110 protein-coding genes (1 of these 110 cut by a window edge) are annotated in these 113,272 nt (G+C 68.3%); 46 read left to right on the top strand and 64 right to left on the bottom strand.

Annotation, left to right across the window (positions count from 1 at the left end; all coding sequences use genetic code 11):
* Positions 1-548 carry the 3' portion of a LysR family transcriptional regulator gene (locus tag ABD116_RS40035; RefSeq protein WP_343983503.1) on the top strand. 355 nt of this gene lie to the left of the window's left edge, so only the last 548 of its 903 coding nucleotides appear in the window; its start codon lies off the left edge, out of view; the stop codon is at positions 546-548.
* Positions 549-636: 88 nt separating this feature from the next.
* Here the strand turns inward: ABD116_RS40035 and tatA are convergent, their stop codons facing one another.
* The gene (gene tatA / locus ABD116_RS40030) at positions 637-837 is read right to left on the bottom strand and encodes a twin-arginine translocase TatA/TatE family subunit (RefSeq protein WP_343983501.1); all 201 of its coding nucleotides are present in this window, start codon (positions 835-837) and stop codon (positions 637-639) included.
* 62 nt (positions 838-899) lie between these two features.
* Here tatA and ABD116_RS40025 point away from each other — a divergent pair, with 62 nt between their 5' ends.
* Positions 900-1,577, top strand: coding sequence for a TIGR03089 family protein (locus ABD116_RS40025; RefSeq protein ID WP_343983499.1), 678 nt, complete (start codon positions 900-902; stop codon positions 1,575-1,577).
* Positions 1,578-2,354 carry an SDR family NAD(P)-dependent oxidoreductase gene (locus ABD116_RS40020; RefSeq protein WP_343983496.1) on the top strand — a complete coding sequence of 259 codons (777 nt, stop codon included), beginning with the start codon at positions 1,578-1,580 and terminating at the stop codon, positions 2,352-2,354.
* Here ABD116_RS40020 and ABD116_RS40015 read toward each other — a convergent pair.
* Complete coding sequence (locus tag ABD116_RS40015) at positions 2,348-3,148, bottom strand: alpha/beta fold hydrolase (RefSeq protein WP_343983493.1); 801 nt, start codon at positions 3,146-3,148, stop codon at positions 2,348-2,350. The genes ABD116_RS40020 and ABD116_RS40015 overlap by 7 nt on opposite strands.
* Positions 3,149-3,201: 53 nt before the next feature.
* Entirely contained in the window at positions 3,202-3,453 is a 252-nt protein-coding gene (locus ABD116_RS40010) for a hypothetical protein (protein ID WP_343983489.1), read from the bottom strand.
* Between the two features lie 577 nt (positions 3,454-4,030).
* Here ABD116_RS40010 and ABD116_RS40005 point away from each other — a divergent pair.
* A complete protein-coding gene (locus ABD116_RS40005; protein WP_343983486.1) occupies positions 4,031-5,353 on the top strand; it encodes a bifunctional o-acetylhomoserine/o-acetylserine sulfhydrylase in 1,323 nt (440 codons plus the stop codon).
* A gap of 159 nt (positions 5,354-5,512) precedes the next feature.
* Positions 5,513-6,571, top strand: coding sequence for a homoserine O-acetyltransferase MetX (gene metX / locus ABD116_RS40000; protein ID WP_343983484.1), 1,059 nt, complete (start codon positions 5,513-5,515; stop codon positions 6,569-6,571).
* Here the strand turns inward: metX and ABD116_RS39995 are convergent.
* From ABD116_RS39995 to galE, 3 genes are all read right to left on the bottom strand, one after another.
* Positions 6,524-9,682 carry an ATP-binding protein gene (locus ABD116_RS39995; RefSeq protein WP_343983482.1) on the bottom strand — a complete coding sequence of 1,053 codons (3,159 nt, stop codon included), beginning with the start codon at positions 9,680-9,682 and terminating at the stop codon, positions 6,524-6,526. The two genes, metX and ABD116_RS39995, sit on opposite strands and share 48 nt — an antisense overlap.
* Before the next feature lie 11 nt (positions 9,683-9,693).
* Positions 9,694-10,110 carry a cyclic nucleotide-binding domain-containing protein gene (locus tag ABD116_RS39990; protein WP_343983479.1) on the bottom strand — a complete coding sequence of 139 codons (417 nt, stop codon included), beginning with the start codon at positions 10,108-10,110 and terminating at the stop codon, positions 9,694-9,696.
* A 159-nt stretch (positions 10,111-10,269) separates the two neighbouring features.
* Complete coding sequence (galE, locus tag ABD116_RS39985) at positions 10,270-11,223, bottom strand: UDP-glucose 4-epimerase GalE (protein ID WP_343983476.1); 954 nt, start codon at positions 11,221-11,223, stop codon at positions 10,270-10,272.
* Positions 11,224-11,355: 132 nt separating this feature from the next.
* On the opposite strand from galE, the gene ABD116_RS39980 reads away from it, so the two are divergent.
* From ABD116_RS39980 to ABD116_RS39965, 4 genes are all read left to right on the top strand, one after another.
* A complete protein-coding gene (locus tag ABD116_RS39980; protein WP_343983474.1) occupies positions 11,356-12,093 on the top strand; it encodes a phosphocholine cytidylyltransferase family protein in 738 nt (245 codons plus the stop codon).
* A 5-nt stretch (positions 12,094-12,098) separates the two neighbouring features.
* Positions 12,099-13,175 (top strand): iron-containing alcohol dehydrogenase family protein, encoded by a 1,077-nt coding sequence (locus ABD116_RS39975; RefSeq protein ID WP_343983471.1) that lies wholly within the window; start codon positions 12,099-12,101, stop codon positions 13,173-13,175.
* Between the two features lie 90 nt (positions 13,176-13,265).
* Entirely contained in the window at positions 13,266-13,976 is a 711-nt protein-coding gene (locus ABD116_RS39970) for a tyrosine-protein phosphatase (protein WP_343983468.1), read from the top strand.
* Positions 13,977-14,113: 137 nt separating this feature from the next.
* The gene (locus ABD116_RS39965) at positions 14,114-16,063 is read left to right on the top strand and encodes a glycosyl hydrolase family 8 (RefSeq protein WP_343983464.1); all 1,950 of its coding nucleotides are present in this window, start codon (positions 14,114-14,116) and stop codon (positions 16,061-16,063) included.
* A gap of 274 nt (positions 16,064-16,337) precedes the next feature.
* Here the strand turns inward: ABD116_RS39965 and ABD116_RS39960 are convergent, their stop codons facing one another.
* The 6 genes from ABD116_RS39960 to ABD116_RS39935 form a co-directional block, all read right to left on the bottom strand.
* Positions 16,338-17,345 (bottom strand): YihY/virulence factor BrkB family protein, encoded by a 1,008-nt coding sequence (locus ABD116_RS39960; protein WP_343983856.1) that lies wholly within the window; start codon positions 17,343-17,345, stop codon positions 16,338-16,340.
* A gap of 30 nt (positions 17,346-17,375) precedes the next feature.
* A complete protein-coding gene (locus ABD116_RS39955; RefSeq protein WP_343983461.1) occupies positions 17,376-17,663 on the bottom strand; it encodes a YiaA/YiaB family inner membrane protein in 288 nt (95 codons plus the stop codon).
* Positions 17,664-17,746: 83 nt separating this feature from the next.
* Entirely contained in the window at positions 17,747-18,970 is a 1,224-nt protein-coding gene (locus ABD116_RS39950; protein ID WP_343983458.1) for an alkaline phosphatase, read from the bottom strand.
* Positions 18,971-19,026: 56 nt separating this feature from the next.
* The gene (locus ABD116_RS39945; protein ID WP_343983454.1) at positions 19,027-20,016 is read right to left on the bottom strand and encodes an SdiA-regulated/phytase-like domain-containing protein; all 990 of its coding nucleotides are present in this window, start codon (positions 20,014-20,016) and stop codon (positions 19,027-19,029) included.
* Between the two features lie 197 nt (positions 20,017-20,213).
* Entirely contained in the window at positions 20,214-20,600 is a 387-nt protein-coding gene (locus ABD116_RS39940; RefSeq protein ID WP_343983451.1) for a beta-class carbonic anhydrase, read from the bottom strand.
* Positions 20,601-20,628: 28 nt separating this feature from the next.
* Positions 20,629-22,332: a metallophosphoesterase gene (locus ABD116_RS39935; protein WP_343983448.1), complete on the bottom strand. Its 1,704-nt coding sequence runs from the start codon at positions 22,330-22,332 to the stop codon at positions 20,629-20,631.
* 91 nt (positions 22,333-22,423) lie between these two features.
* Here ABD116_RS39935 and ABD116_RS39930 point away from each other — a divergent pair, with 91 nt between their 5' ends.
* Both ABD116_RS39930 and ABD116_RS39925 read left to right on the top strand, forming a co-directional pair.
* Complete coding sequence (locus tag ABD116_RS39930; protein ID WP_343983445.1) at positions 22,424-23,314, top strand: ABC transporter permease; 891 nt, start codon at positions 22,424-22,426, stop codon at positions 23,312-23,314.
* Complete coding sequence (locus tag ABD116_RS39925; protein ID WP_343983443.1) at positions 23,307-24,068, top strand: ABC transporter ATP-binding protein; 762 nt, start codon at positions 23,307-23,309, stop codon at positions 24,066-24,068. Before ABD116_RS39930 ends, ABD116_RS39925 begins: the two co-directional genes overlap by 8 nt.
* A gap of 49 nt (positions 24,069-24,117) precedes the next feature.
* Here ABD116_RS39925 and ABD116_RS39920 read toward each other — a convergent pair whose 3' ends face one another.
* Both ABD116_RS39920 and ABD116_RS39915 read right to left on the bottom strand, forming a co-directional pair.
* Positions 24,118-25,152, bottom strand: a complete 1,035-nt coding sequence (locus tag ABD116_RS39920) for a glycosyltransferase family 2 protein (protein ID WP_343983440.1) — start codon at positions 25,150-25,152, stop codon at positions 24,118-24,120.
* Between the two features lie 7 nt (positions 25,153-25,159).
* Positions 25,160-26,557: an LCP family protein gene (locus ABD116_RS39915; RefSeq protein ID WP_343983437.1), complete on the bottom strand. Its 1,398-nt coding sequence runs from the start codon at positions 26,555-26,557 to the stop codon at positions 25,160-25,162.
* 406 nt (positions 26,558-26,963) lie between these two features.
* On the opposite strand from ABD116_RS39915, the gene ABD116_RS39910 reads away from it, so the two are divergent.
* The 6 genes from ABD116_RS39910 to ABD116_RS39885 all read left to right on the top strand — a co-directional run bounded on the left by ABD116_RS39910 (position 26,964) and on the right by ABD116_RS39885 (position 33,695).
* Positions 26,964-27,830, top strand: coding sequence for a S1 family peptidase (locus tag ABD116_RS39910; protein ID WP_343983434.1), 867 nt, complete (start codon positions 26,964-26,966; stop codon positions 27,828-27,830).
* Positions 27,831-28,326: 496 nt separating this feature from the next.
* The gene (locus ABD116_RS39905; RefSeq protein ID WP_343983431.1) at positions 28,327-28,917 is read left to right on the top strand and encodes a nucleotidyltransferase family protein; all 591 of its coding nucleotides are present in this window, start codon (positions 28,327-28,329) and stop codon (positions 28,915-28,917) included.
* The gene (locus tag ABD116_RS39900; protein WP_343983428.1) at positions 28,917-29,318 is read left to right on the top strand and encodes a hypothetical protein; all 402 of its coding nucleotides are present in this window, start codon (positions 28,917-28,919) and stop codon (positions 29,316-29,318) included. Before ABD116_RS39905 ends, ABD116_RS39900 begins: the two co-directional genes overlap by 1 nt.
* A gap of 189 nt (positions 29,319-29,507) precedes the next feature.
* The gene (locus ABD116_RS39895) at positions 29,508-31,586 is read left to right on the top strand and encodes a spermine/spermidine synthase domain-containing protein (RefSeq protein ID WP_343983424.1); all 2,079 of its coding nucleotides are present in this window, start codon (positions 29,508-29,510) and stop codon (positions 31,584-31,586) included.
* Positions 31,579-32,475, top strand: a complete 897-nt coding sequence (locus tag ABD116_RS39890; protein WP_343983421.1) for a phosphotransferase family protein — start codon at positions 31,579-31,581, stop codon at positions 32,473-32,475. The genes ABD116_RS39895 and ABD116_RS39890 overlap by 8 nt, the downstream gene beginning before the upstream one ends.
* Before the next feature lie 113 nt (positions 32,476-32,588).
* Positions 32,589-33,695 (top strand): ricin-type beta-trefoil lectin domain protein, encoded by a 1,107-nt coding sequence (locus tag ABD116_RS39885; protein WP_343983417.1) that lies wholly within the window; start codon positions 32,589-32,591, stop codon positions 33,693-33,695.
* Between the two features lie 2 nt (positions 33,696-33,697).
* On the opposite strand, the gene ABD116_RS39880 is transcribed toward ABD116_RS39885, so the two are convergent.
* From ABD116_RS39880 to ABD116_RS39860, 5 genes are read right to left on the bottom strand one after another with little or no spacing between them, the layout of a single operon-like run.
* Positions 33,698-34,288 carry a hypothetical protein gene (locus ABD116_RS39880; RefSeq protein ID WP_343983414.1) on the bottom strand — a complete coding sequence of 197 codons (591 nt, stop codon included), beginning with the start codon at positions 34,286-34,288 and terminating at the stop codon, positions 33,698-33,700.
* Positions 34,289-34,298: 10 nt separating this feature from the next.
* Entirely contained in the window at positions 34,299-34,922 is a 624-nt protein-coding gene (locus ABD116_RS39875) for a hypothetical protein (protein ID WP_343983411.1), read from the bottom strand.
* A gap of 9 nt (positions 34,923-34,931) precedes the next feature.
* Positions 34,932-35,660 (bottom strand): hypothetical protein, encoded by a 729-nt coding sequence (locus ABD116_RS39870; RefSeq protein ID WP_343983408.1) that lies wholly within the window; start codon positions 35,658-35,660, stop codon positions 34,932-34,934.
* 59 nt (positions 35,661-35,719) lie between these two features.
* Positions 35,720-36,031: an AzlD domain-containing protein gene (locus ABD116_RS39865; protein WP_343983405.1), complete on the bottom strand. Its 312-nt coding sequence runs from the start codon at positions 36,029-36,031 to the stop codon at positions 35,720-35,722.
* Entirely contained in the window at positions 36,028-36,714 is a 687-nt protein-coding gene (locus ABD116_RS39860; protein ID WP_343983402.1) for an AzlC family ABC transporter permease, read from the bottom strand. Before ABD116_RS39860 ends, ABD116_RS39865 begins: the two co-directional genes overlap by 4 nt.
* Before the next feature lie 53 nt (positions 36,715-36,767).
* Here ABD116_RS39860 and ABD116_RS39855 point away from each other — a divergent pair, with 53 nt between their 5' ends.
* Positions 36,768-37,337 (top strand): helix-turn-helix domain-containing protein, encoded by a 570-nt coding sequence (locus ABD116_RS39855; protein WP_343983399.1) that lies wholly within the window; start codon positions 36,768-36,770, stop codon positions 37,335-37,337.
* Here the strand turns inward: ABD116_RS39855 and ABD116_RS39850 are convergent.
* The gene (locus ABD116_RS39850; RefSeq protein WP_343983396.1) at positions 37,334-38,164 is read right to left on the bottom strand and encodes an SAM-dependent methyltransferase; all 831 of its coding nucleotides are present in this window, start codon (positions 38,162-38,164) and stop codon (positions 37,334-37,336) included. The two genes, ABD116_RS39855 and ABD116_RS39850, sit on opposite strands and share 4 nt — an antisense overlap.
* Before the next feature lie 165 nt (positions 38,165-38,329).
* Between ABD116_RS39850 and ABD116_RS39845 the strand changes: the two genes are divergently transcribed.
* The 3 genes from ABD116_RS39845 (at position 38,330) to ABD116_RS39835 (ending at position 41,516) form a co-directional block, all read left to right on the top strand.
* The gene (locus ABD116_RS39845; RefSeq protein WP_343983393.1) at positions 38,330-39,205 is read left to right on the top strand and encodes a helix-turn-helix domain-containing protein; all 876 of its coding nucleotides are present in this window, start codon (positions 38,330-38,332) and stop codon (positions 39,203-39,205) included.
* A gap of 125 nt (positions 39,206-39,330) precedes the next feature.
* A complete protein-coding gene (locus ABD116_RS39840) occupies positions 39,331-40,920 on the top strand; it encodes an LCP family glycopolymer transferase (protein ID WP_343983390.1) in 1,590 nt (529 codons plus the stop codon).
* Between the two features lie 44 nt (positions 40,921-40,964).
* Complete coding sequence (locus ABD116_RS39835; protein ID WP_343983387.1) at positions 40,965-41,516, top strand: mycothiol transferase; 552 nt, start codon at positions 40,965-40,967, stop codon at positions 41,514-41,516.
* Between the two features lies 1 nt (position 41,517).
* Here ABD116_RS39835 and ABD116_RS39830 read toward each other — a convergent pair whose 3' ends face one another.
* The gene (locus ABD116_RS39830) at positions 41,518-42,207 is read right to left on the bottom strand and encodes a hypothetical protein (RefSeq protein ID WP_343983384.1); all 690 of its coding nucleotides are present in this window, start codon (positions 42,205-42,207) and stop codon (positions 41,518-41,520) included.
* A gap of 66 nt (positions 42,208-42,273) precedes the next feature.
* Positions 42,274-43,041 carry a DUF6585 family protein gene (locus ABD116_RS39825; protein WP_343983381.1) on the bottom strand — a complete coding sequence of 256 codons (768 nt, stop codon included), beginning with the start codon at positions 43,039-43,041 and terminating at the stop codon, positions 42,274-42,276.
* A gap of 130 nt (positions 43,042-43,171) precedes the next feature.
* Here ABD116_RS39825 and ABD116_RS39820 point away from each other — a divergent pair, with 130 nt between their 5' ends.
* Positions 43,172-43,780: a TetR/AcrR family transcriptional regulator gene (locus tag ABD116_RS39820; protein ID WP_343983378.1), complete on the top strand. Its 609-nt coding sequence runs from the start codon at positions 43,172-43,174 to the stop codon at positions 43,778-43,780.
* A 145-nt stretch (positions 43,781-43,925) separates the two neighbouring features.
* Positions 43,926-44,399, top strand: coding sequence for an NAD(P)/FAD-dependent oxidoreductase (locus tag ABD116_RS39815; RefSeq protein WP_343983374.1), 474 nt, complete (start codon positions 43,926-43,928; stop codon positions 44,397-44,399).
* 47 nt (positions 44,400-44,446) lie between these two features.
* Here ABD116_RS39815 and ABD116_RS39810 read toward each other — a convergent pair whose 3' ends face one another.
* Positions 44,447-45,610, bottom strand: coding sequence for an acyl-CoA dehydrogenase family protein (locus ABD116_RS39810; RefSeq protein ID WP_343983371.1), 1,164 nt, complete (start codon positions 45,608-45,610; stop codon positions 44,447-44,449).
* Between the two features lie 63 nt (positions 45,611-45,673).
* Between ABD116_RS39810 and ABD116_RS39805 the strand changes: the two genes are divergently transcribed.
* Entirely contained in the window at positions 45,674-47,011 is a 1,338-nt protein-coding gene (locus tag ABD116_RS39805) for a UDP-glucose dehydrogenase family protein (protein ID WP_343983368.1), read from the top strand.
* 11 nt (positions 47,012-47,022) lie between these two features.
* Here ABD116_RS39805 and ABD116_RS39800 read toward each other — a convergent pair whose 3' ends face one another.
* The 3 genes from ABD116_RS39800 to ABD116_RS39790 form a co-directional block, all read right to left on the bottom strand.
* Positions 47,023-48,243, bottom strand: a complete 1,221-nt coding sequence (locus tag ABD116_RS39800) for an MFS transporter (protein ID WP_343983365.1) — start codon at positions 48,241-48,243, stop codon at positions 47,023-47,025.
* A gap of 75 nt (positions 48,244-48,318) precedes the next feature.
* Positions 48,319-48,822 carry a 5-(carboxyamino)imidazole ribonucleotide mutase gene (gene purE / locus ABD116_RS39795; RefSeq protein WP_343983362.1) on the bottom strand — a complete coding sequence of 168 codons (504 nt, stop codon included), beginning with the start codon at positions 48,820-48,822 and terminating at the stop codon, positions 48,319-48,321.
* Between the two features lie 9 nt (positions 48,823-48,831).
* The gene (locus ABD116_RS39790; RefSeq protein WP_343983359.1) at positions 48,832-50,004 is read right to left on the bottom strand and encodes a 5-(carboxyamino)imidazole ribonucleotide synthase; all 1,173 of its coding nucleotides are present in this window, start codon (positions 50,002-50,004) and stop codon (positions 48,832-48,834) included.
* A 163-nt stretch (positions 50,005-50,167) separates the two neighbouring features.
* Here ABD116_RS39790 and ABD116_RS39785 point away from each other — a divergent pair, with 163 nt between their 5' ends.
* Both ABD116_RS39785 and ABD116_RS39780 read left to right on the top strand, forming a co-directional pair.
* Complete coding sequence (locus tag ABD116_RS39785) at positions 50,168-50,734, top strand: GtrA family protein (RefSeq protein ID WP_343983355.1); 567 nt, start codon at positions 50,168-50,170, stop codon at positions 50,732-50,734.
* 225 nt (positions 50,735-50,959) lie between these two features.
* On the top strand, positions 50,960-51,496 hold the full coding sequence (locus ABD116_RS39780; protein WP_343983353.1) for a hypothetical protein: 537 nt from the start codon (positions 50,960-50,962) through the stop codon (positions 51,494-51,496).
* Between the two features lie 54 nt (positions 51,497-51,550).
* Here the strand turns inward: ABD116_RS39780 and ABD116_RS39775 are convergent, their stop codons facing one another.
* The 5 genes from ABD116_RS39775 to ABD116_RS39755 form a co-directional block, all read right to left on the bottom strand.
* Positions 51,551-51,988: a YybH family protein gene (locus tag ABD116_RS39775; RefSeq protein ID WP_343983350.1), complete on the bottom strand. Its 438-nt coding sequence runs from the start codon at positions 51,986-51,988 to the stop codon at positions 51,551-51,553.
* The gene (locus tag ABD116_RS39770; protein WP_343983347.1) at positions 51,985-52,596 is read right to left on the bottom strand and encodes a TIGR03086 family metal-binding protein; all 612 of its coding nucleotides are present in this window, start codon (positions 52,594-52,596) and stop codon (positions 51,985-51,987) included. Before ABD116_RS39770 ends, ABD116_RS39775 begins: the two co-directional genes overlap by 4 nt.
* Positions 52,597-52,688: 92 nt before the next feature.
* The gene (locus ABD116_RS39765; RefSeq protein ID WP_343983345.1) at positions 52,689-53,384 is read right to left on the bottom strand and encodes a hypothetical protein; all 696 of its coding nucleotides are present in this window, start codon (positions 53,382-53,384) and stop codon (positions 52,689-52,691) included.
* A 9-nt stretch (positions 53,385-53,393) separates the two neighbouring features.
* Complete coding sequence (locus tag ABD116_RS39760; RefSeq protein WP_343983343.1) at positions 53,394-54,044, bottom strand: response regulator transcription factor; 651 nt, start codon at positions 54,042-54,044, stop codon at positions 53,394-53,396.
* Positions 54,032-55,273 carry a sensor histidine kinase gene (locus tag ABD116_RS39755; protein ID WP_343983340.1) on the bottom strand — a complete coding sequence of 414 codons (1,242 nt, stop codon included), beginning with the start codon at positions 55,271-55,273 and terminating at the stop codon, positions 54,032-54,034. The genes ABD116_RS39760 and ABD116_RS39755 overlap by 13 nt, the downstream gene beginning before the upstream one ends.
* A gap of 91 nt (positions 55,274-55,364) precedes the next feature.
* Here ABD116_RS39755 and ABD116_RS39750 point away from each other — a divergent pair, with 91 nt between their 5' ends.
* The 3 genes from ABD116_RS39750 to ABD116_RS39740 all read left to right on the top strand — a co-directional run bounded on the left by ABD116_RS39750 (position 55,365) and on the right by ABD116_RS39740 (position 58,724).
* The gene (locus ABD116_RS39750) at positions 55,365-56,423 is read left to right on the top strand and encodes a phosphotransferase family protein (RefSeq protein ID WP_343983337.1); all 1,059 of its coding nucleotides are present in this window, start codon (positions 55,365-55,367) and stop codon (positions 56,421-56,423) included.
* 146 nt (positions 56,424-56,569) lie between these two features.
* On the top strand, positions 56,570-57,472 hold the full coding sequence (locus ABD116_RS39745; RefSeq protein ID WP_343983334.1) for a hypothetical protein: 903 nt from the start codon (positions 56,570-56,572) through the stop codon (positions 57,470-57,472).
* A 43-nt stretch (positions 57,473-57,515) separates the two neighbouring features.
* On the top strand, positions 57,516-58,724 hold the full coding sequence (locus ABD116_RS39740) for a GNAT family N-acetyltransferase (RefSeq protein ID WP_343983332.1): 1,209 nt from the start codon (positions 57,516-57,518) through the stop codon (positions 58,722-58,724).
* Here the strand turns inward: ABD116_RS39740 and ABD116_RS39735 are convergent.
* Positions 58,721-59,341, bottom strand: coding sequence for a PH domain-containing protein (locus ABD116_RS39735; RefSeq protein ID WP_343983329.1), 621 nt, complete (start codon positions 59,339-59,341; stop codon positions 58,721-58,723). The genes ABD116_RS39740 and ABD116_RS39735 overlap by 4 nt on opposite strands.
* Positions 59,342-59,489: 148 nt before the next feature.
* On the opposite strand from ABD116_RS39735, the gene ABD116_RS39730 reads away from it, so the two are divergent.
* The gene (locus ABD116_RS39730) at positions 59,490-60,890 is read left to right on the top strand and encodes an OFA family MFS transporter (RefSeq protein ID WP_343983326.1); all 1,401 of its coding nucleotides are present in this window, start codon (positions 59,490-59,492) and stop codon (positions 60,888-60,890) included.
* On the top strand, positions 60,887-60,994 hold the full coding sequence (locus ABD116_RS41900) for an MFS transporter small subunit (RefSeq protein ID WP_425552256.1): 108 nt from the start codon (positions 60,887-60,889) through the stop codon (positions 60,992-60,994). Before ABD116_RS39730 ends, ABD116_RS41900 begins: the two co-directional genes overlap by 4 nt.
* Here the strand turns inward: ABD116_RS41900 and ABD116_RS39725 are convergent.
* The 3 genes from ABD116_RS39725 to ABD116_RS39715 form a co-directional block, all read right to left on the bottom strand.
* Positions 60,984-61,793, bottom strand: coding sequence for a biotin--[acetyl-CoA-carboxylase] ligase (locus tag ABD116_RS39725; RefSeq protein WP_343983323.1), 810 nt, complete (start codon positions 61,791-61,793; stop codon positions 60,984-60,986). The genes ABD116_RS41900 and ABD116_RS39725 overlap by 11 nt on opposite strands.
* Complete coding sequence (locus ABD116_RS39720) at positions 61,793-64,432, bottom strand: phosphoenolpyruvate carboxylase (RefSeq protein ID WP_343983321.1); 2,640 nt, start codon at positions 64,430-64,432, stop codon at positions 61,793-61,795. The genes ABD116_RS39725 and ABD116_RS39720 overlap by 1 nt, the downstream gene beginning before the upstream one ends.
* A gap of 103 nt (positions 64,433-64,535) precedes the next feature.
* Complete coding sequence (locus tag ABD116_RS39715; protein ID WP_343983319.1) at positions 64,536-65,174, bottom strand: TetR/AcrR family transcriptional regulator; 639 nt, start codon at positions 65,172-65,174, stop codon at positions 64,536-64,538.
* A 64-nt stretch (positions 65,175-65,238) separates the two neighbouring features.
* Here ABD116_RS39715 and ABD116_RS39710 point away from each other — a divergent pair, with 64 nt between their 5' ends.
* The gene (locus ABD116_RS39710) at positions 65,239-65,706 is read left to right on the top strand and encodes an SCP2 sterol-binding domain-containing protein (RefSeq protein ID WP_343983316.1); all 468 of its coding nucleotides are present in this window, start codon (positions 65,239-65,241) and stop codon (positions 65,704-65,706) included.
* Between the two features lies 1 nt (position 65,707).
* Here the strand turns inward: ABD116_RS39710 and ABD116_RS39705 are convergent, their stop codons facing one another.
* Positions 65,708-66,916, bottom strand: a complete 1,209-nt coding sequence (locus ABD116_RS39705) for a hypothetical protein (RefSeq protein WP_343983312.1) — start codon at positions 66,914-66,916, stop codon at positions 65,708-65,710.
* Position 66,917: 1 nt separating this feature from the next.
* Positions 66,918-67,328, bottom strand: coding sequence for a hypothetical protein (locus ABD116_RS39700; RefSeq protein ID WP_343983309.1), 411 nt, complete (start codon positions 67,326-67,328; stop codon positions 66,918-66,920).
* An 83-nt stretch (positions 67,329-67,411) separates the two neighbouring features.
* On the opposite strand from ABD116_RS39700, the gene ABD116_RS39695 reads away from it, so the two are divergent.
* Positions 67,412-69,001: an acyl-CoA carboxylase subunit beta gene (locus ABD116_RS39695; protein WP_343983306.1), complete on the top strand. Its 1,590-nt coding sequence runs from the start codon at positions 67,412-67,414 to the stop codon at positions 68,999-69,001.
* Between the two features lie 11 nt (positions 69,002-69,012).
* Positions 69,013-69,225, top strand: coding sequence for an acyl-CoA carboxylase subunit epsilon (locus ABD116_RS39690; protein WP_343983303.1), 213 nt, complete (start codon positions 69,013-69,015; stop codon positions 69,223-69,225).
* Positions 69,226-69,231: 6 nt separating this feature from the next.
* Here ABD116_RS39690 and ABD116_RS39685 read toward each other — a convergent pair whose 3' ends face one another.
* A complete protein-coding gene (locus tag ABD116_RS39685) occupies positions 69,232-70,425 on the bottom strand; it encodes a Maf family nucleotide pyrophosphatase (RefSeq protein ID WP_343983300.1) in 1,194 nt (397 codons plus the stop codon).
* Positions 70,426-70,433: 8 nt separating this feature from the next.
* Entirely contained in the window at positions 70,434-72,125 is a 1,692-nt protein-coding gene (locus tag ABD116_RS39680; protein WP_343983297.1) for a DUF885 domain-containing protein, read from the bottom strand.
* Between the two features lie 85 nt (positions 72,126-72,210).
* Between ABD116_RS39680 and ABD116_RS39675 the strand changes: the two genes are divergently transcribed.
* Positions 72,211-73,569, top strand: coding sequence for a neutral zinc metallopeptidase (locus ABD116_RS39675; RefSeq protein WP_343983294.1), 1,359 nt, complete (start codon positions 72,211-72,213; stop codon positions 73,567-73,569).
* Positions 73,570-73,646: 77 nt separating this feature from the next.
* On the opposite strand, the gene ABD116_RS39670 is transcribed toward ABD116_RS39675, so the two are convergent.
* Complete coding sequence (locus ABD116_RS39670; protein ID WP_343983291.1) at positions 73,647-73,859, bottom strand: hypothetical protein; 213 nt, start codon at positions 73,857-73,859, stop codon at positions 73,647-73,649.
* Between the two features lie 164 nt (positions 73,860-74,023).
* Positions 74,024-75,439, bottom strand: a complete 1,416-nt coding sequence (locus tag ABD116_RS39665; RefSeq protein ID WP_343983288.1) for a DHA2 family efflux MFS transporter permease subunit — start codon at positions 75,437-75,439, stop codon at positions 74,024-74,026.
* A gap of 94 nt (positions 75,440-75,533) precedes the next feature.
* On the opposite strand from ABD116_RS39665, the gene ABD116_RS39660 reads away from it, so the two are divergent.
* Entirely contained in the window at positions 75,534-76,076 is a 543-nt protein-coding gene (locus tag ABD116_RS39660) for a TetR/AcrR family transcriptional regulator (RefSeq protein ID WP_343983285.1), read from the top strand.
* On the opposite strand, the gene ABD116_RS39655 is transcribed toward ABD116_RS39660, so the two are convergent.
* From ABD116_RS39655 to ABD116_RS39615, 9 genes are all read right to left on the bottom strand, one after another.
* Positions 76,073-76,621, bottom strand: a complete 549-nt coding sequence (locus ABD116_RS39655; protein ID WP_343983283.1) for a hypothetical protein — start codon at positions 76,619-76,621, stop codon at positions 76,073-76,075. The two genes, ABD116_RS39660 and ABD116_RS39655, sit on opposite strands and share 4 nt — an antisense overlap.
* The gene (locus ABD116_RS39650) at positions 76,618-77,886 is read right to left on the bottom strand and encodes a DUF58 domain-containing protein (RefSeq protein ID WP_343983281.1); all 1,269 of its coding nucleotides are present in this window, start codon (positions 77,884-77,886) and stop codon (positions 76,618-76,620) included. Before ABD116_RS39650 ends, ABD116_RS39655 begins: the two co-directional genes overlap by 4 nt.
* 29 nt (positions 77,887-77,915) lie before the next feature.
* A complete protein-coding gene (locus ABD116_RS39645) occupies positions 77,916-78,893 on the bottom strand; it encodes an AAA family ATPase (protein ID WP_343983279.1) in 978 nt (325 codons plus the stop codon).
* Positions 78,894-78,901: 8 nt separating this feature from the next.
* A complete protein-coding gene (locus ABD116_RS39640; protein WP_343983276.1) occupies positions 78,902-79,435 on the bottom strand; it encodes a hypothetical protein in 534 nt (177 codons plus the stop codon).
* A complete protein-coding gene (locus ABD116_RS39635) occupies positions 79,432-80,193 on the bottom strand; it encodes a DUF4129 domain-containing protein (protein ID WP_343983274.1) in 762 nt (253 codons plus the stop codon). The genes ABD116_RS39640 and ABD116_RS39635 overlap by 4 nt, the downstream gene beginning before the upstream one ends.
* Before the next feature lie 58 nt (positions 80,194-80,251).
* Positions 80,252-81,460: a GNAT family N-acetyltransferase gene (locus ABD116_RS39630; RefSeq protein ID WP_343983271.1), complete on the bottom strand. Its 1,209-nt coding sequence runs from the start codon at positions 81,458-81,460 to the stop codon at positions 80,252-80,254.
* 100 nt (positions 81,461-81,560) lie between these two features.
* The gene (locus ABD116_RS39625; RefSeq protein WP_343983269.1) at positions 81,561-83,312 is read right to left on the bottom strand and encodes a proprotein convertase P-domain-containing protein; all 1,752 of its coding nucleotides are present in this window, start codon (positions 83,310-83,312) and stop codon (positions 81,561-81,563) included.
* 121 nt (positions 83,313-83,433) lie between these two features.
* A complete protein-coding gene (locus ABD116_RS39620; RefSeq protein WP_343983267.1) occupies positions 83,434-84,336 on the bottom strand; it encodes an XRE family transcriptional regulator in 903 nt (300 codons plus the stop codon).
* 75 nt (positions 84,337-84,411) lie between these two features.
* Positions 84,412-85,281, bottom strand: a complete 870-nt coding sequence (locus ABD116_RS39615; RefSeq protein WP_343983265.1) for an AraC family transcriptional regulator — start codon at positions 85,279-85,281, stop codon at positions 84,412-84,414.
* A gap of 114 nt (positions 85,282-85,395) precedes the next feature.
* Between ABD116_RS39615 and ABD116_RS39610 the strand changes: the two genes are divergently transcribed.
* From ABD116_RS39610 to ABD116_RS39585, 6 genes are all read left to right on the top strand, one after another.
* The gene (locus ABD116_RS39610) at positions 85,396-86,385 is read left to right on the top strand and encodes an aldo/keto reductase (RefSeq protein WP_343983263.1); all 990 of its coding nucleotides are present in this window, start codon (positions 85,396-85,398) and stop codon (positions 86,383-86,385) included.
* Positions 86,386-86,496: 111 nt separating this feature from the next.
* Positions 86,497-87,264, top strand: a complete 768-nt coding sequence (locus tag ABD116_RS39605; RefSeq protein ID WP_343983260.1) for an ATP-binding cassette domain-containing protein — start codon at positions 86,497-86,499, stop codon at positions 87,262-87,264.
* Complete coding sequence (locus tag ABD116_RS39600) at positions 87,261-88,049, top strand: ABC-2 family transporter protein (RefSeq protein WP_343983257.1); 789 nt, start codon at positions 87,261-87,263, stop codon at positions 88,047-88,049. Before ABD116_RS39605 ends, ABD116_RS39600 begins: the two co-directional genes overlap by 4 nt.
* A 2-nt stretch (positions 88,050-88,051) precedes the next feature.
* Entirely contained in the window at positions 88,052-88,837 is a 786-nt protein-coding gene (locus ABD116_RS39595; protein WP_343983254.1) for an ABC transporter permease, read from the top strand.
* A 29-nt stretch (positions 88,838-88,866) separates the two neighbouring features.
* On the top strand, positions 88,867-90,096 hold the full coding sequence (locus tag ABD116_RS39590; protein WP_343983251.1) for a serine hydrolase domain-containing protein: 1,230 nt from the start codon (positions 88,867-88,869) through the stop codon (positions 90,094-90,096).
* A 188-nt stretch (positions 90,097-90,284) separates the two neighbouring features.
* Positions 90,285-91,358, top strand: coding sequence for a CobW family GTP-binding protein (locus ABD116_RS39585; RefSeq protein ID WP_343983248.1), 1,074 nt, complete (start codon positions 90,285-90,287; stop codon positions 91,356-91,358).
* Here the strand turns inward: ABD116_RS39585 and ABD116_RS39580 are convergent.
* From ABD116_RS39580 to ABD116_RS39570, 3 genes are all read right to left on the bottom strand, one after another.
* Positions 91,355-92,119 carry an HpcH/HpaI aldolase family protein gene (locus tag ABD116_RS39580; RefSeq protein ID WP_343983245.1) on the bottom strand — a complete coding sequence of 255 codons (765 nt, stop codon included), beginning with the start codon at positions 92,117-92,119 and terminating at the stop codon, positions 91,355-91,357. The genes ABD116_RS39585 and ABD116_RS39580 overlap by 4 nt on opposite strands.
* 79 nt (positions 92,120-92,198) lie before the next feature.
* Positions 92,199-93,728 (bottom strand): acyl-CoA carboxylase subunit beta, encoded by a 1,530-nt coding sequence (locus tag ABD116_RS39575; RefSeq protein ID WP_343983242.1) that lies wholly within the window; start codon positions 93,726-93,728, stop codon positions 92,199-92,201.
* Between the two features lie 19 nt (positions 93,729-93,747).
* On the bottom strand, positions 93,748-94,914 hold the full coding sequence (locus tag ABD116_RS39570; RefSeq protein ID WP_343983239.1) for an acyl-CoA dehydrogenase family protein: 1,167 nt from the start codon (positions 94,912-94,914) through the stop codon (positions 93,748-93,750).
* A gap of 76 nt (positions 94,915-94,990) precedes the next feature.
* Between ABD116_RS39570 and ABD116_RS39565 the strand changes: the two genes are divergently transcribed.
* Complete coding sequence (locus ABD116_RS39565; protein ID WP_343983236.1) at positions 94,991-95,383, top strand: MerR family transcriptional regulator; 393 nt, start codon at positions 94,991-94,993, stop codon at positions 95,381-95,383.
* Between the two features lie 100 nt (positions 95,384-95,483).
* Here ABD116_RS39565 and ABD116_RS39560 read toward each other — a convergent pair whose 3' ends face one another.
* On the bottom strand, positions 95,484-95,849 hold the full coding sequence (locus ABD116_RS39560; RefSeq protein ID WP_343983234.1) for a hypothetical protein: 366 nt from the start codon (positions 95,847-95,849) through the stop codon (positions 95,484-95,486).
* Between the two features lie 108 nt (positions 95,850-95,957).
* On the opposite strand from ABD116_RS39560, the gene ABD116_RS39555 reads away from it, so the two are divergent.
* The gene (locus ABD116_RS39555; RefSeq protein WP_343983231.1) at positions 95,958-98,351 is read left to right on the top strand and encodes a tetratricopeptide repeat protein; all 2,394 of its coding nucleotides are present in this window, start codon (positions 95,958-95,960) and stop codon (positions 98,349-98,351) included.
* On the opposite strand, the gene ABD116_RS39550 is transcribed toward ABD116_RS39555, so the two are convergent.
* The 9 genes from ABD116_RS39550 to ABD116_RS39510 form a co-directional block, all read right to left on the bottom strand.
* Entirely contained in the window at positions 98,299-99,204 is a 906-nt protein-coding gene (locus tag ABD116_RS39550) for a hypothetical protein (RefSeq protein WP_343983228.1), read from the bottom strand. The genes ABD116_RS39555 and ABD116_RS39550 overlap by 53 nt on opposite strands.
* Positions 99,201-99,845, bottom strand: coding sequence for an RNA polymerase sigma factor (locus ABD116_RS39545; protein ID WP_343983225.1), 645 nt, complete (start codon positions 99,843-99,845; stop codon positions 99,201-99,203). The genes ABD116_RS39550 and ABD116_RS39545 overlap by 4 nt, the downstream gene beginning before the upstream one ends.
* 115 nt (positions 99,846-99,960) lie before the next feature.
* Positions 99,961-100,950, bottom strand: coding sequence for an NAD-dependent epimerase/dehydratase family protein (locus ABD116_RS39540; RefSeq protein ID WP_343983222.1), 990 nt, complete (start codon positions 100,948-100,950; stop codon positions 99,961-99,963).
* A 57-nt stretch (positions 100,951-101,007) separates the two neighbouring features.
* Positions 101,008-101,688 carry a DUF6891 domain-containing protein gene (locus ABD116_RS39535; RefSeq protein ID WP_343983220.1) on the bottom strand — a complete coding sequence of 227 codons (681 nt, stop codon included), beginning with the start codon at positions 101,686-101,688 and terminating at the stop codon, positions 101,008-101,010.
* A 9-nt stretch (positions 101,689-101,697) separates the two neighbouring features.
* On the bottom strand, positions 101,698-102,420 hold the full coding sequence (locus tag ABD116_RS39530; RefSeq protein ID WP_343983217.1) for a sirohydrochlorin chelatase: 723 nt from the start codon (positions 102,418-102,420) through the stop codon (positions 101,698-101,700).
* Positions 102,417-103,541 (bottom strand): uroporphyrinogen-III synthase, encoded by a 1,125-nt coding sequence (locus ABD116_RS39525; RefSeq protein ID WP_343983214.1) that lies wholly within the window; start codon positions 103,539-103,541, stop codon positions 102,417-102,419. Before ABD116_RS39525 ends, ABD116_RS39530 begins: the two co-directional genes overlap by 4 nt.
* The gene (gene nirD, locus ABD116_RS39520; protein ID WP_343983211.1) at positions 103,534-103,866 is read right to left on the bottom strand and encodes a nitrite reductase small subunit NirD; all 333 of its coding nucleotides are present in this window, start codon (positions 103,864-103,866) and stop codon (positions 103,534-103,536) included. The genes ABD116_RS39525 and nirD overlap by 8 nt, the downstream gene beginning before the upstream one ends.
* Positions 103,863-106,433, bottom strand: a complete 2,571-nt coding sequence (nirB, locus tag ABD116_RS39515; protein ID WP_343983208.1) for a nitrite reductase large subunit NirB — start codon at positions 106,431-106,433, stop codon at positions 103,863-103,865. The genes nirD and nirB overlap by 4 nt, the downstream gene beginning before the upstream one ends.
* Entirely contained in the window at positions 106,433-107,815 is a 1,383-nt protein-coding gene (locus ABD116_RS39510) for an MFS transporter (protein WP_343983205.1), read from the bottom strand. The genes nirB and ABD116_RS39510 overlap by 1 nt, the downstream gene beginning before the upstream one ends.
* 222 nt (positions 107,816-108,037) lie before the next feature.
* Between ABD116_RS39510 and ABD116_RS39505 the strand changes: the two genes are divergently transcribed.
* Positions 108,038-110,200, top strand: coding sequence for an MMPL family transporter (locus ABD116_RS39505; RefSeq protein ID WP_343983202.1), 2,163 nt, complete (start codon positions 108,038-108,040; stop codon positions 110,198-110,200).
* Between the two features lie 43 nt (positions 110,201-110,243).
* On the opposite strand, the gene ABD116_RS39500 is transcribed toward ABD116_RS39505, so the two are convergent.
* Positions 110,244-111,134, bottom strand: coding sequence for a GNAT family N-acetyltransferase (locus ABD116_RS39500; RefSeq protein WP_343983199.1), 891 nt, complete (start codon positions 111,132-111,134; stop codon positions 110,244-110,246).
* A 72-nt stretch (positions 111,135-111,206) separates the two neighbouring features.
* Here ABD116_RS39500 and ABD116_RS39495 point away from each other — a divergent pair, with 72 nt between their 5' ends.
* Positions 111,207-111,650 (top strand): YdeI/OmpD-associated family protein, encoded by a 444-nt coding sequence (locus ABD116_RS39495; protein ID WP_343983196.1) that lies wholly within the window; start codon positions 111,207-111,209, stop codon positions 111,648-111,650.
* Positions 111,651-113,272: the final 1,622 nt, after the last annotated feature.

Genomic DNA, 113,272 nt, shown 5'->3' with positions numbered 1-113,272 from the left:
GCTCACATCCGGGGATCAACCTGGTCTCCCGGGAGGGGACGACACCTGCTCTGGTGCGATCGCTCCGCGCGGGAACTGTGGACCTGGCGCTGCTGGCGGCGGCGCCACCCTTCCGCCCGCCGGACAGCGAGACGCCGGCCCTCGAGCTGGAGACGCTCGCGGAGCGCCCGCTGCGCGTCGCAGTACCGGCGAATCATCCATTGGCCGCTGCCGACTCAGTGGACGTCGCAGACCTCCGTGGCCAGCGCTGGATAGCCGGCCCTTCGTCCGATCTGATGGGCGTCTGGCCAGGCCTGGACGAGCGGCCCGAGATCGCCCACACAGCCCGCGACTGGCTCGCCAAACTCCACCTGGTGGCCGCCGGCGCAGGCATCACCACCATCTCCGCCTCGCTGGAAGCCGTCGCCCCACCCGGCGTCCGGATCCTGACCGTCGAGGGCGGCCCCCAGGAACTGCGCCGAATCCTCCTGGCCCACTTGCCTGGCCCGCTCCCGGACCACGTCACCGCAGCGGCCAACGCCCTCCGCGCCGCATCCCGACAGCCGTAGCGAACCTCACCCGGGCTGGCACCCCGGCGCTCCGACCGGCGACGGCACCGCGTTGCACCACCTGGCCGAGGCGACTCGGGTGCTGCGGTCAGAGCTGTGGCTTTTGTTCGTCCGTGGTCTGGGGTTTGTCCTGCGGCTCCGGTTTCTCGGAGATCTTGCGGAACTCGACCAGGGCCTTGCCGACGTTGCGGGTCAGGTCGGGGAGTTTGTTCGCGCCGAAGACGAGCACGACGATGACGAGCAGCACGATCCACTCGCCGCCCTCGGGCAGCGCCAGCAGTGAAGCCATGACGATCCTTCTTTCCAGGTGTCCCCCACCACGGTACTTCGGGCCGAACGTAGGGTTGTCGCGTGACCCTTCCTGAGCTGTTCGGCGCCGCGGTACGACGGGACGGCGCCAACCCGTTCCTGACCTATTACGACGACGTCACCGGCGAGCGGATCGAGCTCAGCGCGGTCACCACCGCGAACTGGGTGGCGAAGACGGCCAACCTGCTCGCCGACGAGTACGACCTGGAAGCGGGCGAGACTGTCGCGATCGGGCTGCCGCCGCACTGGCTCGGGGTCGTCTGGGCGCTGTCGACCTGGTCGGTCGGCGCCGCCGTCACCACCGGCGTCGGCACGCTCGCCATCACCGGGCCCGACTTCGCGATCCGCGGGTCGCGCGAGACGGTGGCGTCGGCGCTGCTCCCGCTGGGTGGACGGTTCCGGGAGCCTTTGCCGGCGGGGATCCACGATTACGGGGCCGAGGTCTACAACCATCCGGACCTTTTCGTGCCTTTCGATCCGCCGCGCGGTGGGAGTACGGCGTACGACGAGTTGACCCACGACGAACTGATCGCCGCGGCGGAACCCATCTCCGACCGCGTACTCACCACGACCTCCCTCGTCGCGCCGGCCGGCATCGGGACGCTGATCGGCGTGATCGCCGGCGGCGGCTCGATCGTGCTCTGCCGCAACCTCGACGCCGCCAAGCTCGACCGGCGGATCTCGGACGAGAAGGTCGACCGCGTACTGGAGGGGTTCTAGATGTTGCGTTTCGAGGGGAAGGTCGCCCTTGTCACGGCGGGGGCGCAGGGGATCGGCGAGGCGGTCGCGCGGCGGATCGCGGCTGAGGGTGGCTCGGTGGTGGTCACCGATCTCCAGGAGGACAGGATCAAGGCGCTCGCTGCGGAGCTGGGTGACGCGCTCGCCGTCCGTCTTGATGTGACCGTGCGGGACGAGGTCGACGCGGCCGTTGCGGCGGCTGTCGAGCGGTTCGGGCGGCTCGACGTACTGGTCAACAATGCGGGCGGGTGCATCGTCAGTACGGTCCCCGAGGACACGAGCGATTCGGAGTGGCACCGGCAGCTCGACCTCACGCTGGTCGGCGCGGCGCGCTGCATCCAGGCGTCGCTGCCGCACCTCGTGCAGACGCGCGGCAACGTCGTGACGATCAGCTCGGTGAACGGGCTCGCCGCCTTCGGCAACCTCGAGTACGCCGCCGCGAAGGCCGGCCAGATCGCCATGACCCAGAACTTCGCCGCCCGCTACGGCGGCATGGGCGTCCGCTTCAACGTCGTCGCCCCCGGCACCATCAACACCCCGAACTGGGACAACCAGCCGGACACCCTGGAGAAGTTCAAAGCCCTCTACCCGCTTGGCCGGGTGGGCCAACCCGAGGACATCGCCGCCGCCGTAGCCTTCCTGGCCTCCGACGACGCCTCCTGGATCACCGGCCACACCCTCCCCGTAGAAGGCGGCGTCCTCACCGGCCCCGGCCTACTGGACCTGACCCCCACCGGGCCCTTCCGCAAGGACTACTGATCTCTTAGCCAGCCGTAGATCTCCTCATACGTCGCCGGCCCGGGCAGATGCCCGCCCTCGAACACATGCCCCTGTATGCCGGGAATGTGCTCGAGGAGGTACTCGGCGTCCGACGACGGCACGTTGGTGTCGCTCGTCCCACGCCACAACCCCACCGGCACCCTGATATCCGACAGCTCGAACCCCCACGGCCGCGCGAGCGCGAAACTGTCGTCAACCCACCCGTCCATCCCCTCGACGAAGGTCGCCCGCAACCGCGCCATCGCGTCCGGATCATCCCGCGCCGCCCCCTCCCCACCAGGCAACTCGGGCCCACCCTCCTCGACCAACCCCATGATCTCCGCGGCCACCGCAGCAACCTGCGCCCGCAGCTCCGCCTCCCCAGGCACAGCCTTCGTCGAATCCGCCGGCTTGACGCCCGAGATCACCACACAAGAACTGACCCGATCCCCCATCAACGCCGCACAAGCCAACGCATGCGGCGCCCCACCCGAGCCCCCGCTCACCGCAAACCGCTCCCACCCCTGAGCATCCACCAACGCCCGCACATCCTCCACCGCGTCGGCGACGGTCCGCCCCGGCCGCCGCGTAGACCCGCCATACCCAGGCCGGTCATAAACCAAGTACCTGAACCCACTCCCGCGCATCGACTCAGCCAACGCCGGCCACTTCCACCGACTACTAGGCACCCCGTTCTGCGACACCACCGGATACCCGCCGTCCGGCCCATAAATGCAGTACCGAAGCACCGCCCCATCCGACCGAACCACCTCAAACGTCTCCGCATCAGCCACACCCCATCCAACCCCACCCCAGGCCCAACAGCCGCTCCGAACGAGCGTCGTGTCTAGATTCTGGGTGGCCAGGTGAGGGCGGCGAGCCAGGCGAGGGTTGCGCGGTATGCGAGCCTCAGTTCGGCGACGGTCGGCTCCTCGGTGAGCCGTGGTTCCATGCTCTCGAACTCGGTGCGGACGGCCGGTGACAGCGCGTCCCGGAGACGGAGCCGGGCCTGTTCCAGCAGCAGTCCGGCGCGGCGGCGGGCCGGCGCGGCGGCGGGCCGGCGCGTCGAGGTCTTCGCGGCCGAGTTCGCGTCCCACATCGATCAGCATCTCGAACAGCCGGCTGAACAGCACCGGGTCGATCACGTCGGACGCCCTCGGCGATCGCCGGGTTCGCTCGGCCGCTGTCGTCATCGTTCCTCCCGCGGTGGGCATTTTCGAGGTCAGAACGGCAGCACGCGCCCGGACGGCGTGCGCAGATCCAGCCTCGTGGGACGCCGCGGCCGCGGTGGGCGCTGGATCCTCACCTGAGTGCGTTTCATGACCTGCTCCTCTCCGCTCCGCGGCTCAGGCGTTGCCTCATCCGCTCGATGCTGCTCAGCCTGCCGACTCGGAGCTGCCCGGGGGCAGGTACAGAAGTCCCCACTTCCCGGGACTGAAGGTTGCTCAGCATGTGGACGATTACCGGGGGTCAATGTCTAGTGACGTTATCGTCTTTCGTACGAGGGCGGTCCGTCAGCGGCGGCCCGGGGAGCCAGGAGCTGCTATGAGCGAGTGTTGTTGCCGCCAGCGCCTGTTGTGAGCTGAAAACCCTTACCCACAAGGCGTGCCGATCGTTCCGCAGAGAAGAAGGCGGAGTCGATGGGCTGCGCCGTCGTACCCGAGAACAGGACCGTCATGAGCCAGAACACCCCCAGCTGGTCTTTCGAGACCCGGCAGATCCACGCCGGCCAGACGTCCGACGCGACGACCAACGCGCGGGCGCTGCCGATCTACCAGACCACGTCGTACACCTTCGACAGCACCGATCACGCCGCGAGCCTGTTCGGGCTGCAGGAGTTCGGCAACATCTACACCCGGATCCAGAACCCGACCCAGGACGCCGTCGAGCAGCGGATCGCCAGCCTGGAAGGCGGTACGGCCGCGCTCCTGGTGAGCTCCGGCCAGGCCGCGACCTCGCTCGCGCTGCTCAACGTCGCCGAGGCCGACGATCACGTGGTCAGCAGCCCGAGCCTGTACGGCGGGACGTACAACCTGTTTCACTACACGTTCCCCAAGCTCGGCATCGAGGTCAGCTTCGTCGAGGACCCGAGCGACCTGGAGTCGTGGAAGGCCGCGATCAAGCCGAACACGAAGGCGTTCTTCGGCGAGACGATCGCCAATCCGAAGAGCGAGATCTTCGACATCGAGGGCATCGCGGGCGTCGCGCACGAGTTCGGCGTACCGCTGATCGTCGACAACACCGTCGCCAGCCCGTACGTGCTGCGCCCGCTGGAGCACGGCGCCGACGTCGTCGTGCACTCGGCGACGAAGTACCTGGGCGGGCACGGTACGGCGATCGCCGGCGTCATCGTCGACTCCGGCAAGTTCGACTACGCGCAGAACCCGGAGCGGTTCCCCGGCTTCAACCAGCCCGACGACAGCTACCACGGGCTCACCTACGCGACCGCGCTCGGCGTCGGCTCGGACCTCGGCAACCTCGCGTACATCCTCAAGGCGCGGGTCCAGTGGCTGCGTGACCTCGGTACTGCGGTGTCGCCGTTCAACGCGTTCCTCATCGCCCAGGGCCTGGAAACCCTGTCGCTGCGGATCGAGCGTCACCTCGACAACGCGCTCAAGGTCGCCCAGTGGCTCGAAGCGCGCGACGAGGTCGACAGCGTCGCCTATGCCAGCCTTCCCTCCAGCCAGTACTACGAGTTGGCGCAGAAATACACACCCCGCGGAGCCGGCGCCGTCGTCGCGTTCGAGATCAAGGGTGGCGTCGACGCGGGCAAGCGATTCGTCGACGCCTTGCAGCTGCACAGCCATGTGGCCAACATCGGCGACGTCCGCTCACTCGTCATCCACCCCGCGTCGACGACGCACAGCCAGCTCTCCGCCGAGGACCAGCTCGCCTCCGGCGTGACGCCCGGCCTGGTCCGGCTCGCCGTCGGCCTCGAACACATCGACGACATCCTCGCCGACCTAGAGGTCGGCTTCGCCGCGGCCAAGTCGGTCTGAGCACCCCCGATGACTCAGGATCGCCCGCCTGCCTCACCAGTCGATGCCCGGGGGCGGGACATCGATGACGAGGTTTTCCACGTACCAGGTCAGGTGGCCGGTACGTGGAGGGCGGGCGATCCTGACCGCGTTGGAGGCGGTTGGCGGCCGGGAGATCCGGTGGCCGGGCGGCAGTTCGCGAAGATCGGTGACTTGAGGCTGGAGTCCGGAGAAGAGCTGCCCGGAGTAGTGGTTGCTTATGAGACCTGGGGTCGGCTGAACGCGGCCCGGGACAATGCCGTCCTGATCTGTCATGCCCTGACCGGGGACGCACATGTGGTCGGCCCGGCCGGCCCGGGGCAACTGACCTCGGGCTGGTGGGACGGCTTGATCGGCACCGGCCGGTACGTCGATCCCGCCGACTGGTACGTCGTCGCCGCGAACGTACTAGGTGGTTGCCAAGGCACCACCGGCCCGTCGTCGACAGCACCCGATGGCAACCACTGGGGCAGCCGATTCCCCGCCATCACGATCAGAGACCAGGTAGCAGCCGAAGCAGCCCTCGCCACCCAGCTCAACATCGACAGGTGGGCAGCAGTGATCGGCGGCTCGATGGGCGGCATGCGCGCCCTCGAATGGCCACTCCTCCACCCCCAAAGAGTCAACACAGCAATCGTCCTGGCCTCGACCGGCTACGCATCAGCCGAGCAGATCGCCTGGTGCTCACCCCAACTCGCCGCGATCGAGTCAGACCCCACCTGGAACCAAGGCGACTACTACGACACCAACAACGCACCCACCACCGGCCTGGGCATCGCGAGAAGAATCGCCCACGTCACCTACCGCAGCGAGTACGAGCTGGCCACCCGTTTCGGCCGCAACCCGCAAGGCGACGGCCGGTTCGCCATCGAGTCCTATCTCGACCATCACGCCGGCAAGCTGGCCAAACGATTCGACCCCGGCTCCTACGTGACACTCACCCGAGCAATGAACACCCACGACATCGGCCGCGACCGCGGCGGACTCACAAACGCCTTGCAAGGCTTGCAATCCCGCCTGGTAGTCGCCGCCGTAGACTCCGACCGCCTCTACCCCAGCAGGCTCTCCACAGAGCTCATCGACGCCAGCAACGACGCCGGCCCACTCCACCTGATCAAGTCTCCGTACGGCCACGACGGCTTCCTGATCGAGCTAGACCAGGTCGGCGCTCTGATCACGGAGACGCTCAACAGCCGCTAGCGCGTACTTCTCCTCCAGCAGGTTCCCAAAGGTCCGCCAGTCCGCCGCGACCTTTCCAAACCCCGCGATCGCCGCACCGGTATCACCCCGGTACTCCGCCAGCAGCGCGGCCGCCGTCGCCAGCGAATACTCCCGCATCGGCAACAACGGCACAATCAACCCAGCAACCCGCTCGGCCAGCTCAGGCAGATCCACCGCCAGCCCAGCCCGCACAAAGGTCGGCAACCGGGCAGCAAACTCATGGCTCCCAGTCAGCACCTCCAACCCAAGCAACCGCTCCAGAACTTCCTGTACGCCGGCCCGATCCCCATCAGCAGCCCGAGCCGTGGCCGCCGGCGCCCCACCGATCGCCTGGAAGTCCGGCCAATCGGTCTCGATCCCCAACCGATAAGCCTCTTCTGCCGAGGCACGTGCCCCGGCGACACCCAGCTCGAGCTCAGCACGGGAGAGCGCAGCGAGCACCTCGATCCGCCGCAACGTGATGAAGGCCGGCCCCGGATCATCCAGTTGCGCACGGCAAGCAGCGATGACCTCCTCGGTCTGCCCCAGCTCCATCATCAGCTCGAGCACCGTGCAACTGAGCTGCTGCCGCAACTCCGCCAGCCGTCGCCGCTGAGTGAACTCCTCGGTCTCCTTCAGCGTCTCCAGCGCCGCCCGAGGCCCTTCGATCTGCCAGACCACGAACCCGTAGTTCAGCCAGGTCACCGCCGCGTCGCGAGCCTTCCCCTGGTCGAGCAGCGCACTCAACGCGTCCTTCATGTCGACGACACCGCCGGTATCACCGTTGCCGACCCGCGACAGCCCGCGCGCCTCCAACGCCCGCTGCGGTACGCCGTACCCCAACTCCTCAGCCATCCGCAGCGACCGATTGGCCGCCGCGATCGCCTCGTTGCGCCGACTGGCAACCGTCAGAATGACCGCCTGCCCCGCCAGCGCACCGACCAGATCCTCACTCGGCCCCAGGCTCTCGAAGATCGACACCACCCGGTCGATCGTCGCCAGGCTCTCTTCCATACTGCTCATCGCGTACGTCGACGCCCGCAGCGCCCGAGCCACGCCGACAAGGTCGCCAACGGCATCGAACCCGGCAACAGCCGACCGGTACGCCGCCAGCGCATCGTCCAGCCGCCCGGTCAAGAACGCCGCCCAACCCCACCGAGCCAGCACCTCAGGCCGGTCGGGATCGCCCTCCGGCGTCAACCCCAGCGCCTGGTCGAGCAGCTCCATCGCCTCGGTCGCATCCAGGTTCATCGCCTGCTCGGCCGCCCGCCGCAGATACCCGCGCGCACGAGGCGCCAGCTGCTCCACCAGCTCGAGATCCCCAACGGCATCGGCGAGCTGCAACGCGGTACCAAGGTGATGAGCGATGACACTGGTCGTATCGCCTTGCCCAGCACTGCATTGCGACTCGAGCCAGTCCGCGGCTGCAACATGCCTGGCCGACCGAGCTGCTCGCGGCACCTGGCTGTACGCGACATCGCGAGTCAGCGAATGCCAGAAGCTGTACTCCCGCTGCCCCTCCAACGACGACTGCCGGATCGGCCGGACCAACTCCTTACGCGCCAGCTCCTGCAGTTCCTGTACTACGTCCGCCGGCTCGCGATCCACGAGCGCCGCAACGGCCTCGGCCCAGAAGACGCGACCGATCACCGCCGCGTTCGCCAGCAGCGCCTTGCGATCCGGCTCGAGCGTGTCCAGCCGAGCGGCGATGATCGAGGTGATCCCGGACGGTAGCGCGACCGAACCGGGACCCAGCTCGTTGACCATCCGCGCGAGTTCCTCGGCGTACAAGGGGTTCCCGTCAGCGCGGCCGACCAGATCGGCTCTGGTCCGCGGCGGGAGTCGGTCGCCGGTCAGGAGCTCGCCGAAGAGCTGGTCGGTCTCGGAGCCGGACAGTGGCGCGAGGCCGATCATCCAGGCGTTCTGCTGACCACGGGTCCAGTGCGCACCACGTTCGAGGAGCTCGGGGCGGGCGGTGATGACGACGAGGAGTGGCAGTTCCTTCACCCACTCGACGAGGTGGTCGACGAACGCCAGCAGTGCGTCGCGGGCCCAGTGCAGGTCTTCCAGCACCAGCACGGTCGGGTACGACTCGGCGAAGCTCTCCAGCAACTCCCGCCAGGCGGCGAACGACTCCTCCTGCGCCACCGCGGCCGGTTTGCCGTCGGCCTCGGCGCCGACGAGCGGGCGCACCCGGGCCCGCAACCAGGAACGGTCGGCCTCGGGCAGGATCTCTTCGAGCTTCTCGGCAGCCCGCGCGGGCGGGTCGCTTTCGCGGATACCGGCCTGGGCCTTGACGATCTCCGCGATCGGCCAGAACGGGCCTTCGCCGTACGGGAGGCAGCGGCCTTCGCGCCAGATGATCATGTCGTCGAGCTTGTCCAGCTCCGCGCCGAGCTCGGCGACCAGGCGGGACTTGCCGATGCCCGGTTCGCCCAGCAAGGTGACGAACTGGGGCGACCGCTCGGCGACGGCCTTGTCGAACGCCATCCGGAGCAGGGAGAGATCGCGTTGCCGGCCGACCATCGGCGTGGTGAGGTCGCGGATCACATCGGCGCCGACGCGGGCGCGGGCTTCGCCGGCCTGCCAGCGTTGCAGTGGACGGCGAATCCCTTTGGCTGCAACGGGTTCCAGGGGTTGGTACTCGAAGACCCGGCTGGTTGCCGCGTACGTCGCAGCGCCGACGACGACCGCGCCGATCGGGGCAGACGTCTGCAACCTGGCGGCCGTGTTGACCACCAGGCCGGTCACGAACGGCTCGCCCAGCTCCGGCCTGGCGTTGATCTCCACCAGCGCCTCGCCGGTCTCGATGCCGATCCGGACCTGAAGGGTGCCCCCGGCAAGCTCGTCGAGGATCGCCAGGCCGGCCCGGACCGCCCGCTCGGCGTCGTCCTCGCGGGACAGCGGCGCCCCGAAGACCGCCAGGATCGCGTCGCCGGCGAACTTCTCGACCGTACCGCCGAACCGCTCGACCGTGGTCTTGAGGGTTCGGTGGTACGGCGTCAGCCAGCGCCGGACGTCCTCCGGATCAGCCGCCTCGGCCGCGGCGGTGAACCCGACCAGGTCGCAGAACAGCACCGAGACGACCTTGCGCTCCTCCGCCGGCGGCATGAGGCGCTTGGTCAGCCCTGCTCGAGCAAGCGGACGCGCGCGGCCAGTGCCTTGAGCAGCGCCTCGGCGACGTCCGCGTTCTCCCGGACGACCGGCGCGAAGGCCAGCGAGGACAGCGCGAAGGTGGTCAGCCCGTCCGGACCGGCCACCACGGTCGCCGACCGCGGCTTCCCGTCGACCAGGGAGATCTCACCGAAGTAGTCGCCCGGGCCGAGCGGCGCGCGGTCCACCCCGTTGACCGAGACCTCGGCGGAGCCCTCCAGGACGACCTGCAGGCCGGCGTCGTCGCTGCCCTGCTCGGTCGCGTGGGCGCCCGGGTTGATGGACAGCGTGGAGCCGCGGCTGATCAGGTCGGACAGGGTCTCCTTGGACAGCCCCGCGAAGAGGTCGACCTTCGCCAGGAAACTCGGCAGGCTCTCGTGACTCATGGACCGCACCCCTCGATCGGTGTCCGCCAGTCGGACAACAGTGGAACTGCGGCACAGGCTACAACCGCGAAGGACCGCCCGACCATGATTTCCTGGCCGGGCGCTTCGAGCCCGCTGCGGCACGCTCAGCGGGGGTCGATCGGCGGGGGTCGATCGGCGTCAGGGCTTCGGCCAGGCTTCCCAGGCGGTGGCGAACATCTGGTCGACGGTGTAGGTGTTCTTCCAGCCCAGGTCGCGGGCGGCCAGCTCGCCCGAAGCGACCACGCGGGAGGGGTCGCCGGGGCGGCGGGGGCCTTCGGTGGGGGTGAAGTCGATGCCGGTCACCCTGCGCGCCGCGTCCATGATCTGGCGTACGGAGGTACCGGTGCCGCTGCCGAGGTTGTAGACGGGCTCGAGGGTCTTGCCGTCGTCGAGGATCCGCGCGGCGGCGACATGCGCCCGGGCCAGATCGGCGACGTGCACGTAGTCCTTGACCGAGGTGCCGTCCGGGGTCGGGTGGTCGGTGCCGTAGATCTGCGGGACCTTGCCCTGGGTGAGCAGGTTGCAGACGATCGGGAACAGGTTGTACGGGCTGGCGTCGTAGACCTTGGGGTCGCCGGAGCCGACCACGTTGAAGTAGCGCAGCGCCGTGTGGTTGAGGGTGACGGCCTTGGCCTGGTCCTTGAGCAGCCACTCTCCGATCAGCTTCGATTCGCCGTACGGGCTCTGCGGGTCCGGCGCGGTCGCCTCGGTCACTACCTCGTCCTTCGGCGTGCCGTAGACGCCCGCGCTGGAGGAGAAGACGATGTTGCCGACGCCCTGCTCGGCCATCGCCTCGAGCAGGCTGACCATGGCGGTCACGTTCTGCGTGTAGGTGTGCATCGGGCGCTCGACCGAGACGCCGGCGTACTTGAAACCGCCGAGGTGGACGACACCGCTGACTCCTTCGAGCGCGCGCCGGGTGGCGTCGCCGTCGAGCAGGCTGGCGTGCGTGAACGGTACGCCGTCGAGCAGGAACTCAGCCTTGCCGCTGGACAGGTCGTCGATCACCGCGACGTCGATCCCGTCCGCCCTGAAGGCGCGCACGACGTGCGATCCGATGTATCCGGCCCCGCCAGTCACCAGCCATGTCATATCCCGATGCTCCCATCCGCTGCGTGGTCTTCTCAGTGTCATTTAACCACACAAACACCCACGTTTAAACATAATCGACCATCTGTGGATGAAGCAGCCTCGTTTGCGGTGGGACCCGCCTAGGATGCGCGGATGATCGGACTCGTCCTCGCCGCCGGTACCGGCCGCCGCCTGCGCCCGTACACGGACACGTTGCCCAAGGCACTCGTCCCGATCTCGCCGGAGACGACCGTGCTGGACCTGACGCTGGCCAACTACGCGGCGGTCGGGATCACGGACGTGGCGATCGTGGTGGGGTATGCGGCGGCGGCGATCGAGTCGCGGGTTGCCGGGTTCGAGGAGCGGTACGGCGTACAGCTCGAGCTGGTCTTCAACGACAAGGCTGAGACGTGGAACAACGCGTACTCGTTGTGGTGTGCGCGGGACCTGCTTTCCAGTGGCGTGATGCTGGCGAACGGGGACACCGTGCATCCCGTGTCGGTGCAGCAGGCGTTGCTCTCCGCTCGCGGTGGGGATCGCTCGATCATTCTCGCACTGGACACCGAGAAGTCGCTGGCCGACGAGGAGATGAAGGTGATCTGCTCGGCGTCGGGTGGGGTCGAGCGGATCACCAAGCTGATGGATCCTGCTTCGGCGACCGGTGAGTACATCGGGGTGACGTTGCTCGAGCCGTCGGCTGCCGTTGTGCTGGCGGACGCGTTGAAGGCGACCTGGGAGCGGGATCCGAACCTGTATTACGAGGACGGGTACCAGCTGCTGGTCGATCAGGGGCATCGGATCGACGTCGCGGGGATCGGGACGGTCGACTGGGTCGAGATCGACAATCATGACGATCTCGCGAAGGCTCGGCGCATTCTCGGGTTCGGCTAGCGTTCATGCCTTTGCTCGCGCGGATGATTCCGGCGCCCTTGGTGGTCGACGTACGGCGCGGGGCGCTGGCTGAGCTCGGGGCGATCCTGGCCGACCAGCGGATCTCGACGTCGGGGCGGGTCGCCATCGCGGTCGGGTCGACGTACGGGCCGATCGTGCAGTCGACCTTCCGGGACGGGCTGGCGGGGGCCGACTGGTTCACCGTTGACGGCGGGACGATCAACACGGCGATCAAGCTGGTCGAGCAGATCCGGCGGGAGCGGTACGACGCTGTCGTCGGGATCGGCGGCGGGACGGTGCTTGACGTCACCAAGTTCGCGGCGGCGCGGCTCGGGCTGCCGATGGTTGCCGTGGCCACCAATCTCGCGCATGACGGGATCGCGTCGCCGATCAGCACCTTGGACAACGACGCCGGGCGCGGTTCGTACGGCGTACCGGCACCGCTGGCCGTCTTGGTCGATCTCGACCTGATCGCTGCCGCGCCGGTGCGGTCGGTGCGCTCGGGGATCGGCGAGATCGTCTCGAACCTGTCGGCGATCGCCGATTGGCAGGCCGCGCATGCGTTGCGGGGCGAGGAGATCGACGGGCTGGCGGTCTCGCTGGCACGCACCGCGGCCGAGGCGGTGATGAACCATCCTGGTTCCGTCTCCGGCGATGCCTTTCTGGCCGTACTGGCCGAGGGTCTGATCCTGTCGGGGATCTCCATGGTCGTGGCGGGGACCTCGCGGCCGTCGTCGGGGGCGTGCCATGAGATCTCGCATGCCATCGACCTGCTGCATCCCTCGCGGCGTGCGTTTCATGGCGAGCAGGTCGGGGTCGGGGCAGCCTTCGCCTGGTTCTTGCGCGGGGACTCATCAGCCTTCGACGCAACCGTCCGCTGCCTGCACCGCCACGGCCTGCCGGTACGCCCGTCGGACCTCGGCTTCACTCTGGAGGAGTTCGAGGCCGTGGTCGGCTACGCACCCCAAACCCGCCCCGGCCGCTTCACCGTCCTCGAAGAATCCGCATTGACCCCATCCCGGATCACGGCGAAAGTAAACGCGTTCGACGCCCGAATCACCGCCGTCCTGGAGTCCCGGTGATCACCGCCGGCTGGGAGTCCCCGTGACGATCGCCCGCCACGCTTCGGAGGAGCCCATGACCGCCGCCCGCATCGTCGCCCCGGAGGACCTGTGACCGTCGATCGCCACCTCGACTGGCCGAACTGCCACAACGCCCGGGACCTCGGTGGACTGCCCACGGCGGATGGCGGGTCGATCCGGGTCGGCGCATTGATCCGCTCCGACTGCCTTCAGTTCTTGTCCGACGAGGGGGTCGCGGCGGTTCGTAGTACCGGCGTGAGCCGCATCATCGACCTGCGTTCCCGCGGCGAGGTGTCGACCTTCCCGACCCCGTTCACCCAGGATCCGATCGCCCTCCACATCCCACTCTCGGACCCGGCCGACCCTCAGGACCACAACACCATCGTCGGCGCCTGCATCGAGATGCTCGAGCTCCACTCCGACAGTTTCGCCGCCGCTCTCCGCGCCATCACCGAAGCCCCCGAAGGCGCCATAGTAGTCCACTGCTACGGCGGCAAAGACCGCACCGGCGTACTGGTAGCCCTGGCCCTGATCGTCGCCGGCGTCCCCGAGCCGGAAATCATCGCCGACTACGCCCTCACCAAAACCCGCCTGGCAGGCATGCTCGCCGAACAACTCGCCGCCGAACCGGACGAGTCCCTCCACCCCGAGATGATCGAGTACCGAGACACCCGCCCCGAATCCCTCACCGCCATCCTCCGCCACCTCGACACCACCTACGGCGGCCCACTCCCGTACCTGCAACAAGCAGGCCTGACCCCCGCCGACCTCACCGCCCTCCGCGCCCGCCTGACCGAATAGCCCCGCTCTGCAGAACTCGATCTGCGTCGAGGTCTTGCACTCGGCGGGGTGGGGATTTACCTTCAGCTAATCGTTAGGAAGGTTTCCTAACGATCGAGCACTTGCAGGTCCTTTCCCCCACCGCCCGGAGGACGCTGATGTCGTATCTGACTCGAGGGTTGACTGCTGCCGCGGTCGCCACCTCACTTCTCTTCGCCATACCCATGGTGGCCAGCTCGGCGTCGACCGATGCAGTGGCCGCTGACACCTTGCTCTCGCAGGGAAAGCCCGCCACCGCGTCGTCGGTCGAGGGCACCGGATTCGAGGCCTCGAAGGCCGTCGACGGTAGCGCCAGTTCTCGCTGGGCCAGCGTCGAGGGCCACGATCCCGAGTGGATCCGGGTCGACCTCGGCGCCACCGCGACCATCTCGCGGGTCAAGTTGAGCTGGGAGGCCGCGTACGGGAAGTCGTACAAGATCCAGACCTCGGCCGACGGCTCGACGGGCTGGACCGACGTCTTCTCGACCACGACCGGCAACGGCGCGACCGACGACCTGACGCTGTCGGGTAGCGGCCGGTACGTTCGCGTCTACGGCACTGCGCGCGGTACGGCGTACGGATACTCGCTCTTCGAGTTCGAGGTGTACGGCTCGATCGGTGGCGGTGGTGGCGACACGACACCGCCCAGTACGCCGACCGGCCTCGCCGCGACCGGTACCACCTCGAGCAGCGTTTCCCTTGCCTGGAACGCATCCACGGACAACGTGGGCGTCACCGGATACGTCATCTCCCGCAACGGCACGGAGGTCGCGACCGTCTCCGGTACCAGCTACACCGACACCGGTCGTACCGCCTCGACCTCCTACACGTACACGGTCAAGGCACGCGACGCGGCCGGCAACACGTCCGGGGCGAGTAACACGGTCACCGCGACCACGCAGGCCGGTGGTGGCGGCGGACCGGCCGTTCCGTTCGGCAGTCACACGATCCCCTACGCGGCTGGGATGCTGACGCCGTCGGGCAGCCAGTCGGCGCTCGACCAGAAGGTGATCGACTACTACACCCAGTGGAAGTCGGCGTTCGTCAAGCAGAACTGCGGCAACGGCTGGTACCAGATCATCTCCCCCGACGCCGATCACCCGTACGTCGCTGAGGCGCAGGGCTACGGCATGGTCGTCACCGCGACCATGGCCGGCGCCGACCCGGCCGCGAAGACGATCTTCGACGGCTTGGTCAAGTACATGCTCGCCCACCCCTCGGTGAACAACGCCGACCTGCTGGCCGCCGAGCAGGACACCTCGTGCAAGAGCGTCAACGGCTCCGACAGCGCGACCGACGGCGACATGGACGTCGCCTACGGCCTGCTGCTGGCCGACCGGCAATGGGGCAGCGCCGGCACGTACAACTACAAGCAGCTCGCGATCAAGCACATCAACGCGATCAAGGCGAGCGAGATCAACCCGAACACCAACCTGCTCACCTTCGGCGACTGGAGCACCTCGGGCGACTCGACGTACAACATGTCCCGTACGTCGGACTGGATGATCGACCACTTCCGCGCCTTCCGGGCCGCCACCGGCAACTCGGTCTGGGACACCATCCGCACCAAGCACCAGACCGTCACCGCCAACCTGCAATCCGGGTATGCCCCGAACACCGGCCTACTCCCCGACTTCGTGATCAACACCAACACCACCCCGAAGCCGGCCGCCGGCCAGGTCCTCGAAGACCCGAACGACGGCCAGTTCTGGTGGAACGCCTGCCGCGACCCGTGGCGCATCGGCGCCGACGCCGTCACCAGCGGCGACAGCGCTTCGCTGGCCGCCGCCCGCAAGCTCAACACCTGGATCAAGTCCAAGACCGGTGGCAACGCCAACAGCATCGCCACCGGCTACAAGCTGAACGGCACCGCGATCGACACCAGCAGTGACGCCGCCTTCTTCGCCCCCTTCGCCGTCACCGCCATGACCGACTCTGGTAGCCAGGCCTGGCTCGACGCCATCTGGAACAAGATGCTGGCGACCCCGATCGCCACCAACAGCTACTACGCCGCAAGCATCCAACTCCAGGTGATGATCACCGTCACCCACAACCACTGGGTCCCGTAACCCCTACCTGGTACGCCGGAGCGCCCGCCGACTCGTTCGGTGGGCGCTCCGTCGCATGTACCCGCTGCCTGCGACAGCCGGCCCTCACGCCTTCGCCCCACCACGCGGACGGCCACCCCTCCCCGGCCCCGGGCTTGGGGAGGATTTTCCTGGTGATCGAGGAGCCTTTTCGCCCGCATCGGGGGCAGGATCCTCCCCAACCTCCATCGCCGGGGCTCCCGGCAGCCGGGCGGCCGCTCGGTGCTTGACGCTCGAAGCTTGGCGTGTGGGGGAGTCAGTCGGCTGAGGGGTCGGGGTTGTGGGGTGGGTCTACGTCGGGGTGGTTGAAGGTGACGTCGATTGTTTCCGTTGATTTGTGGCGTTGCGCCTGGGCGTACATCGCGTATGCCCGGTGATCGGCCGGGGTCAGGTTGACGGCCGAGTCCGTGAAGAGCGCAAGGAGGGAGCGCGGGTACAGGCGATGGACGATGACCGAGTTGAGTTCGGCGCCGATGACGGCGATGACGGATGCCGCGTAGATGAGGCCGATCAGGCCGAGGGTCAGGGCGAAGACGCTGTTCACCTCGCTGGCCTTGGCGAGGACGTCGTCGACGTAGATGCCGCCGAGGCGTTCGAGCAGGTGCCAGCCGACTGCGGTGAAGAACGCCCCGGGAACGATCTGGCGGAGCGGCGGCCGCGGCCGGGCGCCGGGGCGCAGTACCAGCGTCAGCATGGCTGTCAGGACCAGGACCGAGCCGATCGAGACCAGCCACCCCATGCCTTCCGCGACACCGCCCGGAAGCGGCGCCTTGCCTGAGGCCAGCACGGTGAGCGTCGCGAAACTGAGTACCGTCAGACCGGCCAGCGCGAGCAGCGCGCCGGACCGGAGCCGCCCGCGGAACGGATCTGGCCGGCCGTTGCGGGGAACTCCCCACGTCACGTTGACAGCGTTCTGTACTGCCTGCCCGAGCCCGATGATGCCGTACAGCGCCGCCAGCGTTCCGACGACTACCGCCGCCGTACTCCCCTGCAGCCCCTGCGGCGTCGCCAACTGAGTCCCCACGATCGGGAACTCCTTGAGCGCCGACTGCAACACGGCGTGCTGCAGATCCTCGTTCCCCTGCAGCACGAACCCGAGCACCGACGACGAGATCAGCAGCATCGGGAAGATCGCCGCGAACGCGTAGTACGTGACGATCACCGCGAGATAACTGCCCTGGTCATCGAAGAACTTGTAGATCACAGCCAACGGAAACCCCAGCACGCGCCGCTTCCGCTGCACGGAATCGACCCGCCCCGCCATCCCATTCACCCCCCAACGGTACGGCCCCGGTCAGGCATCGACCTTGAAGGGGTCGTGTTCGGACAGCAGCTTGTCGAGGCGGGCCTGGTCCACCCGGTTGGTGACTTCCGACAGCTCCTGGCGGTCGCGGACCACCTTGCAGAGCGTGACGGTCGACGTGACGAGGTACAGGAGGCCGAGCGCCAGGAAGGCGCGGATCCAGCCGGCGGCGGGGAGGTACACGATGGCGATCGTCATGGCGGTCATCGAGAGGGCGAACGAGAGGATCGCCTGGAGGTAGAACGCTGAGGTCTGCGAGGGCTGGATCGGTTTCGTCATGCGCTTATCGTCGGCGCGGGCGTGGGGCCGGCGCATGAGAGGAACTACTCAAGGCGACGGCTGCCGACCTGGCCCGCCCGTCGTCACAAGCCGGCGGCGGCTCGCATCGCGTAGTACACCTCGGTGTTGTCCTGGACCCGGCCCAAGCGATCCGAGCCCGGTCCGCTCGCGGTCAATGGAGTGTCGGAGCCGCTGTGGCTGTTGGTGGTCCAGTCGACGGTGAAGCGCAGTTTCGAGCCCGGGATCGGGAACGGGCCGTCCTGACGGGGATCCTTCTCGTCGCTGTCGTAGTTCTCGATGCTCAGACCGCCCGTCTCGTGATCGCCGTTGATGATCACCAGCGTGTCCGGGTGGGTGGCGACGAAGCGCATCACCTCGGCGACCGTACTGTCGAGCGCCCGGCCCGCGTCGATCACTCCATGGGCGTTGTTCTCGTGCGACAGCCCATCGATGCCCTCCTCCTCCAGGAAGAGGAAGAAGCCGCGCGGGTTCTGCGAAAGCACATCCAGCGCCTTACGCGCCATCAGCTGCAACGGCACCCGCGGCGCATAACGGCCGACGCCATCCGGCCCGTAGTCGACCATGTCCTCGTTCGCGAACAGCCCGAGGAGCCGGTCCGAGCGAGAGTTGCGCAGCTCGGTGGCATTGCGGACGTACGTGTACCCCGTACGCTGCGCCTTCTCGACCAGATTGCCGTACGGGCTGCGGCTCTCCTCCTCACCAGGCTTGTCCGGCCACAGCCCGGGGTTGCCTTTCGGGTACCACCAGTCCTCGCCACCCCCGAGCAGCACGTCCGGCCGGCTGTTCTCGATGTACTGCCTGGCAATGTCACTCTGCAGATCACGACTCGGCACATGCGCCGCGAACGCCGCCGGCGACGCGCCGGTCACCTGGGCCGTGGTGACCAGCCCAGTCGACTTCCCGGCCCGCTTCGCCCGCTCCAGAATCGTCTCGACCGGGCGGCCCTTGGAGTCCATACCGACCACGCCGTTGCGGGTCTTGTACCCGGTCGCCAGCGCTGTCGCCGAGGCCGCCGAGTCGGTCACGATCTCTTCCGGGTCCTCCGAGGTGGTGCGCACGAGTCCGGCGACGGGCAGCTTGTTGAGCTCCAGTTCGCCGTACCGGCCCTTGAGCGCGAGCCGGATCAGGTCGCGCTGTCCGAGCCCCATGCCATCGCCCTGGATGTAGATGATGTTCTTCGCGATCCGGTGACTCGTTGCCTCCGGCCCCTTCGGCGTCCGCCCGACGGCCATCGCCGTACTTCCGCCGAGTACCGTCAACGCCACCACCACGGCCAGACCGCGCATATCGTCTCCCAGCTAGATGTGATCAGAACTTGCCGATGGGTACTACAGCACCGGTACTACGTACAGGGCAGCGACCCGGTACGCAGCGCATGGCCGCCGTCGTTGCCGTCGTCGGCCCAGACGGTCTGTTTGCGTCCCGAAGTACAGGTCGACGGCGGGGCGATCGCGAAGCCCTCGTTGTTGTAGTCGGGCATTTGGGCCGGCCGGTCGTAGGTTTCGGCGACGGTGAACTTGCCGGCCGTGATCGACAGTGTCGCGCTGCGCCCTTGGCAGGTGTCGTCGCAGGTCGACCACAGCAGGCCGGTCTCCGGGTCGAACTCGAGGTCCATGATCGCGGCGAACCCGCCCGCGAAGGCGGCCACGCGGGTGAACGATCCGCCGGACCGGTTCAGCGCGTAGGCGTAGACCGCGCCGTTGTCCTCGAGCCCGACGAAGTACAGGCCGGTGCCGTGGTTGGGGTAGGAGCTGGGGTTGTAGGCGGCCTTCGTACGCTCGTCCCGGAAGGCTTTCGCGGTGAGGAACGCGTCCGGGATCCACGAGATCGCTTCGGGACCGCTGTTGGCGTCGACTTCGGGCAGATCGTCGGTGAGGTCCCACTCGGCGGTCGCGTTGAGCGACTTGGCGGTGGACTTCGGGTCGTACCGGAGTACCTTCGCGAGGCTGGTGTCGCTGTCGTCGCCGTCGCGTTCGGTTGCCACCAGCAACCCGTCCGGGGTACGCACAACCCCTTCGGCGTCGGGATCGCCGCTGCCGTCGCGGTAGTTCAGCGTCCGGCCGCCGACCGAGTCGGGCTTCCAGAGGGCGCCGTCGCGGACGAGCCGGTACAACGTACCGGGCCCGTTCTTCGCCGCCCACAAGACGTCCGGGCTCTCGAAGGAGAGGCCGCTGAGATTCTCACCGAACACATTCTTGCCGTCGGCAACGGATACCGCGGACCCGCCGGGCCAGGCGGACCGGCTCGCAGCGCCGGACGGCGCGGACACCAGGGATGAGATCAGCACCGCGACAACTGCGGTGGAGATGGCGGTACGACGAAACGGGGACATGTCGCGCTCCTTCCGGCCTACGGGGGCGGGGCTCGGTGAACAGCAACGAAACTATTAGGAAACTTTACTAACAGAATCTGACTGTAGCGATCCGGCCTTCGGGTGGCAACCGTCTGGGCGGTGCGGATCCGCTGTGCGCGGACATAAGAAACCCAGGTCACCGAAGCGACCTGGGCTCTTGGGGCGTGCTGGAGGTCTTAGTTCTTGACCTCGCGGAGGCGGCCGGTCTCCACCTCGTAGACGAAGCCGCGGACCGAGTCCTTGACGGGGATGAAGGGGTCGGCGGCGATGCGCTGGAGGGACTGGCGGACGTCTTCGTCGAGGTCCGGGAAGGCTTCGGCGGACCAGTCGGGCTTGAGGCCGGTCTCGGCCTGGATGCTCGCCTTGAACTCGTCGTCGGTGAAGGTGAGCATGCCGCAGTCGGTGTGATGGATCAGGATGATTTCCTTGGTGCCGAGCAGACGCTGGCTGATCGCCAGGCTGCGGCGTTCGTCGGCGGTGATCACCCCGCCGGCGTTGCGGATGACGTGCGCGTCGCCCTCACTCAGCCCGAGCAGGCCGTACGGGTTGAGGCGGGCATCCATGCAGCGGGCGTTGGAGTTGGCGTGGGTGTTAGAGGACGGCGGTGGTGGGGTTGCGTTTGCGGGGGACTGAGATGGGGGGTTCGATCAGGGAGGTGTGGAGGGTGCCCCGGGTGGGGATCAGCCACGGGGTTTCCGGGGGCGCGTCGGGGGCGGCTTTCCAGTTGTGGCAGACCTTGGGGACCTTCAGCGGGTAGATGGTGAGGTCGCCGTTGCGGGAGATGTGGAGGCGGAGGAAGCCCTTGTAGTCCTCGATGCTCTGGCCGGCGAAGAGTTCGTTCACGTTGAAGCCGAATCTGCCGGCGATGAGGAGGTACGCGGCGACCAGTTCGGCGTCGATGAAGCCGACGACGACAGGGGTCAGCACGAGGGTGACGAGGACGGTGATCCAGTCGGCCGCGGATTGGCTCAACCGGTACAGGACGGCGGCCCAGGCGACCATCAACGCCAAGTGGGCCAGGGAATGCAGGAAGCCGGCAACCCCGGCCGCAAGACCGCTGCGTTTGAGGCCGAAGCGGGCGAAGAGGACCCCGGCGAAGATCGTGAACACCACACCGAAGAAGGCCGGGGTCCAAGCAGCCATCTCCGCGAAGATGCCGTGCGGCGAGTCAGCAAGGCCGAACTGGACCAGCACGGCGAGGACCGTTTGCAGCCCGGCAGTGAGCCCCCAGAAGCCCGGATTGCGGAAGGGAAGCTTGTAGATCCCCTTCGCCAACCGCGCGGACTCGCGGGCCGTCGGGTACGACGCAACCTTGTCGAACGTCGCCACCTCATTGACATCAGCGACCCGGGAAACCTTCGGCGGCAGAGTCAGCGACGCAGGTAGCAGGTGAGTCGCCGAGAGGAACGCCCCTCCCCCGCCGCTGGTGATCCGTTGACCGCTCCCGTCGCGTTCGGCGTACCGGACGTAGTGGTGCGAGTCCCCCGACAGCATCACCCGCGTCACCCCACCCAGCGGCTGGATGATCTCGCGATCGAAGAAGCGGATCGTGTCGTACTCATGCGTGTCCTCGCCCGCTCCCGCATGCACCCACGCGGGCGTCGGCGTACACAGGATCACCCCGTCACCGGCCTGCATCCCAGCCAGCGCCGCCCGGAAGTACGCGAGCTGAGGCGCATCGATGTACCCACCGAACTGGGTGTCGATGGCAACGAGCCACCAGTGCTGCGGGAGCTCGATCGCGAAGTAGCTGCGCCCCTGCTCCGTCTTCCACCCACCGACAGCACGCTGCTGGGCAAAGACGCGCAGGAAGGCGGTCAACCCGTCGTACCAGTCATGGTTGCCCGGCAACGCAAACAGCGTCGGCGGATCGACTGGCTCCGGCAGCGCAGCGCCGTACGGACCCTTCGTCCGATCCTCGTACGCCGTGGACGACCCCGCCGGATAAACCTCATCGCCGCCCATCACCAGCAGCGACGCGCGCGGCAGCCGCAACCCGTCGACCGGCTCCAGTTCGGGGGCGGCCAGCAACGACGCGACGGAGTACGTCGCGTCGAACCCGTCCCCCAGATCGGCGACGAAGTCGAACCACAGCTCGTCGGTACCGTGCTGGTAGAAGTCCGCGGGCAAGGAGCTCTGCAGCTCGCGCTTGTCGGCGTACGCGCCGAAAATGCCTGACAGGACAGCCTTGACGCCGATGCTGCCGAGCACCGACGGCAGCAGCCAGCGCACTGGGCCACGGATGCGGAATCCGAGTTCTTCCTCGGAAAGATCAGAAGGGCGGCTCTGCTTCACCCGCCTACGCTACGGCGCAACCGGGCGCACCGCGACAGCTACCGGCCCGCCGATGTGAACGTCGACGGCAGGGGCAGCTAGATTGGCCCGCATGTCTAACGCGGCCGGGCCGGCCGAGACCGTCGACCTGGCGGCACTGGCAGAGCGACATGGCCTGACCAGAAGCTCCGCCAGACCACCACTCGGCGGCTACCTGCGGGAACTCTGGGGACGCCGGCAGTTCATCGTCAGCTACGCGCGGGCGCGCACCTACGCCCTGTACGCCGGTGCGCGCCTCGGCTCCGTCTGGCAAGTACTCACGCCGCTGATGAACGCCGCCGTCTACTACCTGGCGTTCGGCGTCCTGCTCGGCACCAAGAACGGCATCCACAACTACGCCGCATTCCTGATCTGCGGGATGTTCGTCTTCACCTACACGCAGCGCTCGATGACCGAGGGGTCGCGATCGCTCGCCCTCAACATGTCACTGATCCGCACCCTGCACTTCCCGCGGGCGACACTGCCCCTGGCGTACGTGGTGAACGAGCTCAACCAGATGCTGGTCTCGATGGCCATCCTGTTCGCGTTCGTCGGGCTGACCGACGGGCCGAGTCTGCGGTGGCTGATGGTGGTACCGGCACTGGCGATGCAGACCATGTTCAACCTCGGGATGACGCTGATCTTCGCCCGGATCGGGACCTTCGTGTCCGACATCAGCCAGCTGCTGCCGTTCGTGACCCGGACCTGGTTGTACGCCTCGGGCATCTTCTTCTCGATCCCCGACAAGCTCCGCGCGCTGGACGCGCCGGGCTGGGTGATCCAGGTGCTGTCGCTGAACCCGATCTCGGCGTACATCGATCTGGTACGCCGATCGCTGCTGCGCGAGCACGCGCGCAACGAGCTGCCGCACGCGTGGTCGATCGCGGCCGTGTGGGCGGTCGTCGTACTGGTCGGCGGGTTCGTGTTCTTCTGGCGGGCCGAGGATCGGTACGGCCGTGGCTGAGCAGATTCCGACCGTCATCGCCGACGACGTCAACATCATCTACAAGGTGATCGCCGGGCAGGGTGGCAAGGGGACGGCGGCGACCGCGTTCCGGCGGATCCTGAAGCGGCAGGACCGGCCGACGATCCGTGAGGTGCACGCGGTCAAGGACGTCACGTTCACGGCGTACAAGGGCGACGCGATCGGCGTGATCGGGCGCAACGGGTCCGGCAAGTCGACGCTGCTGCGCGCGATCGCCGGGCTGCTGCCGCCCGCGTCGGGCGCGATCTACACCGGCGGCCAGCCGTCGTTGCTCGGCGTCAACGCGGCGATGATGAACGACCTGACCGGCGACCGCAACGTCGTCCTCGGCTGCCTGGCGATGGGCATGTCACCGGCCGAGATCGCCGCCCGGTACGACGAGATCGTCGAGTTCTCCGGCATCGGCGAGTTCATCGACCTGCCGATGTCGACGTACTCCTCCGGCATGGCCGCCCGCCTCAAATTCGCGATCGCCTCCGCCAAGACCCACGACATCCTGCTCGTCGACGAGGCTCTCGCGACCGGTGACGCCGAGTTCCGCATCCGCTCCGAACAGAAGATCAAAGACCTCCGCTCCGAGGCCGGCACGGTCTTCCTCGTCAGCCACAGCCTCGACGTAGTCCTGGACACCTGCAACCGGGCCCTCTGGCTCGACAAGGGCGTCCTCCGCATGGACGGCGACGTCAAGGAAGTAGTAGCCGCCTACACCCGAGAAGCAACCGCAGCCCGGTAGCTCCCCCGCCCAGCGGACGAGCTACCGGCACTACGAGGACTATCCGGTACTACGCGGAGGCCGGTGCGCCGGGCGCGGTGGCGGGCGGAGCGGGGCGTTCCTGGAGGCCGATGAGGAAGCCCAGGCCCCAGGAGATGTGCATGGTGGCGCAGATCAGAGGGAGCCAGAAGAGGGCTTTCCAGGGGAGGTAGCGGCCTTCCATGGCTGAGCCGAAGATCAGGAGGAGGGCGTAGCCGAGCGGGGCCAGGAAGCCCAGGTCGAGGATGGCGGAGCCGGTGGCCAGACCGATGATGCCCAGGATGGTGCCCAGTGCGAGCAGGACAACAGCGACGGGCGGGGCGAGGTACCGCTTGTTGGCGGTCTCCGGGTGGCGGCGGATGACCTCGCGGCGCCACTGGCCGGTGTGGAAGAACTGCTTGGCGACGTCCTTGAGGGACGAGCGCGGGCGGTACGTCACCGACAGGTCCGGGCTGAACCAGATCAGCCCGCCGGTCTTGCGGATGCGGTAGTTGAGCTCCCAGTCCTGCGCCCGGTGCATCGACTCGTCGAAGCCGCCCACCCGCTCCAGCGCTTCACGCCGGAAGACACCCAGGTACACGGTGTCCGCAGGGCCCGCCTTGCCGCCCTGGTGGAAGGTAGACGCGCCAAGCCCGAGCCGCGACCGATACGCGCACGCGACAGCCATCTCGATCGGCGTACGGCCCTCGGCCGCCATCACGCCGCCCACGTTGTCGGCGCCGCTCTCGTGCAGCACCTCCACCGCCCGGGTGATGTAGCCCTGGGTCAGTACGCCGTGCCCGTCGACCCGTACGACGATGTCGTGCCGGGCGTGCGCGATCCCCGTGTTGAGTCCGGCCGGCGTCTTGCCGGTCGGGTTCGCGACGATCGTGATCCGCTTGTCGGCCTCGGCCAGCCGCGCGGCGATCGCCTGGGTTCTGTCCTTGCTCGGACCGATCGCGAGCACCACCTCGAGCTCGCCGGGGTACTCCTGGTCGAGTACGCGGCCTACTGCCTCTTCGAGGTGGCGTTCCTCGTTCAGCACCGGCATCACGACGGAGACGGGGGGCCAGGAAGACAAGGACATGTTCAGGTCAGGCCTTACAGATCGAAGCGACGTCATCGACGTCGTTACCGGGTTTGGACGGGGTACTGCTGCTCTTGCCGGGCTTGACCGGCGTAGTCGCCTTCTTGGTGGTGCTGTTACTCGGTGCGTTCGTCTTCTTACCGTCTCCGTCATCGGACGACTTGTCCAGCGCTTCGGACTTTCCGATCGCCTCGGCCACCTTGGTCTTGATCAGCGCGAAGTCGGGATTGCCGGTCTTGATCAGCGGCGGGACCGCGGAGAAGCTTGACACCGGCAGCTTCTTCGCGTCCAGCGCCAGGTCCGTGAAGGTACCGAGGTCACCAGCGGGGATATCCGTGTTGACCACCTTCTTGCTCGCCTTGGCGATGCCCTGGAACTTGGTCAGCACGGTCGTCGGCGAGAGCTGGTTCAGCATCGCCGTCATCACGCACTTCTGCCGGGTCATCCGCTCGTAGTCTGTCGCACCGGCCCTCGACCGCGCGAACCAGAGGGCGTGATAGCCGTCCAGGTGCTGGTTGGCGCCCGGCTCGATGTACCCCTTGATCGGCCCGCCGATGCCACCGATCGGCACCCGCTTGCCGACGTCGAGGGTGATCCCGCCGACCGCGTTGAGCAGGTCGCGGAAGCCGGCCAGGTCGATCAGTACGTGGTAGTTGACCTTCAGCCCGGTGATCGCCTCGACGGCCTGCTTGGTGCCGGTGACGCCCGGATTCGGGTCGCCGGGGAACAGGGCCGGGTGCTCGGCGGAGTACGTGTAGACGCCGTTGAGCAGGCAGTTCTCGGCGCAGTCGGTCCAGTGGAAGCCGTCCGGGAACTTCTTGTTCAGCGCCGTACCGGCCGGGAACGGCACCCAGGCCATGTTGCGCGGCAGGCCGATCAGCACGGTACGACCGGTGTTCGCGTCGATGGAGGCCAGCGTGATGCTGTCCGGCCGGGTGCCGATCCGGTCCGCGCCCGAATCGCCGCCGAGGAGAAGGACGTTGTACCGGCCCTTGTCCGCCTCGGACTTCTTGCCGTTGCCGAACACCGACGCCACGAAGTCGCGCTGGGTCGAGACGATCGTGCTGCCCCAGATCAGCACACTCATCACCAAGACGATCAGTACGCCGTCGATGATGCTGGTGGTGAGCCGGTGGTTGCGCTCCAGCGTGAGCGGCCGGCCGAGCCGGTACGCGTCGACGAACAGCGCCGCCCAGCCGATCGCGAGCAGGATCAGCAGGATCTGGATGAACCGCAGCGTCTTCGGCGAGACCATCAGGTTGATCGCCCCGGCCCGCCAGATCAGCGACAGCACGATGACGAAGATCACCAGCGCGACGATCCCGGCCAGCACCCGCCAGGCCCACCGGCCCGCCTTCTTGCTGCCGGCCGCGATCTGCGCGGATCCGGGCAGCAGCAAGGTCATCAGCAGCAATGTGAGCGCCCGTTTGAAACGTACCGGCTCACTGAGACTGCGCAGGTCTGGCTTCTCCTGCGGCATAAATCCTTCCGTTCTCCCGTGGCATGACGACTCCACCTTCTCAGGCGCGACGCCTTGCCTCCTGTTCCCCACTCCCATTCGGTACGACGTACCGGGTGGTGCCGTGGTTCGAGCCGGGCGGATCCGGAGACGAAGGGTAACAGCCCGTTTACCGGGTGCAGACACCGACATGGCCGCAGGTTTACCCCTGAAGTACGGCCTGACGGGAACTTTTCATCCTTATGTGATGGCCTCGACCGGGGTGCATCGGATACGAAGAGTCCTGGGCCGACTACGGCCTGCTCGCGCCGCCCCCGACCGCGAGCACACTAGTGAGGACAGGAAACCGCCCATGAGACTGTTCCGTACCCTTGCCGCGACCACCGTCGCGCTCAGCGCCGCGCTGCTCGGCAGCAGCCAGGCACTCGCCGTCGAGGTCTCACCACAGGCCTCCGGACCGGCCGTCGCCGCCGCACCTGGCACCGACTACACCGGTATCGCGGCACTCAGCAACTGCTCCGGTTCACTCGTCCGGTACGCCGGGTCGCTGTCGACCGATCCCGCGCTGATCCTCACCAACGGTCACTGCTACGAAGGCGGCATGCCCAGCCCCGGCCAGGTGATCGTCAACCGGTCCTCCACCCGCTCGTTCACCCTGCTCCGCCCGAGCTCGAGCAACGCCGGTACGGTCCGCGCCAACCGGGTCCTGTACTCGACGATGACCAAGACCGACATCACTCTGTACCGGCTGACCGAGACGTACGCCGCGATCAAGTCCCGGCTGAACGTCGACCCGCTGACCCTGGCCCAGGCCGCTCCCGCGAACGGCGCCGGCATGGCGGTCGTGTCGGGGTACTGGAAGCGCATCTACACCTGCTCCGTGCAAGCCACCATCCCCGAACTGCGCGAAGGCGGCTGGGTCTTCAAGAGCTCGATCAAGTACCTGCAGCCCGGCTGCGAGACCATCGGCGGCACCTCCGGCTCCCCGATCGTCAGCACCTCCACCGGCGAGGTCATCGGCGTCAACAACACCGGCAACGAAGACGGCGAACGCTGCACCCTGAACAACCCCTGCGAGGTAGACGCCAACGGCAACATCACCGTCGACCAGGGCGCCGCCTACGGCCAGCAGACCTGGTGGCTCTACACCTGCCTCACCGCCACCCGCACCCTCGACCTGAACAAGTCCGGCTGCCTACTGGCTCGCCCCGCCCGCTGACCCGACCGACAGACCCACCGGCGACCACCTAGCTTGCGCGGGTGGTCGCCGGTGCACGTGTACCCCCACCCGCACTCGTCTAGCGGGTAGACAACTGGAGGTTCCATCGGCGGACTCGCGCTTTCCCGAATAGCCGCCACCGCAGCCACCCCAGGCGACGTGATTCCGTCCGACTAGGCCTCCTGTCGCCGGATCGCCGGTATTGAGCTGACCTCTCGCTTGGAGGCTAGGAACGCAATGCCGCAATCAGGCACACAGTGGCCTGGATCGTCTGTCGGTTCCCGGTTCATGAGATGACCGTCGAGCCTGGGGCAGATCGGAGCGTCCTGGTCGGCCGGATCGAAATGCGAGGCTGTCGGGTGGGTCGTTCATGCCGACCCACCGCAGCGGCAGGGCCGCGGCATCAGAGAGACTGCTCACGGATTTCACCTGACCCATGACCGGCACAGCAGTCATATGATTGGCACAGCAATCATATGACTGGTATTTTGGTCACATGTTCTTCAATGAGCCGTTCGGTGGCGTCATCCCCGGAGCGAGTGGCGCGGTGCTCGCGGTTTTGCTGCGCACCGACACCCCGCTGACGGGGCGGCAGATCCACGGGCTACTCAGCGACGACTACGGTCTGTGGGCCGTACAACAAGCCCTGAAGTCGCTGACCAAGCTCGGTGTGGTGGAGACGCAGACGATAGGGCGGGCAAACGTGCACACCATCAACGAGGAGCATGCCTCTGTGGCTCCGCTGCGGACTCTCCTGGACCCACTGGCGGCTCTCCGGGAAGCGGTCAGCGCGGTGATCGACGCAGATGTGCAGGCGGTGCTCATCTTCGGATCGCTCGCCCGCGGCGAGGCAACACCGGACAGTGATATCGACCTGGCCGTCATCGCATCATCCGCCTGGGACCACCGTGCAGAGCTTGAGGACATCGTCCGTACGCGTCTCGGCAACGGTTGCGACGTCCTCGTCCTGACCGAGGCCGATTTCCATCGACTGGCCGCTTCGGGCGAGCCGGTCGTCAGCGACATACTCCGTGACGGCGTCGCGCTGATCGGCACCAAGCCGCGAGTCCAGCATGGAGCTGCGTGATGGCGACGGCCGAGCAGCGCAACCACGCCAAGAGCTTCCTCAAGAAAGCGGAGGAGTATCTCGCCTCAGCCGAAGCCAATCTCGCCGCCGAGCGATACACCCCGGCCGCCGGCGACGCGATCCACGCCGGAATCAGCGCGAAGGATGCGATCGTCACCGCGCTCACCGGTTCAACAAGCAAGGGAAAGGACCACGCCGCCGCTGCCAAGGAACTCCGGCAGTCGCTGGCCAAGCGGGCCGAGGCCGCCGCGGGCGAGAAGGCGCTGCGCGAATTGGTCGCGGCCAAAGGTGACGTCGAGTACGGGACAGACCTGGTGACCGCGATCAAGGCCGAGCCCCTGATCCGCCGAGCCCGCACGCTGGTGGACCTAGCCATCGAGATCGTGCGCCTCGGACGCTGACTGACCGGCATGGGCCAATACCCATGCCATAACGAGTCGGATACCCACCCCCGCTCCAGCCCAAGGGTTCGGGCGGGCTCAAGACGCTCGTGCGCGATGCGAGTACGGGTGGGTGGTTTGTACGGTTGGCGGCTGGAAAGTGGGATCAGGGTGATGTAGACCACTCTGGATCCGGTATGGTCGCCGCCCATGGCAGTCGACTCGTCTACACCCGGTCAGGTCAGTACGCCCCGGTGGCACAGTCCGCTCTCGGTGAAGCCTCGGCTTGTGCTGTCCAGCGCGCTGATGCTGTTCCTCGAGCTTGCGTTGATTCGCTGGACCGGGTCCAACGTGGTGCACCTCAGTTACTTCTCGAACTTCGTGTTGCTGGGGTCGTTCCTCGGGATCGGGGTCGGCATCCTGCGGTCCGGCAAGGCCAAGCGGCTGCCGTACTACTCGCCGATCATGCTCGGGCTGCTGGTCGCGGTGATCGCGTGGAAGCCGGTGACGGTCAACCGGGGTAGCTCGTCGAGCGTCATCTACTTCACCAGCCTGAGCACGAGTGGGCCGCCGACGTACGTGATCCTGCCGATCATCTTCGTCGCGGCCGCGGTCGTGCTGGCCGGGCCGGCCGAGTTGGTGGGTCGGTGCTTCGCCGACCTGCCGCGGCTGACGGCGTACCGGTTCGATCTGATCGGGAGCCTGATCGGGATCGTCGCGTTCACGGGGCTGTCGTTCCTGGGGGCGCCGCCGATCTGGTGGGGGCTGATCGTCACCGTCGTGTTCCTGGCGCTGATGGTTCCGCAGCAGAAGGTGACCGCGACCGCGCTGAGCGCCGTACTGGTCGCCGCGCCGCTGCTGGTGATGGTCGGTGTGTTGTTCCACGAGTCGACGCGGCCGGAGAACAGCTGGTCGCCGTACTACAAGGTGCAGACGTCCGGATTCGACTGGCAGGGCGTACCGCTGCTGACGATCACGGTCAACGGCGTACCGCACCAGCAGGCGATCCCCGCCGACGCGCGACTGCAGTGGGAGCCGCAGTACGGGCTTCCGTACGAGCGTGCGGCCGTCGGCAAGGCGCCCAAGAACGTGCTGATCATCGGCGCCGGCTCGGGTTCCGACGTCGCGATCGCGCTGAAGAAGGGCGCGGAGCACGTCGACGCGGTCGAGATCGACCCGCGGATCCGCGACATCGGCAAGGCGCGGCACCCAGATCACCCGTACCAGGACCCGCGCGTCACGTCGTACATCAACGACGGCCGCGCGTACCTGTCCGGGACCGACAAGAAGTACGACCTGATCCTGCTGGCCCTGCCGGACTCGCTGACGCTGGTGAACGGCGCGAGCTCGCTGCGGCTGGAGAGCTACCTGTTCACGCAGCAGGCCTTCGAGAGCGCGAAGAAGCATCTGGCTCCGGGCGGCGCGTTCGCGATGTACAACTACTACCGCGAGACCTGGCTGATCGACCGGCTCGCGCTCACGGCCGAGAAGGCGTTCGGCCACAAGCCGTGCGTGGACAAGGTCGGCGACGATCTGCAGCAGGCCGTCGTGACGGTCGGTCTGACCGAGGCCGACCAGACCTGCGGCGACAAGCCGTGGGCCGGGCCGAGCGCGATCACGCCGCCGCCGGCCACGGACAACCGGCCGTTCCTGTACCTGTTCACCGACCGGATCCCGTCGCTGTACCTGGTGACGCTGGGCCTGGTACTGGTCGCCGGGCTGATCGGCGTCGGGATCGCCGGCGGCGGTTCGTCGTACCGGCGGATGCGGCCGTACACGGACCTGTTCCTGCTCGGCGCCGGCTTCATGTTGCTGGAGACGAAGAGCATCACCGGGTTCGCGCTGCTGTTCGGTACTACCTGGGTGGTCAACGCGATCGTCTTCGCCGGCGTACTGATCGCCGTCCTGGCCGCTGTCGAAGTGACCCGGCGGTTCAAGACTCCACCGGTGAAGATCATGTACGCCGTACTGGGCGCAGGCCTACTCCTGAGCTGGATCTTCCCGGACAGCTGGCTGCTCTCGATGCCCGTCGGACTGCGCGCGCTGGTCGCCGTGGTGATCGCGTTCACCCCGATCTTCGCCGCGAACGTCATCTTCGCCAAGCGCTTCACCGACACCGAGGACGGCACCGCGAGCTTCGGCGCCAACCTGCTCGGCGCCATGCTCGGCGGCTGCCTCGAATACGCGGCCCTGATCATCGGCTTCGACGGCCTGCTGATCATCGCCGCCCTGCTCTACGCCGGCGCGTTCCTCCTCCGGCCCAAGGGATCATCCGTCGTCAATGCCTGACCCACTCCATTGGGTCGAAAGGCTCACCGGAGGCACGGTCACCCGCGCAGAACGTCTGCGCGGGGGCTGGACGTCCGAGATGCGGCGGGTCGAGGTCGACCTGCCGCACGGGTCCCAGACCTTCGTACTACGCACCTTCGTCGACGAGTTCTTCGTCAAGCACGCGCACGGGCTGCTGACCCGCGAGGCCAAGGTCCTCGACCAACTGGCCGACACTGACGTACCCGCGGCTGCCTGCGTCGGAGTCGACGCGGACGCCTTGTACTGCGATCAGCCGTCACTGCTGATGACGCTGCTACCGGGCGTAGTGCACGTGGAGGAGGCAGGAGCCGCCGACCGAACCCATGAATTGGCGCGGCAACTCGCCGCGATCCACCGGGTCAAACCCGCAGAGCGGCCACGCGAGTACCAGCCGTGGACGGCGCCCGATCGTGTTCGGGTGCCATCAGCAACCGGACGGCCGGGCGTCTGGGCGGATGCTGTCGACTACTTGCGGCGGGAGCCGCCGGCGTACGAAGGCGCCTTCCTGCACAGGGATTTCCATCCCGGGAACGTGTTGTTCGACGACGGCCGGGTCAGTGGCGTGGTCGATTGGGTGGAGACCTCGTGGGGGCCGGCCGATCTCGACGTCGCCCATTGCTCGACCGCGCTCGCGTTGCTCCACGGAGTCGAGGCCGGCCGCGAGTTCAGCAGCCTGTACGCCGCCGCGGGTGGGCGCGAGCTGGCGAGGGCCGACGACCACCGCTACTGGCTGTTGCTGGATGCCCTCGCGTTCGCGCCGGATGCGGAGAAGGTCGCCGATCCGTGGCGCGATCTCGGGCGGATCGACCTGACACCCGAGTTTCTCCAGGACCGCCTTGAGCTCTATCTGGCGTCCATACTCGCTTAGCTTAACGATTAACGTGCGGAGAACTGCTCACGTCTAGACAGCGTGGGCAGTTTTGCGCATGATCTTCTCGAGCGCTCTCCGAAGTTCGCCCCACTTCGTCTGGAGGTTGCGAGATGAGAATTCGTCGCTTCGCCCTGCCCATCGTCGCTGTGCTGGGTCTGTTGGCAGCTCTGCTGCCGGCCGGCCCGGCCGCGGCGGTCGGGGTCACGCCGGGCACGTATGTGAACTACACCTTCGATGCCGCGTCGCTGACGCAGGCCGAGTTCCGGATGACGATTCAGCAGGCGCCCGGTCGCGCCAACGTGTACTGGTCGAACCAGTTCCAGTTCACCGGCGGCGACGTCGGCGGCTACACCGGCATGCAGACACATCGCGACGGCGGTGGGATGTTCCTGTACTCGCTGTGGAACTCGACCGACTGGAAGGCCGGGTCGACCGGCACGTACTGCATCAAGTTCTCCGAGGACGGGTCGGGCGGTAGTTGCCGTCTCGACCAGGCACCGACTCCTGGGCACACGTATGGCTTCACCGTCGCCAGTGAAGGCAGTGGCTGGTACGGCGTGACCGTGCGGGACCTGACTGCCGGCACCTCGTTCAAGCTGGGCAGTCTGCAGACAGGTGCGGGCAACACGATCAGTACGTCGGGCATGGTCAGCTGGACCGAGTACTTCGACTGGAACAACAACAGCGCGACCTGTGCCGACGAGCCCTACTCCAAGCTCTCCATGGCGCTACCGACGTCTCCCACAGCGACAGCGCACTTCACCGGCAACTCGGAGAGCAGTGGATGCGCCGCTGACAGCCAGGTGACGGTGAGCGGCAGTACCGCAGTACAGGAGAACGGGATCGGCAACTCGTCGTCAGGTGATGTTCGGGGCAGCGGTGGTTGCCTGGACGTCTCCGGAGGCGGTAGTGCCAACGGTACGGCGATCCTGCTGTACACCTGCACCGGCGGGAACAACCAGAACTGGGTGCACTCGGAGGACGGCTCCATCCGCGCACTGTTCAGCTGCCTGGACGCCAGTGCTACCCAGCCTGGCGCAGTGATCCTCTACGGCTGCCATGGCGGAGCAAACCAGTCCTGGTCCGCACAGGCCGACGGGACGCTCCGCAACGGGTCATCCGGCCTCTGCCTGACAGCGCCGGCTAGTAGTGGCAACGCAGTACAGGCGACAACCTGTACCGGCGCAGCGAACCAGCGCTGGACACTGCCGCAGTGAGCTCAGCCGCCCTCGGGTGAGTAGCCAGGGAACGTGGCCGGCGGTTGCGGACCCGGGGGCGGTGCGGTAGGCGCTGGAGTCCGGCGACGGAGGAAGAAGAGGACCAGGAAGACGATGGCCAGGACAGTGCCGACCAGGAACGACGCAATGGCGGCCAGTACCGCGTACGCAAAGCCGGTCGGCGTACTGCGCGGACCCAAGGCGTAGACGGCGCTGGTCTCCTTGTCCGTGCAGGTTGCGATGTAGTCACCCGGTGGGACTCGGTCGCGCGAGCGGGCGACGACGTACCAGATGTCGTTGTCCACAGTGAGCGTCTCGGCCTGCGCCGGCGGTACGAGCTCCAGTACTGCGCCGTTGTCGTCGCGGACGTCGCAGGGCGCACGGAGTACCGGGATCGACGAGTAGACCGTCAGACCGGCCTGGTCGAGGTGGACCGTCCCGCTGTCCGCCCACTGCGGTTCCTGCGGCAGCGTATGCACCACGCGGTTGACGAACAGCCCGGTCAACGCCAGACCCGCAACAAAACAAGCGATTGCGAGCCAAAGCAACGTCTTGCGCTGCGGCCCCGCCGGCTGCCCGGGATAGACGGTCACGCCCCGAACGTTAGCTGCCATCCGGCCGACCCGGCCTCTCGGCCGGGTGATAGGTGATCGGCGGATAGTCCGGACGAAGGTCGCCGAGGCCCCGCCCACCGGGAGTCAGATCGCCCGGCGGCGGGTTGCCCGGTGGTGTGGTGCCCGGTGGCGGAGTGTTCGCCGCTCGTCTGCGGCGGATGCCGATGGTCAGCAGCCACGTTCCGAGGGCGAAGAACGCGAGCAGCGAGAAGACGACGCCGAGAAGTCCACCGACGAAGGCTACGAACGAGCTTCGTGGACTGAAGGCGTACTGGACACCGGCCGCCTTGGAACGGCAGCTGATCCGGACCTCGCCGGCCGGTACCGGCTTCGTCGACCGCGCGAACAGGTACCAGTACCGCATGTCAGCCTTCGCCACCTCACCGTCGCCCGAGGTGGTCAGCGGCACATCGACGCCATCCGCTGTCTTCACCTCACAGGTCGGCGCGGCCTCGTCCACCGACGCCCACAGCATCAGCCCGTCGCTCGACAGCTGGACGACCTCGGTCTCGAGCGGCGTCGGTGTGCTCGGCACGTTCTTGACCACCAGCACAGCGAAGAACCCAGCCAGCAGAACCCCCACCGCGACGCTGGCGATCGCAAGCCGCTTCATAGCAGAACGCTAGCCCCCGTAAGGGCCGTCCTGAGGTCTGTCCTGAGGCCGGTCTTGCGGGCGGTCCGGGTTGGGACCGGGGTTGTAGCTACTGGGCGGCGGATAGCCGGGGAAGTTGCTGCCGCCGTACTGCGGATAGCCGGGCGGCTGCGAACCGGGCTGCTGGTAGCCGGGTGGACCGGATTGCGGGTAGCCCGGCGCCTGCGGATAGCCGGGTTGCTGCGGATAGCCGGGTGGTGGGTTGTTGCGGAGGGTGTCGCGTTTGCGGCGGCGGGCGCCGGCCGCGAGGAAGATCGAGCCGAGGGCGATGGCGCCGATCAGGGAGAAGACGGCACCCAGGATCGCCAGCACAAAGGTGAGGATCGACATCCGCGGTGCCGCGGAGAAGGTCACGTCGGTCTCAGCGGCGAGGCCGACCGGGATGCAGTTGATCGCGTAGTCGCCGGCCGGTACCGACTCAGCCGAGCGGGCGATCGAGTACCACTCACCATCGTTGATCTGCAGCGACGTGGACTCGTCGGGCACCAGCGGCACGTCGGCCCCGTCCGGCCCCTTCACCTCGCACTCCGCCTGCACGTGATCCTCCGACGCCCAGAGCGTCAGCCCCGGCTTGGACAGGTGCACCAGCCCGCCCTCGATTGGCTTCGGCGCGCTCGGTAGGTTCCGCAGGATCAGCGCGCCGAAGAACACGACCAGCGCCGCGCCGACGACGAAACAGGCGATCCCAAGACGTTTCATGGCCGAACGCTAACCGCAAAAGCCCGTTCGACGGTACGCCGAGCAGCCGCAGAGCCCGTTTACGGTACGCCGAGCAGCCGCAACCCCGCCGCCGTCGCGGCCGCAGCGACGACGATGAGCACGAACGGCGCCTTCCGCCAAGCCAGTACTCCGCCCACCAGCACCCCCGCCGGCCGCGCGATCCCGGCGTCGCCGTGCCCGTCCGTCAACGCAGCCGTCGCCACCAAGGCGGCCAGCAACACGATCGCGGCAGCCGCCATCACCTGCTGAGCCCGCTCGGGCAACTCGAAGCGGGTCCGCAGCAACGGTCCCGCGAGCCGCAGCGAAAAGGTGCCAACGGCAAGTACGAGGATCCCCGCCAGCAACATCATCCGACCGACTCCAATGCCTGCTTCTCAGCGCGATAGAACAGCAACCCCACCAGCGCGAACAGCACCGGCAACCCGGCCGGCAGGAACGGCGTCGCCACCAACGCGACCACCACCCCGACCGCCGCAGCCTTCCGCGTCGACCGATCGCGCAGCGCCGGTAACACCAACGCCAGCAACACCGCAGGAAAAGCCGCATCAAGACCGAAAACATCGGTATCCGTGATCACCGACCCGGCCAGCGCGCCGATCAGCACCCCGACGTTCCAGCAGACGAAGATCCCGATCCCACACGCCCAGTACGCCGCCCGCTTCTGCCGCAACTCGTCCTGCCCGAGCGCGAAGGCGACGTTCTCGTCCGTCATCAGATGCGAACCAGGCAGCCGTCGCCACCCGCTCCCGATCACCTCGCTCAGCGCCAGCCCGAAGGCAACGTGCCGCGTATTCACCAGCAACCCGGCAATCGTCGCAGCGATCGGGCTTCCCCCGGCCGCCACGATCCCGACGAACAGAAACTGCGAGGCCCCCGCAAAGACGAGCAGCGACAAGGCCACCGGCACCCACAACCGCAGTCCCCCGCCGACGCTGATCGCGCCGTACGAGAGCCCGACCACGCCGTCGGCCAGACAGACCAGCCCGATGTCTCGCAGCAACCCACGATCTGATGTTCGCCATATCGAACGCATGAAGTTTATGATGAACACATCACAACTGTTCGTCAACCCGAACACCTGGACCGATGGAGCGAACACCGATGGACGGCAAGGCACCACTCGACGTGATCGCGGCCTCGTTGCGGGCAACCCGGGGCAGGAGCGGCCTCTCCCTCACCGAGGTCGCCAAGCGCGCGGGCGTCGCGAAGTCGACCCTGTCGCAGCTGGAGTCGGGCACCGGCAACCCGAGCGTCGAGACGCTCTGGGCGCTCTGCGTCGCCCTGGAGATCCAGTTCGCCGACCTACTCGACCCCCCACGCCCGAAGGTCCAGGTGATCCGGGCGAACGAAGGCCCGGCGATCTACTCCGAGCGCTCGGACTACAGCGCCACTCTGGTCGCGGCCAGCCCGCCACACGCCCGGCGCGACCTCTACCGCATCGTCGTCGCGCCCGGCCCGGGTCGTGAGTCCCAGCCGCACATGCCGGGCACGGTCGAACACGTAGTACTCAGCACTGGTCGTGCCCTGATCGGTCCGCTCGAGGATCCAGTCGAGCTGCACCCCGGCGACTACATCGCCTATCCCGGCGACGTAGCCCACCTCTTCAAGGCACTGGAGCCGAACACCACCGCAGTACTGGTGTCGGAGACGTCTTAGTTCTTGCGGGCGATCCCGCCGGCGATGCACTCCTCGATCTGGCTGAGCGGCTTGACCCGCGGGCCGTCCGGCCACCACTCGTCGCACAGGACCAGGCCCGGCTCGACCATCTCCAGGTCGCCGAACATCTCGGCGATCTTCTTGTGGGTGCGGAACAGCCCGCTGCCCATCGGGCTGTGGGTGAACCGCTCCTCCAGCGCCCGCGCGGTCTTGGCGTGGGCCGGGGTCTCCGGGTCGAGGAAGTGCGAGATCACCACGTACGAACCCGGCGCGAGCGCCTCGGCGTACTGCCTGATCAGGTCGGGCGCGTCGTCGCCGAGGTAGTGGTGCAGCGTGCCGTTCTGGATCAGCGCGATCGGCTTGCTGAAGTCGAGGAACTCCTTGACCCCGGGCGCGTTCAGCACCTCGTCGGGCTTGAAGATGTCGGCGCTGATGAACAGCGTCTGGTCGTTCTCCTCCAGCAGCGCGCGGCCGTGCGCGAGCACCACCGGGTCGTTGTCGATGTAGAGCACCTTCGCCGTCGGCTGCAGCCGCTGGACGATCTGATGCGTGTTCTCCGCGGTCGGCAGGCCGGAGCCGCAGTCCAGGTACTGCGTGATGCCCGCCTGACCGGCCAGGAACCGGCAGGCGCGGACCAGGAAGTTGCGGTTGGACCAGGCCAGGTCGGTCACCTGCGGGGCCACCGTCGCCACCTGCCGCAGCACCTCGCGGTCGATCTCGAAGTTGTCCTTGCCCCCCAGGAACGCGTCGTAGACACGTGCGATGCTCGCTCGCGTCGTGTCCACCCCGACCGGGACCTGGCTCGGGGACTTCGGGGCATCGGACATGAGCGACCTCGCAGATCGTCGGCAGAACACGCTGTTGGGAGTGACCCTACTAACAGTAGGGGAACGATTCCAGTTGGTGGGGGCGCGTCGGCCTGCCCCGGCCTGGCCCGAATCGTGAAATGATCCAAGCTTGCGTCGGGTGGACGAGTACAGGGAGGACGGGCGGTGACGGAGCAGGGCACGCCGGGCGGGCCGACCGCGCTGCGGATCATGCTCGGCGCCCACCTCCGCCGGATGCGCGAGCAGGCCGGGATCAGCCGCGCCGACGCCGGCTACGCGATCCGCGGCTCCGAATCCAAGATCAGCCGGCTCGAGCTCGGCCGGGTCGGGTTCAAGGTCCGTGACGTCGAGGACCTGCTCAGTCTGTACAAACTCGCCGACGCCGACGAGCGCGCCCGGCTGATCAACCTGGCCAAGCAGGCGAACAACCCGGGCTGGTGGCAACGCTACGACGACATCACGCCGAACTGGTTCCACTCCTACCTCGGGCTGGAGATGGCCGCCGAGCTGATCCGTACCTACGAGATCCAGTTCGTGCCCGGCCTGCTGCAGACCCCGGACTACGCCCGCGCGGTGACCCGGCTCGGCCGCGGCGAGCGGCCGTTGCCGACGGCAGAGATCGAGCGGCTGGTCGCTCTGCGCAAGACCCGCCAGCAGATCCTCGAGGGCTCGTCGCCGACCAGGCTCTGGGCGATCGTCGACGAGGCCGTACTGCGCCGCCCGATCGGCGGCCGGGCCGTCCTGCGCGCGCAACTGGAGCACCTCGCCGAGATGTCCCGCCTGCCGAACGTGACGCTCCAGATCCTGCCGTTCGCCTCCGGCGGGTACGCGTCCACCGGCGGCGCGTTCACGCTGCTCCGGTTCGCCGACGCCGACCTGCCCGACGTCGTCTACATCGAGCACCTGACCAGCGCCGTCTACCTGGACAAGCGCGAGGACCTGGACGAGTACGTGATCACCATGGACTCGCTGTCGATCGCGGCCAGCACGCCCCGCAGGACCCAGGAGCTGCTCACCGAGATCACCAAGACCTTCACCTGAAGTGATCCGGCGTGCACGATCGGTCAGCCAATGTCAGGGGTTGGTAAACCGACAACCAACTGCCCCCGGAGTACGTCATATTGTGTGCGCCCAACTCTCCCTTGGACGGAGTTGTAGACACACCGATGTCGAGTGATCAGCAGGAGCCGGAACCGACGACGCATCGCCGAGCCAGGCGCGCGGCCCCGAGGCGACGAGCCGGCCGACCACGCCGGACCCGTGCCGTCCTCGGGCTGACGCTGCTCGGATCCGTGATCCCGGGCACCGCCTACCTGTTCGCCGGCCGGAAGAAGCTCGGCGCGGCGGTGCTGACGATCAGCGTCAGCCTGCTGGCGGTGGCGGGCTACCTCGGCCTCACTCAGCGCAAGCGGATGCTCGAGCTGGCCGTGGCACCGGATCAGCTCCGGTACGTCACGTTCGGACTCGTCCTGCTCGGGGCGCTGTGGATCCTCGTCATCATCACGTCGCACCGGGCACTGCGGTCGGGCGTCGCGACGCCTGGTTCACGGGTCGGCGGCGCGCTCCTGGTCGGCCTGCTCAGCTTCGCGGTCGCAGTACCGACGGCTCTCGGCGTACAGACCGCGCGGACCCAGCAGGATCTCGTGCAGACGGTCTTTGCCGGAGGCAACAGCAAGAGCGCGACCCGGCCGACGATCAAGAACAAGAAGGATCCGTGGGCCGGCAAGCCGCGGCTCAACGTGCTGATGCTCGGCGCCGACGACGGTGCCGACCGCGACGGTGTCCGGACCGACACCGTGATCGTGGCGAGCATCGACACGGTGACCGGCAACGTCTCGCTGATCTCGCTGCCGCGCAAGCTGACCTTCATGCCGTTCCCCGAGGGCACCAAGCTGCACGACGCCTACCCGGACGGGTTCGGCAAGGAGGGCATCAGCCTGCAGGAGCGGCTGGAGTGGATGCTCGACGCGATCTACAAGAACGTGCCCGAGCAGCAGGGCGACGACATCGTCGGGCCGTCCGACAACGTCGGCGCCGACATCCTCAAGCTGTCGGTCGGTGAGGCGATCGGGCTGAAGCTCGACTACTACGTCCAGATCAACCTGGCCGGCTTCACCCAGCTCGTCAACGCGCTCGGCGGGATCACCGTCAACATCAACTACCCGATCCCGGTCGGCGGCAGCGACGACGACAAGCGGCCGCCGAACTACTACCTCAAACCCGCGCAGAACAAGCACCTCTGGGGTCTCGAAGCACTCTGGTACGCCCGCGGCCGGTACGGCATCAAGAACCCGGACGACGCCCGCAGCGCCCGCCAGCGGTGTGCCATCCACGCCATCGCGCAGGCCGCGACGCCGCCGAACCTGCTGAAGAGCTACACCAGCCTGGCCAAGGTCGGTAAGAACATGCTGCGGACCGACATACCGCAGGAGCTGCTGCCGGCCTTCCTCGAGCTCGCGCTGAAGATCAAGTCGGCGAAGGTATCCGAGGTGCCGCTGGACGGGCATGCGCTGAAGTTCGCGTACCTGCACCCGGACTACGACGGCCTGCGCGCGACCGTTGCGGCGGCGCTGGCGGCCAAGCCGGTCTCGACTCCGACCACGCCGGCCACGTCCGGTACGCCGAAGCCAACCGGGAAGCCCACCCCGGGGAAGCCGACCAGCAAGCCGACGACGAGCAAGCCCTCGACGCCGACCAGCGCGGCCCCTGCCGACCTCGCGAACGCCTGCGAGTACCACCCGGTCACGACGCCCTGATCATCCGGAAGTAAATCGTCCGGGATCAGTCCTACCGTGGCCGTATGGACTCCTGGGAACCACCCCTCGCGGGCACTGAGGCGGAACAGCTGATCGGTGCCCTGGAACGCTTGCGGACGACGTTTCGCTGGAAGGCGGACGGGCTCGATGCGGCCGCCCTGCAGCAGACCGTCGGTGCGTCCTCGTTGACGATCGGCGGGCTGCTCAAGCATCTCGCCGTCCAGGAGGACAACATGTTCACCGTGAAGTTCCGGGGTGAGCCGATCGGCCCGCCCTGGGACACCAGCGGCTGGAACGGCAACAAGGACTGGGAGTTCGCCTCGGCCGCTGCCGACTCCCCACAGACCCTGTACCGCCTCTGGGACGACGCGGTCGCGCGCGCCCGGGTGACGGTCACGGCCGCCTTGGCCGACGGAGGACTCGACCAGCCCGCCGCCATCACCTGGCCCGACGGGCGGCACGCCAGTCTCCGACGGCTGATCTGCGACCGGATCGAGGAGTACGGGCGGCATACCGGTCATACGGACCTGCTGCGCGAAGCGATCGACGGCCGGGTCGGCGAGGATCCGCCGTACGGGTGGCGACCGGTCAGCTGAGCTACTTGAGCAGGCCGACTCCGAAGGCGACGACCAGGACCGAGATCATCAACGCCGACACGGATTCCGCCGCCATCAAGAGCTTCGCGCGCGGGGTGAGCGGCATCGTGTCCGTCGGACTGAAGGCCGACGAGTTGGTGATCGAGACGTAGAGGTAGTCGACGAACCCCGGCACCCAGCCGGCCTTCTCCGAGGACCGGCGGGCGACCTCGGCGATGGCGTCGTGATCCTCGTCCTGCGGGAACCTGAAGTCGGCGTCCGGCAGGTTCGGCCGCTTGACCCGGAACCGCGACACCGGACCGCCACGATCCAACTCCCAGAACGCCAGCGCGAAGACGAGCACATTGGTCAGCCACACCTGCCCACCCGCCGCCAGCAACTGTCCTCCCGCAGTCGCCTCACCGGTCACCAGCGAGTGAATGAGCTGTACCAACGCGGCGAGATTGGTCACCGCGATCAACAACACCAACGCGATCGAAAGCCTGCGCAGGAAGCGATTCTGCCGACTCATCCGCCGCGGATTGGCCAGCACCAACGGCACGAACAGCGCCAGCTCCAACCCCGGCACAACGAACCGCGGCCCCAGCTGCATGGCGCTCGGCAGTACGGCGTACAACAAGATCGCCCCCACCACCGCCACAGCAGCCGGCAACCGCGTCTCCCCCGGATGCGCCGACGCCTGCACGCTCACAAGCTCATCAATCGGCCGTTTGCCACCACCATGCTCCAAGCAGAACACAGTCCGCGCGGATTGCCGCTATTTCCGCGAGCTCAGACGCAGCTCCAGTAGGGAGTAGAACACGTAGTAGTTGGGGATCTGGTTGATCTGGCTGAGCACTTTCCCGCGCTTGCTCCCCTTCGTCCTGAGGTAGAGCTGGCCGTTGGCCACGTACGCGGTCTCGACCTGCGCCCAGGGCGTCAACTTGCCCTTGGCGCCGACCAGGTCCCAGCTGATGGTGAGATCGCCGAACACCAGCGTGTCTCCCTGCCGGAACCGGACAACAGCTCCGGGCAGCTGCGTGACGGTCACGGCCTCCTGGATGGCAGGCCCCCAGGGGTCCACGGCGGCATTCCCCTCATGCGACCCCTCGATCGTGGCCGCGGCTCCGTCATGACCGACCACCCGGTAAGAGAAGCTGGTCTGGCTGACGGTGCCGAAGTCCGCCGTCTGCTTGAGGATGCTCTGTCGCACCTGCATCGAGTCCCAGCGGAAGGCCGACACCTGTCCGCGATGATCGACGAAGGTCATGCCGTGCTCGAACAGGTCGAGCCGCACCCTGCCCTTGTGAGCGGCTTTGTACCCCGCCCGCACGGCCCACCAGCCGGCTCCGATGGCCAGCGGCGTGAAGACGACCGACAAGAACGCGGGTCCGTCGGCCAGCAGCGACCCGAAGCCGAAGACTCCGCAGAGGACGGCCGTCACGCTAAGGATCACCCACCCCGACGAATGCTCCCTCGGCAGGTGGGTGGCCCGGTGCTCGCCCAGCCGCGCGTGGGCGACCGCCGCACTGATCCGGTCAGACAACGGAGTCCTCGTTTCCTCGGCTTACCTTGAGGCGTGAAGGTAGCAGACCTTACCTTGAGCAGGCAAAGTAGATCGCCGGAGGATGGAGATGCGCCATGTACGCGGCTGCGGCAACTAGAATCCCGGAGCTATGGCGTCCACTCGTATCCGCAGAACACCTGAGGAGTCTCGCCGGGCGATCCTGCAAGCAGCCGAGGAACTTCTCGTCGAGGGCGGGCTCGACGCCGTCACCGTCCGCGCCGTCGCCAAGCGGATCGGCATCACCGATGCGGGTGTCGCGCACCATTTCGGCAGCCGTCAGGATCTCCTCGTCGCACTCCTGCGGCACGGCGGCCGCCGGATGCGCGCCGCGATCGAACAGGCGGTCGCCGAATGGGCCGACAGCCAGGCCGATGTCAACGGCCTGATCCGGACCATCGCCCGCGTCTACGACCAGGGGTACGCCGAACTCGCCGTCGCGCTCCATGCGGCAGGCTGGGAAGACCCAGGAGTGGGATTCCTGGAGCCGGTCGTCCAGATCCTGCACGCCACCCGGACCCGAGCCGGGCGGCCGGGACCGCTGGCCGACACCCGGCTGGCCGTGGCCGCACTCCATCAGGCGCTCGCGCTCGACGCCACCTACGGCGCCGCCTTCCGCCGCAGCGCGGGAATCAGCGAATCCGCCGCCAACCGGCCGGGTCCCCAGCGAACCTGGTGGGCCAACACACTCCGCACTGCCCTCGGCCTACCGGACGACTGACAGCGGGTATGGCGGTCAGTTCGCGACCGGCACGGTCACCGCGGTTCGCCGGGGTGAGCTGTTCACAGTCGAGCTGGCGGACGGTACGACGTACCGGGGTCGACGGATCCTGGTATCCACCGGACTGACCGACGTACTACCTGAGGTGGCCGGTCTGACCGCCCAGTGGGGCAAGGATGTGCTGCACTGCCCGTACTGCCATGGCTGGGAGGTCCGGGACCAGGCCATCGGCGTGCTGGCGACCAGTCCGCTGGGTATCCACCAGGCACAGCTGTTTCGGCAGTTGAGCGACGATGTCACGCTGTTCCTGCACACCGCACCAGTACCGACCGACGAGCAGTGGGAAGAGCTCGCGGCGGGCCAGATCCCCGTCGTACGAGGCACGGTCGAGCAGGTCGAGGTAGCGGACGGCCGTCTGACCGGTGTCAGGCTGGCGAGCGGCGAGGTCGCTCCACGCGACGTCCTCGCGGTCCAGCCCACTCTGCGCGCCAAAGCGAGCTTCCTGACCGAGCTAGGTCTCGCGGTGACCGCCCAGGAGGTAGCCGGGCTCGTGTACGGCGATGCGCTCGTGGTCGACGCCAAAGGCCAGACAGCGGTGCCGCGATCAACGACGATCTGATCGCCGAAGAGACGCGCCTGGCCCTCGCCACGCGAGCAAGGTGACGGTCAACTGATGCCCTTGAGGAGCTGGCGGGCCATCACGATGCGCTGGACCTGGTTGGTGCCTTCGTAGATCTGGGTGATTTTGGCGTCTCGCATCATGCGTTCGACCGGGTAGTCGTGGGTGTAGCCGTAGCCGCCGAGGAGTTGGACGGCGTCGGTGGTGACGGCCATGGCGACGTCGGAGGCGAAGCACTTGGCGGCGGCGCCGAAGTAGGTGAGGTCGGAGTCGTTGCGCTCGGAGCGGGCGGCCGCGGCGTACGTGAGCTGGCGGGCGGCTTCGATCTTCATGCCCATGTCCGCGAGCATGAACTGCAGGCCCTGGAACTCGGCGAGCGCCTTGCCGAACTGCTTGCGCTCCTTGACGTAGCCGAGCGCGTAGTCGAGCGCTCCCTGGGCGATACCGAGCGCCTGGGCGGCGATCGTCACGCGGGTGTGGTCGAGGGTGGCCATCGCGGTGCTGAAGCCGGTACCGGGGTCGCCGATCATCCGCGACGCGGGGATCCGCACGTTGTCGAAGTACACCTCGCGCGTCGGCGAGCCCTTGATGCCGAGCTTCTTCTCCGGGGCGCCGAAGGAGACGCCGTCGTCGGCCTTCTCGACCACGAAGGCGCTGATGCCCTTCGACCGCTGTGCGGGATCCGTCACAGCGAAGACCGTGTAGTAGTCGCTGACGCCCGCGTTGGTGATCCAGCGCTTCACGCCGTTCAGCACGTAGCCATCGCCATCCGCGACGGCGCGGGTCTTCATCGACACCGCGTCCGAACCCGCCTCGGGCTCCGACAGGCAGTACGAGAACATCGCGTCACCGGCCGCCACCGGAGGCAGGTACTGCTGCTTGACCTCCTCCGACGCCGACAGCAGCAACGGCAGCGAGCCGAGCTTGTTCACCGCGGGGATCAGCGAGGTCGACGCGCAGGCGCGGGCGACCTCCTCGATCACGATCACGGTGGCCAGCGCGTCCGCGCCGGCGCCGCCGTACTGCTCGGGGATGTGCGGGGCATGGAAGTCCGACGCCTTCAGCGCGTCGTACGACGCCTTGGGGAACTCAGCGAGCTCGTCCACGTCACCGGCGTTCGGGGCCACCTTGGCGTCGCAGACGTCGCGGACGGCCTCCCGGATCGCCTGGTGCTCCTCCGACAGGGCGTACAGATCGAATGAGTTACTCACGAGTATCAATGTACGCCATGAGCCCGTCACCGGGCGATAACCGCGATCGGTAGAGTCCCCCGCATGACTGAAGGCACTGCGCGACCGCTGCGGATCGCGGTGATCGGCACCAACTACCTCGGCGCCAACACGGCCGCGGGAATGGCCGAGTTCGGCTTCGACGTGATCGGCGTCGAGATCGACGAGCACCGGCTGAAGCTGCTCAACGACGGCAAGGCCCCGCTGTACGAACCCGGCCTGGACCCGTTGCTGAAGAAGCACACCGACTCCGGCCGGCTGCGGTTCACCAAGGACTACACCGAGATCGCCGACTGGGCCGACGTGCACTTCATCTGCGTCGGTACGCCGCAGCTCGAGGGCAGCGATTCGGCCGACCTGGCCCAGGTCCACTCAGTCATCACGATGCTCGCCCCGCTGCTGACCAAGCCCACCCTGGTGGTCGGCCGGTCCACCGTCCCGGTCGGTACGTCGAAGATCGTCGAAGCACGCTTCCACGCCGAGGCGCCGGCCGGAAGTCAGGTCGAGATCGCCTGGCAGCCCGAGTTCCTGCGCGAGGCCCACGGGGTCGACGACACGCTGCAGCCGGACCGGCTGGTGTTCGGCGTACAGTCTGCCGCCGCGGAGGCCAGGCTGCGTGAGGTTTTCGCCCGGCCGATCGCCGGCGGCTCGCCGGTCGTGGTCTGCAACCTGCCCACCGCAGAGATCGTCAAGGGCGGCGCGAACGCCTTCCTGGCAACGAAGATCTCCTTCATCAACGCGCTCGCCGGACTCGCCGACGCGACCGGCGCGGACGTCACACTGCTGGCCGACGCGCTCGGCTACGACAAGCGGATCGGCCGCGGCATGCTGAACGCCGGCCCCGGCTACGGCGGCGGCTGCCTGCCGAAGGACCTGCGCTCGTTCATGGCCCGGGCCGGTGAGCTCGGCGTGGAGGAGATCATCACGCTGCTGCGCGAGGTCGACGACATCAACCAGCACCGGCGCGCGCGGATCGTGGACGTGGTGCACGAACTGCTCGGCGCCGAGTGGGTCGGCAAGAACGTGACCGTGCTCGGCGCGGCGTTCAAGGCCGGTACGGACGACGTGCGCGACTCACCCGCGCTCGACATCGCCGGCCGGATCCAGCTGCACGGCGCGACCGTCACCGTCTTCGACCCCGAGGCGATGGACAACGCCCGCAAGGTCCGGCCGACCTTCCGGTACGCCGACTCCGCCGCCGACGCCTGCGACGGCGCGCATCTCGTCCTGCACCTGACCGAGTGGCCGGAGTTCCGCGAACTCGATCCGGCCGCGCTGCGCGGCGTCGTCGAGGCACCGATCGTGGTCGACGCCCGGCTCACCCTGGACGCGCAGAAGTGGCGCGACGCGGGCTGGATCTACCGCGCGCCGGGCCGCCCCTAGGCCCTGGGGCTTTACGCGACCGTCGCGTTCCGCAGGACCGGGCGGGTGAGGGCGAACAGGCCGATCGCAGCCGACAGCACGCCGATGCCGAGGCAGACACCGGTGATGCCCACCCCGTCCAGGTCCGCGAAGCTGCCCAGTACCGGGTTCATCACGACGAGCGCGAGGCTCTGGCAGAGCACGACCACGGACTGCAGGCGGGACTGGTACTCACGCTCGACCGAGTTCATCAGCAGCGGCAGCACGTGCCCGGTGAAGGTGCCGACGCCGATACCGCTGACCACGCCGGCCAGGAAGGTCAGCGGTAAAGGGTCGAGCGCCGAAAGACCGAGCAGGCCGACACCGGCCAGGATCAGGCCGAGCGCGGCGAAGATACCGGGCCGGGCGAAGGCGCCGCGGGCAAGGATGCGCAGCGCGATCACGCCGACGCCCAGGCTGCGGCTGGCGACCAGCAGACCGGCGGTCGACGCGCTCCAGCCGTGATCTCTTGCCAGCAAGGGAAGCAGCAACGCGTCGAGTGGCATCAGCAGGCCGGCTGCCAGCGTCATCGTGATCAGCAGTGCCCGGGTGAGCGGCCGCCCGAAGGCCACCTTCACGCCGTCCACGATCGACCGGAACATCCCGGTCCGCGGCCCGGTGGCCCCCGCCGGCGTGTTCCGCAGCGCGAGCAGCACGACGATCATCACGGCGAACGTCAGAGCGTCGAAGCCCGCCGCGGCCGTCAGTCCCGACCAGGCGACCAGCACGCCGCCGACCGCGGTACCGGTGACTGCGAAGACGACACCGGTGACCTGGAAGCTGGCGAGCGCGCGTGGGATCAGTTCCGGCTGCACCAGCAGGCGAGGCATCGAGCGTGACGCCGGCAGGAAGAACGCGTCGATGACTCCGACGACCAACGCCGTGACCAGCAGCAAGCTGATCGGCTCACCGATCGCCAGGGTGGTCGGGACCAACGCGGTCGTGACCGCGAACATCGCGATACAGCTGGCCAGCAGGACCTTGGGTGCGCCGTACCGGTCGCCTACCGCGCCGCCGATCAGCAGCAGCACCGCCCGCGGCGCCGCGGCCACCAGAAGCACCAGTCCGGCGACCTGGCCGCCGTGCCGGCTGGCGGACCAGCCGATGGCGAACGTCATCGTCAGATCGCCGAGCAGGGACACGACAGCACCGAACAGCCAGATCCAGTAACGGACCGGGATGCGCTGCGTATCCGGTTCTGCGGGCGGAGTCACGATCGACGACCTTAGACGACGTTGGTTGGAATCTCACGGCTACCCGCCCCAGGCCTGTGGAAAACCGTAAGAGGTTCAGCTTTTACGCAGCTCTGCCGCGCCATCACGCACAGTACTGCCCTTCGCCCGCGCCACCTCGGCCAGGTTCTCCTGGAACGCGGTCATCTTGGTCAGCAGCTGCTCGTCGAACGCGGCGAGAATCCGGACCGCCAGCAGTCCGGCATTACGAGCGTTCCCGATCGAGACCGTGGCAACCGGAACCCCGGCCGGCATCTGCACGATCGACAGCAGCGAGTCCATCCCGTCGAGATACTTCAACGGCACCGGTACGCCGATGACCGGCAGCGGCGTGACGGACGCGAGCATGCCCGGCAGGTGCGCCGCGCCACCGGCCCCCGCGATCAGCACCTTCAGGCCCCGCTCGTGCGCGGCCTTTCCGTAGTCGATCATCTCGACCGCCATCCGGTGCGCCGACAGAACATCTGCCTCGAAGGGCACGCCGAACTCGACGCAGACCTCGGCGGCCGCCTTCATCGTCGGCCAGTCCGAGTCCGACCCCATCAGGATTCCCACGGTCATACTGTTCGCCTATTCGTCGATCGTGCCGGTCAGGTACGCCGCCGCGTGCCGCGCGCGCTCGCGGACCTCGGCCAGGTCATCGCCGTACGCCGTGACGTGGCCCACCTTGCGGCCGGGCTTCACGGACTTGCCGTAGAAGTGGACCTTGAGCCCCGGGTCGCGGGCCATGCAGTGCAGCAGCCCGAGATGCATGTCCTCGACGTCGCCGCCGAGCACGTTCACCATCACCGTGTACGGCGCCCGCGCGGCCGGTGAGCCGAGGGGCAGATCCAGCACGGCGCGCAGGTGGTTCTCGAACTGGCTGGTGACCGCGCCCTCGATCGACCAGTGCCCGGTGTTGTGCGGCCGCATCGCCAGCTCGTTCACCAGCAGGCGGCCGTCGCGGGCCTCGAACATCTCGACCGCGAGGATGCCGACCACACCGAGCTCGCCGGCGATCTTCAGCGCCGTCTGCTGCGCGTGAGCGGCCTTGTCGGGGTCGAGGCCCGGCGCGGGTGCGGTGACCTCGACGCAGATGCCGTCCCTCTGGACCGACTCCACGATCGGGTACGCGACCGCCTGGCCGTGGGGGGAGCGGGCGACGATCGCGGACAGCTCGCGGACGAAGTCGACCTTCTCCTCGGCCAGGATCGGCACCTTGGTGGCGAACGCCTCGTCGACGACCGGGTCCTCTGCGCTGGTACAGACCCAGACGCCCTTGCCGTCGTAGCCGCCGCGGGTCGTCTTGAGGATGATCGGGAAGCCGCCGATGCGCTTGGCGAAGTCCTCGATGTCGGCCTTGGAGGCGACGACCTGGTGGGCCGGGGCGGGGGCGTCGATGGTGTCGAGGCGCTGCCGCATCACCGCCTTGTCCTGAGCGTGCACGAGGGCGTCGGGGCCGGGGCGGACCTTGACTCCCTCCGCTTCGAGCGCTCGCAGCAGCTCGGTGGGTACGTGCTCGTGGTCGAAGGTCACCACATCGGTCTCGGCGGCGAACCGGCGTACGGTCTCGGGGTCGCGGTAGTCGCCCACGGGGGCGTCGGCGACCGCCTGGGCGGCGGAGACGGTCTCGCCCTCGGCCAGGACGCGCAGCTGGATGCCCAGCGCGATCGCGGACTCCTGGGTCATCCGGGCCAGCTGGCCGCCGCCGACCATGCCCACGACCGGGGTCCCTACCGGCAGGTCTTCACGCTTGAACTTCACGGGTGGAGCCTAATGTGCTGACCTGCTCCCGCCTGGGGCGGGCCGATCGGGTCACTCTTAGGGATGACTTTTCGCGCTGGATTTCAGCGTCGGACTGCTGGCCGGGTACCTTGGAAACTGCCCTGACCCAGAAGTCCGTGTTCACAGAGAGTCTCCAGGACCGTTGAAGATCGTCACAACGCTGTACCGCCAGGTGGAGCACCTGGTGCACGAAGTGGCCAAGTTCGGTCTGGTCGGACTGCTCGGCATGGTCGTCGACCTGCCGATCTACAACTGGCTGGTCTTCGACAACCCGCTGATCTTCGGTACGCCGGGTGACGGCATGCTGCACCACAAGCCGCTGACCGCGAAGTTCATCTCGGTCACCATCGCCACGGTCGCCACCTACCTCGGCAACCGGCACTGGACCTGGCGGCACCGTGAGCGCACCGGCCTTCACCGCGAGTACGTCCTCTTCTTCGTCCTGAACGGCATCGGCCTGCTGATCGCCGCCGGCTGCCTCGGCTTCTCCCGCTACGTGCTGGACCTCCACAACGCGCTGGCCGACAACATCTCCGCCAACGTGATCGGCCTCGGCCTCGGCACCCTGTTCCGCTTCTGGTCCTACCGCAAGTTCGTCTTCAAGGAAGAACTCGCCCTCGACGAAGCCGAACACCAGCACCCGAAGGCCCCCGACACCCCCGCAGCCCTCGACGCCGACAACACCGGCGACCTCCCCGCTGTCCGCTAGCCCCGTCGTTCCCACGCCAGCCCGTGGCTTAAGCTCCTCCGTCGCGCGGCTGCGAGAGTAGGCACCCCAGCCCTGGCAAGCCGGCCTCGTTGCGCGGTAATCCCTTGCGCTGGGATCGTTGAAGAGCCCAGCTATCGCCTCCAACCGGGCGACCCGCATCCCCCAAGCTTTGCCACAAGCTGCAATTCGCCACTTGCCAGTGGGTGGACGGGCACTGTGCATTCCATGCGCAGATGGCTCACCGGGATCCTGTCCGGACTTCTGTACGGCGTGCTGTTCGGGGTGGGCACGCACTATCTGATGCACCTCAGTTGGAGCGCGGCGTTGATCGCCGGCGCGGCGAGCGGTCCACCGTTCGGGGTCTTGATGGCGCTCGTGAAGCGGCGAGGGGATCGCGCGCTGTCGTCGCTGCCCGGCGACTTGACCCGCAAGGAACGCCAGGCTGCTGCCCGGGCTGCTCTGCGCGGTCCGGTGCCTACCGACCCTGCGATCAGGGCAGCGGCTTTGGCTTTCGGGCGGCTGCAGCTGGACCGGTATCAGGCTCGTTGGATGCGCGTACTGCTGATCCTGATGCCGATCCTGTTCGTACTGCTCGCGGTCTCGACCCTTCTCGACGACGATCGCCCGTGGTGGAGAGCCGTCCCCCAGCTCCTCGGCGCCGCCGCCTTCGGCCTCATGGCGCTCGAGCGCCGCCGGCTCCGCCACCGGGTTGCCGAGTTGTCAGCTGCCGACAACACCGGCGACCACCCCACCATGCGCTGACCGACGCGCTCCCACGCCGGCGGGCCCCAGTTGCTCCGGAAAGAGTGGGTTGGGTCAGTTATTCGCGAGGCGGCCGGAGAGTAGGTTCGCGGTGTCGTCGATCGGGTCGGCGTGGCGGTGGACGATCTTCCATTCGCCGTTCTCGCGCCGGAAGATCGTCGTACTGCGGAGCAGGAACGACGACGCCTCCGAGCCGTCCACCGACGCGGTGCTTCGTTCGATCGCGAGCAGGTAGGCGAAGTCCTCGCCGACGTCCGCCGCCACCACCTCCCACTCACACGAGCTGCAGCCGGAGAAATGTGCGGCGAGCTCCTCGAACATGGGAGCGACCTCAGCCCACCCGGTCGGGCTGAACGCGGCGCCGTAGACGGTGACCGGATCGGTGTGCGACCACAGAGCGAACCGCGGTGCGGCGTCGCCGTTGAGCAGCGCCGTCTCGGCCTCGTGAATGCGTGGCATCATCTCGGCGAGGAACTGCTGGGTGTCGTTCATCGGATCTCCTCGGTGTTCGGGTGGCGGCCGAGCCGGTGGAGCAGCTGGTCCTGCGGTGACGCGTCCGGGGACACGCCGGCGGACGTCGTCGCGAACGTGTCTTGCCGCGGGCCGAGATCGAGATCGAGCGAGTAGGCCAGCAAGAAGGCGACGACGTCGTCGGGAAGGGTCTCGTCCGCGCCGATCGCGCGGGCCAGGTCCCAAGCATGGATCGCGGCGTCGAGGATCCGCATCGACAGCAACTCGGCTCCGGACCGATCGCCGATCACGTGATGGGCAACGCGGTCGAGTGCGCCGTCCTCGTGAAAGCAGGCGACCATCCGGTCCGCGGTCGCCACGAACGAGGCCAGCGCGTCGTCGCCGAGGTGGTCGACCGACCGCGTGGCCTCGACCCGATCGGTCGGGGCGCCGTGGAGCAGCAGCTGATAGCGCACATTGGCGCCGACGACATGATCGACGAGCGCGCGGACGTCCCACTCGGTGCAGGGCGTCGGCCGTCGCCAGTCGCCAGGCCCGACGAGCCGGAGTCTGCGAGCGAATTCCTCGATGGCGACATCGAGCAGTACGAGAGTCTTCGCGGTGCCGGCCATGTCTGTCATGTCTGTCATGTTTCGCCTCCGCCGATCCCGCCGGCAGGGTTCGCCATCCCGGTCTGTCCGGGAAACCATCCCGGTCGGAGTACGAGTGCGCACTGCCACCCTCACCAGCTGCCCTGGAGGAGTAGCAGGAGGCCTGGGTTGGGGTCGGCCACGGTGGTGACGTTGGCTGCTACGACCAAGAGGGCGGCCACTGCCGGTACTGCCGTGAGCAGGACGAACAAACGGCGCCGGCGCCACGCCACCACCGACAGGCCGATGAGGACGACGGCCAGGAGGCCGGTCAGGATGCCCTTGAAGACGTGCCAGCGGACGTACTCGGCGAGCATCACGTCCAGCGCCGGCGACAGCGGGCCGTTCGCGAGCTGATCGCGGGCCTGGGACACGATGGCGGCCACATCGTCCGCGGGGGCGGACGCCAGATTCGGCAGCAGCGTACCGAAGGGCGACACGACGCCCTGGACGTTGAGGATCAGCAGAGCAGCCGCGACGAGGGCGAGTGCCCCGATCGGCACCCGGAACCGCTGGAGCCGGACAGCCAGCGTCACCAACACGGTGACTAGCAACGTACCGATCACCACCCGCACCAGGTGGTAGCGGAACTGGTGGTCGACAAGGGGCTGGAGATCGGGTGGGAAGCCGGTACCGCCGCCCGAGGCCCAGTAGGCGCCGAAAGCGCGCGGGAAGGCGTCACGCCGGTCGGGGCCGACTAGCGGCGGCGCGAGGAAGAACGCCGCGGTCAGGACAACGGCCATGGTGAAGAGCCCGGCGTCACGCCGCCGGGCAGTGGTGCTGATCAAGGGATGCTCCTAGTCGGATCGGCTGCGCAGGTACGCGAGCACGGCGAGGACCCGCCGGTTGGTGTCGTCGCTGACCGGCAGGTTCAGCTTGGTGAGGACGTTGCCGATGTGCTTGGCGACACCGGCCTCGGTCAGGGAGAGGATCCGGGCGGCCGCCGCGTTCGAGTGCCCCTGCGCCATCAGGGCGAGGACCTCCCGTTCGCGGGCCGACAGCTGCTTGAGCGGGTCGCTGCGGCGTTGCATGAGCTGCCGGACGACCTCGGAGTCGACGACCGTGCCGCCCTCGGCCACCCGGCGCAACTGCTCGGCGAACTCGGCCACGTCGCCGATGCGGTCCTTGAGGAGGTACCCGATGGACCGGCCGGTACCTGAGGCGAGCAGCTCCTCTGCGTAGCTGTGCTGCACGTACTGGCTGAGGGCGACCACCGCGAGGGCGGGATCCTCGGCGCGCAGCGCGACGGCGGCCCGCAGCCCCTCGTCGGTGAAGTCCGGCGGCATCCGGACATCGGTGATCACGAGATCCGGTCGGTGCTCGGTGACCGCGACCCGGAGCGCGGAGCCGTCCCCGACCGCAGCGACGACCTCGATCCCGAACCGGGCCAGCATCGCGCTCAGCCCCTCTCGGAGCAGTACCGAGTCCTCGGCGATCACGACGCGCACGGCAACTCCACCCGCAGGATCGTCGGGCCACCGGCAGGGCTCGAGATCAACAGCCGGCCACCGGCTGCGGCGGCCCGGTCCGCGAGCCCGGTCAGTCCGGATCCACGGTCGGGGTCGGCGCCGCCACCGCCGCCGTCGCGGACCTCGACCAGCAACAGGGCTGCCTCGCGTCGGGCGGTGACGGTGGCCTCGGTCGCACCGGAGTGCTTCACCGCGTTGGCCAGCGCCTCGGAGATCGCCGCGTACGCGACCCATTCCACGGTGGCCGGGAAACGCGACGAGGCGACGTCGACGCGTACTTCGAGGGAACTCGCGGCGGCCAACTCCTCGACGGCCGCCCGCAGGCCCAGCTCCCGCAGCGTGCGGGGGCTGATGCCCCGGATCAGATCACGCAGCTCGGCCATCAGCGCCTTGGCCTGGTCGTGCGCGGACGACATCGCGGCGGCAGCCGGCGACGAAGGCGGCAGATCGAGGCGGGCCATCCCGATCTGCATGGTCAGGGCGACCAGGCGCTGCTGAGCGATGTCATGCAGGTCGCGCTCGATCCGCAGGCGCTCGGCATCGAACGCGTTCATCAGCCGGGTCCGGGACCGGCCTACTTCGACCAGTTCCTCGGACGGCTCCGGACACAGCAGCATCCGGGCCAGCGCGGCGTGCGCTCCGCCGAACAGCGCGGTCAGGTAGAGCAGTACCGGGATCAGTACCAGCCCCAGACCGACCCGCCCGACGATGCCTGACATGGAGTCCATGACCGAGATCCGGTGGTCCACCGCGATCGGTGTCGAGACGACGATCAGCCCGATGACTCCGAGGGCCCCGAGCCACAGCGGGCCGACAGCGCCGAGCAGCACCAGGTACGCCACCGCTCGCCAGGTGGCCAGGTCGGTGTAGCGGTCGCCGCGGCTCCCGGGGCGCAGCGGGGCATCGCCGACCAGCCGCAGACGCCACCGCTCGGCGCGGGCCACTGAGAGCGCCAGCCGGGGGCCGAGCAGCGCGAGCAGGCCTACCCCGACGAGCCCGAGACCGGCCGCCAGGATCAGATAGCTGTCCGTGCGCCCGGCGGAGAGCACCACCACGGCCGCGACCACCGGAGCCAGCGGCACGGCCAGCAGGAGCCACAGAAGGCCGGAGGCCACCGCAGTGGTGGCGGAGTAGGCGAACCCACGCCAGGGCCAGACCGAGACCAGGAACCGTCGCCCGGTCACTGCCCGAAGCAGCGTTGCTGTCATGCGCCCAAGTTAGGCGCCCGCCCGCAACCTCCGACAGCGCGCTGGTTCGACTCCTGGAGTAGACCTGGCACTACCTACTAGGCTCGCGCCCGTGACCGACGGCGGCTGGATGGACGGCGACCCGGTCGGGAGCGACGGCGATCCGGCCCGGAGGGACGGCGATCCAGCCTTGAGCGATGGCGATCCGGTACTGCGGAGGACGCTGATGGCGGCTGGTCTGCCGGTGACCGGGCGCTTTGTGGCGAAGGCCGGCTGGGTCAGCCGGGCGTGGGTCGGCGACGAGTACGTCGTACGTGTGAACAACGGGCAGTTCCGCGACGCGTATCGCCACGAGGCCGCAGTCGTCGAACTGCTCGCTGGCACCGACGTCCCGCACGCCCGACACATTGCCCACGGCAACAGTCCGGACGGTGCGTGGTACGTGTCCGAACGGCTGCCCGGACGGACCCTGTACGACGCCTGGCCGGCGGCGGACCCGTCCACCCGCCGAGCGATGATCGAAAGCCTCGGTACTGCGTTACGCGCACTCCACCGCATTCCGGCCCCACCCGCCCTACTCCCACCCTGGCTAGCCGCCGCCCTGTCCGACGAGCCGGCTGACAAACCCTGGCCTGCATTCCATCCACCCGTAGTGAGCGCAACGCTCCAACAGGTCGAGGCCGCCCGGCGTCTGCCCAGCCATGATTCGCGCTTACTCGCGGACGTCGCCGACTGGATCCAGGACCGGCTCGGGTTGTTCGCCGCCGACGAACCCGTGCTCGTCCACGGCGATCTCCACGGATCCAACGTCATCGTCGACCAAGGCCGCGTCACCGGTCTCATCGACTTCGCGGAGGCGTTGGCTCAGCCGGCCGATGTCGAACTCGACACCATCCTGCGCTGGTGCGCGAGGGCGCGCGAGTACCCGCCCACACCCGACGGACAAGGACTCGACGAGACCACACTCGCAGACCTCCCCGGCTGGCTGCACAACGCTTATCCAGAGCTCTTCGACCGCGAGCACCTCCGCGAACGCCTGAACTTCTACGACATGTACGTCGAACTCGCCCTCTACGCCCACCACCCCCACCCCAACATCCGCAAAGCGGCGCACCACCACATCACCCACCTACTCACCGGCCACAACCACCTGGACGGACTCGCCTGGTAGTCCGTTGGCGCTGTTGTGCCACGCGCCCGCGGCTGCGCCAGCGCCGTTCGCGGGGAATGACCCACCGGGCCGTCGACGCGACGCCGGAAGGTGGCCGCGTCGGCGGATAAAGTTCCGTCTTCAGGCTGGGCTGGAGGGGGACGGGTATGAGCACTGTGGATCCGGCGGCGCAACGCCGCGCGAAGCAGCAGCGGTATGTGGGGCGGCCGGGGGTGTTGGCTGCAGCTGTTGTTTTCGCGGTGTTGCAGGTGGCGTGCGCGGCGGTGCTCGGGGTGGGCATCAGCGCGATGGCCGACTTCATCCGGCACTCGATCATCGACAGCGTCTTCGACGACCGGGATGTCTTCCCGGACTTCTGGGGGCCGGCGACGATGGGGATCGCGCTGGCCGTGGGGATCATCGGCACGATCGCGGCCGCCGCTTTGTCGAGTTCGTTCATGCAGCGGTACCGCGGCGGCGAGAAGCAGCCGTCCGTCTTCGCGCCGCTCGGGCTCGTCGCCGTTGCGGTCGCCGTCACGATCCACGCGCAGACCTGGACCGAGCCGCTCGAGGTCGGGACGCAGGTCGATCCGGCCTTCCACACCGACGAGGACTGGGGCGTCTTCTCCTGGATCGCGTACTACGCCAACATCTGGCTGCCCGCGCTGCTGATCGCCATCGCGGCGCTCGTGGTCTGGTACGCGATCAGGTACAACCGCCGCCTGCGCCTGCAGACCGCCAACCGGAATCGGCTGCTCACCGAAGGCCGCCGGGTCGCCGGCACGATCACCGAGGTCACCCTCGTGACGAGCCAGAACTCCGAGGGCCACAAGACGACCGTCGGCGCCGACATCGTGGTGAAGTTCACCGATGCCAACGGCACCGATCGCTGGGTCAAGCGCCGCAGCACCAACCGCTCCGCGATGCCCGGCCCTCGTCCTGTTCGACCCGCTACAACCAGCCAACGAGGACTCGATCTTCGTCGCCTTCACCGCCGAGCCGACGCCACCCGAATGGATCGGCACCGTCGCCTGACCCGGAGCTCGGCGGCTGCACCCGGCCGAGAATGATCTGCTGCTGACTGTTGTCGGTGGGGCGTGTGAGGATGCGGGGATGAGTGACTTCACCGTGCGGGCGGCTGGTGCCGGGGACTATGCGGAGCTGCGGGGCGTTTTCGCTGGGGCGATGATGTTCGAGCCGGGGGCGGACGAGTTCGGGCCGCGGATGTTCGAGCCGGAGCGGGCGCTGGTGGTGACCGACGGGGCGGAGATCGTCGGGACGACGCGGGCGCTGACGCGGGATCTGTCGGTGCCGGGGGCGGTGGTGGCCGCTGCTCACGTGACCGGGGTCGGGGTCAAGGCGACCCATCGCAGGCGCGGGATCATGGCGGAGTTGATCAGCCGGCAGCTGCGCGAAGTACCGGAAGCCATTGCGGTGTTGTGGGCCAGCGAGTCGGGGATCTACGGACGGTTCGGGTACGCCGCGGCCGCGTGGGGCCTGTCGTACGAGATCGACCTGCACCGGGTCGGGCCGTCGAGCGTGAAGGCGCGGCCGGGCGAGATCAGTGAGTTGCCGGCCGAGGGTGCGATCAAGGAGCTGGCGCCGTTGCTGCTGGCCCTGCAAGAGCGGCGGCCGGGGGTGTCCGGGCGGTCGGACCTCAAATGGCAGCAGCATCTGGAGGACAAGCCGGACGAGCGCGGCGGCAAGACCGCGCGGCAGATCCTGGTGCACCGCGATGAGACCGGCACCATCGACGGGTACGCGCTCTGGCGCGGCAAGATGCACTGGACCGCGACCGGCCCAGCCAACGAAGTACACCTCGAAGAGCTCGTCGCCCTCACCCCGAGGGCATACCAAACCCTCTGGCAACACCTGCTGACGCTCGACCTGGCCGGCACCCTGGAGTTCGGCTTCGCCGCCATCGACGAGCCACTCCAGCAACTAGTCACCACCCCCACGGCCCTCAACCGCCGCGTCAGCGAATCCCTCTGGGTCCGCGTCACCGACGTCCCCCGCGCCCTGGAACAACGCCGGTACGCCGCTGCCGTCGATCTGGTCCTCGACATCACCGACGACCTGATCCCCGCCAACACCGGCCGCTTCCACCTGACCACAGGCGAGACCGTCAGCTGCAAGCCCACCGAATCCCCAGCCGACCTCACCCTGTCAGTCACCGAGTTAGGCGCGATCTACCTAGGCGGCCGCCAACTAGCCGAGTTCGCCCCCACCGGCCGAGTCACCGAACACACCCCAGGCTCCCTAACCCGAGCCACCGCAGCCTTCGGCTGGCCGACCGCCCCAGTCAGCCTGGAGATCTTCTAGCGGCGGTCGTTGTCGTCCGAGCTGAAGAGGGTCTCGCTGTCCGGCTCCTCCGAGGTGGCGCGTGGCTCACGGCGGCGCAGGTGCTCCGGCGGGGCCTCGTCGTCGAGGATGCCGTCGCCGGGCTTGCCTTCGGGGCCGCCGAAGAGGAGGTCGGACATCTGCAGGTGCATGTGCTCGACGTGCGGTACGTCCGGCAGGATCACCTGGCCGCGCTCGCCGGCCGACTCGATCTGCAGCGTGCCGCAGCCGAGCATGCGGTCGATGATGCCGTGCTCGTAGGAGACGTCGTTGATCCGCATCAGCGGGATGTCCCGGCCGGTCCGGGTCAGGATGCCGTGCCGGGTGATGAGGCGCCGGTTGGTCAGGGTGTAGGTGGAGAAGAACCAGTTCAGGAACGGCTTCGCGCCGAACACGATCAGCACCAGCAACGCGACCACGCCGATCGCGATCCGGGCCGGGGTCTGCAGGCTGCCGTCCGGGACCACCGCGGCGAGGAACCCGCCGCCGGCCGCCAGCACGAGCAGCAGGAACACCGGGAAGATCAGTGCCTTCCAGTGCGTCCGGGTGCTGACGACGATGTACTCGTCCTCACCCAACAACTTCGCCGAGATCGCCATACCCCCAGTCTCACAGTTCCGGGGGCCGCTTGTCTGCGGGGGACACGATTGATTGAACACTGCACGAAAAACTCTTCACAAACTGAATACTGTCGGCCAAGATGCCAAACGGGGTATTTGCTGGGGGCTATTACCTGAGGAGTCTGGGATGGGGATCTTGTCCGTACTCGATCGTGAGCACACGATCGCGCCACCGGGTTACAGCCGCTGGCTGATCCCGCCGGCCGCGCTGGCGGTGCATCTGTGTATCGGTCAGGCCTACGCGACCAGCGTGTACAAGACGTCGATGATCAAGCACTTCGACGCCAGCCAGACCGCGATCGGGGTCACCTTCAGCATCGCGATCGTGATGCTCGGCCTGTCCGCCGCGATCGGCGGCACCTGGGTGGAGCGCAACGGTCCGCGCAAGGCGATGTTCGTCTCGGCCTGCTTCTGGAGCACCGGCTTCCTGGTAGGGGCCCTGGGCATCGGTACGACGCAACTGTGGCTGGTCTACCTCGGGTACGGCGTGATCGGCGGGATCGGCCTGGGGATCGGCTACATCTCCCCCGTCTCCACGCTGATCAAGTGGTTCCCCGACCGTCCGGGGCTGGCCACCGGCCTGGCGATCATGGGCTTCGGCGGCGGCGCGCTGGTCGCCAGCCCGCTGTCGCGGCAACTGCTCAGCCTGTACGACGACGGCTACGACTCGAACGTCTCCACCTCGGTGGCCGGCGGCGGCGCGCTCGTCGCGCTGTTCCTGACGCTCGGCATCGGCTACTTCGTGATCATGATGTTCGGCGTGGTGAACATCCGGGTGCCGGCCGAGGGCTGGAAGCCGGCCGGGTTCGATCCCTCGCAACTGAAGGCGAAAACGCTCGTCACCACCTCGAACGTGTCGGCGGCGAACGCGATCAAGACCCCGCAGTTCTGGCTGTTGTGGGTCGTCCTGCTCTGCAACGTGACGGCCGGCATCGGCATCCTCGAGCAGGCCAGCCCGATGATCCAGGACTTCTTCCGCGGCGACGTCGGCGGCAAGTCGACGGTCGCGGTCGGCGCTGCCGCCGGGTTCGTCGGCCTGCTCTCGATCTTCAACATGGCCGGGCGGTTCGCCTGGTCGAGCACGTCGGACGTCATCGGCCGCAAGCCGATCTACGCGCTGTACCTCGGCGTCGGCATCATCTTCTACTTGCTGCTGGCAACGGTCGGGCACAACAGCACCGCGCTCTTCGTCCTGTTCGCCGCGGTCATCCTGTCCTTCTACGGCGGCGGGTTCGCCACCGTACCGGCGTACCTGCGGGATCTGTTCGGGGGTTACCAGGTCGGCGCGATCCACGGCCGGCTGCTGACCGCGTGGTCGGTCGCGGGCGTCGCCGGGCCGCTCATCATCAACGGATTCCTCGACCGGGAAGGCAAGCCGGGCACGCTGACGGCCGAGGCCTACCGGCCCGCGCTGTTCACCATGGTCGGGGTGCTGGCGGTCGGCTTCGTCGCCAACCTGCTGATCCGCCCGGTCGCCGACCGGTTCCACGAGCCCAGCCGGACCACCGCAGCGGAGGCAGCGAAATGAACCAGACTCCCCGGCTCGTCATCTCCTGGGCCCTCGTCGCCGTCCTGCTCGGCTACGGCATCGTCCAGACGCTCATCACCGCGGCAAAACTGTTTACTCAGTAGCCCTCAGGTGTGTGACATCGCCGGCGGCCAGTGAACGTGGGCCGTCGGCGGTGAGCACCACCAGCCGGCCGTCCGCGTCCAGCTCCGACGCGGTGCCCTCGATGAACACCCCTCCGGGCAGCTCCACCCGCACCTGTCGCCCAAAGGTCGCCGACAACTCGCGGTAGTCCGGCAGGATCACCTCAGGATCGCCATCAGCCTGCACCCAAGCCTGATAGCGAGTAGCCAGTTCCCGCAGCACAGCGGTCATCACAGTGCTCCGGTCAGTCGTCGCAGCACCTTCCAACGCGAGCGACGTAGCCACGTCCGTAGGCCGCTCAGCCGCTGTAAGGCTGACATTGAGGCCAATACCGACCACAGCAGCCGGTCCATCGATTCGCTCCAGCAGGATCCCCGCAAGCTTCCGGTCCTCGACCAGTACGTCGTTAGGCCACTTCACCTGCGCAGGGATCTCCCCCACCCGCCGTACTGCGGACGCAACCGCCAACGGCACCAGCAACCCCAGCCACGGCCACCGATGCGCCGGTATGCCCCTCGGCCGCAGTAGAGCCGACATGAGCAACGCAGAGCGCGCAGGAGTCGTCCAGGTGCGCCCCAACCGCCCACGCCCTGACGACTGGTACTCCGCCGTCACCACAAGGCCTTCAGCAGCCCCGGCACGCGCAGCAGCCGCCACAACGGCATTGGTCGACTCCGTCTCGGCCAGTACGTCGACCTGGCTCCACAGCGAGCCAGGTCGCACCAGCCGCCCCTGCAGGTACTTCGCGTCGAGGGGCGGCCGCTCCAGATCGCCGAACATCAGCCGGTGTTCTGCAGGCCGGCGGCAACTCCGGACACGGTCAGCAGCAGCAGTCGCCTGGTACGGACGATCTGCTGCTCGTCGAGCGACTCATCCGTCCGAAGGCTGCGGAGAGCCCGCAACTGCAGGTAGCTGAGCGCATCGACGTACGGGTTGCGCAGCTCGACCGCCCGGCCGAGCACCCGGCGGCCGCTGAGCAGCTTGTCGCCGCCGAGCACCTTGAGCACCCACTCAGTGGTCAGCTCGTGCTCGTCGAGCATCTGCTTGGTCAGGTCGGGCCGGTCGCCCAGCTCGAGGTAGCGGCCGAGGATGCGGCGGTCGGTCTTCGCCAGCGACATCTCGGCGTTCTCGAGCATCACCTGGAACAGCGGCCAGTTCTGGTTCGCGTCCTGCAGTACTGCGACGTCCCCCACAGCAGAGAGCGCCGAGCCGAGCCCGTACCAGCCCGGCGCGTTCACGCGGGCCTGCGACCAGGCGAAGACCCACGGGATCGCCCGCAGGTCCTCCAGCGACGACACGGCGACACCACGTCGGGCCGGCCGGGAGCCCAGCGGCAGCTGCCCGAGCTCCTCCAGCGGCGTGACCCGGCCGAACCACTCCGCGAACCCCTCGGCCCGTACGAGCCGGTGGTACGTCGTCCGGGAGGCCTCGTCCATGGTCTTCTCCACCACGGAGAAGCGCTCAGCTGCGACCACTGCCCGCTCCTCGATGCCCGGAGTGGAGGCGAGCAGCGTGGCTGCGGTGACCTGCTCGATGTGGCGCTGGGCGATCGCTGCGTTGCCATACCGAGCAGGGATCGCCTCACCCTGCTCAGTGAGCTTGAACCGGCCCGAGACCGAGCCAGGCGCCTGAGCCAGTACTGCGCGGTTGGCCGGGCCTCCACCACGGCCTAGGGCTCCACCACGGCCGTGGAAGAGGGTCAGGCGGATCGCGTTGCGCTGAGCCCAGGCGGTGATCCGCGCCTGCGCGTCGTACAGGGCCAAGGTGGCCGAGACGGGCCCGACGTCCTTGGCGGAGTCGGAGTAGCCGAGCATGACCTCGAACCGGCGGTCGTTGGCCGTCAGGCGGTGCCGGACCCGGGTGAGCTGGATCGCGTTGTCCAGCACCTCCACGGAGTTCTGCAGGTCCTCACCGGTCTCGAACAGCGGTACTACGTCCAGCTCGATCGGCCGCCCGTCCATGGCGGCGTCAGCCAGCTCATAGACGGCAGCGAGGTCGCCCGCGTTGCGGGTGAAGGACACGACGTACCGGCGGCAGGCATCTGGGCCGAAGCGCTGCTGGATCTGGCCGATGACGCGCAGCGTGGCCAGCACCTCCTCGGTCTGGTCGGAGAGCTCGCCACCGCCCAGTACCTCTTCCAGAGCCTTGGTGTGCACAGACGAGTGCTGCCGGACCTCCAACTCGGCCAGGTGGAAGCCGAACGAGGTCACCTGCCAGATGAGCTGCTGCAGCTCGCCATAGGCCTGCCGTAGAGCGCCTGCGCTGACCAGGGAGTCCTGCAGGACCTTCAACTCGTGCAGGAAGTCCGCTGCCCGCGGGTAGCCGAAGTCGGCGTCCCTGGCCCGGGTGGCGGCCAGCCGACGGGCTGCGAGCAGCAGTAGCTGGCGATGCGGCTCGGAGGGCGAGCGGGTCTCGATGTCGGAGATCAGCTCGGGGTTGACCGCACGGGCGTCCTCCAGGATCCGGCGGACCGGCGCGGAGGGCGGGGTGGTCTGCGAGTCCAGGGTGAGCGCCCGGCCGAGCTGGTCGGTCGCCTGCTCTAGCGCACGGAGTACGTGGTCGGCCTGGATCTGCATGGCCTCGCGGGTGATCGCCGCGGTGACGTTCGGGTTGCCGTCGCGGTCACCGCCGATCCAGGAGCCGAGCCGGACGAAGGGTGCCACCACCGGCTGCTTGACGCCGGCGTCCTCACCGGCCAGCGCGTCGTCGAGGCGGCGGTAGACGTTCGCGACGACGTTGAACAGGGTCTCCTCGAAGACAGCCATCGCCGAGCGGACCTCGTCCAGCGGAGTCGGCCGGCTGGTGCGCAGCTGCGACGTACGCCAGAGGATGTCGACCTGCTCGATCAGGCGGCGCTGGTTCTCGGCCAGCTCGCTGTCACCGGCGCGGGGGTCGCTTCGCTCCTCCAGTAGTGCGGAGATGCGGCGGATGGTCGCCAATGCAGCGCGGCGCCGGGCCTCGGTCGGGTGAGCGGTCAGTACCGGGCGGAACTCCAGTCCGTTGAGCAGGGCACGGGCCTGCTGCTCACCAGCCTCGGCGCTGATCTTCTCGACCGCCTGGGCCAGTTCGGAGACGGCTGGCGCGTCGCTGGAGCGGTCGCGCTCCCGTAGTACACGAGCGCGGTGCAGCTCCTCGCTGAGGTTCGTCAGGTGGAAGTAGCAGGTGAAGGCGCGGGCAACGTCCTCGGCGCGCTCGTGCGGCCAGGAAGCGACCAGTGCCTCGGCCCCGGCGCCATCACCGGCGATCGTCAGCTCACGGAGCTTCTCGACGTCGTCGAGCAGCGGCTGGCCGGCGTACTCGACCAGGACACGGCCGAGCAGTTCGCCCAGCAGGCGGACGTCGGCGCGGAGCTCCTCGGGCACTTCGAAGCGTGCGCGGGTACGGGTGCGGGCGTTCGCCTGACTGCCGGTCTCGGTCACGTTCGCCCACGATATCGGGGGCCGCGCTCTCTCGCCCGTCGGTCCGACTAGTGAGCGCCGATCGTGACCTAACGTGACGATCCGTGGCTGTGACGCGACAGTACTAGACCGCGCCGAAGCCGCCGCCGACGACTTGCGAGACGGTCTTCGCGAGCTGGGCCGGGGTGCGGTCGGTGCCGTCGACGACGAGCATCCGGGCGCAGCTCTCGGTCATCGAGGCGAGCATCTCGGCCAGCACCGGCAGGTTGGCGTCGGGATCGGTGACACCCGGCAACGATTGCACGAGGGTCAACCGCAGTCCCTCGACCAGGAACGCGCGGGCCGCCCGGACGCGGTCGGCGACCACGGGGGCGGCGCCGTACTGGGCGCCGAAGACGATTCGCCACGACTGCGGGGACTTGGCCGCCGTCTCGAGGAAGGCGGTCAGGCCTTCGAGTACGTGCTCCTCCGGCGTACCGACGGTCGGGTCGGCCGGCAGCGCGGCGACGATCGAGACGACCAGGTGCTGCTCTTCGCGGGCCAGCAGGGCGAGCAGCAACTCGTCCCGGTTCGCGAAGGAGTCGTAGACGACGGGTTTGGTGACCCCGGCGGCCTCGGCGACGGACTGCATCGTCGTACCGGCGTATCCGCGCTCGGAGAACACCTCGAGGGCCGCGTCCAGAATCAGCGGGCGCCGGCGCTCAGGACCCAGATGCGCGGCACGGCGGCGAGGTTCCGCAACCGGGTCTTCAGGGCTGACCACTTGACAAAGCTATCAGCTCGTAGGAAATTCCTACGGTCTGGTAGGAACTACCGGGGGAGGTCGTGTGGCCGAACGCGGTAGCGCCTTGTGGCTGGAGTCGGAGGATTTCACCGAGCTCGATGTCGGTGAGCTGGCCCGGCTGGTCGACCGGACCTCGGAGCGGGAGCTTCGGCATCGGCTCATCGGGGGAGTCCGAGAGATCGCGTTGCGCGAGATCTTTCGCCGGATGCCGGAGTACCTGCGTCCTGCCCGGGCCGAGGGCTTCGACGCGATCGTCGCCTGGCAGATCACCGGGGCCGGCTCCGGTGGCTTCGACGAGTTCCGGATCCGGGTCAGTGACGGCGCCTGCCGGTTGCTCACCGACCATGCCGAGCCGCCGGCCATCTCGGTCCGCACCGACCCGGCCACCCTGCTGAAGATCGTCACCGGCAACGAGGACCCGGTACTGGCCGTCCTCAAGCAACGCCTCTCGGTCCGCGGCGACCTCGCGCTGGCCGCGCGGCTCACCAAACTCTTCGCCGTCGGCCCCTAGCTCACCGCTCAGGCGACTCCGTACTACGCCCCGCCGCCGCCCGTCCTCCTGGGCGCTCTCCCTTCTCGACGCGAGCAGCCTGCTCGCCCAGCGGCGGGTCCTCAGCCCGCCCATCCCCGCGCGGCTGCCGCACAGCATCCGCCGCCGGCGCCTGCCCGGCCGCCATCCACTGAGCGAACGCGACCCGTGGGTCCACCGGCTTCGCCATCGCCGCCGCGACGCGAGCATCGTCGTCCGCGGCCTGCTGCGCATAGCTGCCCGACCCCGGCCCAGGGCGGCGGTCGGCGGGATCGGGCGGGGGCAGGGCAGACAGGTCTTGGGTCTGCTGTGCGGCTTGCGCCTGGCGCCCGCTCTCCAGCGACAGGTAGTGCTTCTCGGCGGCCTGGACCGTCCCCACCAACGACTCAGCCAGCTCCTGCCCGCGCTGCCGTCCATAGGCCCGACGATTGACCGTCTTGTCGTCGTTCAACGGCTTCAGCGCGGCAAAGCCCTCGTCGATCTTGCTCTGCAACTCCGCCCGTACAGCGGTCTGCTGATCCGCCGGCACCAACCGGGGCAGCTCCGAGTGCTCGTAGAGCAGGTCAGCCGCGGCCCGGCCCTTGCCTGAGCGCGCCTCGCGGTTCATCACGCTCAGCACCTCGTCACCCTCGACACCGATCTCGGCCCCGACGTCGTCGGCGAACGCACGCGCGGCCGAGTCCCAGCCAGGGTAGGTGCGCAGCGAGTCCACCGACCTCAGCTGGAGCGCGAGGTCACGCGGCAACGCCCGGTCGATCAGCGCGTCGGTCCTGGCCTGGCTCCAGGCTTCGTTCGTCCCCTCCTCGATCGGCGTCAGGTCCCCGCGCTTGATGTCGGCGGCCCGATCGGCGAGTTGGTACTCCTCCGGGACCGCCAGATGCCCGAACTCGTGCGCCACCACCTGAAAGGCGCTCCGCCGGGCGATCAGCTGCTCCTCGGTCACCCGTTGACCACGCTGCTCGTACATCTCCCGCAGCGGCCGGACCACCGACTCCTCACTGAGGTTCAGCTTGCCGTAGCCGTACGCCTCGCCCCGGACAGACTCGGCCGGATCGGTGTAGCCGAGCTCCCCGTTCCACAGCGACTTGTCCGCACCGGCCTCGGCCAGCACAGCGGCCTGGATCCGCTCCCACAGACCGTCGCCGATGTCCGGTACCGCGGAATCGGGCCGCCTGCGCGGCTGCTCGGCCATCTCAGCCGGGGTCGACCGTGTGGGCGATCTCGGCCAGCGGCTCGTTCATGTTCAGCGCGGCGAGCTTCTCGGCCTGCGTCGGGGCCGCCTCCGCGATCCGCGCGATCTCCCGCATCCCCTCCTGGGCGCGCGCCCGGCGCTCGGCCGGTGTGCCGTCCGGGCTGGAGGCCTGCAGCAGCACGTCCCACGCCTTGCCGACTGTCTCGCTCTCCGGCGTCCGCGCGTCGGCGACCAGGTCGTCCACCGACTTGAGATAGCGGATCGCGCGCGCCCGCTGCTCGTCGCCGTCGACCGTCGCGGCCAGCGCGCGCAGCCGGGCGACGGCCGCGGCCAGCTGCTCCGGGTCGGTGATCTCGGTGCCCCAGGCGGCGATGATCCGCCGGCGCTCGGCCTGGTACTCGTCGTACTCCACAGTAGGATCCTGCCATCCGGTGTGGTCATCGTCATTCAGGCGAACCGTTCACAGGCGCGCGCAGCCCGTTAGAGTGCCCGATTATGGGAGAGACCGTGAACATCCACACCACCGCCGGGAAGATCGCGGACCTGGAGCACAGGCTCGACGAGGCTGTGCACGCCGGCTCCGAGCGCGCGGTGGAGAAACAGCACGCCCGCGGCAAGAAGACGGCCCGGGAGCGGATCGCGCTGCTGCTCGACGAGGGCTCGTTCTCCGAGCTGGACGAGTTCGCCCGGCACCGGTCGACCTCCTTCGGGATGGACGCCACCCGGCCGTACGGCGACGGCGTGGTGACCGGGTTCGGCACCATCGACGGCCGCCAGGTGTGCGTGTTCGCGCAGGACTTCACCGTCTTCGGCGGCTCACTGGGTGAGGTGTTCGGCGAGAAGATCGTCAAGGTGATGGACCTGGCGATGAAGATCGGCTGCCCGCTGATCGGCATCAACGACTCCGGCGGCGCCCGGATCCAGGAAGGCGTCGTCAGCCTCGGCCTGTACGGCGAGATCTTCCGCCGCAACGTCCGCGCCTCCGGTGTCATCCCGCAGATCTCGCTGATCATGGGTCCCTGCGCGGGCGGCGCGGTCTACTCCCCCGCGGTCACCGACTTCACCGTGATGGTCGACGAGTCGTCGTACATGTTCATCACCGGTCCCGACGTGATCAAGACCGTCACCGGCGAGGACGTCACGCAGGAGGAGCTCGGCGGCGCCCGGACGCACAACACCAAGTCGGGCAACGCGCACTACCTCGGCAGCGACGAGGAGGACGCGATCGACTGGGTGAAGGCGCTGGTCGCGCACCTCCCGCAGAACAACCTCGAGGACCCGCCCGTCTTCGGCTTCGACGCGGATCTCGAGGTCAGCGAGACGGACCTCGCGCTGGACACGCTGATCCCCGACTCGCCGAACCAGCCGTACGACATGCACGCCGTGATCGAGGCGGTGGTCGATGAGGGCGACTTCCTCGAAGTACAGGCGCTGTTCGCGCCGAACATCATCGTCGGCTTCGGCCGGGTCGAGGGCCGGCCGGTCGGCGTGGTCGCGAACCAGCCGATGCAGTTCGCCGGCACCCTCGACATCGACGCGTCGGAGAAGGCGGCCCGGTTCGTCCGTACCTGCGACGCGTTCAACGTGCCGATCCTGACCTTCGTCGACGTCCCCGGCTTCCTGCCCGGCACCGACCAGGAGTGGAACGGCATCATCCGCCGCGGCGCCAAACTGATCTACGCGTACGCCGAGGCGACCGTCCCGATGATCACCACGATCACCCGCAAGGCCTACGGCGGCGCGTACGACGTGATGGGCTCCAAGCACCTCGGCGCCGACATCAACCTGGCCTGGCCGACCGCGCAGATCGCCGTGATGGGCGCCCAGGGCGCGGTCAACATCCTGCACCGCCGCGAACTCACCGCGGCCGCCGACGCCGGCGAGGACACCGACGCCCGCCGCCAGCAGCTGATCACGGAGTACGAGGACCACCTCGCCAACCCGTACATCGCGGCCGAGCGCGGCTACATCGACGCGGTCATCAAGCCCAGCGAGACCCGCGCCGAGATCATCCGCGCGCTGCGCCTACTCCGCACCAAACGCGACACCCTCCCGCCCAAGAAGCACGGCAACATCCCCCTCTGATCGGAGTCCCCATGTCCGACCCCGTACTACGAGTCACCAAGGGCGACCCGACTCCCGAGGAACTGGCCGCCCTGCTAGCCGTAGTCACCGCCCGCTCCATCGCCGCGCCCGTTGAGTCCGCCACCACCACAGACCGGGCCAGCGACTGGGCCACCTACTGGCGCAACCACACCCGCCCCCTACACCCCGGCCCCGGCCGCTGGCGAGCCAGCGCCCACCCGTAAAAGTTCTCAACCAGCTGATCTGCGGAAGCGGATCAGCGGGTAGAGCGGGATTGCGGTGTTGCCTCGTGGTGGGCCGGGGAACGTTGTGGCGCCGTCCAGGTGGAGGCCGTGGTGGGCTGCTCTGGCTACGAGCAGGGGTAGGGCGTCTTCGGAGCGATGGTTGTCGGGGGTGCGGCCGGAGGCGTAGCGGGTGGATTCGCGTTTTTCGGTGGTGGTGATGAAGACGCCGTCCGGGCGGAGGACTCGGGCGACTTCGGCGAGGACCTGGTCGCTGTCGTCCAGTAGATGTAGGAGCCAGATCGCTAGTACCGCGTCGCAGCGGCGGTCGGCGATGGGGAGTTGGGTGGCGTCGGCGGCGGCTACGTGGCCGGGGAGGCGGACGCGGGCGTGGTGGAGCATCGCGGTCGACAGGTCGACGCCGTGGACGAGATTGCCTTGGGCAACCAGTTCGGCGGCGACGGTGCCGGTGCCGACGGCTAGCTCCAGGACGCGTCCGCCCTTGGGCAGTAGCTCCTGGATGGCGTCGGCGGCCGCTTGTGCGCGTTGGGTGCCGCCGCGCGTTTCGTCGTACCGGGCGGCTTCGGCCTCGTCGTACTCGAGTTTGCGGGAGGTCGCCGTCCACAGCGACGGCCAGTCGATGCCGACCTGAGCGAGCATCCGGCGGACCAACGGCAGGGAGATGCCGACGACGTTGTGGTAGTCGCCCTCGATGCCGGTGACGAACGGGCCGCCGAGCCCGTCGACCGTGAACGAACCCGCGACGACCAGGGGCTCGCCAGTCGCGACGTACGCGTCGATCTCGGCCTCGGTGAGGTCGGCGAACCGGACCGTCGTGGACGCGAGCTCGCGGAGTTCCTGGCGAGTGCGCGTGTCGAAGAGGCAGTGGCCGGTGTGCAGTACGCCGGTGCGCCCGCTCATCATCCGCAGCCGCTCGCGGGCGACTTCCGGCGTACCGGGCTTGCCGTAGGCGACGCCGTCGATCTCCAGGACCGAGTCGCAGCCGAGCACGGTCGCGTGATCGGTCAGCGTGGAGACGACCGCCCGCGCCTTCAACACCGCGAGCGCGCGGGCCAGCTCACCCGGCGACTCGGCCGTGACGTTGTCCTCGTCGACGCCCGAGACGATCACCTCCGGCTCGACCCCCGCGTTGCGCAGGGTCTGCAGCCGCGCAGGCGACTGCGAGGCCAGCACGAATCTCACCGGGCCGCTCACAGCTTCGCGAGGGCGCGACGGAGCGGGTCCAGGCCGATCGAGCCCAGATTGAGCGCGTCCCGGTGGAAGGTCTTGAGGTCGAACGCCGCCCCCTTGCGCTGCTTGGCCTCGTCCCGCGCCTGCAGCCAGATCCGCTCGCCGACCTTGTACGACGGCGCCTGCCCCGGCCAGCCGAGGTACCGGTTCAGCTCCGCCCGCAGGAACTCGGTCTCCATCCGCGAGTGCGCGCGCAGGAACTCGAAGCCGAGCTCAGCGTTCCAGATCTCCCCCGGGCGCCACCCGAACGGGTTGTCGCGTGGCACCGCCAGCTCCAGGTGCATACCGATGTCGATGATCACCCGGGCCGCACGGAAGCCCTGCGCGTCCAGCATGCCGAGCCGGGCACCGGGCTCTTCGAGGTAGCCGAGTTCTTCCATCAGGCGCTCGGCATACAGGGCCCAGCCCTCGCCGTGGCCGGAGACCCAGCAGCCGAGCCGCAGCCAGCGGTTGAGCTGGTCGGTGCGCAGCATCGTCTGGGCGACCTGGAGGTGATGGCCGGGCACGCCTTCGTGGTAAACGGTAGTAACCTCGCGCCAGGTGGCGAAGTCCTCGACACCGGCCGGCACGGCCCACCACATCCGGCCCGGGCGGGTGGTCAGGTCCTCGCTCGGCGGCGTGTAGTAGATCGACCCGTCAGAGGTCGGCGCGATCATGCACTCGATCTGCTTGATCGAGTCCGGGATCTCGAAGTGGGTCCCGGCCAGCTCCTCGACGGCGGCGTCGGCGAGCTGCTGCATCCAGTCCCGGAACGCCTCCTTTCCGTGGATCTTGCGGGCCGGGTCGTTGTCGAGCAGCTCCGCGACGGCGCTGATGCTGCGGTCGCCGCCGTTCAGCGAGGCCGCGATGGTCGCCATCTCGCCCTCGATCCGGGCCAGCTCCTGCCAGCCCCAGGCGTACGTCTCCTCGAGATCGACGGCCGCACCGAGGAAGCTGCGCGAGGCGAGCTGGTACACCTCCCGGCCGCACGCGTCCCGATTCGGGGCCTGCGGCAACAAGTCGGTGGTCAGCCACTGGCCGAACTGGTCGTAGGCCTTGCGGGCGGAGGCGGCAGCCGCCTCGACGGTGGCCTTGATCGCGGTGTCCGGCGCCTTCGCGGCGAGCCCGGCGAAGAAGTCGTCACCCTCGGCGCCGGTCCAGCTGGCGATCCGCTCGGCCAGCACGTTGACCTGGCGCGCGGCGGACACCCGCCCGGCGGCGGCCTGCTCGATCAGGGTCTCGCGGAAGCCGTCCAGCGTCGTACCGACCAGGTTCAGCCGGATGGCGATCGTCTCCCAGTCGTCCTGGGTCTCGGTCGGCATCAGGTCGAAGGCCGAGCGGATGTCGACCGGCTTGCAGGAGATCGCGTTCAGCTGGTGCTGCGGCACACCGGCCTCGCCCTGCTCCAGCTCGAGCCCGATCCGCTCCAGCAGCGCGTCCCGGGCGGCCTCTTCCCGCGGCGACGACACCTGTACTTCGGAAGCCTCGGCGACCGTACGCCGGTGCAGGTCGATCAACGCCTCGAACCCGGCCGGCGAGTAGTCCGGCAGCTCGTGGTCGTGGCCGGGGATCCCCATAAAGGTCGCCTCGGTCGGATCCAGCGCGGCGTACGCCTCGAGGAACCGCTCGGAGATCTGGTCGATCGGGCTGTTCGGTGGGGTGGTGTCCGTCACCAGGCCGACACTACCGCGCGGCTGAGCTCAGCTGCCGGTACTGTGTCGCTCGCTCGCCGGTCGAAATACTTGAAGGGACATGGGGTTGACGCAGCCGCCTTACGGTCAGCAGCCGGGTGGACCCTATGGGCAGAACCCGAACCAGCCACCGCCGAACCAACCGCCGCCGTACCAGCAGCCCGGATACCAGCGGCCGGGTCAGCAACCCGGTCAGCGGCCGGGTGGTCAGCAGCCGGGTTATCCACAGCCCGGGTACCAGCAGCCTGGGTATCAGCAGGGTGGTTACCCGCAGGCTCAGGGCCAGCCGCCGTACCAGTACGCCGCGCCGTCCGTGGCGCCGCAGCAGGGCCAGGGGCTCGGCTGGGGACCACAGTTCGCCCCGCCACCCGGTCCGCCCGGCTACCCGCCCGGTCCTGGCTTCCAGCCGGGCTGGCAGCCGCAGTTGCCGCCCCGGAAGAAGTCCAAGGCGCCGCTGTTCGCGATCCTGGGCGTCGTCCTGGTCGGCGTCGTCGGGCTGTGGATCTTCGGCGTGATCAAGAAGAACGCCGACAACCACTACACGCAGCCGGTCTACACTGCGCCGACCATCCGGTCGACCGAGGCTCCGATCCCGACCACCGCGCCGACCGGCAAAGCGACCGGCAGGCCGACCGCCACCCGGCCGACCCAGGCGCAGCCGACCAAGACGGCGACCTCGCAGCCGCCCGCGCAGCTGTCGAACCAGGACATCGTCGCCAAGAACCGGCTCTACAAGACCGGTCAGATGCGCTCGGTGAACTGCAGGGAACCGAAGATCAAGCCGAACACCGCGGCCAACGCGGCGAAGTACTGGGCCGCGATCAAGCCGTGCCTGGACCGCTCGTGGGCGCGGCAGCTCGCGCTCGCGGGGTACAAGTTCAAGGCGCCGACGATGCTCTACTGGGCCGGCACCAGCGTGAACAGCCCGTGCGGTAACGGCCCGGTCGCGGTGCCGTTCTTCTGCAGCTCGAACCACATGATGTACATGAAGGTCGACAACTTCGTGAAGAGCTACAACGAGTACCCCTACGCGGACGCGAAGGCCTACGCGCGGATGTGGTACTCCCGCTCGATCGCGCACGAGTACGGCCACGCCATGCAGTCGCTGACCGGCATCCTCGAGGCGTCGTACGACATCCAGTACCAGCTGACGAACTACGACGACCGGATGCGCCAGACCCGCCGGATGGAACTCCAGGCGAACTGCTTCGCCGGCGTCTTCCTGGCCGCCAACAAACGCAGCTACCCGATCAACGGCCTGATGCTCCAGGTCTGGAACAAGTGGGTCGTCACGTCCGGTGACAAACCCGAGCAAGGCGACCACGGCAGCCCGTCCAGCCAGGCGCACTTCATGGGCCGCTCCTTCGTCACCGCCAACCCCGCCAGCTGCAACACCTTCGCCGCCTCCAAGAAGTACGTAAGCTGACGAATCGCCCGGCACGTCGTACAGTGCCTCGGTGTGTTGCTGCTGCGGCACCGGAATACGCAGCAGCAACACACCCATCAGCTCAGGTCTTCGGGGGCGGCCTGGCGCCAGGAGTCCAGGACTATGTCGTGGAGTTCGGCGGCGTCTTCGAGGGCGGCCAGGCGGGCGCGGACCCAGCTCGAGTGGGACTCGTGCGGGGGCACCCAGAACTTCTCCGGTTCGGCGGCGATCAGCTCGTCGCGCTCGAGCCGTGGGCAGCGGACGGCGAAGGACGTCTGGTCGTCGGGCACGGTCAGGAACATGCGGCCGGCGACGTCGAAGGTTGGGTGGCCCCAGCTTCCTTCTCGACCACCTGGGGCAGGGACAAGGCGGTTCGGCGTACGTCGTCTGCGTCTAGCACGACGACACAGTAATGGCCGGGACCGACAAGGCGGTCCCGGCCATTGAGAGAGGGTCAGCGACGGCGGCCCGGGAGGAGCAGGGCCAGTACTGCGCCCGCCGCCACGATTGCCGCTCCGACCCAGACGGCCGGTACCAGGCCGTCGACGTACTGCGCCGGGCTCGCATACGACCCGGCTGAGGCGAAGACGGAGGCCAGTACTGCGACGCCCATCGCGACCCCGACCTCGCGGATCGTGTTGTTCGCGCCGGACGCGACGCCCCGGTCGGCGTCCCCGAAGCTGGCCATCACCACGCTGGCCGACGGGGCGAAGGTGAGTCCCATCCCGACGCCGGCGAGGACGAAGGGAGCGACGTACGACCCGTAGGTGACGTCGGTGGTGGTGACCAGCGCCATCCACGCCAGCGCGGATGCCAGGAACACCTGCCCGGTCGCGATCAGCACCCGCGGCCCGACCCGGTCGACGACCAGCCCGGCGAGCGGTGCGACCACCATCGGCGCCATCGTCCACGGCAGCGTGCGCAGACCCGACTGCAGCGGCGTGTACCCCTGGACCACCTGGAAGAACTGCGCCAGCAGGAAGACCGACCCGAAGACCCCCACCGAGAAGGTGAACGCGGTCGCGTTGGTGACGCTGAACGCCCGCACCCGGAACAACCGCAGCGGCAACATCGGCGCCGGCGCCCGGTGCTCCCAAACGATGAAGGCGACCAGCAGCACAGCCCCACCGATCAAAGCAGTCAGGATCCGCCCCGACGACCAGCCGTCGTCCGCTCCGTGCACGACGCCCCACACGATGGCGAGCACCGAGCTCGCGGACAGCACCAGCCCGAGCAGATCCAGCTTCTTCGCAGCCCCGCGCGACTCGCTCAGCACCCGGGCCACCAGCGGCAGCGCGATCAGCCCGATCGGAACGTTCAGCCAGAAGATCCACTGCCAGTTGATCCCGTCGACGACCGCTCCCCCGACGACCGGACCAACAGCGACACCGAGGCCGGAGATGCCGCCCCAGATACCGATCGCCGCACTCCGCTGACGAGCCGGTACGGCGGCCGCCAGCAACGTCAGCGACAACGGCATGACCGCCGCCGCGCCGACCCCTTGGATCGCGCGAGCGCCGATCAGCATCCACGGCTCGGTCGCCATCGCGCAGGCCGCCGAAGCGAGCGTGAAGAGGGTGATACCGGCCAGGAAGATCCGCCGCCGGCCGAGCCGGTCACCGATCGCCGAGGCGGTCAGTAGCAGCGCGGCGAAGGACAGCGTGTACGCGTTGATGAACCACTGCAGGTCGGTCAGCGAGGCGCCGATCTCGGCCTTGATCACCGGCAGCGCGTTCGTCACCACCAGGTTGTCCAGCGTCACCATGAACATCGGGATGCCCACCACGGCGAGCACGAGGGCCAGCGAGCGCCGCACGGCGGGCTCACCGGCCGCCGGCGAGGCGGCGGGTTCGAGGGCGGTCGTGGTCATGTCCAGCTCCTTGTTGTTATCGACTGATAACTAGCGTCGGGACCAAAGTATGCATTGACTGATAACATGTCAAGCGACGACGAGAGGACGGATCATGACGAAGACCAGGCTGACCGCGGCCGAGCGCAGCGAAGAGGTGCTCCAGGCGGCCGTGGTGGCGTTCGGCGCCAACGGGTACGCCGGCACCAAGACCGACGAGATCGCGCGACTGGCCGGGGTCTCCCAGCCGTACGTGATCCGGCTGTTCGGCACCAAGCAGCAGCTCTTCCTGGCCACCACCAACCGGGTCTGCGACAAGATCGAGTCGGCGTTCCGGCGGGCCGCCGACCGCGAGCCGACGCTGGCCAGCCTGGGCGACGCCTACAACGAGCTGATGCCCGAGCGCGAACTGCTCGTCGTCCTGCTGCACGGCTTCGCGGCCAGCTCCGACCCGGCCATCGGCGAGACCGTCCGGGAGCGCTTCGGCCGGATCCACAAGACGGTCGGCGAGCTCACCGGCGCCACGCCCGAGGAGGTCACCAGGTTCATGGCCACCGGCATGCTGCTGACCGTGATGGCGGCCATGCAGGTGACCGGCGAGAACCCGATCTCCTGCGAATGGGCCACCGAACTACTGGGCAGCCTGAGCGGGGGCTAGCGGTCCCCCACCGACTGCCCGGCCGCGAACCAGATGGCTCCGGTCGCGGCCACCAAAGCCGCGACCGTGACGAACAACGAGCCCTGTACCTCGGCCCCGCGAACCACACCGGCCGCGATCGCCACCACCGGCCCGAGCACCATCGCAACCATTGCTGGTAGCAACCATTTGCGCAACGCCTCGCGACTGACCACGGCATACGACGGAACCTGCCCGGCGAACGCCGACGCCAGATGCACCACCAGCAAGGCGATCCCGGTCAGCACCAGCGGCAAGGTCAAGTCACTCGGCGCCCGCATCAACCACCCAAGGCAGACGACGATCATGAACAACAGCGGCGCCAGCGAATCCGGCAACAACACACAAGCGACCAACAGAAACGCCCCCGCGACCGGGATCGCATCCATCTGATCCCACGGCGCCAGCCCCGGCACGATGAGCGCCACCAGCCCGGCCACCGCGATCGCCGACCGCGCAGTCCAGGTCGCCACATTCGTCGCCTGCAACTGCGCCAGCCACTGGCTGATCCGGTCCGCCCCGCTCATGACCGCATCCTCGGCGCCGAGGCCACCCGCGCGGCATCCCGCAGTACCTCGTCCAGCGTTCCAGCCCCGCGCCAACCAACGGTCGGTACGCCGAGATCGCCCAGCCGGTCCAGCTCCGCCCGACGCTCGAGCAACCGGATCCGCCAGGCCAACGGCCAGGCCTTCGAATCGTGCTCCTCCGGATCGATCACGTCGCTCACATCCGGCGGCAGCGTATCGACCGCGATCACCGTGCACCCCGAGTGCACCAGCGTGACGATGTAGCCGAGCATCTCCTTGCGCAGCAGCGGACTCAGCACGATCACCAGGCTGTCGGAGCGGATCCGGTGCCGCCGAGCAAGCTGGTTCTCGTCCTGCTGACGCCCCCGCCGATCCGCGTGCACCAGCACGTCGAGGATCCGCCGCAGGTGGGACCTGCCGCTACCGGCTCGCACGCCGCCGACCGTAGTACCGGTGTCGATCAGTCGGACCCGGTCGCCGTGCCGCAGGTAGTGCTCGGCGATGGACGCGGCTGCGCGGACTGCTGTGTCCAGGCTGCTCGATCGGCCGTCGATGCCTTCGCTGATGCCGACCTCAGCGCCCGTGTCGAGCAGGATGACGACCTCGGTGTCGCGGTCGGACCAGGTCGACGTGACGTGTAGTTCACGCGTTCGGGCCGACACCTTCCAGTTGATCCTGCGCAAGCGGTCGCCTGTACGAAACGGCCTGACCCCTGCGAGCTCTGTCCCTTCACCGGGCCGCCTGGACCGGTGCAACCCGACCAGCCCGGCAGGACGCGGTACCGCGTCCACTGCCTCGAACCCATCGCGCAGTGGCAACGTACTGACGGCCTGAGCAGCAGCTGAGCGAACCTGGACCCGGTAGGCACCCAGTACGGACGTAGCGATCACGTTGGGCCGCTCTAGCTGCCGAAGTCCCCAACGCTCCGACCTCAGCCCGACCTCCAGCGTCACCGAGCCTTCTGAGACAGAAGAAGCCACAGCGGCCTGCGGCGGGTCGTAGCGGAACCACGGCGTCCGGACCAGCGCCATGACCACCAAGTCGACGTCAGGGTCCAGCCCCTCCGCCACCTTCAGCCGGTACGTCGTCGCCTGGCCCTCGAACAGCACGTCGGCGTCAAGCTCGGTCTCGAGCACCGGCTCCTCGTGCGGACGGAAGTACCGGCCCCACGCAGCCACGAAGGCCAGTGGCAGCCCGAGGACCGCCATGTCCGGTCTGCGAGCCAGCACAGCGATCAGCAGCAGGGGTGCCGCGACAGCGACCACCCTGACCTGCGCGTGTGTCGGCAGCCAACTCACTGCCGGGCGCCCGCGACGGTAGGCGGCGCAGGGACCGAGCCCAGGACAGTACGGACGACAGTGGCTCCGGTCACCTCATGCAGCCACAGCTCGGGTCGCACGGTGATCCGGTGAGCCAGCGCAGGAATGGCCACCGCCTTCACATCCTCCGGTACTACGTAGTCCCGCCCCTGGATGACGGCGTACGACCGGGCAGCGAGCAACAGGGCCAGCGAGCCACGGGGTGAGGCGCCCACGAGTACCTGGGAGTCGCGACGGGTCGCAGCGGCGAGCTCTACGCAGTACCGGCCAACGGTGTCGTCGACTGTGACGGTCTCGATCGCCTGCTGGGCCGCGAGCAGGCCGATGGCGTCGGTGACCGGCTCGACCTTCTGGTCCTCCGAGCGGCGGCTCATCCGGCGCTGCAGCACCTCCCACTCCTCGTTGGCTGTCGGGTAGCCGAAGGCGATCCGGAGCATGAAGCGGTCGAGCTGGGCCTCGGGGAGCGGGTACGTGCCCTCGTACTCGACCGGGTTGGCCGTGGCGAGCACGTGGAACGGTACGGGCAGCGGGAAGGTCTCGCCCTCCACAGTGACCTGGTGCTCCTGCATGGACTCCAGCAGCGCGGCCTGGGTCTTCGGTGGCGTCCGGTTGATCTCGTCGGCCAGCAGGAGGCCGGTGAAGATCGGACCCGGCCGGAACACGAACTGCGAGTCCCGCTGGTCGTACACGAAGGCACCGGTGACGTCGGAGGGCAGCAGGTCCGGAGTGAACTGGACCCGGCGGAACTCCAGCCCGAGCGCCTGTGCGAACGACCGGGCCGCCAGCGTCTTGGCCAGGCCCGGGTAGTCCTCCAGCAGCACGTGCCCGCCGGCCAGGATCCCGGCCAGCACCAGCTCGAGCGCGTCAGCCTTGCCGACGACCGCCTCGCCGACCCGGTCCAGCACCTTCCGGCTCAACGCCGACACCTCGCCGAGGCTCAGCTCATCAGTCACGGGTTCCCTCACAACTTCTCGATGGTCTGGACTGCCAACTCGATCTCCGCGCGCGTCGCGGTCCGTGCCTCGGTACCACTGATCAGGTCCCACAGTTGCTCGCCGGCCACCTCGCGGGCCCGGTCCGGCTCCAGCTCCGGGTCGACGCCGTGCCGGTGCACCAACCGGTCCACGGTGAGCTCCAGCAGCAGCGGCCGGATCCGGCGGGTGAACGTCATCGATCCCTCGCCGGCCCTGCGCTCCCGGTCCGACTCCTGGATCCAGGTCGCGAGGAACTGGGTCCGGTTGTCGCTGTGGCGACCACGGCGGGCCGTCAGCTTCTCGTCGTACCGGGCCGGCCAGGAGCTCTCCAGGATCTGCGGTGCGATCAGCCGCAGCACCAGGGAGCCGAAGCCGATCGCCAGACCCATCGCGACGAACCACAGTGGCCGCGGCTGGGTCCCGGCGAGCGCGAAGGCCGCAACCAGTATCAGGCTGCCGGCCACGGCGATCAGCAGATGCTGCACCAGCAGCTTGTCGAACGGCCCCAACCGCTGCCTCATGGCGCAGCCACCCCGCTGCCTTCCGACCCGGCCTCGGCAGGCTCGGCCGGCTTCCGACGGGCGATCGCGGCAGCCAGCTCGTCGCGCAGCCGCACCAGAGCGCCCCGCGCCTGCACCCGCGCCTCCTCAGTCGACCCGTGCGTCGAGTACCGCGCCTCGCGGTAGAGCTGCGCCAACCGGAGCAACTCCGGCTCGGAGATGCCACCAACCCCCAGTACTCGGACCACGAACTCGGCAGGCGTCTCAGAGTCCAAGCGCCCCACCCCTGCGGACGCAGCCGCTCTCTCGAGAGCCACCCAGCAAGCGATCACTCCGTCGGTCGCAGTACCGGAGTCAACCGCCGCCAGGCCCGACTCGACCGCTTCCGCGAGCCGGTCGACCTTCATCCGCTCCCAGGCCTCGCCGGAGCGCTCAGGCGTCGGCAACTCGACATGGGTCATCATCCGGTAGAGCGCGCGGATCAGGAGCAGTACGAGGATCGTCACCGCGGTGTAGAAGATGGCCTGCCACAGGAACTGGATCCAGGCCGGCTGCTTCACCGGCTTGATCTCAGGCCGCGGCGGGGCCGACCCCTGCTGCTGTGGGTTCCCCGTGGGCGGAGTGATAGTCGGGAGCTCCCGCGGTGCCGCCGAGGCGGTGCTCTCGCTGTACGGCCGGACGCTGCCGCCCGCGGAGGCCAGCACGACCAGTGCTACCGCGGCGACTCCCAGCATCAGGACGACGGCAACCGCCAACGCGCTACGACGGCTCGGCTGCATCCCGGAAGACTAACTCGCTGCTGGATCAGCACTGGTCGGCTGCAGCAACCTGCAACGGCTAGAAGCCGGTGTCCATCCAGGGCGCACGGGCAGAGACGAATGCCCGCGATGTCGCCTCCAGTGCCCCTTCGGTCTTCTCCTCGACCAGACCGGCCGCTCCGAGCAGCGCGAGAGACGGCCGGCCGAGGTAGACGGTCGCCAGCTCGCGTACGCCGAGCACGAGGTCCGGCGTACGGTCCGTCTTCTCGCAAGTTGCGCCCTTCTGGTTGCCGGTGAGGTGCCACGAGCCGGCATTCCACGGGAGGAAGTCGTCCTCGATGCCCAGGACAACGTCTACGTCCTCCGAGTAGGTCCGGGCGGCCAGCGCAGGGCCGACATCGGTCAGGCGGGCCCAGATCCCGTCCAGCGTCGTCGCGTGCGCCGCCCGCGGGTCTACGAGCAGGTAGAGCAGCGGGTCGTCGGACGGCAACTGCTCGTACTTCGTCTCGCTCAGCAGGTCAGGGTCGAGCAGGAACTGCCAGAGCGCGGCATGCGCGGCCAGGTCGCTCGAGTGCACCCTGGCGACATCGACGAACCCCTTGTCGGTACGCCGGGTCCGGTAGTGCGAGTAGCCGACCAGCTCGCCGTCGCGCTCGGCCAGCACGCAGCGCAGCGGCGAGGCGCCCCGGAGGTCGGTCACCACGTTGTCGTGCGTCACGTAGTACTGGAAGTTCTCGTTGTGCTGGAACATCCCCGGCCGGGTCAGGGCCTGGGCGTTGTGGAACGCGGCGGTCCGCTCCAGCGACTCCTGCGGGTCGGCGAACCGCACCTGCACGTCCTCGACACCGGCCACCTTGCGCAGCTCGCGGGAGGACTTCTTGATCGTGATCTCCTGATGATCCGACGCGAGGCCGTAGCCGAACCGCCCGTAGATCACCGGCTCACTCGCGGTCAGTACGGCGAGCGGCACCCCCGCGTCGCGCAGGTCGGTCAGCTGCTGCCGCATCAGGTCCCGCAGGATCCCGCGGCGCCGATGCGTCGCCACCACGCCGACCATCGTCACCCCGGCCGCGGCGACCTGCCCACCAGGGACAGTCATCTCGAACGAGAACGCCCCGGTATGCCCGACCAGCTCGTCCCCGTCCGCGGCGACGATGCTCCGGCCCGGCTCCCAGACCTTCTGCTCGGTCTCCAGCTGAGCCTCGCTCCAAGGGGCCGAGAAGGCCACCTCGATCAGCGCCCGCAACTTGTCCCATTCGCCGCCGTAGTGGCCGATACCGATCGTCATACCCCCTGCCTACCAGACGACCGAGCCACTCCGCCTCGGAGTTTCGGGAGGGCGCCGGCCGGCTGTCCCCATGCCGGCCGGCGCGTCTACCGGGTGATGATCAGAGCGTGATGGACCAGTTGGTGAGGGTGCCGGTGTCGCCGGGGCCGTTGTCACCGATGCGGAGGGTCCAGGTGCCGGCAGCGTTCTCCGAGCCGGTGGGGGTGACCGTGTAGGTCTTGCTGGCCGGCAGCGGGTGGCAGGTGGCGCCGCCGTAGCGCTGCAGGTAGTACCAGCGGCCGCTCGGGGAGACCACGCTGATGTTCAGGTCCTCGAGGCAGGTGTGGTTGCCCTCGACGGTGACCTGGAACGGGCTGCTGGCGCGACCGGTCGCGGTCGAGCGGATCGGGCTGACCGCCGTCTGGTAGTCGCGGATCGGGAAGTCGGTGCCGTTGGCGAACGTCCGGCCGCCGCTCGGTCCACCCGGCTGCGTCCGTGCGGTGACAGCCGCGCCGGCCGGAGACTTGTTGCCGGCGGCATCCTTCGCCTGGATGGTGAAGGAGTAGCTGGTGTCCGCCGACAGGCCGGAGACCGTCGCCGTCGTACCGGCGACGCTGGTCGCCAGGGTGCTGCCGTTGTAGACGTCGTACCCGGTCACGCCGACGTTGTCGGTCGACGCGTCCCAGGCGAGCGAGACGCTGTCGGACGTCGTACCGGTCGCGCGCAGGTTGGCCGGAGTGGTCGGCGCTTGGGTGTCGCCGCCCGGGTCCGGCGTACCGGTCAGCAGGGTGAGGTTCCACTTGGCCAGCGCCTCGTTGATGGGCTGGAAGATCGAGTTGCCCGCGTCGCCCTGGACACAGCTGCTGTTGCCGCCAGAGTGCAGTCCGACAGCCTTGTCGCCACGCAGCCACGCGCCGCCGGAGTCACCACCCTCGGAGCAGGCGCTGGTCGTGGTCAGCCCGTCGACCGTGACGTTGCCGTAGTTGATCGACTGGTTGATCGCGGTGACGGTTCCGCACTCCCAGTTGGGCGCGGTGTTGCCGGAGTGGCAGACCGCGTCGCCGACGATCGCGTCGGCCGAGCCGCTGACCGTGACGGCCGGCGAGCCGTAGGTGTTGACGTTCGGCGAGAGCGTCCAGCCGGTCTCGGTCACCGCGACCACGCCCATGTCGCCTTCGCGGGCGTTGATGCTGTGGGTGCCGCCGACGTTCGACGTACCGAGCTTGTTCGCCTGGTTGATCGCCCCGTACGCCGCCTGGTCGGCGTCGTTCGTGCAGTGCCCGGCGGTGACGAAGAACTTGTTGCCCTGAGCATCGGTCGCCGGGAACGCGACCGAACAGTACGTCTCACTCCCCGGCCACCACGGATCACCCGGGTTGACCTCACCGGCCTGCTGCTCGACCTGAGTGTTGACCTGCACGACCTGTACGCCGTCACCGAGCCCCCGCAGCGCCCCATACGCACCACGAGCCCGTACTACGACCTTGTTGCTGACCGGGTCGATTCCCCAACTCTGCAGGCCACTCCCGCGATCCGCCCGGGTGATCTTGTCGACCTTGGCGAGCAACGCGTCCAACTGAGCCTGACTACGGCTGACCAACTGCGGAGTAGCGCCCGCCTGCCGGACCTTGGCCGCCTCGGCCTCGTTGGTCACGGCAACCATCAACTTGCCATCGGCGATCCACCGCCCGGCCTGAGCCGGAGACTTCGGCAACTTGTCCGATACCTGGTGCAGTACTGCCTGCTGCTGGACGACCGTGGGCGTCGGCTGCTGGTTCGCGCTGGCCGGGCCGCCAACCGTGACGAGTGCCGCGATCGCGGCCAGCGTCGCCGCCGAGCCGATCGTGGCGGCCATCATTCTGCGCCTTTTCATCAGTGGTTCTCCTTGAATTCTCCGGGGGAGGTCAGGCCGACCCTAGAGACGAATTCAAGGCACCGATATCGGTCGTACTGTTTTCACAGTTAAGGCTACAGCCTTAACACTTCACTTTACTTTAGTCGGCCCAGCGCCAGCGGAATCCGTACCGCCCGGGCCCGAAATTCAGCGCGACCCCATGGACGGACTCCAGTGGCTCAACCCGCACGGCCACCTCGTCCGCCTCGTCCAGCTGGGAGTAGCGCACGCAGTCGACCGGCAACCGGTCCGGATCGAAACAGACCTCCAGCACGAACTCGCGGACCGGCAACCGGAATTTCCGCTCGTAGTTCGTGGCCGGCGGATAAGGCGCGGAATTCACCAGCTCGTGCTCGGTGATCACCGTCTCGCCTTTCCGCAACGGCCGGTCGAACAGCAATTCCGCGACCAGCAACCCGTCGGCCGGCCGCAATACCGTCCGGCCCAATCGGCAATGCCGTAGCGGCCGGATCTCGGGCAACGCGCGATCGTGCTCGTCGAGGTGCATGATCACCACCCAGCGGTCGGGTCCGTCCGCTTCGGCGCGCAGTACCTGGCGCGAGTGGTACGACCGCTCGCCACCGTCGGCGCCGACGAACACCCGGTCGTGCTGGCTGATCCGGGTCAGCCGCTCGTCCCACTTGATGTCGACCTCGCTGACCGCATCCTCGACGGCATCCGGCCGGGCCCAGAACGCGGCCACTTCAGGGGGTACCGGCACGGTACTGAGCCAGCGCCCCCGCCTGCGCGGCGGACCGACCGAGTCCGTCAGCGTCCCCGCCGGGACCTCCAGCACGGTCTCCAGCAGTTGAACAGCCGCCAGCGAATCCCGTCGCTCCGGCCGGGATCGTCCCGACTGCCAATAACTCAGCGTCGCGAGACTGACCGAGATCCCCTGCCCGCGCAGCCGATCCCGGATCCGCTCCAGCCCGAGCCCGCGCGCACGGATGGCCGCTCGCAGTACCACCGCGAACTCATCCGTTTGCACCACTGGCTCCGGCATAGTCCGCACCTTAGTTAGCAGCCCAAGGCAACGGAAGACATCAGGGCCTTAACAGTTAACTGTGGAACAGCACAGTCAACTCCGCAGCTGGGCCGCGTCCACGCTCGGCGGGGTGCCGAACAGGCGGCGGTACTCGCGACTGAACTGCGACGGGCTGTCATAACCCACGCTGTAGCTGATCCGGGTCACATCGTTGGGCTGCGTCGCCAGCAGCAGTCGCGCCTCCTGCAGCCGGATCTGTTTCTGGAACTGGATCGGGCTCATCGCGGTGACCGCGTGGAAGTTGCGATGGAACGCGGACACGCTCAACCCGCTCGTCCGGGCCAGATCCTGCACCTTGAACGACTCCCGATAGTGATCGCGAATCCACCGCACGGCCCGCGCCACCTGCGTGAGACTGCTGTCCGCCAACCCGAGCTGCCGCACGAGCGCGCCCTGCTCGCTGACGATCAGCCGCCAGAGAATCTCCCGCTTCACCAATGGCATCAGTACTTCGCGATCGCGCGGCTGATCCAGCAACCGCAGCAACCGTACGACCGCATCCAGCAAGTCCTCCGGCGCCTCGGACACCGCCAACCCCGGCAGAGCCGCCTTCGAACAGTGCGGCAGATCCGCCGACAGCAACAGCGACGCGATCTCGGCCGGATCGAGCTGCATCCCGAAGCTCAACGCCGGCTCGTCCGGGCTGGCCACCGTGAACCGCCCGGTGATCGGCATGTCGACCGAGCAGATCAGGAACTGGCCGGCCCGGTAGTCGTACACCCGATCCCCCAGCGCCAGCGACTTCCGCCCCTGCGCCATCACCGCGAGCACCGTCCCGGTCATCGACGCCGTCGGCGGAGTCGGGTGGTCCGAGTGCGAGATCATCACCCCGTCGAGGTCGCTGCCCCAGTCCGGCCGCGCATGCCGGGCCATCAACGCGCGCAACTCCACCAGCCCGGCCATGACTCCGATTGAAGCACTCGGCACCACCCCGAGTCTCACCAGAAGCAGAATCAGGCAAGGATGCGCCACCATCGTTCTAACGCTCGATAGCGGCCCGGTGGTCGGATGGAAGCCATGAAGACACTTCAACTGGGAACCGATGGACCGATCGTCAGCGCGCAGGGATTCGGCGCGATGGGCATCAGCGTCGGCTACGGCGACACCGATCTGACCGAGGCCCGGGCGACCCTCGAGCACGCCTTCGAGCTCGGCATCACGCTCTTCGACACCGCCGACGCCTATGGGTTCGGCGAGAACGAGCGCTTCCTCGCGCCCTTCTTCGCCGCGCACCGCGACGAGTTGGTGATCGCGACCAAGTTCGGCCTGAACCGCGCGCCTGATGGTGAGCTGACCATCCACAACGACCCCGCCTACCTCCGCGCCGCCGCGGACGCGAGCCTGCAGCGGCTCGGCGTCGACGAGATCGACCTCTACTACATGCATCGGCGCGATCCCGCGGTACCGCTGGAAGAAATGGTTGGTGCGATGGCGGAACTCGTTGCCGCGGGCAAGGTCAAGCACCTCGGCCTGAGCGAGGTCACCGCCGACGAACTCGCCACCGCGCACGCGATCCACCCGATCGCCGCCGTCGAGTCCGAGTGGTCGCTGTTCAGCCGCGACATCGAGCGCCAGGTCGTGCCGGCCGCGGCCCGGCTCGGGATCGCGATGGTGCCCTACTCGCCGCTCGGCCGCGGCCTGCTGACCGGCGTCAACCACGTCGACCCGAAGGCCACCAACGACGTCCGCAACACGATGTCGCGCTTCCAGGGCGCCAACGGCGAGGCCAACCAGGCGTTGCTCGAGCCGCTCCGGAAGATCGCCGAGACCCGGCAGGCAACGGTCGCGCAGGTCGCGCTCGCCTGGGTCCACCAGCGCACGGCGGTCTGGGGCACGTCGGTCGTACCGATCCCTGGCACTCGTAGCCGCACGCGGGTCGAGGAGAATGTCGGTGCTGTCGGCCTCACCCTCGACGACGCCGAACTCGCCGCCCTGGAGCCGATCGCCGCGGAGGTCGCCGGCGCTCGCTGGGACGACCCGAGCTTCATCTCTTCCGGCCGCGAGTAAACCTCACGCTTCAACCCAGGTCTCAAGGTTCCGTTGCTTTGCCGGGCCTACGGGCAGCATGCAGCTCATCGCAACCTTAAAATCTTGCATCAAGCTCCTAGTTTCAGAGGCATGAGACCAGCTGTGTCTGTGAAAGGCCTGGGCATGACGTACCGGGCGCCCGTCCGCGAGGCCGGGCTCCGGTCCGCCCTCCGCTCGGCCGTCCATCGCCACTACCGCCACATCGAGGCGGTCTCCGAGCTCACCTTCGATCTGCACGCCGGCGAAGTCGTCGGCTTCGTCGGCCCCAACGGCGCCGGCAAAACGACCACGATGAAGATCCTCTCCGGCATCCTGCACCCGACCGCCGGCGAGGCCCGCGTCCTCGGCCACGTCCCCTGGCATCGCAAGCACGACTACCTCAAGCAGATCGCGCTCGTCCGTGGCAGCCAGCCGATCGGCGGCCCGGCCGAGCTCACCGTGATGGATTCCCTGCGCTACCAGCAGATCCTGTACGAGATCCCGAAACCCGACTTCCGCGCCAACCTCGCCGAGCTGGTCGAGCTGCTCGACCTGGACTCCCTGCTGGACAGGCAAGTCCGCGCCCTGAGCCTGGGTGAGCGGATGCGCGCCGGACTCGCCATCACGCTCGTGTACCGCCCGAAGGTGCTGTTCCTCGACGAACCCACGATCGGCCTCGACGTCACGGCTGCCGCCGCCCTCCGCCGCTTCATCGCCGGGTACGCCGTACAGTCCGGCGCCACCGTCTTGCTGACCAGCCACTACGTCACCGATGTGGAGTCGTTGTGCGAGCGGGTGATCCTGATCGAGGAGAGCCGGGTCCGCTACGACGGCTCCTTTGCCTCCTTGGACTACTTCGATCGCGAAGGCAACCGATGACGGCGGCCGTACAGCCGATCCGGCTCGTCCGCCTGCTCAGGCTGGGCATCTGGCGCAACTCGGTCCAGTGGTGGAGCCTGCGCTCCTTCGTCATCACGCTCGTGATCGGGCAGGCGGTCACCCCGCTGCTCGGCCTGCTCGTCTGGTCCTCAGCCTTGCCCGGCAACCCCGGAATCACCTCGTACTACGTTGTGCTGCTGGCCGTACAGCTGCTCACCGTCTCGTACGAGCACCACACGCTGGCCAACGAGATCTACGGCGGCGAGTTCGCGGCCGAACTCGTCAAGCCACGACCGGTCGTCGTCGACCTTCTCGCCACCAACCTCGCGATCCGGCTCTGGCACCTGCTGTTCGGGCTGCCATTGATCGTCCTCGTCGGACTCCTGGCGTCTGTTGATTTGGCCTTGCCGCAGCTGCTGCTTGCTTTGCCGGCTGTGCTGCTCGCGGGGTCGATCCGTTTCGTCTTCACCTACACGCTCGCACTGACGGCCATCTGGACGCAGCGGGCGCACGGTGCTGTCGGGATGGGCGAGACGCTGATCTTCCTGCTCGGCGGGACGGCCGCGCCGCTGACCTTCCTGCCTGGGTCATTGCAGGAGGTCGGTCGGCTGCTCCCGTTCTGGTCGATGCTCGGTGCGCCGGCGGAGATCGCGGCCGGCAATCTGTCGACGCCGGGAGTCGTGGGGGCGTACGGCGTACAGGCTGCGTGGCTGGTCGTGCTGACTGGCCTTGCAGCGGTTGTCTGGCGACTCGGGGTCCGTCGATTCACGGCTGTGGGAGGGTGAGAATGGTCAAGACCATCAGGCTTTTCGGGGTGCTGTTCTCGATGTCCGTCCGGCGGAGCGTCACGTTCCGGGCGGATCTGTTGTTCGAGTTCGTGGTGACTGTTGTCGCGGGGGCTGCGTCGCTGGCTGCGCTTGGGGTCGTCTACACGCGGACGGACAGTCTCGGCGGCTGGTCGGCGGGTGAGGCGATCGCGCTGCTGGGGACCTTCCAGATCGTCAGTGGGTTGCGGGCGGCGCTGGTCGAGCCGAATCTGCAGTGGTTCGGCGAGCAGGTGAAGAACGGGCAGTTCGATGCGTTGCTGATCCAGCCGGCGCCGGCGATTCTGCTGGCCAGCCTGGGGACGTACGCGCCGCTTGCGCTTGTTCAGGTGGCGTTGGGGTTCGGTGTCGTCTTCTACGGCCTTGCCCATGCGGCGGTCGGCGTCACTGTGGCCGGCGTCGTCGGGTGGCTGATTCTCGTGGTGACCGCGACGATGCTCACCTGGGCGACGCGTGTGCTCTTCTCCTCGGTGGTCTTCTGGGCGCTCGGTCTCAGCCTCGACGTTGTGTACGACGCGGCGTGGCAGTTCGGGCGCTATCCGGTGCAGCTCTACGCGACGCCACTGCGGTTGCTTCTGAGCTATGGGTTTCCGGTGGCTCTCGTCGCGACGGTGCCTGCTGATGTGCTGGCGCGGGGCGGCGGGCTGCTGGCGTTGCCGGTGAGTGTGGCCGTTGCGGGTGGCGCTTGCGGAATCGCCTTGTGGGTCTGGCGGGCGGGGCTTCGCCGGTACACGAGCGCTACCAGTTGACTGTCCGTGGGCTCGGTTACGTTGGCTGCATGATGACGGTGCTCAGGAAAGAGATGGACGGATTCGTCGCGTCTGGTGCCTTGCCTGGTGCCGTGATCGGGATCAGCTCCCCTTCGGGCGAATGGATCGAGGCGGTCGGGAGCAGCGGGCCGGGTGGGGCGCCTTTGCCGGCTGATGCGGTGGTGCGGATCAGCTCGATGACGAAGCCGCTGACCGCTGCGCTCACTCTTCAACTCGCGGCTGACGGTGTGCTTGCCTTGGATGCTCCGGTCACTCGATGGCTTCCTGAGCTCGCTCACCGCCGGGTGGTTCGCCGGCTCGACGGTCCGGCGGACGACACGGTGCCCGCTGAGCGCGAGGCGACGGTCGAGGACCTGCTGACGATGCGGCTCGGATTCGGGTTCGCCTTCGAGGTGGACTCCTGCCCAGTGGCTGATCTCGCTGTCGCGCGTGGGCTCGGGATGGGGCCGCCGCTGCCGTCGGCCGTGCAACACACGCCTGACGAGTGGATCGCACAGTTCGCCACTCTCCCTCTGATGGAGCAACCTGGGCGGCATTGGCGGTACGACCTCGCCTACTCGGTTCTCGGGGTGCTGCTCGCACGCGCCGCGGGGAAGCCGCTGCCTGCGTTGATGGCCGAGCGGTTGTTCCAACCGCTGGGAATGGTCGACACGGGGTTCTCGGTGCCGGTGCGGGCCCGTGAGCGGTTGATTCCTTGCTTCACGAGTGGCGACGACGGACTGGTGGTTTTCGACGGTACTTCCGACAGCGACTGGCTGGAGCCACCGGTCTTCCCGCATGCCGGTGGCGGCCTGGTGTCGACAGCCGCCGACTACCTGCGCTTCGGACGCCTACTCCTCAACGGCGGCAGCCTGCCCAGCGACGGGAGCCCGCCCGGCGAGGGCGACCCGCTCGATGGCGGGAGCCTGCCCGGTGGGGCCGACCCGCTCGACGGCGGGAGTCTGCTCAGTGCGGAGGCGATCGATGACCTGAGTCGTGATCACCTCGGCGAGGAGCAACGCAACGGGCCGTCCGCGTCGATCTTCCTCGACGGCGAGGGCTGGGGTCACGGCGTACAGGTTCGGCTCGATCCTGCGCTCCCACGGCGGTACGGCTGGGGCGGCGGGCTGGGGACAACTTGGTACAACTTCCCCGACCACGGTGTGACCGCGGTGCTGATGACGCAGCACCTGCCACCGCTCGGCGAGCCGATCCTGCACTTCTGGAAGACGCTCGACGATCTCCTCGGGGCTGCCTGACCGGGGCGGTGGGGTGGGGAAGAAGTTGCACAGCCGACGCGCGCAGCTATGCGGGGACGCTCGGGTGAGCGCACTATGGGTGGAGAGCAACTATTCCCCGGTACTGCGCGGAAATCTCCCGGTCCGGATCGAGAACTCGTCCACCCCCGGCTCTTTACTGATGAAAACCGTTTTCATATAGTGGAGGCATGGCCGCCCATCGGAAGACCCCGCTGACCCTGCTTACCGGACTCTCGACCACGCTGCGGGAGCCTGTCCTGGAGGCCATGGTCGACGCCACCACAGTGGCCGTCGTCGTGGACCAGGACGAGTTGCCCGGCCGGGGAGTGCTCACCTGGAAGGTGTTCGACCAGAGCGGCCCGATCGACGCGGGCGAGTTCAGCGTGGGCGACGACTGCGGCGCCTGCCAGCTGATCGAGTCGCTGCTGCCGCTGCTGGAGACGCTCGTCGCGCGGGAGCACTGGCAACACGTAGTACTGGCGACGCCACCGGCGATGGAGGCTCGGTCGCTGGTCAATGCTCTGGTTGCGACGATGCCCGAAGTACAGGTCGACACGGTGACCTGCGTGGTCGACGCGGTGTTGCTGGTCGAGCAGTTGTCCGGGGACGAGTTGCTCGACGAGCGCGGGCTCGCGCTCGGGCCGCCGGATCGGCGCAATGTGGCGGAGTTGACCGCACGCCAGGTCGAGTACGCCGATGTCTGCGTGCTCGCGAACGCTCATCGCGCCAAGGCGCCCGATCGCTTGCACCACTTGCTGCAGCACCTCAACCCGCGGACGACGGTCGTCAACGCGGACATCACCGGCGTACCGGCCGGCAAAGTCAGCCGTCTCGGTCTCTTCGATTTCGCGGCCGCCGAGGCCTGGGCCGGCGAACTGGCCACCGACTCACGCCTCCAGCCAAGCGGCGACGGCGTAACCACAGTCCTGTGGCGCTCAAGCCGCCCACTCCACCCCGCCCGCCTCAGCGAAGCGCTCGAGGACATCGTCGAAGACGTAGTCCGCAGCCGAGGCGTCGTCTGGCTCGCCAACCGCCCAACCCAACGCGTCCGCTGGGAATCCGCCGGCTACAGCGCCTCCCTCGGCACCCTCGGCGAATGGTCCGAAACCAACCACCTGGCCGAGTGCACAGTCGTAGCCACCGGCGTAGGCCTGGACCCCGCCCGCCTCCAAGCAATCCTAGACAACTGCCTACTCACCGAATCCGAACTAGCCACCCTCGACTGGCAATCCCTCGAAGACCCCTTCGCAGGCGTCCTCTAGTCGCGCGCGGCCGCCAAGTGCGCGGCCGCAGCCGCCTGCAAGTGATCGAGGTCCGACGACACCGTGGCGAAGGTGTAGCCCTCGGCCAACCGCTGAGCCGCTTCGGTGCCGCTGTTCGTGTGAATGCCGGCCGCAACCCCAGCCGCGGCGGCAGTCCGCGCGATCAACTCGATCGCGGCATCGAATGTCTCGGCGACATCCGGATCGCCCGGGTACTTGCCACCGATCCCCAACCGAAGATCCGACGGCCCCACGTAGATCCCGTCCAGCCCGGGCGTCGCACAGATCCCCGCGACGTTCTCCAGTGCCTGCCGGGTCTCGATCATCGCCAGTACGACGGTCGCCGCATCAGCCTCCGCCGGCACCGGCCCGATCCGCAATCCCGATCGCGCCGGCCCGTACGACCGGATCCCGCTCGGTGGGTACCGAGCCGCCTGCACGGCCCGCAACGCATCCTCGGCCGTGTCGATCAGCGGCACGATCACCCCGGCCGCCCCGGCATCGAGCGCCCGCCCGATCGGGGTCGCGTTGTTCGCCTCGACCCGCACCAACCCCGCAGTACCGTTGCCTGCGGCATCGATCGCCATCAGCCCGTCCAGCAACCCACGCTGGTCGATCAACCCGTGCTGGCCGTCCAGTACGACGTAGTCGTAGCCGGTCAACGCGATCCGCTCGGTCGCCGCGGGCGCGTTCATCATCACCCAGTAACCGAGCGTGGTCTGCCTGCTGCGAAGCCGATCGGCGAAGTCCTTGGACGTCATGCCCCGCAGGCTATACGCCCAGCCGTACCGGCCCGGCCTCGCGTCCACGCCTAGACCGCCGGTACTCCGTGCCGCGCGGCTAGACCGGCGGTACTCCGTGCCGCTTGGTGCTGAAATGCCGGTTCTTCGTCTGCGCCGCGGCGAGCCGGGCGATCAGGTCGTCGCGCAGGTTCTCCGGCTCGACGATCGCGTCGATCACCAGGTCGGCGGCCAGCCGGAGGATGTCGATGTCGGTCTCGTACTCCTCGCGGAGCTTGGAGACGTACTCGACCCGCTCGGTCTCGTCCGCGATCTCCTGGATCTTGTTGTAGTACACGGCGTTGATCGCCGCCTCCGGACCCATCACCGCGATCTTCGCCGTCGGCAGCGCGATACACGCGTCCGGCGAGAAGCCCGGCCCGCACATCGCGTACAGCCCCGCGCCGTAGGCCTTGCGGACGATCACCGACACGGTCGGCACCGTCGCCTCCGACACAGCCGTGATCATCTTCGCGCCGTGCCGGATGATGCCGGCCCGCTCGACCTCCGAGCCGATCATGAAGCCCGGTACGTCGCACAGGTACACCAGCGGCACGTTGAACGCGTCGCACAACCAGATGAACCGGGCTGCCTTGTCGGCAGAGTCGACGAACAGCACGCCACCCTTGACGGCCGGCTGGTTCGCCACGAACCCGACGGTCTGCCCGGCCAGCAACCCGAACCCGACGACGAGCTCCGGCGCGTACGCGGGCTTGATCTCGAAGAACGTGTCCGCGTCCGCGATCGCGTCGATCACGTCGTGGATGTCGAAGCCGACGCTCTCCTCGACCGGCACCAGGTCACGGGTGAAATCACGGCCGGCCGGCGAAGCGTCGTACGACGGAGGCTGCGACTGCCACGAACCAGGCAGGTACGAGAAGTACTGCTTGGCCAGCTCGATCGCCTCGGTGTCGTCGCTCGCCAGCAGGTCGCCGCAGCCGGAGACGCTGGTGTGCATCCGGGCGCCGCCCATCTCCTCCAGCGTCACCTTCTCGCCGACCACCATCTCGGCCATCCGCGGCGACCCGAGGTACATCGAGGCGTTGCCGTCGACCATGATCACCAGGTCGCAGAAGGCCGGGATGTACGCGCCGCCCGCGGCCGACGGGCCGAACAGGCAGCAGATCTGCGGCACCTTGCCGGACAGCGCCACCTGGTTGTGGAAGATCCGGCCCGCGCCACGCCGACCGGGGAAGAGGTCGACCTGGTCGGTGATCCGGGCGCCGGCCGAGTCGATCAGCCAGAAGATCGGCAGCTCGTCGCGCAGCGCGACCTCGGTGATCCGGACGATCTTCTCGACCGTCCGGGCACCCCACGAGCCGGCCTTGACGGTCGGGTCGTTCGCCACGATCAGCGCCGGCCGCCCGTCGACCAGGGCGCGGCCGGTGACCACGCCGTCCGCGGGCAGGCCCGGGTTGAGCGCGTTGGCCAGCTGCGCCTCCTCGACGAAGCTGCCTTCGTCGACGAGCAGCGCGATCCGGTCGCGGACGTAGAGCTTGTTCTGCTTGGCGAGCTTCTCGGCCGCCTTCTCGGGCGGCGTCATCGTCGCCTCGCGGGCGACCTTGAACTCGGTCCAGTGATCCCTGCTCATGCGGCCATCCTGTCACTGGTCATTCGACGGGCAGGCCGAGGCCGCGCGCGATCAGCATCCGCTGTACTTCGGAAGTGCCCTCGCCGATCTCGAGGATCTTCGCGTCACGGTAGAACCGGGTGACCGGGTACTCCTCCATGAAGCCGTAGCCGCCGAAGACCTGGGTGGCGATCCGGGTCGCGGTGACCGCGGCCTCGGTCGCGTACAGCTTGGCGACGGAGGCAGCCTGCTTGAACTCCTGCATCGGGGCACGCGCGTCCTTGAGCGCCGCGGCCCGGTACACGAGCAGCTCGGCCGCGTCGGCCATCACCTTCAGGTCGGAGATCTGGAACGCGACGCCCTGCTTCTGACCGATCGGTACGCCGAACGTCTTGCGCTCACCGGCGTACTGGACCGACATCTCCAGGCACGCCTTGATGCAGCCCAGCGCGACCGCGCCGATCGCGACCCGGCCGTCGTCGAGGGTGGCGAGGAACTGGCCGAACCCCTTGCCGCGCTCGCCGAGCAGGTTCGCCTCGGGGACCCGTACGCCGCTGAACGACAGCGGGTGGGTGTCGCTGGCGTGCCAGCCGAGCTTGTCGTACGACGCCTCGGCGACGAATCCCGGCGTACCGGTCGGGACGATGATCGTGGAGATCTCCGGGCGGCCGTCCGGCCTCTCGCCGGTCCGGGCGGTGACCGTGACGAGCGAGGTGATGGTCGAGCCGGAGTTGGTGATGAACTGCTTCGAGCCGTCGATCACCCACTCGCCGTTGTCGAGTACGGCCCTGGTCTTGGTCGCACCCGCGTCGGAGCCCGACTCGGGCTCGGTCAGGCCGAAGCCGGCCAGGCGCTGACCCGCGATGAGGTCCGGCAGCCACTGCTGCTTCTGCTCGTCGGTACCGAAGGTGAGGATCGGGTTGATGCCGAGCCCGACGGCCGCCTCGAGCGTGATGCCCATCGACTGGTCGACCTTGGAGATCTCCTCGATCGCGACGCACAGGCTGGTGAAGTCACCGCCGGACCCGCCGAACTCCTCCGGCGCGGTCAGCCCGAACAGGCCGAGCTTGCCCATCTTCTGGACCACCTCGACCGGGAAGTAGTGCTTGCGGTCCCACTCGGCCGCATGCGGCGCGATCTCGGCCTGGGCGAAGTCGCGCACGCTGTGGGCGAACTCGCGGTGCTCTTCGGACAGCTCGTACGACATCTTCGTGGCTCCCAGGCTCTCGTGATTGACGCTTACGTAAACGTAAAGCACGATGGGGTGCGTGCACAATATCCGGGTGCCTGCCGAAACCTCTACTTGGTCCATCGCGGAACTGGCCGCCGAGTACGACGTCACCCTGCGCACGATCCGCTTCTACGAAGACCGCGGCCTCCTCACCCCCGAACGCCGCGGCACCGTCCGCATCTACCACCCCCGCGACCGCGTCCGCCTGGCCCTAATCCTCCGCGGCAAACGCCTCGGCTTCACCCTCGACGAAATCGCCACCATCGTCGACATGTACGACCGTGAGCCCGGCGAAGAGGGCCAACTCGTCTACCTCCTGAACCAAATCACCACCCGCCGCGCCGAACTGGAACAACGCCGCCGCGACATAGACGAAACCCTCGCCGAACTAGCCGAAGTAGAAGCCCGCTGCCAAGCCGACCTCAAAACCCTCCGCGCCGAATAGGCACTGACCCCGCCCGCTCCTCCGTGGCGGGCAGGGTCAGCGGGGCGGTCGTCAGGCGAGGCGGATGCCCCAGCCGGTGTCGTTGGTCAGGTGGTGCGGGTCAGACACGGCAGCGGTTGGACTCGTGGCGGACGACTGTGTAGTAGAGGTTGGGTTCGTAGGCCCAGCCCTTCGTCGTCTGGCCGGTGAGGTTGACGAACCACCAGATGTGGTTGGCCTCGTTCTTCGCCCAGCAGTGCAGCTGGACGGTGGTCGGGCCTTCACCCCGGACTGTGCAGGACGCGTACGGGCCGGAGCGGATCGGCGTACCCGTGGGGAGGTAGTTGTTGCCGGCGGACAGGTCCTGGTGGTTGACGCTGCCGGTGCAGTCCTCCAGCGGCGCGGCCGATGCCGACGTGGGGACGGCCAGCGCGAAGCCGACGGCGGAGGTGAGCAGGACGGCTGAGACGAGCTTCTTGGTGAACAAGTTCGATTTCCTTTCCCGTGATTAGCGGGCAAGCTAGCCAGCCGGAACGACGATCGCGGCGGTTCCGATCGAAATCGATCACCTCTTGAGCCCAGGCGAGGACACAACGTGACCATCGGCCGCTCCCGGCCCGCCCCACCCGGCCCGCACGCTGTGCCGGCCGGCATCCGGACGTTGAGCGAGCTCAGCGCCGGTCTGGAGCGACTCCGCTCGACGGCTGGTGTGTCCTATCGGGAGCTGCGACGCCGGGTCGTCAAGGTGCGGCAGCAGCGAGCGGCTCCCCCGGTCGCCTACGAGACGGTGTACCGCTGCCTCCAGCCCGGCCGGCAGAGGCTCGACGTCGATCTGGTGGACGACATCGCCACCGCCCTGACCGGTGACCAGGCCGGCGGCGCAGCCTGGCGCCGGGCGTACGAGGCCGTTGTCGATCAGCTCAGCGACGACCGGATCGTCGAGGTCACCGCCGACCTCGCCCCGGCCCGCCTGACCTTCGTCGGCCGCGACCAGGAGCTGACCCAGTTGAGCACGGTCGACGAAGGCCCGACCGTCCATCTGATCGACGGCATGCCAGGCGCCGGCAAGACCTGGCTGACCGGCCAGGCGGCCCGGCAGGCGGTCGACACCGGGCAACCCGACTTCGTCGCCTTCGTCGACCTTCGCGGGTACGACGCCGTCCGCGCGCCGGCCGACCCGAGTGCGGTGCTGGGTGAACTGCTCCGGCTGCTCTCCGTCCCGGTGGCTCAGTTCGCCGGACTCGGTACGCCGGAACGCTCCGAACTGTTCCGCGCCCGACTGACCGGCCGGCGGGCCGTACTGGTCCTCGACGACGCGGCCAGCGACGAACAGGTACTGCCGCTGCTCCCCGGTACACCGGCCAGCACGGTGTTCGTGACGAGTCGCGTACACCTGCGCTGCACCCCGGGCCGCCGCCTGACGATCGGGGTACTGCCCGCGAAGGACTCGGTGGAGGTACTGCGGCGGTTGATCGGCCGCGACGACGGCGCTCCCGACGTACTGGACCGGCTGGCCGAGGCGGCCGCCCATCTACCGCTGGCCCTGGCGCTGGTGGGGTCGCGGGCCAGGGAGCGGCCGGACTGGACCCTCAGCGACCAGGTCGATCGGCTGATCGAGAGTGCCCGGGTGCTGCGGATCGAGAAGGGCGTCGAGTTTGCGCTCGACCTGTCGTACCAGGCCCTCCAACCGCCCGTGCAGGCGATGTTGCGGGCCCTGAGCCTGCACCCGAGCAGAAGAATCGACCCCGGAGCCGCTGCCGCGCTGGCGGACCTGCCACCCGACCAGTCCACGGCGTACCTGGATGCCCTGCTTGCAGCCAACCTGCTCGGCAACAGCTCCGGGAACCGGGTCGAGTTGCACGACCTGGTCCGGATCTACGCCACCGCCCGCGCGCTCGACGAGGACCCCGCGCTGCAGCGGAGTGAGGCGGCGTACCGGCTGGCGACCTACTACACGGCCACCGCCGCCCACGCCGTCGAGCTGTGGAAGCCAGGGACGACGAGGCTGTGGAAGCCGGCCGGCCAGCTCTCAGTGTCGGCAACTGGAGTCACCATGGCACCGCTGACGACACCGGAGCAGGCGCTGGCCTGGCTCGACGCCGAACGCGGCACGATGGTCGCGCTGGCTCTCGGCAACCAGCGGTGCGCGAGCGGACCGACCGCGCTGACCCTGGCCGAGGTCCTCAACCAGTACTTCCGTATCCGCGGCCACTACCGCGAGGCCGAGCTCATGTACGCCCGAGGCGCCCGCCAAGCCGCCGGGGCCAGACGTGGCCGGATGATGATGCGGCTGGCCGGCATCCGGGGATCACTCGGCCTCTACGAGCAAGCCGTCGCCGACGCCCGCGAGGCCGAGCGACTCGGCCGCGCCGCGAGCGACCCCCATCTCCAGGCCGGAGCGCTCGCGAACCTCGGCATGATCGCCCGCTCGGAACACCGCTGGCAGGACGCCCATCGCGCCTACACCAAGGCGTTGCGCTTCGTCGACGGCACAGAGGACCGCTACCTCCGCGCTCTGGTCCGCCTCGGTCTCGGCGAGCTGAGCCGTCGCCAGGGCAAGCCGGGCGAAGCGATCACCTGGTTCCAGCAGGCCCACGACCTGGCTGTCTCCATCGAGCACAACGAGCAGCAGGCGATCAGTATCCGCATCGGTATCGCGGAGGCGCTGGCAGATCTGGGCCGCGACGAGGAGGCCCTCGAGCAGGCGTCGGAAGTACTGGCCGAGTCCCGCGCGTACGGCCTCGTCTTCAGCGAGATCGACGCCCTGGCCCAGATCGCCCGCCTCACCAGCCGATCTGGCGCACCAGATCAGGCGCTCCCCCTCCACCTGACCGCCCTCCACCTGGCCCGCACCAGCCAGCATCACGTGGAGACCATCGCCGCGATCGAAACCGACCTGGCCGAAACCCGAGTCCGCCTGGCCAGCTCCGAGCAACCTACTTCGGCCAGCGGTGCAGGCGGGCGCAGGTCGCCACGGTGGGATTCTTGACCTGCCCTTCGACGGCGATCACGCGCTTGCCCTCCGGATCCGTGAAGCACCTGTTCTTGGACTCCGGGGTAGAGCTGTCGTAGAGCGGTTTGTTGCCGGGGCCGTACGCGCGGATCGTCTCACCGAAGAATCCACGGTCGTCCGACTGATCGCCGAAGAGCTTGTGCTGGCCCGGTGTTGGCGTGAACCAGTAGCCGCCACGAAGGATCGCCTCGATCTGCGGACCGCCGGCCTTCTGCGAGGTCACCCGGGTGACGGTACGGAGTACCAGACCGGTGTTGTGCGAGGTCGCCGTGACCGGTGCCGACAGCAATGCTCCACCCGCTGCGGAAGGGGTGCTCAGAGCGTCGCTGATCTTCCCGGCGGAGTTGCGCCCACACAGCACCGCCCGGCTGATCGAGTGACGCGCGTTTCCTGAAACAGCCTTGGTGATCAGCCAGGACCTGGTCTGAGCCGGATCGGACAACTCGGTGAATTCGAAGCCGTCCACCGCCCGGAAGTCCCGGTACTGAGTCTGCTGACCAGCCGTCGCCTTCTTCACCGCGTTGATGCAGTCCTTCAGGAAGAGGCTCTGCTCAGCTCCGGACAGGGTCCGGACAGCCGGCTTGTGGCCGGTCGCGCTCTGCGGCATCCCACTGGCCGGAGGCTGACCCTGATGACGAAGAGCCGGTACTCCGAACGCGAGGCCGCCGACCACTGCCAGCACTGCCGCGACCGCCAGCAGCGGGGTCGCCGTACCGCGTCGGTGGTACTGGCTGGTCGTTTCGATCGCCGCGAGCAACTGGGAGCGGCGCTCCTCGTGGTGTCCCACGGGCATCTCGCGCTCGGCGCGACGGGTGAGCAGGTCCTTCATGACAGGTTCTCCAGAGAATCGTCCAAGCCGGGAATGAAGGTGTCGGCGGCGGTGAGGCCGCGAAGGTGGTGCCGAGCCCGGGACAGCCGGGACTTCACCGTGCCGAGCGGGATGTCGAGCGCGACGGCGGCGGCCTGCAGATCGAGGCCGGCCCAGAAACACAGCTCGACGATCTCGCGTTCCTGCCGGGGCAGTTTGCGCAGCAACCGGCGCATTCTCCTGGCCTCACGCTCGTCGTCGATCCGCGAGGCGACCCCGTCGGCGGGATCCGGCTCGTCCGGGGGCGAAGAGTGCTTCAGCACGGTGGCCAGCCGGAAGTACTGTCTGCGCTGCTCGTTGCGGAACACGTAATCCGCCGTACGGAACAGCCACGGCAGAGCCGTCTCGTGCACGAGAACAACCTCTTCCCGGCGGCGCCAGGCCTCCAGGAAGACCGTCGAGGTGAGATCCTCGGCGTCGCTCCAGGAAGCCGTCCGGCGGAAGAGGAAGTTGTAGACCGCCTTCGCATGCCGGTCGAACAACCGGGCGAACGCCTCCGTCTCTCCCTCGCCCGCCCGGCGCCACAGCTCGCGGTCACTCATCCCCGCCAGCGGAGCGGCCAGCGGATCGGTCTCCCGATGACCCGGCGATGAACTTGTCATCAGCCTCATTCATCCTCCCGAAAACACCACTCGATGGTGCCCCACGTGGGGCTCGCACCCCACTTATGTCGCGACCGCGGCATCGGGATCCCACTCCGGCGAGCGGCCCCCGGGGTCAGCGGTGGGGGGTGGAGGTGGTCAGCCAGGTGATGAGGTCGGATACGGACTGGGGGAAGGGAATGGGGGTCAGGGCGAAGTCGGTGCGGGCGGGGGTGGTGTCGAAGCGGGTGTCGCGGCGAACTATTTCTACGCCTTCGCGGTCGGCCGGGTAGTGCCATCTGGACGGCAGGAAGCGTTGGACGGCGTCGATGGCCCGGGTTGATGGGCCCATCAGCGCGCCTGGGAGGTCGACGTGGGGGTGGCTGCGGCCGGTGACTTCGGTGACGGTGCCGTACAGCCTGTTGCCGTCGATGTGGTGGCCCGGTACTACGTAGCGCCGCGGGCCCCGACCTGGCTCGGCGACGGCGGTGACGAGTTTGGCGACATCACGGACGTCGTTGACGTGCATGCCGCCCTTGACCCAGAGGGGGAAGCGGTTCCGGACGATCCAGTGGAAGCGTTCGGTCTGGTCTCCGTAGTACGGGTCGTTCGGGCCGAGGACGCCGCCGGGATACACCGTGACGACGGGAGCTCCGGCGTCCTGGAAGCGCCGGGCGACGATCTCCGAGGCCCTCTTCGACTGGGCGTAGGGCAGGTCGATGTCGCCCAGCGGCAGGTCCGGGCCGGAGCCGGCGTACCGGGTGAGCGCCACCGTCGTGGAGACGTGCACGATCGGGTCGAGTCCGGCCGCTACCGCCTGGCCCAGCACCAGTTCGGTGGCTCGGGCGTTGGTACGCAGGATCTCTGCCGCGCGGCGCGGGTCAAGCGAGTAGATGGCTGCTGCGTGTACCACCGCATCGCAGCCCTGGATCGCTGTCGTGACGACGGCTTCGTCGAGGACGTCCCCCGCGACGATGTCGGAAACCTCTGCCCCGAACGGTGCCAGCGAAACGGGTACTTGCTCTGGTCGGCGGACGAGGAGTCGCAGCTCATGCCCGGCCGCAGCCAGTTCCGCAACCACATGGCTACCGACAAAACCTGTCCCGCCGGTCACCAGAATCTTCATGCAGCCGATCATGCTCCCCGGACTGGCGACTTACGACACCTCAGCGGCTCATAACCGCTAGGCGGGCAGGCGGCGGTGCCAGGTGAGGGGCCCTACGGAGATTCGCTGGCTGGTGGAGCCGGTCCAGGTGACGGGGAGGTTGTGGGCGCGGAGGGTGGACTCGATGCGGCGGCCGATCTCTACGGCCTGGTTGTCGAAATCCTGTGGAGTCGGGTCGATCGGGCCGTAGGCGAGGAAGAGGTGGGCGGGGGTGTCTGCCAGGCGTTCGGCGTCTTGCTGGTGGAAGAAGACGTAGCCGGTGGACGGGCGGTCGGCGGGGCGTTCGTCGTCGATCTCGGCTACGCCGCAGGTTTGGCAGCAGGTGAAGTTCATCCGGGCGATCACGCCGGCGGCGTCGAGCTCGGCGAAGGCGGCTGCGACCCTGTCTGCGTCTGTGGGATCGGTCCAGGTCTGTTGTTCGGCGAGACGGGTCTGCCAGACGTCGTCCACCAGGCGCTCCAGCTGCTGGTCGGTCACCGGCATCTCGTCGTCGTCGCGGAACTCGCGCGCGTGCTCCAGCACCTCGTCACGCGTGTTGAACCCGGGCAGCACCCAGAGCACAACCTGATCGCGCAGCTCTTCCAGCGCCGATGGCTCGCCAGGCTCCGGCGCGGTCGGCGCGGTCGGCGCGGACTGCGCGGGCTCGGGCTCGGGCTCGTTGGGCGGCGTACGGCGGCTGAGTTTGTCGAAGATCCCCACCCGCGAATGCTAGACAGCAACCGCCGACAATTTCCTGGCAACGTCATAACGATGCAGCGCCAGCGCCGCGATCCGCGGGTCCGCTCCCAAAGGCGCACTCACCGGCAGGTCGCCGGCGATCCGGCGTACCCGGTCCGCGAAGAACCCCGGTGCCAGCAGGTACGTCGCAACAGCCACCCGGCCGGTACTACGAGTCAGAACCGACCCCAACCGCTCCCCAGCCCCCGAAACATACCCGACCTCCACCGGCCGGTCGATCCGCTCGGACAGCAACGCGGCCGTCGCAGAGCAGTCGAGCAAGGCCCGCCGATCCGACGACCCCGCCGCCGCCAGCACCACACGATCAACCGCGGCCGATCCCGACCTCGACCCCGACGCCGATCCCAAGTCGACGCAGGCCGACAGCCGGTCGACGAGCACGTCGGCCAACACAGGATCCGGCCCCAACGCCGAAGCCGCCTGCACCTGATACGGCCGCCGCTCCGCCTCGCGCCCGATGTCCACCGCCGTGTGATACCCACTGCTCAACAACAACGGCACCACGACAGCCTGATTGCCATCAGCAACAACTCGATCAACCAACCCGGGCAGCGCAGGCACATCAACATCCACAAACCCAAGCGACACAGGCACCGAAGGCCGCAACCCCGCAATCGACCGAACCAGCGCATGCACCTCGCGAATCCCCCGAGGATCCGCGGTCCCATGCGCAGCAGCCACCAAATCGATCATGTGGGAGCTCCTACCGGTTCGACGGCTAGGCGGTAGCCTCGGCGGACGACCGTGCGGACCAATTCGGGACGGCCTACCGCGGTGCGGAGTCTGTTGACGGTTACTTCTACGGCGTGGACGTCTTCGGCGCCTGGCAGGACTGCCAGCAAGTCGGGGCGGGAGACTACGTCGCCGCCTGCAGCGACCAAGGCGGCGAGTACCGCTCGGGGACCAGGGCCCAGCGGTAGGACTACGCCGTCGAGGACTGCTGCGCCGCCGCGGATCACCAGTTGTCCGAAGGCGGTTTCGATCGAGCGGGCGTTGTCGTCGGTGAGGCGGTCGGTGACGATGCGGATCAGGGCACCGAGGCGAAAGCGATCGGGGATCAACGGTTCCAGGCCAAGCGCCAGGAAAGGACCGGCGGTGATCGGCCCGACGCAAGCATTCAAGACCCGGCCCGTACGCAGGGCCGACACCAACCCGTCGTACTGACCGTTCAAAGCCGCAGCATCCAGCAAAGCCTGCGCACCCGGCGCCGACGTATGCACGACAGCATCCACGCCACCAGCGCAGATCTGCCCGATCACCCGCTCAACAGCCAACGGATCGGGCGCCGGCCCCCACCGATAAACCTCCAACCCCCGCACCGACGCCCCAACAGCACGCAAAGCATCCTGCAACGCCGGATCAGACAGCCCATGCAGCTGTACGACGATCTTGCGCCCGGCAACCCCTTGGTCGCGCAACCACTCGACCACCTCCGCCGTCGTCTCCGACCGCGCCGACCAGTGCTCCACCAACCCCGCCGCCCGAATCGCGCCCCGCGCCTTCGGACCGCGCGCCAGCAACCGGGACTGCTCCAGCGTGCTCAGCAGATCAGCTGCCAGCCCAACAGTGTCGGCAGCCTCGATCCACCCGCGAAAGCCAACCGCAGTGGTGACGACCACATCATCCGGCGGATTGGCGATCACCCGCCGCGTCGCCTCGATCAGCGGCTGGTCGTCGGCGGCCGGCACGATCTGCAGCGTCGGCGCGTGCAGCACCTTCGCGCCCCGGCGTTCGAACGACGCGATCAGGTCGTCCGCCCGGCGGTGCGCGGTGACGGCGATCGTGCAGCCGCTCAGCGGACCAGGCCTAGTCACCGACGATCACCTCTCCGTCGACGACCCGCACCGGATACACCGACAGCACCAGCGACGGATCGTCCAGGCAGACCCCGGTCCGCAGGTCGTACACCTGCTTGAACATCGGCGACGCCACCGTCGGCACGTCCCCGCGACTCCCGACGATCCCCCGCGACATCACGTTCGCCCCGCTCACCGGATCCTGGTTGCCCAGGGCAAACACCTCCCCGTCGAAGGTCCGGAACAGCGCGACCTGCAGAACACCCAGCAACGCGGCGACACCACGTTCCGGCAGCAGGGCGTCGTACCGGCACACCACCACCGCCGTCGTCGAAAGGGTCATCGGCGTACCTCCAGTCGGGGACCGGCGAGCAGGACCGGTTCCAGTTGCCCGCGTTCGGCCGGGGTCGCCGGCCGCGGTTGATTGCGTTCGACCACGTAGCGCAGGTCGGCGTCCGGCTGGTCGGGCGCGTTCACGAACGACACGAACCGGGCCAGCTTCTCCGGGTCCTGCAGCGTCGCCTGCCACTCGTCGACGTACGAGTCGACGTGTGCGGCCATCGCCGCATCAAGGTCCGCCGCGATGCCGAGGCTGTCGTTCAGCACGACGTCGCGGACGTGGTCGAGGCCGCCTTCGATCTCGTTGATCCAGACGGCCGTCCGCTGCAGCCGGTCGCCGGTGCGGACGTAGTACATCAGGAACCGGTCGATCGCCTGCAGCAACTGCTCGTCCGACAGATCCGACGCCAGCAACTGAGCATGCCGAGGGGTCATCCCGCCGTTGCCACCGACGTACAGGTTCCAGCCGTTCTCGGTCGCGATCACACCGACGTCCTTGCCCCGCGCCTCGGCACACTCACGCGCACATCCGGAGACGCCGAGCTTGATCTTGTGCGGCGACCGCAGCCCGCGATAGCGCAGCTCCAGCGCGATCGCCATCCCGACAGAGTCCTGTACGCCGTACCGGCACCAAGTAGACCCGACGCACGACTTCACGGTCCGCAAAGCCTTCCCGTACGCGTGCCCCGACTCGAATCCGGCCTCGACCAGCCGCTTCCAGATCGCCGGCAACTGCTCGATCCGCGCTCCGAACAGATCGACCCGCTGCCCGCCGGTGATCTTGGTGTAGAGCCCGAAGTCGCGTGCCACCTCACCGATCGCGATCAGCCCCTCGGGCGTCACCTCGCCACCGGGGATCCGTGGCACGACCGAGTACGTCCCGTCCTTCTGGATGTTCGCCATCACGTGATCGTTGGTGTCCTGCAATGTCGCCCGCTCACCGTCGAGCACGTGCCCGGCCGGGTCGAGGCTGGCCAGGATCGACGCGACCACCGGCTTGCAGATATCGCAACCACGCCCGGTGCCGTGCCGCTCGACCAGCGAACTGAAGGTCCGCAACCCGGTCACCCGGACGACGTCGAACAGCTCCGCCCGCGACATCGCGAAGTGCTCGCAAAGCGCCTTGCTCACCTCGACACCAGCGGCCGCCAGCTCAGCGTTGAGCAGGTTCTTCACGATCGGCAGACACGACCCACAGCTCGTACCGGCCCGGGTCTTGCCACACACCGACTTCAGATCGCCGCAGCCCTCTTCGCGCACCGCGCATCGAATGGTGCCCGCAGAAACGTTGTTGCAGGAGCACACCGGCGCATCGTCCGGCAGCTCCAGCTGAGCAGGCGCCGACCCTTCGGGCAGCAGGTACGACGCCGGGTCGGCGCCGAGTTGCCGCCCGACCATCGGCCGCAATCCCGAGTACGCCGAAGCGTCCCCGACCAGGATGCCGCCGAGCAACGTGCGCGCGTCGTCGGACAGTACGAGCTTCTTGTAGACGCCCGCGACCGGATCCGCATAAACGATGTCGAGCGCGCCTTCAGTCGCCCCGAACGCATCACCGAAACTCGCGACATCGACCCCGAGCAGCTTCAGCTTGGTGGATGTATCAGCACCAGGGAAGGTCGCCGACCCACCCAGCAGCCGGTCCGCGACGATCTCCGCCATCGCATACCCCGGCGCGATCAACCCCCACACCCTGCTCTCGATGCACGCAACCTCACCGATCGCCCAGACGCCATCCACGGAGGTCCGGCACCCCTCATCGACAACCACGCCGCCGCGCTCGCCGATCTCCAGCCCAGCAGCACGCCCCAGCTCGTCCCGAGGCCGTACACCGGTCGCGAACACCACTACATCGGCCGGCAAATCCTTGCCATCAGCAACCGCCATCGCCCGCGCGGCACCCTGCGAGGTCGTCTTGACCCGCGTCGTCTGCGTCGACGTCAGCACCTCGATGTCAAGCCCACGAATCAACCGGGCCAGCGCGCTACCGCCGCCTTCGTCGACCTGCAGCGCCATCAACCGCGGCGCGAACTCGACCACAGTGGTCCCAGCACCCAAAGCCCGCAGCGCCCCAGCGGCCTCCAGACCGAGCAGGCCGCCACCGACCACGACCCCGTTGACGTCCTTGCCCTCGGCCCGCAGCCGCTCGACGTACACCCGCAGCGCCGCGACGTCGTCGATCGTCCGGTAGACGAAGCAGCCTTCGGCGTCGCTGTTCTTGATCGGCGGGACGAACGCGTACGAGCCGGTGGCGAGCACCAGTTCGTCGTACCCGATGATCTCGTCGCGCGTGGTCCGTACGGTCTTGGCAGCGGTGTCGACGGCAGCGACCGTGACGCCCTTGCGCAGGCTCACCGATGGGTCGTCCCACAGGGTCGGATCGCCGAGGGAGAGATCGGCCGGGTCGCGGCCGGAGAAGTAGCTGGTCAGCGCGACCCGGTCGTACGGCATCCGCGGTTCCTCGGCGAGCACGGTGATCCGCCAAGCGGCGTCGGTGTCGCGTGACCGCAGCGCCTCGACCAGCCGGTGGGCGACCATGCCGCCGCCGACAACCACCAAATGCCGCCCGGACATCAGACACGCTCCTGGCTGAGCGGGCCGCCGCGACGCAGGTAGCAGACGTAGGTCACGATCAGGCAGACGACGTAGAAGCCGCAGAAGGTGTAGAGCGCCGGCACGAGCGAGCCGTAGTGCCCGGTCGACATCGCGAAGCCGCGCGGTACCAGGAACCCGCCGTACGCTCCGACCGCCGACGCGATCCCGATGCAGGCCGCCGCCTCGCGCCGGGCCCGGATCGGCTCAGGCTTGCCGTCCAGGTCCCGTGTCGTCTGCCGGAAGACCGCCGGGATCATCCGGTACGTCGATCCGTTGCCCGCGCCACTCGCCACGAACAGCACCAGGAAGCTGAGCAGGAACCAGGTGAAGCTGCCCGCGTGCAGAGCCGCGATCGCCGACAGGATCCCGGCGCCCATCACCACGAACGCGCAGACCGTCACCCAGGCGCCGCCGACGATATCGGCCAGCTTGCCGCCGAACGGCCGTGAGACCGAGCCGACGAGCGCGCCCAGGAACGCGATGTGCGCCACCGTGATCTCCGGGAAGGTCGTCTTGATCAGCAGCGGGAAGGCCGCGCCGAAGCCGATGAACGAGCCGAAGGTGCCGATGTAGAGGAACGAGATGACCCAGGTGTGCGGCCGCTTGGCCGCCGTGATCGACGCCCGGAAGGACGAGGTGGCCGCCGACAGGTTGTCCATCAGCCGCCAGGCAAGGATCGCGGCCAGCAGGATCAGCGGGATCCACATCAGCCCGGCCCGGTTGAGCGTGAGCCCGGCGCCGGCCACGATCACGATCGGGACGAAGAGCTGGACCACCGCGACGCCGAGGTTGCCGCCGGCCGCGTTCAGGCCGAGCGCGAAGCCCTTGTCCCGCTCGGGGAAGAAGAAGGAGATGTTGGTCATGCTGCTGGCGAAGTTGCCGCCGCCGGCGCCCGCCGTGGCCGCGACCAGCGCCATCAGCCAGAACGGCGTCTCCGGCCGGCTGACGAAGAAGGCCAGCCCCGAGGCCGGGATCAGCAGCAGGAGAGCGGAGACGATCGTCCAGTTGCGGCCGCCGAACTTCGGCACCGCGAACGTGTAGGGCAGCCGCAGGGTGGCGCCGACCAGACTCGGCAGCGCGACCAGCCAGAACATCTGGTCGGTCGTATAGCCGAAGCCGGCGGCCGGCAGCGAGACGACGACGATGCTCCACAGCTGCCAGACGGAGAAGCCGAGGAACTCGGCGAAGATCGACGGCCACAGGTTCCGCCGGGCCACCCGGCGCCCCTTCGCCGCCCAGAATCCGCCGTCCTCGGGGTCCCAGACATCGATCCACCGCCCACGACGGGGCGCCTCGACCGTACCCACCGCGCCGGCCCGGTCGCGAAGAGTAGCGACCTCCGGTCGTGCCTCGAGCGTCATCTTCCGTCTCCGATCATCTGACCTCACTGATTAGGCCAGGACGCTATGACCGGGGTGTTTCCGAGTGGTCATCTCGTTGTTACGCCGTCGAAACGGGTCCCGCACACCTCCCGGGCAGTGGTGAGAGATGTCCCCCTCCACCAGCCCGGGTCGTCCTTCCTCCCGTTGAGCGATGTCTCGGTACTGTGCCTACTGAACTGTCTGACTCGGGAGGGGACTGCGGTGGAGCGGCGGAACAACAAGCGGTGGGCCTGGCGGGCGGGAGTGGCCGCCGTACTGGTCGCCTGGCTGATCCTGGGATCCATCGGCGGGCCCACGGTGGGCAAGCTGAGCGAGGTCCAGGAGAACGACAACGCCAACTTCCTGCCCAAACAGGCCGAGTCCACCCTGGTCAACAACGAGTCGGCCAAGTTCGTCGACTCCAAGGCGCTGCCGTACTTCGTCCTGATCGAGCGCGACAGCGGAATCACCCCCGCCGACGTCGCCAAGGCCAACGAGTTCCTCGCCAAGGTCCCCTCGCTCGACCTCGGCGACGGCAAGACCATCGGCCAGTACCTCGCCGCGCCCGCCAAGACGGTGATCCCGTCGGCGGACAAGAAGGCGCTGCTGATCACCCTCGAACTCAACGGCGACCAGCTCGACGACGTGGTCAAACAGGGTGAGACAGCCCTGTTCGCCGTCGCCGACGAGATGCGCACCGAGATCAAACAGTCGCTCACCCCGACCGGCCTGCAGGTCTACGTGACCGGTCCGGGTGGCGTGTTCGCCGACTTCGTCACCGCCTTCGGTGGCATCGACGGGATCCTGCTCGGCGTCGCGCTGGTCGTCGTGTTCGTGATCCTGCTGATCGTGTACCGGAGTCCGGTACTGCCGATCGCAGTACTGCTGACCGCCGTCTTCGGCCTGGCCCTGGCCGCCTCGGTCGTCTACCCGCTCGCCAAGAACAACGTGATCGAGCTCAACGGCCAGAGCCAGGGCATCCTGTTCATCCTCGTCGTCGGCGCCGCGACCGACTACTCCCTGCTGCTCGTCTCCCGGTACAAGGAAGAGCTGCACGACTACGAGAGCAAGTACCAAGCGATGCGCGTCGCCTGGCGAGCCGCCATCGAGCCGATCGCCGCCAGCGCCGCGACCGTCATCCTCGGCCTGCTCTGCCTGCTGCTCTCCCAGCTCGGCAGCACGAAGGGCCTCGGCCCGGTCGGCGCCATCGGGATCGCCGGCGCGCTGATCTCCGCGATGACGTTCCTGCCGGCGGTCCTGCTCGCCTTCGGCCGCCGGATCTTCTGGCCGGCCATCCCCCGCCTCGACCACGTGCACGCCAAGGACCAGGTCGGCAGCCGCAAGCTGTGGGGCCGCGTCTCCGGCCTGGTCGGTCGCAGCCCACGCAAGGTCTGGGCGATCAGCGCGCTCTTCCTGATCGCCTGCGGCCTCTTCCTGCCCACCTTCAAGGCCTCCGGCATCTCCCAGGAGGACCTGTTCCTCAACAAGGTCGAGTCCGTCACCGGCCAGGAAGAACTCGCCAAGCACTTCGACGCCGGAGCCGGTACGCCGGTACAGATCCTGACCCCGGTCGACCAGGCGGACAAAGTCGTCCAGACAGCCATGAAGGTCGACGGCGTCGCGACGGCGACTGCCTCCGTGGCCCCGGCCGATGGAAACAAGCTCAGTCCGCCCAAGGTCGTCGACGGCAAGGTCCTGGTCCAGGCGACCCTGAAGGTCGCCGCCGACTCCCCCGACGCGACCAAGGTCGTCAAGCACCTGCGCACCGAACTGGACGCGGTCAGCCCCGACATCCTGGTCGGCGGCAACACCGCGATCAACCTCGACGTGATGGACGCCAGCAACCGCGACCTCAAGGTGATCATCCCGACCATCCTCGCGGTCATCTTCGTCGTCCTGATGCTGCTGCTCCGCTCGGTCGTCGCCGCCGTTCTGCTGGTGATCTGCAACGTGTTGTCGTTCGGCGCGACCCTCGGCATCAGCGCGCTCGTCTTCAACCACCTCTTCGACTTCCCCGGCGCGGACGCCTCGATCCCGCTCTACGCCTTCGTCTTCCTGGTTGCCCTGGGCATCGACTACTCGATCTTCCTGATGACCAGGGTCCGCGAGGAGTCGATCGAACAGGGCACCAGGCCAGGCATCCTCACCGGCCTGGCGGTCACCGGCGGAGTGATCACGTCCGCCGGCGTCGTCCTCGCGGCCACCTTCTCGGCGCTGGGCGTGGTACCGATCCTCTTCCTCGCCCAGATCGCCTTCATGGTCGGCTTCGGCGTCCTGCTCGACACCACGATCGTCCGCTCGCTGCTCGTCCCGGCGCTCTCGTACGACATCGGCGCCAAGATCTGGTGGCCGAGCAAACTAGCGAAGGAGTCCGCGCAGGGGTAGCGGCGCCCGCAGGCTGACGATGCCGTAGCTGAACCCGAGGTGCTCAGCTCAGCGGAAGCGGCGCCCGCAGCGTCAGGCTGACGATGCCGTAGCTGAAGCCGAGGTGTTCGTTGAGGCGGCGCATCGAGTCGTTACCGCGCTGCGTCCAGGTGTAGATCTCGGTGATGCCGTGCTCGGCGGCCCAGGCCATGCTGGTCCGCTTGAGGGTCGACGCGACCGACTTGCCCCGCCACTCCCGGCGTACGGCGGTGTATGCGACCTCCGCACGCTCCGGGCGATCGCTATCGAGCATCAGGCCGGCCACACCGATCACCTCGTCACCAGCGACGGCGACGAACATCGCGGCCGGGTCGTTGATCCACTCCTTGTCCCAGTCGTCCGCCGAGACCTTCAGCGCGACCGGATGATCCATGTCCGGGAAGGTCGGCAGCGCGACCTGGTGATAGGCCTGCGCCCACAGCTCCGGCCGCTCGCCGACAGAGACGATCTGGTACTCCGCCGGCTGCTCCGGCCACGGCTCGTCGCCGATCCGGCGTACCTGCTCGACCTGCCGATTCGTCTCCACGAACCCGAACCGCTCAGCGAAGAGCCTGGACTCCTCGTCGTCGACACTCGCTCCGGCCATGTCATAGCCCTCGCCAACGGCATGGTCGGCCAGCACCCGGAGCAGCTCGGTCCCCACGCCACGGCGGCGGAAGTCCGGATGAACCCGCGGCACCAGAGCCGCCCGCTCCCCGTCGCCAGAGCGATCCGCCAGTCCGCTGCCTGCCAGCGCACCATCGACCTCCGCCAGCAGCATCAGCCGCCCGGGCCGGTCGAGGTCCCGCAGCTCGGCCACCGTCGGGCAGCGCTCGTACGGCACTACGGCGATCCGAATCGCCCGCCAGGCCTCGTAGTCGGCGTCGCTGATCGCCGTCCGAATGCTCGTGGTCATGCCCCCAGCCTGCCGCAGCCCGCCGCAAAGAGCCCACGATTTTCGTCCGGCCCCGGCGCTAGTGTGACCACCATGGAGACCTTCGAGGCCGTAATCGAAGAGGCCCGCGGCGGCGGCGCCTACGTCGAGGTGCCGACCGAGGTAATCACCGCCCTGGGTGGCGGCGGCCGAATCCCGGTCCTGGCGACCTTCGACGGTGTCGAGTACCGCGGCTCGATCGCGTCAATGGGCGGCTGCATGGCGCTCGGCGTACTGAAGACAATCCGCGCTGACCTGGCCAAGGGCATCGGCGACCCGGTGACGGTGACAGTCGAGCGCGACACGACCGAACGAACTATCGAAGTACCGCCCGACCTCGCGGAAGCCCTGGAGGCGGCAGGCCTGAAGGAAGCCTTCGACGCAATGAGCTTCAGCCACCGCCGAGAACACATCAAGGCAATAGAAGAAGCCAAGAAGCCAGAAACCCGCACCCGCCGCATCACCAAAGCAGTCGAGCTACTAACACCCAAAACCTGACCCCGAGCCGCCCAGGGCCCCTCATTCCCCTGAAGCAGCTAGCAGCCAAACCCGACTCCAAGCCACCGACCTGGAAGGAGCCCCGCCCGACCAGATCATCCAGGCGCCGCACAGCTCGCACATCGACACCATCGGCGCGATCCACCTCCCACCCGCCCTCCCAACCGGACCGACAAAGCGAATCCTGTCGAGCAACGACACCTCACCATCGCAACCACCCAACCAACTGCGGCCCCCACCTGTCGCCCTCATCCGCAGAACTCCCCGAACACGACCCGCGGAAGCCGATCCCGAACGGAGACGAACCGGTCCCGAGCGCAGGCGAGCCGGTCCCGAACGGAGGTGAGTCGATCCCGAGCGCAGGCGAGCCGGTCCCGAACGCAGGCGAGCCGGTCCCGAACGCAGGCGAGCCGGTCCCGAACGCAGGCGAGTCGATCCCGAGCGGAAGCGAGCCGGTCCCGAACGCAGGCGAGCCGATCCCGAGCGGAAGCGAGCCGGTGCCGAGCGCAGGCGAGCCGATCCCAAGCGGAAGCGAGCCGGTGCCGAGCGCAGGCGAGCCGATCCCAAGCGGAAGCGAGCCGGTGCCGAGCGGAGGCGAGAGATCCTGAGTCCCCGCAACACAGTGGCACACAATGAAAGCGGCACCCGGATCCCACGTGCGGACAGCGCTGGGCGGATGCGACAGCGGCGCGAACGTCGATACGGACAGCAGTAGACGAACAGCGGCGCACAGCAGCGGGCGAACAGCGACGCGCACAACAGCCGGCGAGCACCGACCCAGACAACAGCAGGCAGACAGCCACCCACACAACAGCCCGCGAACAGCGGCAGGCGGACAGCGGCTGGCGACACGGACAGCAGTGGGCGGACTGCGATGCGGCGGGCGATGCGTGCGGACTACCGGAGGCGGCGGCTCAGCTGTTGGTTTGTACCGCGTGCTGGCGGCGTTGAATCACTACGCGCTGTCGGCCCATGGATCGACGACCGCCGGCTGTTCGGGAGACGCTGCCCGTGCGGAGGCGAGCCGGTCCCGAGCGGAGACGAGAGACCCTGAGTCTCCGCAAGCACAGTGGCACACGATGAAAGCGGCACCCGGATCCCACGTGCGGACAGCGCTGGGCGGATGCGACAGCGGCGCGAACGGCGATACGGACAGCAGTGGGCGGACAGCGATGCGGCGGGCGATGCGTTGCGGACTACCGGAGACGGCAGCTCAACCGTTGGCTTGTACCGCGTGCCGTCGGCCGTTGAATCACTACGCGCTGTCGGCCCACGGATCGAAGACCGCCGGCTGTTCGGGAGACGCTGCCCGTGCGGATCTGTCGCCCCAGGGGTCGAGCCCGGCCGCCTTATCGGCGGTGCCCCAGGGAGCATCATCGTTGTTGGGCCGGTTCAGCCTCGGTACCTGAAGAGGACCCGAAGCCGCAGGCCGACCGAGTGTAGTTACTGACGCGGCATCGATGCTGCTATCCACCACCGCCGGATCCGCCCCTGTTTCCACCACCGCCGGACCCGCGCCCCTATCCCCCACCGCTGGATCCGCGCTCGTATCCACCACCGCGGGATCTGCGCCCGCACCCACAACCGCCAGATCCGCGCCCGTATCCACCACCGCGGGATCC

Origin of the sequence: Kribbella koreensis (assembly GCF_039525325.1) — a bacterium.
GTDB lineage: Bacteria > Actinomycetota > Actinomycetes > Propionibacteriales > Kribbellaceae > Kribbella > Kribbella koreensis.
This window is presented reverse-complemented; position numbering and strand designations above follow the sequence as displayed.

What these genes read in the sequence shown, in the direction of transcription:
- ABD116_RS39705 (WP_343983312.1), bottom strand. Translation starts at nt 66,916, where the DNA reads ATGGCCGAGCAGCCGCGCAGGCGGCCCGATTCCGCGGTACCGGACATC.
- ABD116_RS39915 (WP_343983437.1), bottom strand. Translation starts at nt 26,557, where the DNA reads ATGACCTTGCTGCTGCCCGGATCCGCGCAGATCGCGGCCGGCAGCAAG.
- ABD116_RS39920 (WP_343983440.1), bottom strand. Translation starts at nt 25,152, where the DNA reads ATGTCCTTGTCTTCCTGGCCCCCCGTCTCCGTCGTGATGCCGGTGCTG.
- ABD116_RS39910 (WP_343983434.1), top strand. Translation starts at nt 26,964, where the DNA reads ATGAGACTGTTCCGTACCCTTGCCGCGACCACCGTCGCGCTCAGCGCC.
- ABD116_RS39690 (WP_343983303.1), top strand. Translation starts at nt 69,013, where the DNA reads ATGTCCGACCCCGTACTACGAGTCACCAAGGGCGACCCGACTCCCGAG.
- ABD116_RS39950 (WP_343983458.1), bottom strand. Translation starts at nt 18,970, where the DNA reads ATGCGCGGTCTGGCCGTGGTGGTGGCGTTGACGGTACTCGGCGGAAGT.
- ABD116_RS39980 (WP_343983474.1), top strand. Translation starts at nt 11,356, where the DNA reads ATGATCGGACTCGTCCTCGCCGCCGGTACCGGCCGCCGCCTGCGCCCG.
- ABD116_RS39900 (WP_343983428.1), top strand. Translation starts at nt 28,917, where the DNA reads ATGGCGACGGCCGAGCAGCGCAACCACGCCAAGAGCTTCCTCAAGAAA.
- ABD116_RS39575 (WP_343983242.1), bottom strand. Translation starts at nt 93,728, where the DNA reads ATGAGCAGGGATCACTGGACCGAGTTCAAGGTCGCCCGCGAGGCGACG.
- ABD116_RS39725 (WP_343983323.1), bottom strand. Translation starts at nt 61,793, where the DNA reads ATGTTCGGCGATCTGGAGCGGCCGCCCCTCGACGCGAAGTACCTGCAG.
- ABD116_RS39620 (WP_343983267.1), bottom strand. Translation starts at nt 84,336, where the DNA reads ATGCCGGAGCCAGTGGTGCAAACGGATGAGTTCGCGGTGGTACTGCGA.
- ABD116_RS39745 (WP_343983334.1), top strand. Translation starts at nt 56,570, where the DNA reads ATGAGCACTGTGGATCCGGCGGCGCAACGCCGCGCGAAGCAGCAGCGG.
- ABD116_RS39615 (WP_343983265.1), bottom strand. Translation starts at nt 85,281, where the DNA reads ATGGCCGGGCTGGTGGAGTTGCGCGCGTTGATGGCCCGGCATGCGCGG.
- ABD116_RS39895 (WP_343983424.1), top strand. Translation starts at nt 29,508, where the DNA reads ATGGCAGTCGACTCGTCTACACCCGGTCAGGTCAGTACGCCCCGGTGG.
- ABD116_RS39855 (WP_343983399.1), top strand. Translation starts at nt 36,768, where the DNA reads ATGGAGCGAACACCGATGGACGGCAAGGCACCACTCGACGTGATCGCG.
- ABD116_RS39655 (WP_343983283.1), bottom strand. Translation starts at nt 76,621, where the DNA reads ATGAGCGGGGCGGACCGGATCAGCCAGTGGCTGGCGCAGTTGCAGGCG.
- ABD116_RS39530 (WP_343983217.1), bottom strand. Translation starts at nt 102,420, where the DNA reads ATGATCGATTTGGTGGCTGCTGCGCATGGGACCGCGGATCCTCGGGGG.
- ABD116_RS39955 (WP_343983461.1), bottom strand. Translation starts at nt 17,663, where the DNA reads ATGACGAAACCGATCCAGCCCTCGCAGACCTCAGCGTTCTACCTCCAG.
- ABD116_RS39870 (WP_343983408.1), bottom strand. Translation starts at nt 35,660, where the DNA reads ATGAAACGTCTTGGGATCGCCTGTTTCGTCGTCGGCGCGGCGCTGGTC.
- tatA (WP_343983501.1), bottom strand. Translation starts at nt 837, where the DNA reads ATGGCTTCACTGCTGGCGCTGCCCGAGGGCGGCGAGTGGATCGTGCTG.
- purE (WP_343983362.1), bottom strand. Translation starts at nt 48,822, where the DNA reads ATGACCGTGGGAATCCTGATGGGGTCGGACTCGGACTGGCCGACGATG.
- ABD116_RS40020 (WP_343983496.1), top strand. Translation starts at nt 1,578, where the DNA reads ATGTTGCGTTTCGAGGGGAAGGTCGCCCTTGTCACGGCGGGGGCGCAG.
- ABD116_RS39960 (WP_343983856.1), bottom strand. Translation starts at nt 17,345, where the DNA reads ATGGCGGGGCGGGTCGATTCCGTGCAGCGGAAGCGGCGCGTGCTGGGG.
- ABD116_RS39545 (WP_343983225.1), bottom strand. Translation starts at nt 99,845, where the DNA reads ATGACAAGTTCATCGCCGGGTCATCGGGAGACCGATCCGCTGGCCGCT.
- ABD116_RS39495 (WP_343983196.1), top strand. Translation starts at nt 111,207, where the DNA reads ATGGAGACCTTCGAGGCCGTAATCGAAGAGGCCCGCGGCGGCGGCGCC.
- ABD116_RS39930 (WP_343983445.1), top strand. Translation starts at nt 22,424, where the DNA reads ATGTCTAACGCGGCCGGGCCGGCCGAGACCGTCGACCTGGCGGCACTG.
- ABD116_RS39730 (WP_343983326.1), top strand. Translation starts at nt 59,490, where the DNA reads ATGGGGATCTTGTCCGTACTCGATCGTGAGCACACGATCGCGCCACCG.
- ABD116_RS39990 (WP_343983479.1), bottom strand. Translation starts at nt 10,110, where the DNA reads ATGAGTCACGAGAGCCTGCCGAGTTTCCTGGCGAAGGTCGACCTCTTC.
- ABD116_RS39875 (WP_343983411.1), bottom strand. Translation starts at nt 34,922, where the DNA reads ATGAAGCGGCTTGCGATCGCCAGCGTCGCGGTGGGGGTTCTGCTGGCT.
- ABD116_RS39850 (WP_343983396.1), bottom strand. Translation starts at nt 38,164, where the DNA reads ATGTCCGATGCCCCGAAGTCCCCGAGCCAGGTCCCGGTCGGGGTGGAC.
- nirD (WP_343983211.1), bottom strand. Translation starts at nt 103,866, where the DNA reads ATGACCCTTTCGACGACGGCGGTGGTGGTGTGCCGGTACGACGCCCTG.
- ABD116_RS39740 (WP_343983332.1), top strand. Translation starts at nt 57,516, where the DNA reads ATGAGTGACTTCACCGTGCGGGCGGCTGGTGCCGGGGACTATGCGGAG.
- ABD116_RS39965 (WP_343983464.1), top strand. Translation starts at nt 14,114, where the DNA reads ATGTCGTATCTGACTCGAGGGTTGACTGCTGCCGCGGTCGCCACCTCA.
- ABD116_RS39660 (WP_343983285.1), top strand. Translation starts at nt 75,534, where the DNA reads ATGACGAAGACCAGGCTGACCGCGGCCGAGCGCAGCGAAGAGGTGCTC.
- ABD116_RS39595 (WP_343983254.1), top strand. Translation starts at nt 88,052, where the DNA reads ATGGTCAAGACCATCAGGCTTTTCGGGGTGCTGTTCTCGATGTCCGTC.
- ABD116_RS39805 (WP_343983368.1), top strand. Translation starts at nt 45,674, where the DNA reads ATGACTGAAGGCACTGCGCGACCGCTGCGGATCGCGGTGATCGGCACC.
- ABD116_RS39735 (WP_343983329.1), bottom strand. Translation starts at nt 59,341, where the DNA reads ATGGCGATCTCGGCGAAGTTGTTGGGTGAGGACGAGTACATCGTCGTC.
- ABD116_RS39665 (WP_343983288.1), bottom strand. Translation starts at nt 75,439, where the DNA reads ATGACCACGACCGCCCTCGAACCCGCCGCCTCGCCGGCGGCCGGTGAG.
- ABD116_RS40010 (WP_343983489.1), bottom strand. Translation starts at nt 3,453, where the DNA reads ATGTGGGACGCGAACTCGGCCGCGAAGACCTCGACGCGCCGGCCCGCC.
- nirB (WP_343983208.1), bottom strand. Translation starts at nt 106,433, where the DNA reads ATGTCCGGGCGGCATTTGGTGGTTGTCGGCGGCGGCATGGTCGCCCAC.
- ABD116_RS39905 (WP_343983431.1), top strand. Translation starts at nt 28,327, where the DNA reads ATGTTCTTCAATGAGCCGTTCGGTGGCGTCATCCCCGGAGCGAGTGGC.
- ABD116_RS39940 (WP_343983451.1), bottom strand. Translation starts at nt 20,600, where the DNA reads ATGGATGCCCGCCTCAACCCGTACGGCCTGCTCGGGCTGAGTGAGGGC.
- ABD116_RS39755 (WP_343983340.1), bottom strand. Translation starts at nt 55,273, where the DNA reads ATGACAGCAACGCTGCTTCGGGCAGTGACCGGGCGACGGTTCCTGGTC.
- ABD116_RS39840 (WP_343983390.1), top strand. Translation starts at nt 39,331, where the DNA reads ATGTCGAGTGATCAGCAGGAGCCGGAACCGACGACGCATCGCCGAGCC.
- ABD116_RS39835 (WP_343983387.1), top strand. Translation starts at nt 40,965, where the DNA reads ATGGACTCCTGGGAACCACCCCTCGCGGGCACTGAGGCGGAACAGCTG.
- ABD116_RS39590 (WP_343983251.1), top strand. Translation starts at nt 88,867, where the DNA reads ATGATGACGGTGCTCAGGAAAGAGATGGACGGATTCGTCGCGTCTGGT.
- ABD116_RS39975 (WP_343983471.1), top strand. Translation starts at nt 12,099, where the DNA reads ATGCCTTTGCTCGCGCGGATGATTCCGGCGCCCTTGGTGGTCGACGTA.
- ABD116_RS39820 (WP_343983378.1), top strand. Translation starts at nt 43,172, where the DNA reads ATGGCGTCCACTCGTATCCGCAGAACACCTGAGGAGTCTCGCCGGGCG.
- ABD116_RS39775 (WP_343983350.1), bottom strand. Translation starts at nt 51,988, where the DNA reads ATGAACGACACCCAGCAGTTCCTCGCCGAGATGATGCCACGCATTCAC.
- ABD116_RS39550 (WP_343983228.1), bottom strand. Translation starts at nt 99,204, where the DNA reads ATGAAGGACCTGCTCACCCGTCGCGCCGAGCGCGAGATGCCCGTGGGA.
- ABD116_RS39865 (WP_343983405.1), bottom strand. Translation starts at nt 36,031, where the DNA reads ATGATGTTGCTGGCGGGGATCCTCGTACTTGCCGTTGGCACCTTTTCG.
- ABD116_RS39540 (WP_343983222.1), bottom strand. Translation starts at nt 100,950, where the DNA reads ATGAAGATTCTGGTGACCGGCGGGACAGGTTTTGTCGGTAGCCATGTG.
- ABD116_RS39890 (WP_343983421.1), top strand. Translation starts at nt 31,579, where the DNA reads ATGCCTGACCCACTCCATTGGGTCGAAAGGCTCACCGGAGGCACGGTC.
- ABD116_RS39780 (WP_343983353.1), top strand. Translation starts at nt 50,960, where the DNA reads ATGCGCAGATGGCTCACCGGGATCCTGTCCGGACTTCTGTACGGCGTG.
- ABD116_RS39510 (WP_343983205.1), bottom strand. Translation starts at nt 107,815, where the DNA reads ATGACGCTCGAGGCACGACCGGAGGTCGCTACTCTTCGCGACCGGGCC.
- ABD116_RS39610 (WP_343983263.1), top strand. Translation starts at nt 85,396, where the DNA reads ATGAAGACACTTCAACTGGGAACCGATGGACCGATCGTCAGCGCGCAG.
- ABD116_RS39635 (WP_343983274.1), bottom strand. Translation starts at nt 80,193, where the DNA reads ATGCAGCCGAGCCGTCGTAGCGCGTTGGCGGTTGCCGTCGTCCTGATG.
- ABD116_RS39625 (WP_343983269.1), bottom strand. Translation starts at nt 83,312, where the DNA reads ATGAAAAGGCGCAGAATGATGGCCGCCACGATCGGCTCGGCGGCGACG.
- ABD116_RS39580 (WP_343983245.1), bottom strand. Translation starts at nt 92,119, where the DNA reads ATGACGTCCAAGGACTTCGCCGATCGGCTTCGCAGCAGGCAGACCACG.
- ABD116_RS39500 (WP_343983199.1), bottom strand. Translation starts at nt 111,134, where the DNA reads ATGACCACGAGCATTCGGACGGCGATCAGCGACGCCGACTACGAGGCC.
- ABD116_RS40005 (WP_343983486.1), top strand. Translation starts at nt 4,031, where the DNA reads ATGAGCCAGAACACCCCCAGCTGGTCTTTCGAGACCCGGCAGATCCAC.
- ABD116_RS39770 (WP_343983347.1), bottom strand. Translation starts at nt 52,596, where the DNA reads ATGACAGACATGACAGACATGGCCGGCACCGCGAAGACTCTCGTACTG.
- ABD116_RS39945 (WP_343983454.1), bottom strand. Translation starts at nt 20,016, where the DNA reads ATGTCCCCGTTTCGTCGTACCGCCATCTCCACCGCAGTTGTCGCGGTG.
- ABD116_RS39630 (WP_343983271.1), bottom strand. Translation starts at nt 81,460, where the DNA reads ATGACGATCGGTATCGGCCACTACGGCGGCGAATGGGACAAGTTGCGG.
- ABD116_RS39600 (WP_343983257.1), top strand. Translation starts at nt 87,261, where the DNA reads ATGACGGCGGCCGTACAGCCGATCCGGCTCGTCCGCCTGCTCAGGCTG.
- ABD116_RS41900 (WP_425552256.1), top strand. Translation starts at nt 60,887, where the DNA reads ATGAACCAGACTCCCCGGCTCGTCATCTCCTGGGCCCTCGTCGCCGTC.
- galE (WP_343983476.1), bottom strand. Translation starts at nt 11,223, where the DNA reads ATGACATGGCTGGTGACTGGCGGGGCCGGATACATCGGATCGCACGTC.
- ABD116_RS39640 (WP_343983276.1), bottom strand. Translation starts at nt 79,435, where the DNA reads ATGAGGCAGCGGTTGGGGCCGTTCGACAAGCTGCTGGTGCAGCATCTG.
- ABD116_RS39570 (WP_343983239.1), bottom strand. Translation starts at nt 94,914, where the DNA reads ATGTCGTACGAGCTGTCCGAAGAGCACCGCGAGTTCGCCCACAGCGTG.
- ABD116_RS39585 (WP_343983248.1), top strand. Translation starts at nt 90,285, where the DNA reads ATGGCCGCCCATCGGAAGACCCCGCTGACCCTGCTTACCGGACTCTCG.
- ABD116_RS39995 (WP_343983482.1), bottom strand. Translation starts at nt 9,682, where the DNA reads ATGCCGCCGGCGGAGGAGCGCAAGGTCGTCTCGGTGCTGTTCTGCGAC.
- ABD116_RS39885 (WP_343983417.1), top strand. Translation starts at nt 32,589, where the DNA reads ATGAGAATTCGTCGCTTCGCCCTGCCCATCGTCGCTGTGCTGGGTCTG.
- ABD116_RS39605 (WP_343983260.1), top strand. Translation starts at nt 86,497, where the DNA reads ATGAGACCAGCTGTGTCTGTGAAAGGCCTGGGCATGACGTACCGGGCG.
- ABD116_RS39860 (WP_343983402.1), bottom strand. Translation starts at nt 36,714, where the DNA reads ATGCGTTCGATATGGCGAACATCAGATCGTGGGTTGCTGCGAGACATC.
- ABD116_RS39695 (WP_343983306.1), top strand. Translation starts at nt 67,412, where the DNA reads ATGGGAGAGACCGTGAACATCCACACCACCGCCGGGAAGATCGCGGAC.